This is a genomic window from Streptomyces sp. NPDC102467, assembly GCF_044765445.1.
In the GTDB taxonomy this organism is placed as follows: Bacteria; Actinomycetota; Actinomycetes; order Streptomycetales; family Streptomycetaceae; genus Streptomyces.
Genome location: NZ_JBIWKA010000008.1, coordinates 341,392 through 437,312, shown reverse-complemented (window position 1 = coordinate 437,312; position 95,921 = coordinate 341,392). Strand labels below are relative to the sequence as shown.

Below are 95,921 nucleotides of genomic sequence, written 5' to 3'. Positions count from 1 at the left end.
ACCTCGATCACCCTGGACTGGCCCTGGAGCCCGCTCGTCGACCAGCGCGGCGCCACCCACCCGGCCACCTTCGTCAACCCCATCGGCTGACCAACCACCCCTGCCGGTCATCCGGCTCCGGACTCGGCCCCGCCCCATGAAGGCCTCGGCGCGAACGCCAGCAGCGCCATGTCGTCGTCACGGTCGCCGCCCGTCCAGGCCGCCACCGCTGTCACCACCGCGTCGAGCAGGGCGGCCGGGTCGGCCGGAGTGGGGCCCGTCAGGTGGTGGGACGGGTCGAAGAAGATGCCGGCCTGGTTGCGGGCCTCCGTCACGCCGTCGGTCACCAGCAGGACCAGGGCGCCCGGGGAGAGTGCGAACTCTTCGAGTCCGGGCAGGGGCCCGGAAGCTCCGGGTAAGTTCAGGCCCAGGGGTAACCCCGGTCGCGTGGACGGCAGTTCGCGTACCGCGCCGTCCGTCGTGAACAGGTACGGGGACGGGTGGCCGCGGCTCAGCAGGCGCAGCGTCCCCGGTGCCGCGCGGGGGAGTTCGGCGAGTACCGCCGTCGCGAAGCCCTCCCAGCGTTCCTCGCCGCCGCGGCGCTCCGCCTCGCGCACCGCCGCCTCGTCCATCCGCAGCGCCACCTCGTCGAGGCCCGGCACCCGCACGGCCGCCTCCCGGAACGCGCCCAGCAGGATCGCCACCAGGCCCACCGCCCCGAGGCCCTTCCCCCGTACGTCCCCGGCGACGAACCGCACGCCCCACGGAGTGGCGAGCGCCGCGTAGAAGTCGCCGCCGATCCGGCTCTCGCTCTGCGCCGTGCGGTAGTCGACGGCGACCCGGGTTCCGGCGAGGACGCGGGGCGGGGTCGGCAGCACCGCCCGCTGCGCGGCCTCGGCCACCTCGCGGGCCGCGGCGAGCCGGCTGCCGTAACGGTCGCGCAGGCGGTTGGCGATGATGGCGACCCCGCCGGCGACCAGCACGTTCAGCGCGTCCACGTACTCGTGGATCTCGTGCTCGGTGCCCAGTGCCACGGTGATCGCCAGTTCCAGGGCGAGGGCGGCCGCCGACACCGAGAGCGTCGCCCGCAGCGACAGGAACGCGCCCGCCGACACGCAGGCCAGCGCGAAGAGCGGCGTCGCCCGCACCGCCGAGGGCGTCACCAACTCCAGGACCAGGGCGACGACCAGCACCGCCCACGGCAGCCACCGCAGCAGCCGCGGGGCGCCGACGCGCGGTCCGCCGTCCCCTTCGCTCCCGCCCTCGTTCTCGCTGCCGGTCGTGGTCGTGGTCGCGCTCGTCGTCACGCCAGGGCGTCCTTTCCACGGGGGAGCCGCATTTCAGCGGCCCATCGCAGCACGGCCGCGCCCGCACGGCGACTCATCGGAGGGCCTTTGCAGGTAGTTCACCCCTACGGAGGGTCCATAACGAAAGCGTCACAGCGCAGCGTGTCGCCGGGACACGGCGCGGGACACCGGGGGCGACTGCTCGCATGAGTGAACTGAGCGACTTGATTCCCGTCGAGGCCATCCGCCTCGACGTGGCGGCCCCCGACTGGCAGGGCGCGGTGCGGGCCGCCGGTGACCTGCTGGTGGCGACCGGGGTGAGTACGGACACGTACACGCAGGAGATGACCCGCAACGTCGAGGAGAACGGGCCCTACATCGTCATCGCGCCGGGCTTCGCCTTCGCACACGCACGCCCCTCCCCCGCGGTGCGTCGCACGGGCATGTCGTGGGTGCGGCTGGCGAGCCCGGTGAGTTTCGGGCACGAGACGAACGACCCGGTCCATCTGGTCGTCGCCCTCGCGGCGACCGACTCCGGCGCTCATACGCAGGCCATGGGCGCCCTGGCCCGGCTGCTCGCCGACAGCGACATGGCCGGGCGCCTCGACCGGGCGCCGACCCCCGAAGCGCTGCGGGCCCTCCTCGTCCGGGCCGAGGGAGGAGACATTGCCGAGGGCGGAGACCTTCAGGAGCAGGAGAAGGAAGCCGCAGCCGCCGCCCCGAAGAGCAAGAGCGGCTCCGCGCACGGCATGCACAAGATTCTGACCGTGTGCGGCAACGGCGTCGGCACGAGCCTCTTCCTCAAGTCCACGCTCGACAAGGTGCTCGACCGGTGGAAGTGGGGCCGGTACATCACCACCGAGGCGACCGACACCATCTCCGCGAAGGGCAAGGCGTCGGAGGCCGTTGCCATCCTGACGTCGCGGGAGATCGCCCGCACCCTCGGTGACGTCGGGGTACCGGTGCGGGTGATCGAGGACTTCACCAGCACCAAGGAGGTCGACGCCGCGCTGCGCGACCTTTACGACGTCTGAGCCTGGAGCGGCTTGACGACCTCTGAGCCTGGAGCGGCTTGACGACCTCTGAGCCCGGAGCGGCTTTACGACGCCTGAGCCCGGAGCGGGTTTACGACGCCTGAGCCCCGCGCGGCTATACGACGCCTGAGCCCGGAGCGGCTTTACGACGCCTGAGCCCGGAGCGGGTTTACGACGCCTGAGCCCCGCGCGGCCGCACGAAGCAACCCCCACCACCTCACGGAGTCCCCATGAACGTCCTCGTCGACATCGCGAAATTCGTCGTCAACGAGATCCTGAGCGTCCCCGCCTACCTCATCGGCATCATCACCGCCGTCGGCCTCATCGCGCTGAAGAAGAGCGCGGGTCAGGTCATCGGCGGCGCCATCAAGGCGACGCTCGGCTTCCTGCTGATCGGCGCGGGCGCGACGCTGGTCACCAACTCCCTGGCCCCGCTGGGCACGATGATCACCGGCGCGACCGGTTCGCACGGGGTGATCCCCACCAACGAGGCCATCGTCGGCATCGCGCAGGCCGAGTACGGCTCGCGCGTGGCCTGGCTGATGATCCTCGGGTTTCTGATCAGCCTGCTGCTCGCGCGCTTCACGCCACTGTCCTACGTCTTCCTGACCGGGCATCACATGCTGTTCATGGCAACGCTGTTGACGATGGTGCTGGCCACCGCGGGCCAGGACTCCTGGGTCGTGGTCGTCGTCGGCGCGGTGCTGCTCGGCATCATGCTGGTGGCGATGCCCGCCTTCGCGCATCCCTGGACCAAGCGCGTGACCGGCAACAACACGGTCGCCGTCGGGCACTTCGGGACCGCCGGGTACATCGTGTCCGGCGCGACCGGGCAGGTCGTCGGCAAGAAGAGCCGCTCGACCGAGGAGATGAACCTGCCCGAGGGGCTGCGGTTCCTGCGGGACTCGATGGTCGCCACCGCGCTTTCGATGGTCCTCATCTACATGATCATGGCGATCGTGTTCCTCGCGAAGGCGGGGAAGGCGGAGGCGTTCAAGTCGTTCGCGACGGGCGGCGGCTCGGCCTCCACGGGTGTGGGCAACTACCTGATGGCGTCCCTCGGGCAGGGCCTGCAGTTCGGTATCGCGGTCGCCGTGATCCTGTTCGGCGTGCGGACCATCCTGGGTGAGCTGGTTCCCGCCTTCCAGGGCATCGCGCAGAAGGTCGTGCCCGGCGCGATCCCCGCCCTGGACGCGCCGATCGTCTTCCCGTACGCGCAGAACGCCGTGCTCATCGGCTTCATCTGCTCGTTCATCGGCGGCCTGGTGAGCCTGGGCATCATCGCCGGCGTCTTCAACCCGGCGTTCGGCACCGCGCTGGTGCTGCCCGGCCTGGTCCCGCACTTCTTCACCGGCGGCGCGGCGGGTGTCTTCGGCAACGCGACCGGCGGCCGCCGCGGCGCCGCGATCGGCGCTTTCCTCAACGGCGTCCTGATCACGTTCCTGCCCGCGTTCCTGCTCGGCGTGCTGGGCTCGTTCGGCACGGCCAACACCACTTTCGGCGACGCCGACTTCGGCTGGTTCGGGCTGCTCATCGGCAACGCCGCGAAGGCCGGGAAGGCGGGCGGCGTCGTCCTCATGCTCGTCATCGGGCTTGCCGTGCTCGCCGGGGCCGTCGTGTGGCAGAAGCGGGTCGTGGAGACCGGCTGGGACCCGGGGGCCAGGCGCGCGGCGCTGCTGCCGCCGGAGGACCGGCCGGAGCAGCACGCCGCGGCCGCCTCCGGAGAGACGCCGGTCTCCCGCACGTACGCGAAGATCGCGCCGCCCGCGGGGGCGCCGGTGCCGCCGCCTCCTCCGGAGGGTTAGACGCGGCTACGACCCCGGCCGGCGCGGGCCCCGGGTTCCCTTCGTGGGAGCCCGGGGCCCGTCGTCGTCACGTACTCCTGCCGTCACGCATTCCTAAAATGTTCATGTACTTGCCTACCAGATACATACATGAACCTTGACGCGTGCACGACACGCCCCTACGGTCCAGCCAGATAGCGCTTTCTACCCGTAGCCCCATGGTGCCCGGATGCCCTCCGGGTTCATGCACACGAACCAGCCAACATCCATACAGGGAGACCGAACCATGGAACTGAGACCACTCGTCGCTTCCCTCGGCCTGCTGGCCGGCACCCTCGCCACCGTGGCGTCCGGCACCACCGCCCAGGCCTCCGCGCAGGCACTGACGACCGTGTACGTGGCACCGTCGGGGACCGACTCCGCCGCCGGCACCCAGACCGCCCCGACGACGCTGGCCTCGGCGATCAGCCGCGTCGCCGCCGGCGGCACCATCTATCTGCGCGGCGGTACGTATGCGTACGCGCAGACCGTCACCGTGCCCGATGCCGCCGACGGCACCTCCGCCGCGCGCACCAACCTGGTCGCCTACCAGAGCGAGAAGCCCGTCCTCAACTTCTCGGCGCAGAGCGAGAGTTCGACCAACCGCGGGCTTCAGCTCTTCGCCTCGTACTGGCACGTCAAGGGCATCGTCGTGGAGCACGCCGGCGACAACGGCATCTACGTCGGCGGCAGCAACAACATCATCGAGAGCACGGTCACCCGCTACAACCACGACACCGGCCTTCAGCTCGGCCGCATAGCCTCCAGTACGGCCAAGGCCCAGTGGCCGGCGAACAACCTGATCGTGAGCGCCGAGTCGCACGACAACGCCGACTCCGACGGCGAGGACGCCGACGGTTTCGCCGCGAAGCTCACCACCGGGACCGGCAACGTCTTCCGGTACGCCGTCTCGCACAACAACATCGACGACGGCTGGGACCTCTACACCAAGACCGACACCGGGGCCATCGGGCCGGTCACCGTCGAGGACTCGCTGTCGTACAGCAACGGCACCCTCTCCGACGGAACCGTGAACACCAACGGCGACCGCAACGGCTACAAGCTCGGCGGCGACGACATCGCCGTCAACCACGTCGTGCGGCGCTCCATCGCCTTCGGCAACGGCCACCACGGGTTCACGTACAACTCCAACCCGGGCTCGATGGCCATCTCCAACAACCTGAGCATCGACAACGCCGAGCGCAACTACTCGTTCGACAAGGGCACTTCGGTGTTCAAGAGCAACACCTCGTGCCGCTTCGGCGTCGACGGGTCGAACGACAAGACCGTGGGCACCGCCGACAGTTCGAACCAGTTCTGGACGGGCACGAACGGCTCCCGCTGCTCCTCCTACAGCGGCGCCCTCAAGTGGTCGTACGCCTCGGACGGCAAGCTCGTCGTGACGCTCGGCGGGAAGACCGTGAGCCTGTAGGTCACCCGGCGGTGGAGGGAGCCGCCTCCACCGCCTCCACCGTTTCCCCCGCCTCCACCGTTTCCCCCGCCTCCACCGTTTCCCCCGTCTCCACCGCCTCTTGTCGGCGATCAGCCCGTCTGCTTGACTCCGGCGGCGCGAACTCAGTCGTCCCGTCAGTCGTCGACCCAGGCGGAGGTAGCCCGATGGAGATCACTCGTAGACGTCTGCTGAGCGCGCTGGGAGCCGCCGGGATCCTGGCGGCCGTGCCCGTCGAGTGGGCGAGCGCCGCCGAGGCCGCGGACGGGGCGGCCCGGCTGATCGCCAACACGGTCGACATATTCGCGGGTACCGCCGGGTCCAACTCCCGTACGGAGACAGCCGCGAAGCTCGCCGCCGTGGAGAGGACCGCCCGCGCGAACCTGGCGTCGATGGACGCCGCGACCGGGGAGGACGAACTGTTCGCCGGGGTACCGCTCGGCACCAGCGACCCGAACCTCAACACCAGCTACCAGCGGCTGTACGAGATAGCCCTCGCCACCCGTACACCCGGCATATCCCCTGATCTGTACGGGAGTTCGGCGGCCCAGGACCGCGTTCTCGACGGGCTCGCCCGGCTGCACGCGCATTACTACGGCGACCAGTCCACCGGCTACTACGGCAACTGGTTCTACTGGGAGATCGGCCTCTCGCAGCACATCAGCAAGACCCTGGTCCTGCTCGCCGACCGCACGCCCGCCGAGCTGGTCACCGCGTACATCGCCTCCATGGACGCCTACCTGCGCAACGGCAAGGACGGCGACGTCGACCTCGACTCCCGTTTCCACACCGGCGCCAACCTCGCCGACATCACCACCAACCGCATCCTCCAGGGCGCCCTCACCACCGACGAGGCGCGCATCCGCAAGGCGCTGACCGATCAGCTGACCGTCTTCGCGACCATCGACCCGTACACCCTGAACCATGGGGTGACGGACGGGTACTACGCCGACGGGTCCTTCATCCAGCACGCCTCCGTCGCGTACACGGGCTCGTACGGGAAAGGGCTGCTCAGCCGCGTCGTGCAGACCCTGAAGCTGCTCGACGGGACCGGGTTCGCGCACGGCGGGGAGCTGGTGCCGACGGTGCACGGGTGGGTGCGGGACGGGTTCGCGCCGCTGATCTTCGAGGGCTGGATGATGGAGGCGGTGAAGGGGCGGGCGGTCTCGCGCACCGGCACCGGGTACGCGGACGTCGCCACGATCGTCGAGGCCGTCGTCGACCTCGCGTCGCTCGCCGACGGAGACACGGCCACCGCCCTCAAGTCGTACGTGAAGCACCTACGTGCCACGTCGCGGGCCGCGCTCGACCCGGCCGTCTTCGTCTCCCCGCTCAGCATCGTCCGCTACGCCGACCTCCTCGCCGACGCCTCCGTACCGGCCGCCGATCTCAACCCGGCTGCCCGCTCGGTCGCCTTCAACGCCATGGACCGCACCGTGCACCGCCGCCCCGGCTACGCGTTCGCGCTGGCCCGCAGCTCGCGGCGGATCAGCAAGTACGAGTACATGAGCGGCGAGAACCTGATGCCCTGGTTCCAGGGCGACGGTGCGCACTACCTGTACCTCTCCGGGCAGGACCAGACGCAGGCGTACGGCGTCGACTACTTCACGGCCGTCTCCCCTTACGGACTCGCGGGCGTGACCGCGCCGGTCGAACACCGGGGTACGGTCCCGGAGTTGTACGCCGGCAAGCTCTTCTACGACAACCCGGGCCACCCGCTGAACTTCACGGCGTCGTCCGAGTCCCAGAACACGTACGTCTACTTCCCGACCGCCACCCAGGACCACTCGGGCGGCGCCGTCCTCGGCGCGTACGGGGCGGTGGGCTGGGTGCTCTCCGACGACGTGCCGTGGCGGGACAAGCGGGCGGGGGTCCTGCCGGACGATTTCGTGGTGTACCGGAGCGCGCGGGCGACGAAGTCGTGGTTCCTGCTCGACGACGAGATCGTGGTGCTGGCCGCAGGGGTCGGGGACGCGCCGGGCGCGGGCCGGGCGGTGACGACGACGCTGGACGCGCGGATCGCTGCCGCGACGGACCAGGTGACCGTCTCCGAGGGGCGCGGCTGGGTGCGGTACGCCAACGCCACGCAGGGCACAGCGGTCGGCTACGCGCTCCTCGCCGGGCCCGCCCCGAAGCCGCGACTCGACACGGTGACCCGCAGCCGCCGCGTCGTGCGCACCGCGAACCCGGACACGGCCGTCACCCGCCAGGTCTTCTCGCTGAGCGTGGAGCAGCCCGCCCGGTCCCCACTCACTTCATTTGCCTACGCGTTGCTGCCGAATGCCTCCGAGTCGGCGGTCCGGCGCCATCGCGGCGCGGAGATCCTCACCAATACGCCACGCCTGCAAGCCGTACGGCATCACGGACTCGGCCTGACCGCCGCCAACACCTTCGCCCCGGGCAGCCACCACATCCACCACATCCCCGGCCTCACGATCGAGGGCCCGGCCTCGGTCCTGGTCCGCGGCGACAAGAAGAACGTCACGGTCGCCGTCGCCGATCCGACCACTGCCCGGGACACGGTGACGGTGGTGCTGCGCGGGCGGGCGCTGCGGAAGGTGTCCGGCGACGACGCGGTCCGGGTGACCCGGGTACCGGGAGGCACCCGGCTCGATGTCCGCACGCGCCACGCGTACGGGCGGAGCTTCACGGTGACCCTGCGATAGGGCGCGGGCTCAGAACTCCGCCGTGTCCAGGGCGAAGCCGAGGGGTTCGGGGAGGGGGACGGTGAGGCCGAGCTTGTAGGAGGCCTTGGTCGCACAGGCATAGCTGCCATGACAGACCTCCTCCTTCGCTCAGCGCGACGGTCCCAGAGTAGGCGGAGCCAGGCAGGGGAACCTCTGCTCGCTCGAACGAGCGTGCAGGCGCGTTTCCCCTGCTCAAAGGCCTATTCGTCCGACTCCAGGTCGCCTTCCGTCTCCAGGTAGACCTGGCGCAGGGCCTCCAGGACCTGGGGGTCCGGCTTCTCCCACATGCCGCGGGATTCGGCTTCCAGGAGGCGTTCGGCGATTCCGTGGAGGGCCCAGGGGTTGGCTTCGGAGAGGAACTGGCGGTTGGTCTCGTCCAGGACGTACGTCTCCGTGAGCTTGTCGTACATCCAGTCGGCGATGACGCCGGTCGTGGCGTCGTAGCCGAAGAGGTAGTCGACCGTCGCGGCGAGTTCGAAGGCGCCCTTGTAGCCGTGGCGGCGCATCGCCTCGATCCACTTGGGGTTGACGACGCGGGCGCGGAAGACGCGGGAGGTCTCCTCGACCAGGGTGCGGGTGCGGACCGTCTCGGGGCGCGTCGAGTCGCCGATGTACGCCTCGGGCGCCGTGCCGCGCAGCGCGCGGACGGTGGCCACCATGCCGCCGTGGTACTGGAAGTAGTCGTCCGAGTCGGCGATGTCGTGCTCGCGGGTGTCGGTGTTCTTGGCCGCGACCGCGATGCGCTTGTACGCCGTCTCCATCTCCGTGCGGGCCGACTTCCCGTCCAGGTCGCGACCGTACGCGTAGCCGCCCCAGACCGTGTAGACCTCGGCGAGGTCCGCGTCGGTGCGCCAGTCCTTGGAGTCGATCAGCTGGAGGATGCCCGCGCCGTACGTGCCGGGGCGCGAGCCGAAGATGCGGGTGGTGGCGCGGCGTTCGTCGCCGTGCTCCGCGAGGTCGGCCTGCGTGTGGGCGCGGACGTGGTTGTGCTCGGCCGGTTCGTCGAGGGAGGCGGCGAGGCGGACCGCGTCGTCGAGGAGGCCGATGGTGTGCGGGAACGCGTCACGGAAGAAGCCCGAGATGCGCAGGGTGACGTCGATGCGGGGGCGGTTCAGTTCCTCGTACGGGATTGCCTCCAGGCCCGTCACTCGGCGTGAGGCGTCGTCCCAGACCGGGCGGACACCGAGGAGGGCGAGGGCCTCCGCGATGTCATCTCCCGCTGTGCGCATGGCACTTGTGCCCCAGAGGGAGAGGCCGACGGAGGTGGGGTAGTCGCCGTTGTTGTCGGTGCGGTAGCGCTCGATGAGGGAGTCGGCCAGGGCCTGGCCCGTCTCCCAGGCGAGGCGGGAGGGGACGGCCTTGGGGTCGACGGAGTAGAAGTTGCGGCCCGTCGGGAGGACGTTGACCAGGCCGCGGAGCGGGGAACCGGACGGGCCCGCCGGGACGAAGCGGCCCTCCAACGCGCGTACGGAGTTGTCGAGTTCGGCGGTGGTCGCGTCGAGGCGCGGGACCACCTCGCGGGCCGCGAAGTCGAGGATCTGGTGAACGGGGTTGTCCTCGGGGCCCGTTTCCTCCGCACCCGGGTCCTGCCGCCTTGTGCACCCTGCCGCCCCAGGCGGCAGATTGCCCAAGGTGGTACCCACCTGGGCCGGATCCCAGTTCGCCGCCTCCATGGCTTCCACCAGGGCGCGGGCCGTTTCCTCCGCCTGGTCCGCCGCCGTGCGGGTCGCCGCCGACTCGTCCAGGCCCAACGCCTCGCGCAGGCCGGGCAGGGCCTGGTTGCCGCCCCAGATCTGGCGGGCCCGCAGGATGGCGAGGACGAGGTTGACGCGGTCCCCGCCGGCCGGGGCCTGGCCCAGGACGTGCAGGCCGTCGCGGATCTGGGCGTCCTTGATCTCACAGAGCCAGCCGTCGAGATGCATGATGAACTCGTCGAAGCCTTCGTCCTCGGGCCGGTCCTCGACCCCCAGGTCGTGGTCGAGCTTCGCGGCCTGGATGAGGGTCCAGATCTGCGCGCGGATCGCGGGGAGCTTCGCCGGGTCCATGGCGGCGATCTGGGCGTGCTCGTCCAGGAGCTGTTCGAGGCGGGCGATGTCGCCGTAGCTCTCGGCGCGCGCCATCGGCGGCACCAGGTGGTCGATGAGCGTGGCGTGCACGCGGCGCTTGGCCTGCGTGCCCTCGCCCGGGTCGTTGACGAGGAAGGGGTAGACGAGCGGCAGGTCCCCGAGTGCGGCGTCCGGCGCGCAGGCGGCGGAGAGGCCCGCGTTCTTGCCGGGCAGCCATTCCAGGTTGCCGTGCTTGCCGAGGTGGATCATCGCGTCCGCGCCGAAACCGGCGTCGTCCGCCGACGCCGCGATCCAGCGGTACGCCGCCAAGTAGTGGTGCGAGGGCGGCAGATCGGGGTCGTGGTAGATCGCGATCGGGTTCTCGCCGAAGCCGCGCGGCGGCTGGATGAGGATCAGCAGGTTGCCGCGGCGCAGGGCGGCGAGCACGATGTCGCCCTCGGGGTTGCGGGAGCGGTCGAGGAACATCTCGCCGGGCGGCGGGCCCCAGTGCCGCTCGACACTCGTCCGCAGTTCCTCGGGCAGCGTCACGTACCAACGCTTGTAGTCGGCGGCCGGGATGCGCACGGGGTTGCGCGCGAGCTGCTCCTCGGTCAGCCACTCCTGGTCGTGGCCGCCCGCGTCGATGAGCGCGCGGATCAGCTCGTCGCCGTCACCGGAGGCGAGACCAGGGATGTCGGCCGGGTCCCCGAAGTCGTACCCCTCGGCGATGAGCCGCTTGAGCAGGACGATCGCGGAGGCGGGGGTGTCCAGGCCGACCGCGTTGCCGATACGGGAGTGCTTGGTGGGGTACGCGGACAGCACGAGCGCCAGCTTCTTGTCCGCGGCGGGGATGTGCCTCAGGCGGGCGTGGCGCACGGCGATCCCGGCGACGCGGGCGGCGCGCTCGGCATCGGCGACGTACGCGGGGAGCCCGTCCTCGTCGATCTCCTTGAAGGAGAACGGGACGGTGATGAGACGCCCGTCGAACTCCGGCACGGCGATCTGGCTCGCGGCGTCGAGCGGCGAGACGCCCTCGTCGTTCTCCGCCCAGTCCGCGCGGGACGAGGTCAGGCACAGGGCCTGGAGGATCGGGACGTCGAGGTGGGTGAGGGCGCCCGCGTCCCACGACTCGTCGTCGCCGCCGGCGCTCGCCTCGGCTGGACGTGTGCCGCCGGCCGCGAGGACCGTCGTCACGATCGCGCCGACGGGGCGCAGGGCTTCGATCAACTCCGGTTCGGGGGCACGGAGCGAGGCCACGTAGAGGGGGAGAGGGCGGGCTCCTGCGCGCTCGATCTCGTCGCACAGGGTGTGTACGAAGGCCGTGTTGCCGCTCATGTGGTGGGCGCGGTAGTAGAGCACGGCGACCGTCGGGCCGTCGGCCCGCGAAGGAGTGCGGTCCAGCGGGCCCCAGGTCGGCGCGGGGGCCGGGGCCTCGAAGCCGTGGCCGGTCAGCAGCACCGTGTCGGAGAGGAAGTTCGCGAGCTGGGCGAGGTTGGCCGGGCCGCCGTGCGCCAGGTACTTGTGGGCCTCGGCCGCGATACCGACCGGGACGGTGGAGGCCGCCATCAGCTGGGCGTCCGGCGCCTGTTCACCGCTGAGCACCACCAGCGGGACCCCGGCGGCGGTCAGCCGGTCGATGCCGTCCTGCCAGGCGCGGACCCCGCCGAGGAGCCGTACGACGACGAGGGCGACGCCGTCGAGGAGCGCGGGAAGCTCGGTCTCGACGTCGAGGCGGGAGGGGTTCGCGAAACGGTACGTGACCGGGGCGTCGGCGGCACTCGCGGCGGATGCGGCACTCGTGGCAGAAGCGGCGCTCGTGGCGGAAGCGGCGTTGGCGGCGTTCGCCGCGCGGGCGCTGAGCAGGTCGGTGTCGGACGTCGACAGGAGCAGGAGCTGCGAGGGCTGGGGCTGCGGCTGCGCGGGGTGCGAGGGCTGCTGGGGCATGCGTCGTCTGGCCTTCCTCGGGGTGTCCGCGCCCCGGGTGGGTTCTGACGGCGGGAGTTCCTGGCTCACCCTCTTCTCTATGAGAGGGCTCACAGTGGCGGGACCGCGCCGGAATCGCACCGGCTTCCTCCCCTGTCGCCGTCGCTGGCGAAGGTGGCGGGCCGGACGGGACCGCCGCGGTTCATCGTACGGGGCGGGGGCGTGACCTGGGGCGGGATGCCCGTCACAGCCGATGGGTATGCTCCGTCGCATGCCCGCCTCCCCCCTACCCAACGATCCCGGTACGCCCGGAACGTCCCCGGGTGACGCCTGCCCCGGTGCGCTGCGGCTGCACGCGGCGGACGACGGGTTCCTGGCGCGGGTCCGGATCCCCGGCGGGGTCCTCGACGTGGCGCAGGCGCGGGCCCTGGCCGGTGCGGCCGGGCGGCTCGGGGACGGGACGCTGCATCTCACCTCGCGGGGCAACGTGCAGTTGCGCGGGTTGCGGGAGGGGTGCGGCGGGGAGTTGGCGGAGGTGCTCGGCCGGGTCGGGCTGCTGCCGTCCGCCGCGCATGAACGGGTCCGGAACGTGGTGGCTTCGCCGATGTCGGGGCTCGACGGTCTCGGGGTCGTCGATGTGCGCGGGTGGTTGACCGGGTTGGATGCGGCGCTCTGTGCGAGTTCTGTCACTCCGGAGTTGTCCGGGCGGTTTCTTTTCGCGCTCGATGACGGGCGGGGGGATGTGGCGGGGCTGGCGCCTGACATTCTGCTGCGGGGGCTCGCCGGGGGCGGGGCGGCGCTTTCTGTCGGGGCCGCGGAATTCGTTGTCCGGTACGAGGACGCGGCGCGGGCCGCGGTCGTCGCGGCCGAGGTTTTCGTCGCCGCCGCGCGTGATGTCTCGGGCCGACGGGTGTGGCGGGTCCGCGAACTGGGCTTGCCTGTGGCCGAGTTGGCCTCGCTGGTTGCCGATGCGCTCTCTGCGACCGGGATCGAGTGCAGCCCCGTCGGGGGCGCGCCTGCGATGGGCAGCGAGCCCAGCCCCTTCAGGGGCGCGGGGAACTGCGCGACCAGCGACGACGCTCCCGCACGTGTCCATCGATCCGCCATCGGCGACGGCGCACAAGCCACGGGGCTCCGCCCCGGACCCCGCTCCTCAAACGCCGGAGAGGCTGATTTTTCCGGGCCGTCCGCTGAAATGCCGGGGGCATGCATAACCGCCCGCCTCGGGGCGATCACCGGTGCTCAATGGGCCGCCCTGACCGACCTGATCGCCCACCTCCCGGCCAGGGAACTGCGGCTCACGCCCTGGCGGTCCATCGTGATACCCGGCGCCACACCGGCCCAGGCCGAAGAGCTGACACGCACCGGGCTCGTGACCGACCCTGATTCACCCTGGACCCGCACAGGGGCTTGCATCGGGCGCCCCGGCTGCGCCAAGGCGCACGCCGACGTGCGCGCCGACGCGGGCGCCCGGCATCCGCTCCTGCCCACCTACTGGTCCGGCTGCGAGCGCCGCTGCGGGCACCCCGTCGGGCCGTACGTGGATGTCGTGGCACGCCCCGACGGCACGTATGTCGTCACCAACCCCCCTACCTCGCAACCCACTTGAGAGAGCCGAACCCGTGTATGACTACGAGAAGGACGGCGCGGCCATCTACCGCGAGTCCTTTGCCACCATCCGCACCGAGGCGGCAGCCGGACTCGCGGCGCTGCCCGCCGACGTCGCCCAGGCGGCGGTCCGCATGATCCACGCCTGCGGCCAGGTGGATCTCGTACAGGACATCGGCCACTCGGCCGGGGTCGTGGCGAAGGCCCGCGCCGCTCTGCGCGGGGGTGCGCCGATCCTCTGTGACGCGCGGATGGTCGCCAGCGGCGTCACCCGTAAGCGGCTGCCCGCCGACAACGAGGTGATCTGTACCCTCAATGAGCCCGAAGTGCCCGCGCTGGCAGCCGAGTTGGGGACCACGCGCAGCGCCGCCGCGCTGGAGTTGTGGCGGGAGCGGCTCGACGGCGCCGTCGTCGCCATCGGCAACGCCCCGACCGCTCTCTTCCACCTCCTGGAGATGATCCGGAAGGGCGCGCCCCGGCCGGCGGCGATCCTGGGCATTCCGGTCGGGTTCGTCGGGGCCGCCGAGTCCAAGGACGCCCTGGCCGCGAACGAGCTCGGCCTGGAGTACCTGATCGTCCGCGGGCGCCGTGGCGGCAGCGCCATCACCGCCGCCGCGATCAACGCCATAGCGACCGAGGTGGAGATCCAGGCATGAGCAACACCCCTGGCAATACAGGCAAGTTGTACGGGGTCGGGCTCGGGCCCGGCGACCCGGAGCTGATGACCGTCGCCGCCGTCCGCGCCATCGCCGGGGCGGACGTCATCGCGTACCACTGTGCCCGTCATGGCCGTTCCATCGCCCGCTCGATCGCCGCGGAGCACCTTCACGAGGGGCAGATCGAGGAGCGGCTGATGTATCCGCTCACGGTCGAGACGACGGACCACCCCGGCGGCTACCGCGGGGCGCTCGACGACTTCTACGCCGAGGCCGCCGCCACGCTCGCCGCGCACCTCGACGCGGGCCGTACGGTCGCCGTGCTCGCGGAGGGCGACCCGCTCTTCTACGGCTCCTACCAGCACATGCACAAGCGGCTTGCGGACCGGTACGACACCACGGTCATTCCCGGTGTCACCTCCATCAGCGCGGCGGCCGCCCGGCTCGGCGAGCCGCTGTGCGAGGACAAGGAGACGCTGACGATCATCCCGGGCACGCTGCCCGAGGACGAGCTGACCGCGCGGATCGCCGCCGCGGACTCGGCGGTCGTGATGAAGCTGGGCCGTACGTTCACCACGGTCCGTACGGCGTTGGAGAGTGCGGGCCGTCTCGACGACGCCCGCTATGTCGAACGTGCCTTCATGGCCGGCGAGCGCACCGGCCGGCTCGCCGACATCGACCCCGACTCGGTGCCGTACTTCTCCGTCGCGGTCCTGCCGTCCCGTATCGACGCCGAACCCACAGAGCCCGCAGAGCCCGCTGGACCCGCAGGGGCGTCCGGCCGCGGCGAGGTCGTGGTCGTCGGCACCGGGCCCGCGGGGGCGCAGTGGCTGACTCCGGAGTCGCGCGGCGCCCTCGCGAACGCGGACGATCTCGTCGGCTACACCACGTACATCGACCGGGTGCCGGTCAGGCCCGGACAGCTGCGGCACGGCTCGGACAACAAGGTGGAGTCCGAGCGCGCCGAGTTCGCGCTCGACCTGGCGCGGCGCGGGCGCCGGGTGGCCGTGGTGTCGGGCGGCGACCCAGGCGTCTTCGCGATGGCCACGGCCGTGCTGGAAGTCGCCTCGCAGGGTGCCTACGCGGACGTGCCCGTACGCGTGGTGCCCGGGGTGACCGCCGCCAACGCGGCCGCGGCGAAGGCGGGGGCCCCGCTCGGCCACGACTACGCCACGATCTCCCTGTCCGACCGGCTCAAGCCGTGGGAGGTCATCGCGGAGCGGCTGCGTACGGCGGCGGCGGCCGATCTGGTCCTGGCGCTGTACAACCCCGGTTCGCGCAGCCGCACCTGGCAGGTCGGCAAGGCACGCGAACTCCTCCTGGAACTCCGTCTCCCCGACACTCCTGTCGTCCTCGCCCGCGATGTCGGCGGCCCCGAGGAGAGCGTCCGCACGATTCGTCTCGCCGACCTCGACCCGGCCGTCGTCGACATGCGCACGCTGCTGATCGTGGGCTCTTCGCAGACACAGGCGGTGGTCAGGGCGGACGGTTCGACGGTGACGTGGACGCCGCGACGGTACCCGGAGGGGTGACCCGGCGCACCCCGTTCAGGGTGTGCCGATGTCCACCGCCGGCCTGTCCTCGGTGGGGGCGGCCGTCACCACCCACTCCGCCGCCTCCTCCACCGTCGCCACCACAGGTACCCCCTCCGGTACCGGAGGCCGTCGGACCACGATCACCGGGATTCCCGCCTCTCGGGCCGCCGTCAGTTTGGGGGCCGTGGCCGTGCCGCCGCTGTCCTTCGTCACCAGGACGTCGATGTGGTGGCGGGCCAGGATCTCCCGTTCGCCGTCGAGCGTGAACGGGCCCCGGTCGAGGAGCAGCTCCATGTGCGGCGGGCACGGCGGTTCGGGTGCGTCGACGGAGCGTACGAGGAAGAACGCGTCGTCGATGTGGGCGAACGTGCCGAGCCCGAGCCTGCCGGTGGTCAGGAACACCCTTCGGCCCGTGCCCCGTACGGCCTCGGCCGCCTCCGCGAGCGAACCGGCCTCCCGCCAGTCGTCGCCCTCGCCCGGGACCCAGCCGGGCCGGCGCAGCGCCAGCAGGGGAACATGGGCGGTGGCGGCCGCCCCGGCCGCGTTGAAACTGATCGTCTCGGCGAAGGGATGCGTGGCGTCGATGACCGCGCTCACGGCGTGCTCACTGATCCAGCGCGCCATGCCGTCGGCCCCGCCGAACCCGCCGATCCGCACCTCGCCCGGCGGCAGTCGCGGCGCGGCGACCCGGCCCGCCAGGGAGCTGGTCACCCGCAGCCGCGGGTGGCTGTGCAGGAGCTCGGCCAGCTGCCTGGCCTCGGTCGTTCCGCCGAGGACGAGTACATGCATCGGGGAACTCCATGAGTGAATCGGCGAGTGAAGCGGCGAGTGCGGCGGCTGAGCCGAAGGGCGGGCGCGGGGCCCAACTCAAGCACACGGGTCTGCGGTCCGGCTGGACGACCGGGGCCTGCGCGACGGCGGCGACCACCGCCGCGTACACGGCGCTCCTGAGCGGCGATTTCCCCGACCCGGTGACGATCACCCTGCCCAAGGGGCAGACGCCGTCCTTCGCGTTGGCGGTCGAGTCGCAGGGCCGTGATCACGAGGGGCGTACGGCGACGGCGGGGGTCGTGAAGGACGCGGGCGACGACCCGGACGTCACGCACGGCGCGCTGGTCCGCTCGACCGTGCGGGTGCTGCCCGCGGGGTCCGGTGTCGTCTTCCGGGCCGGGCCCGGCGTCGGCACGGTCACCCGCCCCGGGCTGCCGCTCGACGTCGGGGAGCCCGCGATCAACCCGGTGCCGCGGCAGATGATGCGCGAGCATGTGGCGCGGGTCGCGGCGGCGTGCGGCGGCAGCGGCGACGTGGAGATCACGATCTCCGTCGACCACGGCGAGGAGATCGCCCGCTCCACCTGGAACCCGCGCCTCGGCATCCTCGGCGGGCTCTCCGTCCTCGGCACCACCGGCATCGTCGTGCCCTACTCGTGCTCGGCCTGGATCGACTCGATCCGGCGCGGCGTGGACGTGGCCCGCGCGGCGGGCCGTACGCATGTCGCCGGGTGCACGGGCTCCACCTCGGAGAGGACGGTCGTACGCGAACACGGGCTGCCTGAGGACGCGTTGCTGGACATGGGCGACTTCGCGGGCGCGGTTCTGAAGTACATCCGGCGTCATCCCGTGGACCGGCTCACCCTGTGCGGTGGCTTCGCCAAGCTCTCCAAACTGGCGGCGGGCCATCTCGATCTCCACTCGGGCCGCTCCCAGGTGGACAAGGGCTTCCTCGCGGAGCTGGCCGTGCGGGGCGGCGCGGGCCCGGACCTCGCGGCCTCGGTCGCCGACGCCAACACGGGCCTTGCCGCGCTGCAGTTGTGCGCCGCTGCGGGGGTCCCGCTGGGGGACCTGGTCGCCGCGGAGGCGCGGGAGCAGGCGTTGCTCGTCCTCCGGGGTGCGCCGGTCGCGGTCGACGTCATCTGCGTCGACCGGGCCGGGAACGTGGTGGGCCGGGGCTGACACCCGCCGCGGGGCGCCGGCCTCGTGGTCGACCACCGGTCTCGTCGTGGCTGGTCGCGCAGTTCCCCGCGCCCCTGAGATGCGCACTTCGTGCGCCATCTCAGCGGCAAAATCCAGCCCCTCGGGCGATCGAGGAGCGGGCCCATTCGGCCCATTCAAGCCCCTCCGGCGATTGAGGAGCGGGGTCCGGGGCGGAGCCCCGTGGGGTCAGTCAGCAGGTGTGCCGGGCCCGCCAAAATCCAGCCCCTCCGGCGATTGAGGAGCGGGGTCCGGGGCGGAGCCCCGTGGGGTCAGCAGGTGTGCCGGTCGCGTTCCACCGAGTACAGATGGCTGTCGCGGAACTGGGACGCCCCCAGCGTGCGCCCCACCAAGATCACCGCCGTACGCAGAACCCCGGCCGCCTGCACTTGCCCCGCGATGTCACCGAGGGTCCCGCGCAACACCAGTTCGTCGGAACGACTCGCATACGCCACGACCGCCGCAGGACAATCAGCCCCGTAATGCGGAAGCAGCTCGGACACGATCCGCTCGGCATAGCGGGCGCCCAGGTGCAGAACGAGCAGCGCCCCGCTAGCCCCGAGCGTGGCCAGGTCCTCCCCCTCCGGCATCGGCGTGGCCTGCTGCGCGATGCGGGTCAGGATGACGGTCTGGCCCACGGTGGGCACCGTCAGCTCCCGCTTCAGCGCGGCCGCCGCCGCCGCGAACGCCGGAACCCCGGGCACCATCTCGTACGGGATGCCGTGCGCGTCGAGCCTCCGCATCTGTTCCGCGACCGCGCTGAACACGGACGGGTCACCGGAGTGCAGCCGGGCCACGTCGAGCCCCGCCTCGTGCGCCGCGACGAACTCCCCCTCGATGGCATCCAGGTCAAGAGCGGCCGTGTCGACGAGCCGCGCGTCGGGCGGGCACTCGGCGAGGAGTTCGCGGGGTACGAGCGAGCCCGCGTACAGGCACACCTGGCAGGAGGCGAGGCGGCGCGCGCCGCGCAGGGTGATCAGGTCGGCGGCGCCGGGGCCCGCCCCGATGAAGTACACGGTCATGGCTGTCCCGCCTTTAGAGGTCGTCCGAAAGGTTCGTCTTCGTCACCGACCACTGCGTGACCGGCATCGCCTGCCGCCACCCGGTGAAGGAGCCGACCGGCACGGCGTGCGCGACGGCCAGCTTCACCAGTTCGCCGCCGTGCCGCCGGTACCAGGTGGCGAGGAGCGCCTCCGATTCCAGCGTCACGGTGTTCGCGACCAGTCGGCCACCCACCGGCAGCGCGCTCCAGCAGGCGTCGAGAAGCCCCGGGGCCGTCAGCCCACCGCCGATGAACACCGCGTCGGGCACCGGCAGTTGGGCCAGCGCGTCCGGCGCCGCGCCCCTCACCACGGTCAGCTGTGGCACTCCGAGCCGGGCAGCGTTCCGCCCGATCCGCTCGGCCCGCTCCGGGTCGCGTTCGACGGCGTACGCCCGGCACGAGGGGTGCGTCCGCAGCCACTCCACGCCGATCGAACCGGAACCGCCGCCCACATCCCAGAGGAGTTCGCCGGGCGCGGGCGCGAGCGCGCCGAGCGTCGCGGCCCGGATGTGGCGTTTGGTGAGCTGCCCGTCGTTCTCGTACGCGGCGTCCGGCAGACCGGGCACGGCGCCGAGCCGGGGCGCGTCCGGGGCGCGGCGGCACTCGACGGCGATGACGTTCAGCGGATCGCCGGGCGCCCGGGACCAGTCCTGTGCCACGCCCTCGTACGTCACCTCGCCCTCGCCGCCCAGCTGTTCCAGGACGGTCAGCCGGCTGGGCCCGAAGCCGCGCTCGGTGAGCAGCGCCGCCACTTCGGCAGGGGTGTCCGCACCCGCCGAGAGGACGAGGACCCGGCGGCCGTCGTGCAGCGCGGCGGCGAGCCGGTCCGCCGGGCGGCCCACCAGGGTGACGACCTCGGTCTCTTCGACGGGCCAGCCGAGCCGCGCGCACGCGTACGAGGTCGAGGACGGGTGCGGCAGGACCTGTACGGCCGCCGCGCCCGCGATCTCGGTGAGGGTGCGGCCGATCCCGTAGAACATCGGGTCGCCGCTGGCCAGGACCGCGAGGCGGCGCCCGGCGTACCGGGCGAGCAGCCCGGGGACGGCGGGGCGGAGCGGCGACGGCCACGGCACCCGTTCCCCCGCGCACTCCGTGTCCGGCAGCAGTGCGAGCTGGCGCGGCCCGCCGATGACGGCCTCCGCGGCGCGCAGGGCCGTGCGGGCGGTCCCGGTCAGGCCCGGCCAGCCGTCGGCCCCGATCCCGACGACGGTCACCGCGGGCGGCACGGAAGGCACGGGAGTCGCGGAAGCCGGGGGAGTCACTGCCTGGTACCTCGTGCGTGGTGCGTCATGCTCGGAAGGGTTACGTGAAGTCAAGGGAGCCGCACTCTATCGGGCGACATCGGCTCCCCCGCCGACGCCCCTGGAGCGCCGATGTCCCGCACCGTCCTCACCGGCCGTCTCGCGCCGATCATGCCGAGCCGCGAGCTGTCGCGGACCATCGCCTTCTACGCGGATCTCGGTTTCGCGGCGGACGCCCACTACCCCGACGACGGCTATCTGATCCTCGTCCGCGACGAGGCCGAACTGCACTTCTTCCACGCCCCCGAAACCGACCCGCTGAGTACCGCGCACGCCGTGTACCTGCGGCTCGGCGGGGGCGCGCACCTCGTGGACGCGCTGTACGAGGAGTGGCGGGGCACGGGTCTGAGCGCGGACCCGTACGCGACGCCGCGCCTCGTCGAGCCCGACGACACGGTGTACGGGATGCGGGAGTTCGCGCTCGTCGACCCGGACGGGAATCTGCTCAGGATCGGCTCCGTACTGGAGGCGACCGAGGGCTGACCGAGGGCTGACCGACTGCTCACCGAGGCCGGGTGCCGACTCGCCGCCGGGCCGCGCGGTCCCCGAAGCTGCCTTCCGCACGGTGTTACCTCAGAGGCGGGTGACAGCAAGCGGGAGAGGTACGGGACGACATGACGGGATACGGGGCGGCGCGGGCCTGGGTCGTGTCCGCCGTGGTGCTCGGGGCGTCGGCCCTGCCGGGGACCACGCAGGCGCGGGCCGCCGACGAGGACACGGTGCACGCGGCCGTCGTCTGGCCGGTCATGGCGACCCCGCACATGACGGCGGCGGCCCTCGGCTCCGGGTCGAGCGCGCAGGCCGTCTTCGACGACGACACGCTCGCCGGGCTCCTCGCGGCGGGCGGGCGGCTGCGCGAGGTCGTCGACGCGGGCAAGGACCGCGAGGTCAGCTGGGTCCTCGACCCGGATCTGGTGATCGCCGCGCAGGCGATGGCGGACGGCTACCGGGTAGCGGACAGCGCCGACTCCAGCAATCCGCAGGACAGCGCGCCCGGCTCCGGGCAGAGCGCCGCGCGGTCCTGGCTGACCGCGCTCAAGAACGCGGTCAAGGGGCGGGATGTGTGGCTGCTGCCGTACGCGGACGCGGACCTGGCCTCGCTCGCCCACCATCCGGGCACCGACACCGACGACCTGACGGAGGTCGTCGCGGGCCTCATGAACAGCACGGACGACACGGATGACGCCAAGGACCGGGTCGACCGGATCCTCGGCGTCGGGACCCGGACCGGGCTCGGCTGGCCCGCGGACGGTGCGCTGGACACGGAAATCACCCAACTGGGGGCGAAGTTGGGGGTGACCCGGGTGCTCGCGTCCGGCGAGGGGCTCACCCCGGCGGGCGCGGACCCGGTGACGCTCGGCGGTGCGGGCGCGGGGAGCGAAGACAAGATCACGGCGCTCCCCTACGACGCGAGCCTCACGACGGTGCTGGCCCACATCAAGGACCCGGCCCCGGCCGCCTCTCCGTCCCCGTCCCCGTCACGGCCCCCGTCCGCGACCGCGACCGCCTCGCCCAGCCCGAGCCCCAGCGGCTCCAGGGGCTCCAGCAGCTCCAGTAGCTCCAGCCCTTCGGCCTCCGAGTCGGGGAGCGGCGACACCCCCGACGCCGCGACGGTCACCCGGCTCACCGGGTTCCTCAAGGGGAGCGTCCGCCCCGCCCTCGTACCGCCACGCGACCTGTCCGGTACGGCGGCGAACGCGCTCGGTGCCGCGCTCGACTCCGGCACCGATGAGGGCTGGCTGGATCTGGAGGGCATCCGCACCGCCGACAACGATCCGGTGCGGGGCCTGGCGGCGGCCGGCACGGTGTACCCGTCCAAGCTGCGCGCCGGTGAACTCGCCGCGGCCCAACTCACAGCCGTAGCAGGCGACTTGGACGGTCTTTCGACGCTCGCGAAGGTGCTCGCCGACCCGAAGGCCACCACGGCGTCCGTGCACGCGGCCATGGCGCGGGCCCTGTCCACGGCCTGGCGGTTGACGGACGATTCCGCGCAGCGGACGTTCCAGGCGCGCACGTCCGATTTCCTGTCCACGTCCGCGACGTCGCTGCGCCTCGTCCCGAAAACGACCGTCACCCTCACCGCCGGTGACTCGGCGATCCCCGTGACGGTCGACAACGGCCTGCAGCAGCCGGTGTCGGGGCTCGAACTGCGGGTCTCCTCCGCCGACTCGGAGCGGCTGAAGGTCAACGACGCGAAACTCCCGGTGGAGGCGGCAGGATCCGCGAGCCACACCACCCACATCGGTGTCACGGCGAAGGCCAACGGCAAGGCGCGGATCACCGCGCAGCTCTACACCAGGAGCGACGGGAAACCGTGGGGCGAGCCCATGTCGTTCGACGTCGATGTGACGTCGGTGTCGGTGGGGTCGATCGCCGTGGTGGGGGCGGGGGTTGTCCTCATCGTGCTGGCGGCGGCGTTCCGGATGCGCCGGGTACGCAAGCGCCGGGGGCAGCAGCCCCCGGCGGCGGAGTAGGCCGGCGGAGTACGTCAGCGGATCGTGGTTTTCAGGCGGCCACAGCGGCGCTGCGGCGCAGCGTGCGCAGGACCAGCCACTGGTCGCCCCAGGCCATCGCCGTGCCGAGGACGGCCATCAGGATGCCGATGAACAGCCCGCCGGCGGCCGACCCCAGGGCGAAGCCGACGGCGCCGAGCCCGGCCCGCACCGCGAAACGGACACCGACCAGGCCGAGCGCGAGGAAGCGGGTGCGCTTGTTCTTCCACAGGGCCCGCATCAGGCGCATCCGGGTACGCAGCACGGTCAGCGTCAGTGTGATGTTGACGACCAGGACGATCGGGATCACCCAGTAGACGGCCGGATAGGCGCGGGCGATGTCGAAGATCCCGGCGAGGCAGCCCATGATCGGGAAGTACCAGGTGGGCAGCCCCTGAAAGTCGGTACCCCGCGCGACCTGCCGCGCCTGCTCCGCCGTCACCTTGTTCGCGCCGCCCATTGCCCTGCCCCCGTCTGCGTCCGTCTGTGTCTGTCTGCGTCCGTGATCGTCGTTTCCGACATCACTGAGCTTCGCGGAACGGGGGTGGTGCCCGGCAGAGCGAGGCGTCCCGACCCTGCCGGTACAAATGTCACTCGGCCGGGTCGGCGTCCGGCAGGAGGACGGTCTTACCCAGAGGGTGGTCGTGTTCCAGGTGGGTGAAGGCCGCGCGGACCTCGGTCAGCGGGTAGGTCCGGCTGATCGGCACCTCGATCCGGCCGGCCGCCGTCAGTTCGGCCAGTTCGGCGAGGACCGCCCGGTCGGTGCCCTCGGCGCTGCCCTGCGACCGGGTGCCGAGCGCGGCCGCGGCGCCGTGGTCGAGGGTGTTGACCCGGTGGGGCGGCACTCCCAGGGAGAGGGCGATCTTCGGGTAGTCGCCGCCGTGGAAGTCGAGGAAGGCGTGCGCCGTGCTGCCGCCGTCGTCCTCGGTCGCGCGGCGGAGGCGTTCCTCCATCCCGCTCCCGTAGACGACGAGGGCGGCGCCCTGGGACTCCAGCCAGTCCTGGTGCCGCGCGGAGGCGACCGCGACCACGTTCGCCCTGCGCAGCCGCAGGAGTTGGACGGCGAGACTGCCGACCCCGCCGGTGGCGCCGCTGACCACGACCGTCTCCCCGGCCCGGGGGTCGACCGCGGTGACCGCCGCCCATGCGGTGCTGCCCGCGACGTAGAGGGCACCGGCGGCGGCCCAGGGGAGCCCGTCGGGCTTGCGGACGAGCTGGTCCTCGGGGACGGCGACGTACTCGGCGTGGCTCGACCGCTCCCAGGACCAGCCGAGGACCGGGTCCCCCGGCGCCCAGCCGGTCACCTCGGCCCCGGTCTCGGTGACCGTGCCCGCGAGGTCGCTGCCCTGCCCGGACGGGAAGCTCGCCGGGAACATGTCGTGCAGGGCCCCGGTGCGGATCTTGGCCTCGCCCGGGTTGATCCCGGCGGCCCGGACCCGGACCAGGACGTCGTGCGGGCCGAGCGGACGCGGTGCGACGTCCTCGACGCCGAGCACGTCGATGCCTCCGTAGCGATGGAAACGTACGGCTTTCATGGTCAACCCTCCTGCTGTGCAAGCCTGTTGATGAATGCCTGTTGATGAATGGCTGTTGATGAATGCCTGTTGATGAACGGCTGCTGATGAACGGGAAGGTCAGGCGATGCCGCCGTTGCTGAACAGGACCTGGCCGTTGATCCAGCGGCCGCCGGGACCGGCGAGGAAGGCGACGGCCTCGGCGATGTCCTCGGGGGTGCCGAGCCGTTCCAGGGGCGCGGCGGAGGCGATCCGCGCGATGAGTTCCTCGCTCTTGCCCTCGACGAAGAGCGGCGTCGCGGTCGGGCCGGGGGCCACCGCGTTGACGGTGATGTCGCGGCCGCGCAGTTCGCGGGCGAGGATCAAGGTCATGGCCTCGACCGCGCCCTTGGTCGCCGCGTAGCCGCCGTAAGTGGGCTGCTGGAGCCGGGTCACCGAGGTGGAGAAGTTGATCAGCGCGCCGCCGGGACGCAGCCGCCGGGCGGCGAGCTGGGAGACGACGAAGGTCCCGCGGACGTTGACCCTGTGCATCCGGTCGAAGGTGTCGAGGTCCATCTCGACGAGCGGGGCGAGCAGCATGATCCCGGCGGTGTTGACGACCGCGTCGATGCCGCCGAAGCGGCGTTCCACGGTGTCGAAGAGTTCGGCCATCTCCGTCGGTTCGGCTACGTCCCCGGACAGGGCCACCGCCGTGCCGCCGGCCGCGGTGACCGACTCGACGACCGCCTCCGCCTTCGCCGCGCCGCCCGCGTAGTGGACGACGACGGTCATGCCGTCGGCGGCAAGGCGGTGCGCGACCGCGCCCCCGATGCCGCCGGAGCCGCCGGTCACCAGGGCCACCCTCGGCCGGTCGGATGTGTTCTGCGCTGCCGTGGTGTCCATGACTGCTCCTGGGGAGAGTTGAAGGTTTCGTCCCGGGTTTCGACTTGGTTTTCGACTTGGGTTTTCGACCTGGATCTCAACCCTCCGCCGCGTGTAGTTATTTGTCCAATGCATGCAAAATATGGAGCTTATGCGTATGGCGCATATTGAACGGGTGGACCTCAATCTGCTGGCTCCGCCGGCCGCGCTCCTAGAGGAGCGGCACGTCTCGCGGGCCGCCGAAGTCGCCGCGATGAGCCGGGCGCTGCAACGGCTGCGGGACACGCTCGGCGACGAACTCCTGGTGCGCACGCCCGGCGGCTACCGGCTCACCCCGCGGGCCGAGCGGGTCCAGCGCCAGCTGCGGGCGGTCGTGCCGCGCCTGGAGAGCCTGTTCGCGCCGGAGGAGTTCGACCCCGCGGGGGGCCGCCGAGGCGTTCCGGCTGACCGTGCCCTACCACTCCCTGGCCGCGCGCTCGGTCGCCGGCACCGAACTGATCCCTCACGCAGCCCGCGCGGCTGCTCGCGGAGCAGCGCCCGGATCCCGGCGTCCGGGTCGTGCCCGCTCCCGAGGAGACCCGCCCGCTGCACTACCAGATGGCCTGGCACCCCCGGCTCGACGGCGACCTCGGACAGCGCCGGCTGCGGGACGCCATCCGGGCCGTCACCGCCGAACTCCCGGACGCGGTCGCCTAGTTCAGCCTCTGACGGCCGGGCCGGTCGCGGCCCAGCCCGGGACCCAGGAGTCACCGTGCCCCGGCCCGTCGTACGCGCGCGACAGGTGCTCCCGCAGGGTCGCGAGCGCCGGGTGCGCGTTGTCGTGCCGCCACAGCAGGGAGTGCGGGTAGACCGGGGTCGGGCGGTGCACCGGGATCATGCGCAGGTCCAGGCCCGCGGGGTACGCGAGCGGGGTGCGCGGGCCCATGAACGTGGCGACCGACGCCGACTCCGCCACCGTCTGCAACAGGTGGTCCGCGCCGAAGTTGGGCCCGGCCACGTCGATGTCGAGCCCGAAGGTGTCCGCCAACTCCCCGTAGTACGCGCCCCATTCGGTGCCCTCGGCCAGGCCCGGCATCCAGATCCGGTGCCCGGCGAGGTCGGCAGGGGAGACGGAGTCCGCCCCGGCGAGCGGATGCCCGGTGCCGGTGACGAGCAGGATCGGCTCGTCGGCGACACGCTCGCTGCGCACCTCCGGCGGCAGCTGGTCCTCGGGGATGCGGCGGGCCCAGAACGCGGCGTCGACACTCCCGTCGCGGACGGCGGCGAGCACGGCCTTGCCCGCGGCGCCGAGGGCCACCACGTCGAGCGCGATGTCCGGGTGGTCCCGGTGGAAGTCCTGGAGGAGCCCGGCGGTCATGACGCGGGTGCCCATCACGTCCACGCGGAGCGGGCGCCGCCCCGGGCGCACGGACGCGGCGGCCTTCTCCACGGTGCGCAGGACGGCCTTGGCGTGCGGCAGGAACGCCTGCCCGTCCAGGGTGAGCCGGGCCCCGCGCGGCACCCGCGTGAACAGCCGCACGCCGAGCTCGCGCTCCAGGGCGGCGACGCGCTTGGAGACGGCCTGCTGGCTGACGCCCAGCTCTTCCGCGGCAACCTGGAATTGACCTTCACCGGCAACGGCGACAAAGGTGCGTACAGCTTCGAGATCCACCTCGCCATACAACCACGGGTTGTACGGCATCGAGGTGCCGGTTGTTTGATCGGGTGTCGCCGCACCGCTTGGATCGCAGGTCATGAAGCAGATGAGGCTCGGCCGGGATTTCGGATGGTTGTGGGCCGCGTTCGCGGTGAGCACGGCGGGGACGTGGCTGGCGCTCGACGCGTTCTCCCTGATCGCGGTGCTCGTCCTGCACAGCAGCACGGCGCAGGTGTCGTTCCTCGCGGCCGCCGGGCTCGCCGCCGGGGCGCTGCTCGCGGTGCCGCTCGGCCCGTGGGTGGAGTTCCGCCGCAAGCGGCCCGCGATGATCGGGGCGGACCTGGTGCGGTGCGCGGCGCTGCTCACGCTCCCCATGGCGTACGTCATCGACGCGCTGACCTTCACCCAACTGGTGCTCGTGTCCGTGGTCGTCGCGACCGCCGACATCGTCTTCAAGTCGGCGAGCGGCGCCCATCTGAAAGCGCTGGTCCCGGCGGACGGGCTGCTCGTCGCGAGCGCCCGGTTCGAGACGACGATGTGGACGGCCACCTCCATCGGCCCCACGCTCGGCGGCGCCGCGATCGGGGCCTTCGGGCCGTTGACGACGATCGTCGGGGACGCGCTGAGTTACGTCCTGTCGGCGATCGGCGTCCGCGCGATCCGCTCGCCCGAGCCGGTGCCCTCCGGGGGCGGCCGTCGCAAGTTCAGCTGGGCGGATGTGGGTGAGGGCTGGCGGTACGTGTGGCGCCACCCCGATCTGCGCGGGCTCTTCCTCAACACGGCCCTCGTCAACGGCCTGATCATGGTCGGCGCCCCGCTGATGGCCGTGCTCATGCTCCGCGAACTCGGCTTCCCCGTATGGCAGTACAGCCTCGCGTTCGGCGTGCCCTGCCTCGGCGGCCTCATCGGCTCGCGTCTGTCGCCCCGCCTGGTGCGGCACTACGGGGCCCTGCGGGTGCTTCGGGTCAGCGGGGTGGCCCGTGCTTGTTGGCCGGTGGGCCTGGCGTTCACCGGTCCCGGGGTGGGCGGGCTGCTCGTCGTGATGTTCGTCGAACTCGGCCTCATCACCTGCTGCGGCATCTTCAACCCGGTCATGGCCCGCGAACGCCTCCAGCGGACCGAGTCGGACCGGGTCGCCCGGGTCCTGTCCGCCTGGAACATCACCAGCACGGCGGTGACCGCTGTGCTGACCTTGGCGTGGGGCGGGCTCGCGGCGGCGGTCGGTACGCGCGAGGCGCTGGCCGCCGCTGGTGTCCTGTTGCTGGGTACGCCGGTGCTGCTGCGCTCTGCGTCTACAAGGTCCCCAGTGCCGCGGCTGCCCTGAACGCGTTGAACGCGGCCGGGGTGGTGGTGAAGGCGCCGACGGCGGGGTTCTTTGAGTCGCGGAGGGCGACGTACCCGCCGGGAGTGGCGGTGAGTTCCAGGCAGTCGCCGCCTGCGTTGCCGCTGTACGACGACTTGCGCCAGGTCGCGCCGTTGAGGGGGGCGCACTCGATGCAGTCGCCGCCACTGCTCCCGCTGTAGCTGGACTTACGCCACGCCGCTGTCATCGTCGGCTTCCAGGTGTTCCCCATAGCGTTCCTCCATTACGCGGCTGATCATTGCCGCCGAGTCTTCCACGGAGAGGGCAGCCGCCTGCAGCCGAGCGTAGAGGAACGAACCCTCTTTGAAAGCCTTGGGGTTGGCGGTCGCGTGGCCCTGTACGAAGCCCTCCGTATATAGAACGTCCGGATCTTCATCGAAACGCAACAGGTTGAACGACCCTGTAAGAGCAGTGTGTTGACCGACTGAGAACGGCAGCACCTGCACGCTCACATGCCGTTGGTCGCGGAAGCTCAACAGATGGGCCAGTTGGTTCCACATGACGTCCCGGCCCCCGAGCGGGCGGCACAGCACCGCCTCGTCGAGTACGACCCACACTTGCGGCGGCTCGCCCCGGTCCAGAATTCGCTGACGCTCCATGCGCGCGGCGACCAACTCATCGAGGTTCGGCGGGTTGGGTGCCTCCATCACGGCCTTCGCATACGCCTCCGTCTGCAGCAGCCCGTACACAACCTGCGCCTGATACGTCGAGATGTACGCGGCCTTCGCCTCCAGCCCCGCGTACTGCTGGAACCACGACGGCAGCTGACTCCGCAACACCAACCCGGCGAGCCGCCCGAACGCACCCCCCGCCCCCAGGACGGAGTCAACCCGCTCGGCGAAATCGCGGGTCGGCACCTTGTGCGCCGTCTCGATCTGGCCCACCAAGGACCCCGTACAGAAAAGCTTCGCGCCGAGCTGGGGCTGGCTCAGGCCCGCCGCCTCGCGCCAGTGGCGCAACTCGGAGCCGAAATGATCGAGCGGCGACGCGCTCGGGTCGAGTTCCCGGATGTTGGCCATGGCGCTACCCCCAACGGCAGTGACTGTCCGCTTCCGCACGTAGCCGAGAGTAGCCATCAGCCGACACTCTCGTACCGCGAACGACTCAACTCGTCGCCCTTGAGCAGGAGTTGTCATGAACTGTCACGCCATGAACTTCAACGTCGGCGATCACTCGGCCCACCACATCCGCCGGATCGTCCGGATCTACCTACGACAATGGGACATGGCGGAGCTCTCCGACGCGGCCGAGCTCGCGCTCACGGAACTGCTCACGAACGTGATCCGGCACGTTCCGGAGCAGCGCTGCTCGCTGCTGATCCTGCGGCAGCACCGAGGGGTACGTGTCGAGGTCGGGGACCCGGATCCGCGTACCCCCGTCGTAGGGGACCCGAATCAGCTGGACGAGGGCGGCCGGGGCCTGTTGCTCGTCGAGGCGGTGACGGATCGGTGGGGCGTGCATCCGAGGCCACCGGGCAAGACGGTGTGGTTCGAGTGCGACGCGAAGGCCGCCACCTGAACGGCTGCCAGCGGATGCCGGGGCCCACGCCCTTGGGCAGAGTTGCGGCATGGCCGCCTCTCCCGTTTTCGGCGCCGTCCCCCCGCTGTCCGGCGCCGAGCCCCTGCCCGAACTCGACATCCCGCCGCCCGGCCGTCAGCACCGGCTCACGGTGCTGCTGCGTCTGCTGTTGCTGCTGCCGCACGCGATCGTGCTGGCCCTGCTCTCCGTCGTCACGGTCTTCGCGGTGGTGGCCGCGTGGTGCGCGACGCTGCTGATCGGGCGGGTCCCCGAGCCGCTGGAGCGCTGGCTTTCGGGCTACCTCGGCTACGAGACCCGCCTTTCGGCCGCCGCGATGCTGCTGACGGGGCGCTACCCGCCCTTCGAATGGGGCTCACCGTTCGCCTATCCCCTACAACTACGGCTGCACTCCCACGCTCTCAACCGGGTCGCCGTGCTGTTCCGGCTGCCCCTCGTGCTGCCCGCGGCGGTGGTCGGCGGGCTCGTCACTGCCGGCTGGTGGGCCGTGTCGTTCCTGTCGTGGCTGGTGGTGCTCGTCCTCGGGCGGATGCCGCGACCGCTGTTCGAGGCGACGGCGGCCGTGCTGCGGTTCCGGATGCGGGTGTCGGCGTACGTGTTGCTGCTGACGCCCTCCTACCCGAAGCGGCTGTTCGGGGACCAGACGTCGACGGACTCGGCGCTGGGTACGGTCCGCAGCCCCTCGGCGACCCGGCCACTGTTCGTGGGCGGCACCGGGAAGGTGCTGGTGGGCGCGTTCTTGCTGTTGGGGTTGGTGGGGTGGGCCGGTAACGCGGTGCGGTACGAGTACGAGCCGGTGCCCGCCGAGGCCGGGGTGGGCGCCCGGACTCCTTAGCCGGTTCGGTTCCGTCGGCGTGTACACCGCCGCCCCGGGCGCCGCGCTGCCACAGTGACCACGAACCTCCGCCCCAATCGCACCAGTTAGTGAGCATTCGTGGCCCACGTACATGTGATCCTCAACCAGAAGGGCGGCGTGGGTAAGTCCACGCTCGCCGTGAATCTGGCCGCCGTCACCGCCGACGTCCTCGGCGCGGGCGACCAGGACGCCGGTGAACGCCCGCCCGTCGTCGCCGTCTCCATCGACCCGCAGGGCTCGGCCGTATGGTGGTCGGAACGCGTCGGCGAGGGCCTGCCCTTCGACTTCGTACAGGCCCACAACGACCTCGCGGGCCTCGCCGCCCTGTCCCGCATCCCGTCCGCGCAGCACGTCTTCGTCGACACCCCGGGCTGGCTCGACCTCGCCGAGAACGACGGCACGGACCCCCTCGGCAAGGGCGCCGCCGCCGACGCCCTGCGCGCGGTCCTGTCCAACGCCACCGACGTCATCGTCCCCATCGAGCCCGAGCCGCTCGGCTTCCAGCCGACACAGCGGACGGTGGAACGGGTCGTGAAGCCGCGCGGCCTCCCCTTCCGCGTCGTCATCAACAACTGGGACCCGCGCGACGGCAAGGCCGACCTGGACCAGACCCGCGCCTTCGTCCGGGCCCAGGGCTGGCCGCTGGCCCGCACCGTCGTACGCCACTACAAGCTGCACACCCGGGCGAGCGCCGACGGCCTGGTCGTCACCCAGTACGGCGCCAACCGCGTCGCCCTCCAGGCCCGCGAGGACTTCTTCCGGCTCGCTCTGGAAGTGGGGCTCGCCGCGATCCCGAAGCCCACGCGCGCCAAGAGCACCGGCACGAAGCCCCGTACGAAGAAGAAGGTGAAAGCCTGATGGGGCGGCGCACCGATCTGTCCTCCCTGCTGGGCGCGGCGGACGCGGAGAAGGCGCCCGCCGCGGCGCCGAAGCGGCCCGACACCAAACCGCTCACCGTCCCCGTCGCCGACCTCGCCGAGAACCCGGACAACCCGCGCCACGAACTGCGCGACCTGGACGGTCTCGCCGAGACGGTCCGCGAGCGCGGCGTGCTCCAGGCGCTCGGCGTCGTCCCCGCCGCCGTGTTCGTCGCCGCGCACCCGCACCACAAGAAGGCCGTCGGCAAGGCCCCGTACGTCGTGCTGCACGGACACCGGCGCCTCGCCGCGGCGAAGATGGCCGGGCTCGACGAGGTGCCCGTCCTCGTCCGCTCCGACGCCACCCGCTCCGACGAGGACGCGCTCATCGAGAACGTCCAGCGCGACGACCTCACCGAGCTGGAACAGGCCCAGGCCATCCAGGGCCTGATCACCTCCTACGGCTACTCGCAGCGCCAGGTCGCCGGCCGCATCGGCAAGACCCAGGGCTTCATCTCGCAACGCCTGTCCCTCATGAAGCTGCGTCCGGACCTCCAGGAGGCCCTCGCCGACGGCCGCGTCTCCGTCGAGGACGCCCGGCGCATCGCCCGCCTCCCCCACGAGGACCAGCAGCTGCCCGGCCAGTACGGAGAACTGCCCGCCGCGTCCGTGCCCCCGGCACGCAAGGGCGGACGCGGCCGTGATTACGGCGTAATCAGGATCGACAGCCGGGGGACACCGGAGGACGTGGTGGACGCGCTGCGCCGGCACCTGGCCCCGGCCGCGCTCGACCGGGTCGTGGAACTCCTGAGCAACTGAGCCGGGTCCGGTCGCTTACCGTTGCCCCGTGCTTCCCGTGCCGTCCCCGTCCGTGACCCAGCCGCCGCCCGCCGAGGCCGTCACCCCGCTCATCCGCGGCCTCGACGTGCTGCGGCGCCTCACGGACGCGGACGGCACCCTCGCCCTCGCCGAACTCGCCCGCACCAGCGGTCTCGCCCGCTCCACGGTCGACCGGATCTGCGCGACCCTGGCCCACCTCGGCTACGTACGCCTCGACGGGCGGGACGCTTCCCTCGCGCCGCCCCTGATGGCCGTCGCCAACGCCTACCTTGACGCGCTGCGCCTGCCCGCACTGCTCGGGCCGCTCGCCGACCGGCTCGCCGACGAGCTCGACGAGTCCGTCTCCCTCGCCGTCCCCGACGGGCCCGACATCCGCTTCGTCCACCAGGTTCTGCGGCGGCGAGCCCTGTCCATCAGCTTCCGGGTGGGGGACCGTCTTCCGGGGGGTGGGTCGGCGCCGGGGCTTGTCTTCCGTGACGGTTTGCCTCTGGCGGTTGACGATCAGTTGGTTGAGCCTGGGCTTATTGCTGTGGCTGTGCCTGTTCGGGGGCCGGGCGGGGATGTGGTCTGTGCGGTGAGTGTGGTCAGCCATACGTCTCGGCATGGGGTTGATTCGTTGCGGGGGGCTGTTCAATCGGCTCTGGGTGCTTGTGTGGCCTCCATGGAACGTGTGCTGGGCGATCAGCCTCAGGCCACGGGGCTCCGCCCCGGACCCCGCTCCTCAATCGCCGGAGGGGCTGATTTTGCCGGAGCGGCTGAATCTGCCAAGGCTGGAAATGGCTCGGCCCCGGTCGTTTCGCTCGGCAGGGGGCTGAGCGTGCTCAGCGTCTTTGACGGTGTCCGCCCCGCCATGGCTCTCAGCGAGATCGCCTCCCGGGCCGGGCTTGCTCGGGCCACTGCTCGGCGGGCCCTCATCACGTATCAGTACCTCGGCTACGTGGAGCGGGACGAACGCGCGTACCGGCTCACGCCCCGCGTCCTGGGCCTGGGCTGCGCCCCGTTGTCCCGTACGACGTTGCCGCGCATCGCCGCTCCTCACCTCGCCGCTCTCTCGGAGCGGCTCGGGGAGTCCGTGGGGCTGTCCGTGGCCGACGGGGACCGGGTCCGGTGCACCGCGCGGGTCGCTCCGCGCCGGGTCATGAGCGTCGACATCGGCGTCGGCTCCCGGCTGCCCGCCGCCGTCACGGCCGCCGGGCGCGTGCTGCTCGGCGAGGAGTCCGCCGGGGTCGCCGCCGTGGACGGGCCCGAGGACGGGCTGCGGTCCGTGGCCGTACCGGTGAGGGACCGGGACGGGCGGGTCGTCTCGGCACTCGACGTCACGGCCCACCTGGGGCGCGGGGACACCGACGCCTGGACCGACGCGCTGCGGGCGGCCGCCGCCGCGATCGTGGCCGACCTGCACGTGACCTCACGGTTCGTGCCGGTGCCGGTTCTCTGATCCCGCCCTTCTGCTCATGTGCCGGGTCGCGCACCTCACGCGGCATACGGACCTTCGGCCCTACTCCGGGCGCTGAATGCCCCTGCACTCTTTATGTGACATGCCTTTTCGCAGCTCGAGCAGTTACTACCAGCCTCCCGCGAACCGTGACGCCCGGCCCGGAACCGTGCGCCCCGCGGGCGGCTGGCGTGCCCTCGTGCTGGTGGTCGCGGTGCTGGTCACCGCGGTCGTCACCCTCGACCTGGCCACCCCCACCGACTTCCGGGCGCGCGCCCTGCTCGGCCTGGTGCCCATCGCCGTGGCGATGCTCGCACCGGTCCTCGCGACCGCCGTCGTCACCGGGCTGCTCCTGATCACGTACATGGTGCTGCAGTCGCTCTCCCCGATCCCGTCCGACGGCGTGGCCGTGCTCGGCCCGCTGATGATCGGTACCGGTGGCCTGCTCGGCGTGCTCATCGCGCGCCGCAAGGAGGAGCAGCAGGCCCGGCTGCAGGCCGTCACGGACGTCGCCGAGGCCACGCAGCGCGCGGTGATGCGCGCCCTGCCCGACAGGATCGGCCCGCTGCACATCGCCGACTTCTACCAGCCCGCCGCCCGCGCGGCCCGGATCGGCGGCGACTGGTACGACTTCCAGCCCTCCCCGCACGGCATCCGCGCCGTCCTCGGCGACGTCAGCGGCAAGGGGCTGCCCGCGGTGTCCGCGTCCGCCTCGCTGCTCGGCGCGTTCCGCGAGGCCGGCTACCACGCGGCCCGCGTCGAGGAGATCGCCGAGCGCCTGGAGACCGCCATGCAGCGCTACAACGCGTGGACGCGGACCATGCGGGACAGCGAACACCCGGACGCCTTCTCGACGGCGCTGCTGCTGCACTTCCCGCCGGACGACGAAGCCGTCGACATCGTCAACTTCGGGCACGAGCCGCCGCTGGTCGTCTCCCCCGACGGCCGCGTCCACACCCCGGCGGTGCCGCCCGGCCTGCCGCTCGGCATGGGCTCACTGGGCGCTCGGCCTCCGGTGCCGGTGCGGCTGCCGTTCCGGCCCGGCGACACCCTCGTGCTGTTCACCGACGGCGTCACCGAGTGCCGGGACCACGGCGGTGACTTCTACCCCGTACGGGAGCGGCTGCCGGGCCTGGCCGCGGACGCGGCGGTCACTCAGGGGCCGCCCGGCGAGCTGCTGCGGCTCATCGCCGAGGACCTGCACCGGCACCGGCACGGCGCGCCGCACGACGACGCGGCGATCACCGTGATCCGGCGGACGGCGACGGAAGTGGCACCGTTCGCCACGGCGGCCGACGCCGCGCTGTACGGGCCGCGGTACGCGCACGCTCTGTGATCCTTCGTGCCGCCGCGTTGCGCAACGAACGCCGCGCGCCGTCAATGGAAGGACGGGACAGGGGGACACCTGAAAGGAGCCCGTCATGGCTCACGCGGCACCAGCACCGGCCCGTTCCACCAGCGCCGGACGCCCCGCCACCCCGTCGGTGACCACCATCGCGAAGGCCCTGCCGGTGGTGACCGGCGCGCTCTACGGGTTCTGGGCGGCGAACATCCAGCGCTTCGGCCACGGAGTCACCGGTGGCAACATCGCCCTCGGTTTCATCAGCGGAATCATCGTCGCGGCGCTCTGCTTCGGCATCCATCAGTGGTGCAGTCGCCAGGGCAGCCGCCACATCGGCGCCCGCGCCATGGTCTGGGGTGCCTTCGCCGGCATCGCCGTCGGATTCCTGCACAGCCTCGCCAACGGCGCGATCCTGTGGTCCGTCGTGCTGGGCGCGGTGGTGGGCGGCGCCACGTTCGTGGCGGTGTACTACCGCTACTACTCGTCGAGCGAGTACGCGCCCGAGCACGTCACTTCGTGAAGCCGAACTCCACGCGGTAGTCCGAGCGGTACCAGAATCCGCTCGGATTACCGCCGTCCCGCTTCTTCTGGTGCTGTTGCTTGTCGGGCGAGCCGTGCGTGGAGCAGTTGGGCACGCCCCGGCCGTTGGTGTCCACGTACGAGGCGCTGGCCCAGCCGTGGGCTCCGGTGAACCAGAACCAGGTCGAGGTGCCGTTCACCGTCGACCCGTGGGCCGCGCACTCAAGACGGTCCTGACTGCCCGGCGCGAGCCGGTAGACGACCGAGGACGACATGCTGGGACTGGAGCGCAAGTTGAGATCGGAACGGGAGACGACCGTCCCCCAGACGACGTCACCGCCGTGATGGGCGCCTGCGTTGGCACTGGCCGGAGCGGCCGCGCTCACCGCGAGGACTCCGCCCGTCAGAAGGGCGGCGGCGGTGAGGGCCGGAGTGGTGCGGCGCATGATCAGCCTCCTAGCTCCCCTGTCCAGGAAACACCCGTTCGGCCCAGTGCTCCACCGGAGCCCCGGTCAGCCAAATGCAGGCCTTCCGTTCGCGTCCCGGGCGGCCGGGGTCTTGCCTTGAGGCGTGATCCGCACCGTCCTCGCCCCCGTCCTGCTCGTCCTCGCCTGTCTCCTCGTGCCCCTGGGCACCCTCTCCACCTGGGCGAAGTACGAGATCGGCGACAGCGACCGCTATGTGTCCGCGATGGCGCCGCTCGCCACCGACCCGGACGTGCAGAACTCGGTCGGGTCCGCGGTGACCACCGGGATCATGCAGAACATCAGCGTGGGCCCCCTGCAGTCGACCGTCGAGCGGTACCTGCACGACGCGGCCGTCTCGTTCACGGGCACCCCCGCGTTCCAGAACGCCTGGAACACCGCGAACCGGGCCGCCCACGACGCCGTACAGAAAGCCCTCGACGAGGGCAGCACCGACGCCGTCACCCTCGACCTCGCCCCTGTCACCGAGCAGGTGAAGCGGCAACTCCAGGACGACGGCGTGCCGTTCGCGGACCAGATCCCGGTCACCCACACCCGGATCACCCTGCTCTCCTCCGGTGACCTCGCCAAGCTGCGCAAGGGATTCCACCTGCTCCAGGTCGCGGGCCCCTGGCTGCCCCTGGCCGCCCTCGTCCTCGCCGTCGCGGGGCTGCTGCTCGCCGTGCGCCGCCGCCGCGCCCTCACCGCGACGGCGCTCGGTATGGCCCTCGGCGCGGGCGCGCTGCTCATCGCCCTGACGATCGCCCGCTCCCTCACCCTCGGCGACCTCGACAACGATGCGGACAAGGCGACGGCGGGCGCGGTGTACGACGCGCTGACGTCGTCGATGCGGACCGCGTCGTGGGTGATCGTGGGCGTGGGCGCGGCGGTGGCGCTGGTGGCGTGGCTGACGGGCCGGTTCGGCCCCGGCCGCCTCGGGCGCCGCCGCTCCCCGCATCCGGGTGACCGGCCCGCCGACGTGTCACCCGTTCAGCCGCGCGCCGAGTGCCGCGGGGCCGCGCCGGGGCGAACATTCCCCTGACACGAGGAGGCGCCCCATGAGCGAGACGACACCCCCGAACACACCCCCGACCCACACGCCCCCGACCACCGAACCCGGCTCGGCCGCCTGGTCGTCGGAGCACCGGGGCCGCGCCCACGGGCCGGCTTCCGACCCGACCCGCGACGGCGGCAGCGGGTGGGCCACCGGTGGCTCCACCTTCGCCGGTGTCCTGATGCTCGTCAGCGGCATCTTCGGGATCCTCAACGGCATCGCGGGCATCGCCAAGGACGACGTGTACGGCCGGATCGGCGACTACGTCTACTCCTTCAACCTCACCACGTGGGGCTGGATCCACCTGGTCATCGGCATCCTCGTGGCACTCACCGGCGTGGGCATCCTCAAGGGCGCCGACTGGGCGCGCGGCGTGGGCATCGGCCTCGCCGCGCTGTACATCATCGAGTACTTCATGTTCCTGCCGTACGCGCCCGTGTGGTCGTTGATCTCCATCGGCGTCGGCGTCTTCGTCATCTGGGCGCTCGCCACCGAGCCGGGCCGCTCAGCCGGTCCCGGACCGGCGAAGCACGCCTGACAACCGTTCGGCCCACGGTTCCGTCCTTCCCTGAGGATCCACAAGAACTTCTCAGGGAAGGCCGGCCCTTGACCCAGCGTCGTGTGCACAGGGCCGGGGCATGGGCGGCCGCACTGCTCCTGGCCGGGGTGAGCGTGGTGGTGGGCTGCCGCGCGGCGGACAGCGACGGCATCACGCCCGTACCGCAACTGCTCGCCTTCCTGCCGTGGCTGACCGTCCCCACCGCCGCCGCGCTGCTGCTCGCGCTGCTCTCCCGCTGGCGCACCGGACTGCTGTGGGGCGTCGTCGCGCTCGGGGCCCTCGCCTGGTACATGGAGCCGTACGGGAAGGACGCCGACGCCCGGGGCGCGCCCGTCTCCGGGATCCGCGTGCTGGCCTCGAACGTGCAGTTCGGGCACGGCACCGACGCACTGATCGACGCGATCGCCGAGCACGAGCCGGACCTCGTCTTCGTCGAGGAATGCGACTACGCCTGCCAGGACGCGCTGGCCGCCGACACCCTGAAGACCGCGTACCCGTACCGGCAGGCGGTGCGCGCGGACGGCTCGGAAGGCTCCCTGATCCTGAGCACGTTCCCGCTGAAGGCGGCGCCGGCCGTACCCGGGACGATGGGTATGCCGGGTGCGACCGCGAACGTACGGGGGCACGCGGTACGGCTCCAACTCGCGCACCCCATGCCGCCGTTGCCGCGGCAGACAGGTCTTTGGCGGCGCGAACTGGGCCGGCTGCGGGACTTCGCGGCCGCCGACCCCGCAGCCGCGACCATCCTCGCCGGGGACTTCAACGCGACGCAGGACCACGCCGCGTTCCGCCACATCCTCGACGCGGGCCGGCTCCGCGACGCGGCCGCACTGACCGGCCACGCCCGCACCCCCAGCTGGCCGTCGTCGGCACCTCCGCCGCTGGGCACGCAGATCGACCATGTGCTGGTGAGCGCCCAGTTCTCGGCGGAGAAGACCCGCTTCCTGACGCTGCGGGACACGGATCACAGGGCGCTGCTGGTGGACTTGACGCTGCACCAATTCAGCCCCGATTCAAGCCCCTCCGGCGCTTGAGGAGCGGGGCCCGGGGCGGAGCCCCGTGACGGTGCGCACAACTCGCATAATGACCCCATGCCGCCCCGCCTGACACCCCCCGACTGGCTGGTCAGAACCCTGAGACCGCAACGCGCGGCCATCCCCTGGGCAGCCACGACCCGGGCCGCGATCGCCATGGCCACCCCCGTCGCGGTGGGCCTGGCCACGAACCACCCCACCTACGGCGCCCTCGCCTCCATGGGCGCCCTCAGCGGAGTGATCGGCGACACAGCGGACGCGTACCGCATGCGCATCTTCAACATCGCCGTCCCCCAGCTCTTCGGCGCGCTGGGCGTGACCATCGGCTCCCTGGTCTTCGGCCACGGCTGGCTCGCGGTCGCGGCGGTCACCGCCGTCGCCCTGGTCTCCGGGATGATCTCGACGATCGGCGCGGTCGCCTCCGTCGCCGGGCTGCTGCTCCTGCTCAACTGCGTGGTGGGCGCGGGTCTGCCGATGCCCGGCGACTGGTGGCTCGCGCCGCTCCTGATGACGAGCGGCGGCGCGCTGGTCCTCCTCCTCGCGCTGCTCGCCTGGCCGCTGCGGGGCGGGGTGCCCGAGCGGGCCGCGGTCGCGTCGACGTACCGGAGCGTCGCCCACCTCATCGAAGCCGCGGGCCAGGACCCGCTCACGTACGCCGAGACCCGTATCGCCGTCACCCAGTCCCTGAACCAGGCCTACGACCTCGTCCTCGCCCGGCGGGCCCGTACGCATGGACGTAACCCTGAACTGGTGCGCCTGGTGAGCCAGTTGAATGCCGTGACGCCCGTCGTGGAGGCCGGGCCCGCCGCCCACCAGTGCGGGGTGCCGCTGCCGCCGCAGGTGCCCGCCGCCGTACGCGCACTCGCCGACGCCATCGCGGCGGGTCGGCCCACGGACGGCGTACCGCTGGTGCTGCCCGAGCCCGACGGGCCCGCCGCGCGCGCCCTCGATCACGCGGTGCGGCACGCCGCCGAGGTCGCGGCGCGGACCGGGGACAGCGAGTTCACCAACGTCGACGACCGGCTCGGGCATCCCGCCGCGCTGCGGGTGCGCGCCCGCCGGGGCGCCCGCAACGTGATCCTGTCCGGCGCCTCCTGGCGCTACGGCCTGCGGCTCGCCCTGTGCATCGGCATCGCGCAGGCCCTCGTGTCGCTCGTGTCGGTGCCGCGCTCCTACTGGGTGGCGCTGACCATCACGTTCGTCATGAAGCCCGACTTCGGCTCGGTGTTCTCACGGGCGGTGCTGCGCGCGCTCGGCACGGCGGTGGGACTCGTCGTGGCGGCGGCCGTGCTCGCCGAGGTGCCGCTCGGCTGGTGGGACGTGCCGGTGATGCTGCTGCTCGCGCCGCTCATCCCCGCGCTCACGCCGCGCGGCTACGCCTTCCAGACCGCGGCCATCACCCCGGTGATCCTGCTGCTCTCCGACATCCTCAACCACCAGGGCACGGCGCTGCTCGGGCCCCGGCTCCTGGACAGCCTGATGGGCTGCGCCATCGCGCTCGTAGCGGGGTATCTGCTGTGGCCGGAGAGCTGGCACACGCGGATCGGCGACCGGCTCGCCGACGCGGTGGCCGACACGGCGTCGTACGTGGAGTGCGCGTTCGGGGCGACGGCGGACCCCGCGGCCCGGGCCCGGATGAGGCGGCGCCTGTACCGGGACCTGTCCGTGATCCGCACCGAGTTCCAGCGCGCCCTCACGGAGCCGCCGCCCACGGGGAGGCGGGCGGCGGCATGGTGGCCCCTCGTCGTCGCGGTCGAACGCATCGTGGACGCGACGACCGCGGCGCGGGTGCGGGTCCGTCATGGTTCCCCTCCGCCTTCTTCGCCGGAGGTGACCCAAGTGGCCTCGCAGTTGCAGGAGTTGGCGCAGGGTTTGCGGGATTCCGTGGTGCTGGAGGAGGTGCGGGCCGATTTTGGTTCGGCCCGCACCGACCGGGACGGCGTCCTGGAACACGTCCGTCAGGAAGTGGCCGCCGCCCGGGCCATCGGGGTGCGTGGGGGACCCACAGGTGATGCGCCGACCGCGGCGTGAGTGGGGTTGGTCGCGCCGTTCCCCGCGCCCCTGAGATGCGCACTGCGTGCGCCATCTCAGGCACTGGAGCCGCGGCGGAGCCGCATGCTCCAGGGGCGCGGGGAACGGCGCGAGAAGTCCCCACCCCTAGCGGAGAGCGGCCTCCGCCTTCTGCAGCGCCTTGGCGAAGCCGTTGGCCCACAGCGAGTTGACCCGGGACTTCTCGTTCGCGTTCGGGTAGCGGTTGGTGCAGGACGTGCCGGGGCCGCCGCCCGACATCAGCTCGCTGCAGGGACCCGAATAGTGGTCCGGGAGGCCCAGCACGTGCCCGGTCTCGTGCGCGGTCACCCGCACCGAGTCGTACTGCTGGTTCTGCGCGTAGTCGAGGAAGATGTAGCCGCTGCCGTGCCCGTTCGTCGACGCGTACGAACCACGCGAGTCGTTGCCCTCGTAGTACGCGAAGTCGCCGCCGCCGGAGGTCGACTGGAGCTTCACGTTCGACACCGAGGAGTTCCAGATGGACGTGCTGTTCGCTATCTGCGTCCGGAACGAGGGCGCGCTCGACGCGTTGTACGTGACGGTGACCTGCGCGGCGCCGGGGTTCGCGGCCCGCTTCTCGGCGACGGACTTCAGGACCGCGTCGAAGAACGCTCTGTTGGCGGCGGCGTCCTCGGCGGACCCGGCATAGCGCGCCTGCGCCGGCGCCGGGGCTTGCGGCTGGGTCTGCGCGGTGGCGGGACCGGCCGCGAGCGCCGTGACGGTGAGCCCCGCGCCGAACGCGCACGCGAGGAGACGGATGACTGTGGGGGTTTGTGTCATGGTCATGCAAGTGAGTGTGGGGGCGTGAGAGGCGCCTGGGAATGATGGCACTTGGCGATAACACCGGACTATCACCGGGCCCCCGGAGATCGCGCAGGTACGGAGAGACCACTGAGGCTCATGAGGCGTACTGGTGTGTCCCCCGCGACCGCCTTACTCTCGACGCCTATGGAGCTGGACGTGCGGCACCTGCGCGCCCTGTGCGCCATCGACGACACCGGCAGCCTGCACAAGGCCGCCCGCCAACTCGGCATGACCCAGCCCGCGTTGAGTACGCAACTGCGCCGCATCGAGGACTTCCTCGGCGGCCGCCTCTTCACCCGCGAACGCACCGGCTGCCGCCCCACCCCGCTCGGCCGCGTCCTGCTCACCCGCGCCCGCCCGCTCGTCGACGGCCTGCACGGCCTGGTCGAGGAGACCCGCGCGGCCGCCGCCGCCACGGCCGAGGGCCCCGGCCGCCTGCGCATCGGGTCCACCGCGAGCCGCGCCCTGCCGGGCTGGCTGCGCCGCCTGCGGACCAACGCCGCGTTCCTGGGCACCGAACCGACCCTGCGCGTCGACGTCTCCGCCCACGCGCTGCTGCGCCTGGCCGCCGAGGGCGGGATCGACGTGGCGTTCGTGCACGAGGTCGAGGGCAGCCCGCTGCGGGTGCCGCCGGGCCTGATATGCCGGGTCCTGGTCGAACGCGAGCCGCAGTTCGTGTCCCTGGCCACGGACCATCCCGCCGCCCGGCGCAGCGTCGTGCGGCTCAGCGACCTGGCGGGCGACCGGTGGATGGTCGACCCGACCGTGGACGGCGAGTGGGACGGCCTGCTGCGCGCGCTGCGCTCGGCCGGCCTGGAACCCCGCGTCCTGCACGGCGACTACCTCACCGCCGCGTCCCTCGTCGCGACCGGCGAGGTCGTCGCCCTGTGCCAGCCCACCTCCCGCGCCCGTACGGACATGGCGATCCGGCCGCTGCACGGCGACCCCGTGGGCGTACGACTGCTGCTCGCGGCCCGCTCCGAGGCCCTGCTCGACGCCGTGCTGCCGGATCTGCGCGCCGCGTACGAGGAGGCGGTGCACCAGGCCCCCGTGTACCGGGAACGGCTCGGGACCAAGGTCCAGAACCCGGCCTGACGTTTTCGCCGTTCCGGGTCTATACGCCGATGTCGCGGCCGTCCTCGCGCCACACGGAGACCACGGCGGGCCGCACGATCCGGCCCGGACCGTCCGGCCAGGCGCTCGCGGGCTTCTCCACCGAGGCTCCGTCGACCTCGCCCGGGTGCTGCACGGCGACGATCACGCGCCGGTCCTGTACGAGCGGACCGCAGGTCTCGGCGCCGTTCGGCATGGTCAGGAACTGCTTCAGCTCACCGCGTCGCTCGCCCCGGGTGGCGACCCCGAACAGGCCGTCGTGCGAACCGAGTTGGTTGCCGTCGGTCGAGATCCACAGGTTGCCGTGCGGGTCGAAGGCGACGTTGTCCGGGCAGGAGATGGGGCTGACCTTCTCCTTCGGGAACCCGGCGAAGTAGGTGGCGGGGTCGTCCGGGTCACCGGCGACGAGGAACAGCGACCATCCGAAGGACGTCGCCTCGGCCCGGCCGCGGCGCTCGGTCAGCTCCAGGATCTGCCCGTGCTTGTTGAGGTCGCGCGGGTTGGCCTCGTCGGCACCGGCCTTGCCCGCCTTGCCGCGGTCGGTGTTGTTGGTGAGCGCGACGTACACCTTGCCGGTGCGCGGCGACGGCTCGATGTCCTCGGGCCGGTCCATCTTGGTGGCGCCCACCGCGTCGCCCGCGAACCGCGTGAAGAGGTACACCTCCTCGGCGCTCATGCCCTCGACGTGCGAGACGGCGCGGCCGCCCGCGTGGGCGGTGGCCAGCGGGATCCACGTACCGCCGCCGTCGAACTCACCGTCGGACGGCAGCTTCCCGGTGCCGTCGATCTCGGCGGCGGGCGAGTTCCCGTGCAGCTTGGCGACGTACAGCGTGCCCTCGTCGAGAAGGGTGAGGTTGTGCTCGTGCGCCGCGCGCGAGTGGCCCTTGGCGACGCGCTTGCTGCTCACGAACTTGTAGAAGTAGTCGAAGCGCTCGTCGTCCCCCATGTAGACGACGGGCCGCCCGTCGTCGGTCAGCCGCGGCTGGGCCGCCTCGTGCTTGAAGCGGCCCAGGGCGGTGCGCTTGCGGGGTGTGGAGTCCGGGTCGTACGGGTCGAGCTCGACGACCCAGCCGAACCGGTTGATCTCGTTCGGCTCCCTGGTCAGGTCGAAGCGCTCGTCGAACCGCTCCCACTTGCGCTCGGAGGCGCTCCCGCTGACCCCGTACCGCTTGAGGCGGGCGGCGACGACCGGATCGGTCACGTCGGCGGCGTGGGCGAAGTACTGGTTGAAGTTCTCCTCGCCGTGCAGCGTGGTGCCCCAAGGGGTGGTGCCGCCCGAGCAGTTGTTGAGGGTGCCGAGGACGGTGGTGCCGCGCGGGTCCGCCTTCGTACGGACGAGGGCGCTGCCCGCGACGGGTCCCGTGAGACGGAACGGGCTGGTGGCGGTGAGCCGCCGGTTGAGGTGATGACGCGGGACGGCGTTGAGCGCCCCGCTCCTCCTGGCCTCCTCCACCACGACGACGGAGAGGCCGTGCGCGGCCCAGGCGACCTCGACCTGCGCGCGCGTGGGGTTCTCCGGGTCGTACCCCCGGAACATCAGAATCTCGTCCGTGTACTCGTGGTTGGCGACGAGCACCTGTCGGCCGTGCTCCCCGCGCAGGGGGAGCAGGCTCAGGAAGTCGTTGTTGTACCCGAACTGCCCGGCCTGGGCCCTGCCGCTCTGCTTCTCCGGATCGAAGGCGGGGGCGCCGCGCAGGATGGGTTCACCCCAGCGGATGACGACGTTCTGGGCGTGGCCGCGCGGGATCGTGACGGTGTCGGCGGTGTTCGGCGCGACGGGCGCGAACCGCAGCCCGCGCGCCCCGCTTTCACCCTTCTTGTGCGTGTCCTCATACGTGGCCGGGGTGGCGGCCTGTGCGCTCGGTGCGCCCGTGCCGATGACGGCGGAACCGGCGGCGGCCGCGACGGTCACCACGGCGGCGGTGCGCATCATCGAACGGCGGTCGAGCGCACCGGCGATGACGTCGCCGACGTACTCGTTGTCGCTGGTGTTCGGCACCTCGTGGAAACAGGCGTCACCGCACCGGAACCGGCATGTCAGTGCCGAACGTCCCCCGGCGTGAGCCCCGTTGACCGTGACCAGCGGCAGCATTTTGCGCACGCTTTTCCTCCCCTTTGCGATTCGTACGGGCGTGACGCTAGGGGCGTACGGGTGCGTGTGGGGGGACGTCGAATGAACGCGGAGTGAACCTGTCCGGGGTGGGCGGCAGTTGCGCGCTGGGCCGATCGGACCGACCCTTCCCAAGATCACGCTCAGTGGCGGCTAACCTTACGTGTCCGCCCTGGCCAGGGGTTCCAGGGACTTTGGGGACCAACTCATGCGGAAGGTTGCGCACATGGGCATTCTGGATCTGCTGCGGAACGCGTTCGGGCGGTCCCGGAAGCGGGACACGGAAGCCGCTGCCGCGGGGGAGCCGGAGGTCACGCTGCCGGCGCCGTCGCCGGAGCCGACCATTTCCGCGTCCGCCTCCGCGTCCGCCTCCGCGTCCACGGAGAAGCCGAAGGTTCCCGGGCCGTCGAAGGGCGAGGCGGACGACTTGGTGGCGGCGGCGTTCGACAACGTCGCCGTGCCGAAGCCGTCCCGCCCGGTGGGAAGAGAACGAGTGGGCTCCGCCCCGGCCGCGGAATCCCCGGAAGCGCCGGAAGCGCCGGAAGAGGTTGCACTCCCGGCGCAGGCCGCGGAGGCCGAGGTCACGGCTGAGCCGTCCGCGAAGGCTGAGGCGGAGGCCCTGGCTGAAGCGGAGGCTGCGGCTGAGGCGGAAGCCCCGGCTGAAGCGGAGGCTGCGGCGAAGAGCACGGCCCCGGCCGAGGGCAAGGCCCCGGTTGAGCCTGCGACGGAGACCAAAGCTCCGGCCGAGACGGACACGGCCGCCGCCGCGAAGAGCACGGCTCCGGCTGAAGGTAAGGCCCCGGTTGAGCCTGCTACGGAGACCAAAACTCCGGCCGAGACGGACACGGCCGCCGCCGCGAAGAGCGCGGCCCCGGCTGAAGGCAAGGCCCCGGTTGAGCCTGCTACGGAGACCAAAACTCCGGCCGAGACGGACACGGCCGCCGCCGCGAAGAGCACGGCTCCGGCTGAAGGCAAGGCCCCGGTTGAGCCTGCTACGGAGACCGAGGCCCCGGCCGAGACGCCGACCGCTCCTGAAGCCAAGACGGGGGTCACGGCCGAAGCGGAAGCCCCGGCCGAAGCGAAGACTGCGGCGAAGAGCACGGCCGCGGCTGAGGGCAAGGCCCCGGTCAAGGGCAAGGCGGCGGCCCCGGCCGAGATCGACTCTCCCGCCGCGGCCGAGGCGCCGGCCAAGACCAAGGCCGCGAGCAAAAGCGCGGCCCCGGCGAAGACGAAGGCCGCGGGCAAGACCACGAGCGCGGCGAAGACCAAGGCGGCGCCCGTGGCCGAGGCCCCCGCGACGACCGAGGACCCGGCGAAGGCCGAGATCGTAGAAGAGGCCAACGCTCCGGCCGAGCCGTCGGCGAAGACCGATGCCCCGGCCGAGCCCGACGCTCCCGCCCCGACCGAGGCGCCGGCCACAACGGCCGCCAAGACCCCGGCCAAGACCAAGGCCGCAAGCAAGACCACGACCCCGGCGAAGACGAAGGCCGCAGGCAAGACCACGAGCGCGGCGAAGACCAAGGCGGCGGCTGCGGCCCCCGCTAAGACTGAGACCGAGGCTCCGGCGACGCCCACGGCAGAGACCGCAGGCAAGGCCACCGTCGCGGCGGGGACCGAGGCCCCGGCCGAGCACGACACCGTCGCGAAGGCCGAGGCCCCGGCCGAGACGGGGAGCCCGGCGAAGGTCAAGGCTCCGGGCAAGACCACCGTCGCCGCGAAGGCCAAGGTCGTAGCAGAGGCGCAGGCCCCGGCCGCCGAGGACGCGGCCGTCGCGAAGGCCGAGGCCCCGGCGAAGGGCAAGACCCCGGGCGAGACAGAGACTGCCGCCGCCGCAAAGGCATCCGCCCACCTCGCCGACGCGGTCAAGACGCGGGCCCCCGGGCTCGTCGCCGCCTACAAGGCCGCCGGGGACGTCCTCGCGGCACGGGGGCTGACCGGGGCGCGGGCCACGGTGTACCTCGTGCTCGACCGGTCCGGGTCCATGCGGCCGTACTACAAGGACGGTTCCGCGAACGCCCTCGCCGAGCAGACGCTCGCCCTCGCCGCCCACCTGGACGACCGCGAGACCCCGACCGTCCACACGGTGTTCTTCTCGACGGACATCGACGCCACCGGCGACCTCGCCCTGGACGACACGTACGACGGCAAGATCGACGAGTGGCACGGCGCGGCCGGCCGGATGGGCCGCACCAGCTACCACCGCGCCGTCGAGGAGATCGTCGCGCACCACGAGAAGAGCGCGGACCCGACGGCCCCGGCCCTGGTCGTCTTCCAGACGGACGGCCCGCCGGACACCCAGCGCCCGGCGACGGAGGCCCTGGCGAAGGCGGCGAGCCGCCCGCTGTTCTTCCAGTTCGTCGCGTTCGGCGAGCACGACGCCAAGGGCTTCGACTACCTGCGCAAGCTGACGGCGGACAACGCCGGCTTCTTCCACGCGGGCCCGACCCCGCGCGAGCTCACCGACGCGGAGCTGTACGAGGGAGTGCTGGCGGCCTGGCGCCCGTAACCCGGCTACGCCACACACACAACGCACCGCACCGGCCGTCCGCGCAGTAAAACACCGCGCGGGCGGCCGTCCCATGTCGGATACGATTTCTGGATTCCGCAGCCGAAACCGCAGTCGAAACCCGTCACTGCGCGCAACGACATCGTCACGACTTGGGAGCAGCCCCCGATGGCTCGACACCTCATCACCAGCGCCCTTCCGTACATCAACGGGATCAAGCACCTGGGCAACATGGTGGGGTCCATGCTCCCGGCCGACGTGTACGCCCGCTACCTGCGCCAGCGCGGCCACGATGTCCTGTACATCTGCGCGACGGACGAGCACGGCACCCCCGCCGAGCTGGCCGCGAAGGAGCGGGGCGTCCCGGTCGCCGAGTTCTGCGCGCAGGCGCACGACGCGCAGAAGGCGGTCTACGACGGGTTCGCGCTCGCCTTCGACCACTTCGGCCGCTCCTCCTCGCCGCAGAACGCGGAGCTGACCCAGCACTTCGCCCGCAGGCTGAACGAGAACGGGTTCATCGAGGAGCGCGCCATCCGGCAGGTCTACTCGCCGGCCGACGGCCGTTTCCTGCCCGACCGCTACGTCGAGGGCACCTGCCCGCACTGCGGCTACGACAAGGCCCGCGGCGACCAGTGCGAGAACTGCACCCGTGTGCTCGACCCCACCGACCTGATCGAACCGCGCTCCGCGATCTCCGGCTCCACCGAGCTGGAGATCCGCGAGACGAAGCACCTCTTCCTGCTCCAGTCGAAGCTGCAGGGCGAGGTCGAGGCGTGGATCGACGAGGTCTCCGACGAGTGGCCGCAGCTGTCCTCCTCCATCGCCCGCAAGTGGCTGACCGAGGGCCTGAACGACCGCGCGATCACCCGTGACCTGGACTGGGGCGTCCCGGTCCCGGCCGACACCTGGCCGGAGCTCGCGGCCGACGGCAAGGTCTTCTACGTATGGTTCGACGCCCCGATCGAGTACATCGGGTCGACGAAGGAGTGGGCCGACGAGGACCCGGCGAACCGCGACTGGAAGTCGTGGTGGTTCGAGCCCGACGGTGCCGCCGACGTCCGGTACACGGAGTTCATGGCGAAGGACAACGTGCCGTTCCACAGCGTGATGTTCCCGGCCACCGAGATGGGTGTCCGCGAGCCGTGGAAGAAGGTCGACTACCTCAAGGGCTTCAACTGGCTGACGTACTACGGCGGCAAGTTCTCCACCTCGCAGAAGCGCGGCGTCTTCACCGACCAGGCCCTGGAGATCCTGCCCGCGGACTACTGGCGCTACTTCCTCATCGCCAACGCCCCGGAGTCGGACGACTCGTCGTTCACCTGGGAGCACTTCACGGCGACGGTGAACAAGGACCTGGCCGACACCCTCGGCAACTTCGTCAACCGCGTCCTGTCCTTCTCCCGTAAGCGCTTCGGCGACGACGTCCCGGCGGGCGGGACGCCCGGCGAGGCCGAGTCGAAGCTCGGCGAGCAGATCGCCGAGCTCCTCGCCGACTACGAGACCCAGATGGAGGCTCTCCAGTTCCGCAAGGCCGCGGCCGCGCTGCGCGCCCTGTGGTCCGCGGGCAACTCCTACCTGGAGGAGAAGGCCCCCTGGCTGGAGATCAAGACGGACCCGGAGGGCGCCGCCCTGACCCTCCGTACGGCGATGAACCTGATCCACCTGTACTCGGTGGTCTCCGAGCCGTTCATCCCGTCGTCCGCGGCCGCGATGCGCGCGGCCTTCGCCCTGGCCGACGACACCCGTAACTGGGTCTCCGCCGACGAGGCGAGGGCGCTCACCACGGTCCCGGCCGGCACCGCCTTCACCGTCCCGCCGGTCCTCTTCGCGAAGATCACCGACGAGGACCTGGAGTCGTACAAGGAGCGCTTCGGCGGCCAGCCCGAAGCCTGACCCCGCAGGGATTCAGGCGTCGCGCACCCGCAGCGCCACCCACCCGGCGGCCAGCGCCGCGGCGGCGTATCCGGCGAGCACCGTGATACCCGCCGCGGGGCCGAGGGGCGCGGTCCCCGGCCCGGAGACGGTCTGCACGGCGAGCCCCGCCGTCATCGGGGACACCTTCTGCACGAGGTGCAGCGCGTGGTCCGGCATCTTGATGATCAGGACGGCCAGGTAGGGCCCGTAGAGCAGGGTGAGTACCGTGCCGACGGCCGCCGCAGCGTGCCGCACGAACAGCGCGACGCCCGCGCTCAGCAGGGCGACCAGCAGGAGGTACACCGCCGTACCGAACGTCGCCCGCCACAACACACCTGAGTCGAGGGGGAGTTGGGGATACGCGGACAGCGCCCCGCGCCCCGCGAACAGCGAGCCCACGACCGCCGGGAGCGCGGCCGCCACCACCGCCGCCGCCACCACCAGGACCTTCGCCGTGAAGACGGTGCCCCTGCACGGGTTCGCGGCGAGCGTCGTACGCATCATGCGCGGGTACTCCGACGACACCACGGCGACCGCGACCAGCACCGCGCCCGCCTGCGCGAGATAGACGCCGGACAGGGACAGCGCCGTCGGGTCGAGGGTGCCGGACTCCTCGGGGTGGGCGCCCGCGGCGATGAGCGCCGTGAACGCGACCATCGCGGCGGTCAGACCTGGGATCGTCCACAACTGGCCCGGCACGGTGCGCAGTTTGGTCCACTCGCCGTGGACCGCACGCCTCACGCGTCCCGCCGGGTCAGCCGCCGGTGCGCGACGCCGAGCACCACGACGACGTACAGACAGAGCACGGCGAAGCCCGCCCACGGGGTGGTGGCGTCGTCGATGAGCTGCTTGGTCTGCTGAATCGCCATTCCGGCCACGGGAGTCGCGCTGCCCACCACGTCGGCGAGCGTGATGGACGTCGTCGAGGCGACGATCGGCAGCACGATCACCGTGACGAACATGAGGACCACGGCAGGGACGGTGCGGCGCAGCAGCGCGCCGACGCCCAGGCTCAGTACGGCGATCAGGGCGAGGAACGCGGCGCTGCCGACGACGGCACGGATACTGCCGGGCTCTGTGAGCGACGGATTGTCGAAGAGGGGCGGCTCGAAGCCGTTCTCGCGCTGGTAGGGCCGGGCGATCAGGAAGGCCCCGACGCTGCCCACCAGGCCGACGGCGAACACCGTCGCACCGAGCACCACCGCTTTCGCCGCCAGGACCCGGCCGCGGCGCGGGCTCACGGTGAACGTGGTGCGCACGGTGCCCGCCTTGTACTCGGAGGTGACGCACAGGACGCCGAGCGCGATCACCGCGAGCGCGGCGAGCTGCGTCCCGTCGTCCAGGGACTGCTGGACGAGGTCGAGGCCGGGCCCTTCGCCGACCCCGCCCATGCCGAGCCCGCCGAGATCCCCGCTGCCGGTGAGGGCGATTCCGGCGGTGGTGCGGTGAAGGGTGCCGGAGGGTGCGACGGCGTCCGCGGGCGGGGCGTCCGCCTCGGGTGGCTGAATGACGTCCGTCTGCTGCCAACTCCCGTGCGTGGAAGGGAAGCCGAGGTGGTCGAAGACGGCCCTGCCGACCGTCGGCACGGGGTGCGCGGTGACCTGCGTGGGCCCGGTGCGCTTCTCGACGGCGCGCTGCGGCGACGTGACGAAGACCCCGGCCTCGGCCGCGGCGGGCAGCCCGGACACGGTCAGCGTGCCGACGCGCTGCCAGGAACGCCCGTCGGCCGAGGTGTATCCGGTGACCCGCTTCCCGTCCCGGCGCAGCCGGAGCCATACGGGAGCCTCGGTGCCGCCCCCGGCCGTCAGCTCACTCTTCCCGTCGGCCATCATGCGCACGCCGTGCCCGGGAGTGACCATCAGAGCGGCGTACGAGGATCCGCTCGCCGTTCCGTCCTTGAGCAGCAGCCCCGCCTTGGCCCACGCGTGACTGTCCCGCTGGGCCGCCACCCGGGCGGTGAACGTGCCGTCGCCACCGGTGGTGCGGTGCGCGAAGCTCACGCCGTCGTACGCTTCCGGGCCCCCGTAGTCGAACGAGCTGCCGCTCGCCGACGCCACCGTCATCAGCAGGAGCAGGGCGAGCAGCGCGAACAGGGCCAGCGGGGTGCTCCGCACGGACCGCAGCTTGGTCCACTCCGCGCGCAGGGCGCGGACCGTGCCGCTCATGACGCCTCCCGCGCGGTGAACTCGCCCGCGCTCGCCGTCAGTTCCATATAGGCCTCCTCCAGCGTCGCGCGATGCCGGGCGAGTTCGGAGAACGGTATGTCCTGCGCGCCCAGCAGCGCGGCGACCCGTTCGGCGGGCAGACCGGCGACCGTGAGCAGATCGGCCCCGGTCACGGCGACGGTGGCGCCCGCGCCTGTGAGCACGGTCATCGCCTCCGCGCGGCGGGCGGTCCGCAGGGCCACCCGGGAGCCGGACACTTCTTCCAGGAGCTCACCGACATCGGTGTCCGCGAGCAGCCGGCCCCGCCCGATCACCACCAGATGGTCCGCGGTGTCCTGCAGCTCGCTCATCAGATGGGAGGAGATGAGGACCGTACGCCCTTGTGCGGCAAGGGACTTGAGGAAACCGCGGATCCACTGGATGCCCTCGGGGTCGAGCCCGTTGACCGGCTCGTCGAGGATCAGCACGGACGGGTCGCCGAGCAGTGCGGCGGCGATCCCGAGGCGTTGCCGCATGCCGAGCGAGAAGCCGCCCGTGCGTTTCTTCGCCGCGGAGACCAGGCCGACCTGGTCCAGGACGATGTCGACGCGGCGGCTCGGCACGCCGCTGTAGTGGGCGAGCCACAGCAGATGGTCGCGGGCCCGGCGCCCCGGGTGCAGCGCCTCGCAGTCGAGCAGCGCGCCGACCGTCCCCAGCGGGTCGGCGAGTCCGGTGTAGGGCCGCCCCCCGATCAGCGCCTCTCCGCTGTCCGGACGGTCGAGCCCCAGCATCATCCGCAACGTGGTCGACTTTCCGGCCCCGTTGGGCCCCACGAACCCGGTCACCCGCCCCGGCCGCACACAGAAACTGAGCGCGTCCACGGCGAGGGCGCCCCCGTACCGCTTGCACAACCCTCGGGCCTCGATCGTCATCTCGGTCATGCGACCTGACAGTAGGCACGCGCCGCTCCGCAGACGTCCCGCCCGGGCGGGGTCTACGGGGTCCGACGGTCCCCCGCGCGGGGGAGCGAGTCCGGCGCCCGGCGCCGGGGGCAGTGTCGTCGCCGGGTGCGGCCCGGTGGGGGCTGAGCGCGCAGTTCCCCGCGCCCCTAGGAGGTTCTTCGTCCGCGGCCCGGTGCGGGCTGGTCGCGCAGTTCCCCGCGCCCCTAGGAGGTTCTTCGTCCGCGGCCCGGTGGGGGCTGGTCGCGCAGTTCCCCGCGCCCCTGGAGCATGCGGCTTCGCCGCGGCTCCATGGGGCGCATGCGCGTGCGCCCCTGAGATGGCGCACGCAGTGCGCATCTCAGGGGCGCGGGGAACTGCGCGAGAAGCCCCACCGACCCGCAGGCAAGTAACCCTCCAGGGGCGCGGGGAACTGCGCGCTCAGCCCCCACCGGCCCGCACCCGGTGACGACACCACCCCCGCGGCGCGCAGGCCGAGGGCGCAGGCCCCACCGGCCCGCGGCCGCGAACGAACCCCCCTCACCAACGGCGGGACGCCATCCGCTCACCCCGGAGGGTGACGCCCCGGCGCCCGCGCGCCGCAGATAATGACGCCCATGACCTGGACGCGGGCGAGAGGGACAGCGCGGCGCCTACTGCCCCACCCCGACCTCCCCCTCATCGCCACCTGCCCCCTCGCAACCGCCGCCCTACTGGAGGTACTGGCCCCGGCCCAGCCGGTACCCGCCGACCTGATGGGCCCACTCGCCCTCGCCCTGGCCGCCACCCTCCCGCTCGCCTTCCTCCGGGCCCAGCCCATGCTGTCGGCAGTCACCGTCACCGCCGCGGTGCTGCTGGCCCCGCCCACGTACGGCCGGATCTTCCTCGCAGGCCTGCCGGCGCTCGCCGCCGTCCTGTACGTGGCGGGGCGGCGCCGACAGGGCCGCACCGCCGTCCTGTTCGCGGTCCCCTTCGTCGGCTACGCGCTGGCCGACGGCCGGTACGGCGTGCCCCTCCTCACCGGCGCGGCGGCAGCACTGACCGCGGGCCACGCCCACCGGACCCGCGCCGAGAACGCCCGCCGCTCCGCCGCCGACCGGTCGTACACCGGCACGGCCCTCGCGCATGCGGCACTCGGCGAACGGGCGCGCATCGCACGGGAGTTGCACGACATCGTGGCGCACCACGTGTCGACGATCTCGGTGCAGGCGGAGACGGCCCGCTTCACGACGCCCGGTCTGACGGCCGAGGGGGCCGCCACGTTCCTGGCGATCGGCGACACGGCCCGGCTCGCCCTCACCGAGATGCGCCGCCTGCTCGGCGTGCTGCGCGAGGACGTCCCGGAACCCGCCCCCGCGGTGCGCACCCCGCAGCCCGGTCTCGACCAGCTCGTCGCGCTGGTCGACGAGGCCCGCGAGACATCCGGCGGCGCGGTCCGGCTCATCGTCCGCGGCCGCGTCACCGCGCTCGCCCCGGGCCTGGAACTGACCGCGTACCGCATCGTCCAGGAAGCCCTGACCAACGCCAGGCGGCACGCGAAGGGCGTCGCGGTGGATGTCGAACTGCACTACACGGAGGACGAGTTGGCCTTGCGCATACGTGACTGCGGCCCCGGCGCCACCGGCGGCGCACCGGCGGACGGCAGCGCGGGACACGGTCTGCTCGGCATGCGCGAACGCACCGCGACGGCGGGCGGCACCCTGCGGGCGGGCCCGGGCCCGGCCGGCGGTTTCCTCGTGGAGGCGGTCCTGCCGATACGCGGCGGGAGCCGACCCGCATGACCGCCGCCCTCCGCATCGTCGTCGCCGACGACCAGGACGTCGTACGGGCCGGATTCGGCGCGCTCCTCGACAGCCGGCCGGACTTCACCGTGGTCGGCAGCGCGGCGGGCGGCGCCGAGGCCGTCCGTGTCTGCCGCGAGGCCCGCCCCGACCTGGTCCTGATGGACGTACGCATGCCCGGCATGGACGGCATCGAGGCCACCCGCCGGATCGTCCGCGACCTGCCGGACACCCGCATCGTGATGCTGACGACCTTCGACCTCGACGAGTACGTGTACGACGCGCTCGCCGCCGGGGCCAGCGGCTTCCTGCTCAAGGACATGCTCGCCGAGCGGCTCTTCGAGGCGGTCCGGATCGTGGCCGCGGGAGAGGCGCTGCTGGCGCCGACGGTGACCCGCCGCCTGATCGCGGAGTTCACCCGCCTGCGCCCGCGCGCCATCCCTCAACAGGCCCTCGGCACCGACACGTTGACCCCGCGCGAGCGCGAGGTGCTGCGACTGATCGCCGAGGGCCTGTCGAACCAGGAGATCGCCGGGCGCCTGGTGGTCGGCGGCGAGACCGTGAAGACCCACGTCAGCCGGATCCTCGCCAAGCTGGGCGTGCGCGACCGGGCGCAGGCGGTGGTGGCCGCCTACGAATCGGGCCTCGTGGTGCCGCGCTCCGGCTGAACTCTCGGGAAGCTCTCAGGAAGCGGAGGCCGATGGCGAGGGCGTCACCCAGTCCTGCCCCTCGTTGGTCTCGTCCGGGTCCACACCGACGGTGATGGACGCGACGACGCCGCGCGCGATGGCGTCCTTCTTGTAGCGCAGCCGCAGCAGTCCGCCGCTGACCCCGTTCTGGTCGTAGATGGTGTCCTCGGTGAGCGTGGTGCGTTCCGTGGTGTTGGTGGAGTACGGCGCGACCTCGGCGGAGGCGAGCACGGCGGCCTCGTCGAAGAAGAACTGGCCGGTGTGGCAGGTGTGACCGCCCTCGTACCCGGCGTCCGTCATCTTCCCGCCGACGTGCACCTTGGCGTGGATGTGCACGGCCCGGCCGCGGTACCAGCCCGGGAAGACGGTCCTGAAGTCGACGTGGCCGTGCGCGTCGGTGAGCCAGGTGCCGCGCAGGTAGCGGTTGTCGTCGGTGGGGTCCTGCTTGCCGGGGCCGCCGCCCCCGCCCGGCGGAGGCCCGGTGGGCGGGTCGGTGGGCGGCTCCCCGCCACCCGGTCCGCCCTGGGAGGCGTCCTCGTACCCGGAGTAGATGCCGAGAGCGTCGCAGTGCCAGATGTCGACGGCGGCGTGCTTCAGCGGGCGGCAGGTGTCGCTGTCGATCACCTTGACGCGCAGGGCCAGCGGGATGCCCTCCCGGTCCTCGGTGACGTCCCGGCGGATCTTGTCGGCGTCGATGTAGTACGGGCCCTCGGTGGTCTCCGCGGTGAGCCGATAGCACTCCTCGCGCGCGACGCCGCCGGCGGTGTCGGGGCCGGGCTGTCCGGCGAAGGCGACCCCGCCCCCGACGGCCACAGCCGCGACCGCCGCGCCGCCGGCAAGGACGACCTTACGGCGCGTCAACTCGCCTGTGGCCAAAGCCTTTTGAGGTTGCTCGTTGTCCGTCATGGACGAGGAACCTATGGGCGGATGCTGTCAGGGAAATGGGAGAGAGCTGTGCGTTCCGTAAAGACCGCCGGGCCGGGTCCGAACCTTCACCGGACCCGGCCCGAACGACTCGCGCGGACTGCTTATCCCACCCAGTCCTTGAGCGGCGACGTGTCCAGCTCGATACCGACCGGGTCCGGCAGCGAGACCGTCTTGCCGAACGGCACCGTCACCACCTGCTCGTAACGGACTCCGTCGGGCTGGGAGTGCACCTTCACCTCGCAGGAGTCGCGGTCGATCAGCAGGTAGACCGGGATGTCGGTCTGGGCGTACGCCCGGGGCTTCTCCACACGGTCGCGCTGATTGGTGTCGGCATCGTTCGAAGTGACCTCGACGACCATGACGACCCCGTCGGCGCTGGCCCACTCGCCCTGACCGACGAAGTGATCGCTGGACGCCAGTGCGCCGTCAGGCCGGGCATTGCCACGTCGGTATGTCTGCACCCTCAAGCCCTGCTCCGGATGGAGCCACCAGTCGGCGTTGGTCTGCATACACAGACGGGTGAGCCATTGAATGATGCGCCCGTGATTGCCATCCGGCACGGCCTTGACCCCCAGCTTTCCGTCGATGAACTCCAGGCGCAGTGACTCGTTCGCCCGTATGGCATCGCGTGCCAGCTGCTCGAACTCGTCCTGTTCAAGGACCACGGCGGACCGCTCCTCTACGAGACTCATGACGGCGTCTCCCCACTGCGTCATCGCGGATCAGGTGCTGTTCACACAGTACGGGCCGCGTCTGACAATGACCGTTCGATCACGGAAAGTGACCTCGTACCGGCAGCCGGTACGGCGAAGGGCCCGGCGCCGCCGCAGCGGTTCCGGGCCCTTCGCCATGCTTCGTACAGCCGGAGTTACTTCTTCTCGACCGGCTTGCGCAGCTGGATGTTGAGCTCGCGCAGGCGCGACTCGTCCAGCTCGGTGGGCGCGCCCATCATCAGGTCCTGCGCGTTGCCGTTCAGCGGGAAGCCGATGGTCTCCCGGATGTTCGGCTCGTCGGCGAGGAGCATGACGATGCGGTCGACGCCCGGGGCGATCCCGCCGTGCGGCGGGGCGCCGAAGCGCAGCGCGCGGAGCATGCCCGCGAACTCGGCCTCGACGGTGTCCCGGTCGTAGCCGGCGATCTCGAAGGCCTTGAGCATGATCTCGGGCTCGTGGTTACGGATCGCGCCGGAGGACAGCTCCGTGCCGTTGCAGACGATGTCGTACTGCCAGGCAAGAATGTCCAGCGGGTCCTTCTCGTCCAGGTCCTGCATACCGCCCTGCGGCATGGAGAACGGGTTGTGGGAGAAGTCGATCTTCCCGGTCTCCTCGTCCTTCTCGTACATCGGGAAGTCGACGATCCAGCAGAACCGGAAGACGCCCTCCTCGAAGTGCCCGGCGCGCTTGGCGGCCTCGACGCGGACCGCGCCCATGATCTTGGAGACCTCGTCGAACTCGCCTGCGCCGAAGAACACGGCGTGACCGGCGGCGAGACCCAGACGGTCGGTGAGGACCTTGACGTTGTCCTCGGTGAGGAACTTGGCGATCGGCCCGGCGAAGGTGCCGTCCTCGCCGACGCGGATCCAGGCCAGGCCCTTCGCGCCCTGCTCGACCGCGTAGTCACCCAGGCCGTCGAAGAACTTGCGGGACTGCGAGGCCGTGTCCGGCACCGGCAGCGCGCGCACGTGCTTGCCCGCGAACGCCTTGAACTCCGAACCCTCGAACACGTCGGTGATGTCGACGAGCTCCAGCTTGGCGCGCAGGTCCGGCTTGTCGTTGCCGTACTTCAGCATCGACTCGCGGAACGGGATGCGCGGGAAGGGCGACGTCACCTCGCGGCCGCCGCCGAACTCCGTGAAGATCTCCGTCATGAGCTTCTCGATGGGCCGGAAGACGTCTTCCTGCTCGACGAAGCTCATCTCGATGTCGAGCTGGTAGAACTCGCCCGGCGAGCGGTCCGCACGCGCGTCCTCGTCGCGGAAGCACGGCGCGATCTGGAAGTAGCGGTCGAAGCCGGAGATCATCAGCAGCTGCTTGAACTGCTGCGGGGCCTGCGGCAGGGCGTAGAACTTGCCCGGGTTGAGGCGGGACGGGACGACGAAGTCACGGGCGCCCTCGGGGGAGGTCGCGGTGAGGATCGGCGTCGCCATCTCGTTGAACCCGAGGGTGACCATCTTCGAGCGGATCGAGGCGATCACGGCGCTGCGCAGCATGATGTTGCGGTGCATGCGCTCGCGGCGCAGGTCCAGGAAGCGGTACTCGAGGCGGCGCTCCTCGCCGACCCCGTCGTCCTGGTTGATCTGGAACGGCAGCTGCTGGGCGGCGCCGAGCACCTCGATGTCGGAGGCCTCGATCTCGATCTCGCCGGTGGGCAGCTCCGGGTTGACGTTGTCCGCGCCGCGGGAGACGACCTTGCCGTCCACGCGGACGACCGTCTCCTTCGTCAGCTTGTCGAGGACCTCGGCGGCCTTGGTGCCGGGGCGGGCGACGAGCTGCGTGATGCCGTAGTGATCGCGCAGATCGATGAAGAGGATGCCGCCCAGGTCTCGGCGATTGTGCAGCCAGCCGCTCAGCCGGACGTCGGCGTCGACGTCAGAGGCGCGGAGCTCGCCGCAGGTGTGGGACCTGTACCGATGCATCGTCGTTCATCCAGCCTTTGCGGTTCGGGGTTCCCGGGGAGACGACCCGGATCTCCCCAAGGGTACCGGCCGACCCAAGATCGCTTTGCGAATAGTCTCGGTGGCCGTTTGCGACCGCCTCTTCTTAGAGTGGGGCCATGCGCACTGGTGAGCCCCTCCCTCCGGTGGAGGACGTCCTCGCCGCTCTCGCGACCGGGCTGTGGCGGTGGGACAACCGGGCGGGCCTCGTCACCTTCGACGTGGAGGCCGCCCGGCTGATCGGGATGCCCTCGCCCGACGGTCAGCCGGTCACCCTGACGGAGTCCGGGGTCAGGGCCCGCTTCCACCCGGTCGACTGGAACGAGATCGACGGCGTCGTACAGCTCGCCGTCGCCGAGGGCACCCTCGCCGAGGCCCGGCTGCGCATCATGGACGAGCGGGGCCGCGTCATCCGTACCGTGCGCAGCCGCTCCAAGCCCGTCCTGCACGGGGACAGTCCGGACTCCTACGAGCTGATCGGCACGCTCCAGGAGGTCACCGAGCCGGGTCCCGGCGCCGCCTACCGCACCCCGCTGACCGGCGACTGGCGGCGCTCTCGCGAGGCGTTCCTGCTGGACGCGGGGCGGGCGCTCGCCGAGGCCGGGTCGACGGAGGAGGTGCTGCGGGTCGCCGCGGGCCTGTCGATGCCCGGGTTCTCACCGGACGGGCTCGTGGTGTTCGGCGTCTCGGGCGACCGGCTCAACATCATCGGCCACCACGGCCAGCACACGGACGCCGTGAGCCCCTTCACCGACATGGACCTGGCCACGGACTATCCGGCGGCCGAGGTCGTACGCACCGGGCGCGCGGTCTATCTGTCGTCGCCGGACGAGTACCAGCACCGCTATCCGGCGGCCTGGCCGCTGGCCGCGCGGTTCCAGCGGCAGTCGTGGGCGTTCCTGCCGCTGATCGTCGCGGGCCGCACGATCGGCGCGTGGATGGCGGGCTTCGCCTACCCAGTGTCGTTCACGCCCGACGAGCGCTCGGTCCTGACGACGGTAGCGCGGATGCTGGCGCAGGCCCTGTCCCGGGCCGTGGTCACCGAGTCGGAGCGGGAGCTGACGGACGGCCTGCAGCAGTCGATGCTGCCGAACCTCGGCCCCGAGATCCCCGGCATGAGCGTCGCGGCGCGCTACGTCCCGACCGGCGGCGGCCTCCAGGTCGGCGGCGACTGGTACGACCTGATCCCCCTGCCCACCGGACGGATCGCCCTGGTCATCGGCGACGTCCAGGGGCACGACGTGCGCGCGGCCGGCCTGATGGGGCAGCTCCGCATCGCCCTGCGCGCCTACGCCTCCGAGGGGCACCGCCCGGACGGGGTCCTCTCCCGTGCCTCGCGCTTCCTGCACGGCATCGGCGACACCGCCCACGGCGGGAACCCGGAGGACCCGCGCTTCGCGACCTGCCTGTACGTCGAGGCCGACCCGGCGACCGGGGTCCTGGAGTTCGCCCGCGCCGGCCACCCCGACCCCGCGATACGGATGGCCGACGGCACGGTTCTGATGCGGCCCACGGCGGGCGGGCTGCCGCTCGGCATCGACCCGGACGCCGACTACCCCATGACCCGGCTCGTCCTGGAGCCGGGCGAGACGCTGCTGCTCTGCACCGACGGCCTGATCGAGACCGGCGGGCACGACCTCGACACCGGCTGGGCCCGGCTGCGCAAGACGCTGGAGTCGGGGCCCGCCGAGACGCTGGAGGAGTTGGCCGACGCCCTCGTCCAGGCGGTGCACGGCCCCTCCTCGCACCACACCACGGGCCCGCTCGCCGACCGCCGCGAGGACGACATAGCGCTGCTGCTCCTGCGGCGTACGCCGTTGTCGGCCGGGCCCTCCTCCGGCCGTCGCACGGCGATGACGATCGCCCAGGCCGAGCCGGAGCGGATCGCGGCGGCCCGTCAGCAGTTGCGGGAGCTGCTGCACGACTGGGCCGACGACGATCAGGTCGACTCGGCGGTGCTGCTCGTCTCCGAGATGGCGACGAACGTCCTGGTGCACACCGACGGCGACGCGCTCATGGTCGCCGAGGTCGCCAGGAGTGCCGAGGGCCCGCGCCGCCTGCGCGTGGAGGTCGCGGACGCATCGGACGACCTGCCGCACAAGCGCCGGCCCGGTGAACTCGCCTCGTCGGGGCGGGGCCTCGTCCTCATGGAACTGCTCGCCCAGCGGTGGGGCGTGGACCCGCAGGGCAACGGCAAGTGCATCTGGTTCGAGCTCTACGAGCCATCCGGTCTCAGCGAGCCGTCCGCGGCCGGGGAGGACCCGGCAGCCGATGTTTCACGTGAAACAGAGCCCCCGGCGCCTCCGGTCCCTCCGGCCCCGTAGCGGCCGCGCAGTTCGCTCACGATGCCGAACGCGGCCGCGGTCAGCGGCACCGCGAGCAGCATGCCGAGGATGCCGGCGACGGAGGCGCCGCCCGTGATGGCGAGCAGCACCACCGCCGGGTGCATCTGCACCGTGCGCGACTGGATCATCGGCTGGAGTACGTGCCCTTCGAGCACCTGCACCGCGAGCACCACGCCCAGCGCCCACAGGGCGATGACGAACCCGCGGTCGGCGAGGGCCACGAGCACGGCGACCGCGCCGGAGATGAAGGCCCCGAGGTAGGGGATGTAGGCGCCCACGAAGACCAGGGCCGCGAGGCCGACCGCGCCGGGCACGCCCAGGATGAGCAGGCCGACGCCGATGCAGGTCGCGTCGATGAGGGCGATGAGCGTGGTGCCGTGCATGAAGCCGGCGATCGAGTTGAAGGAGCGGCGCGCGATGGCTTCCAGGGTCTCGCCGCTCTTGGGGGCGGCCTGCCGCAGGGCCGTCCGGAAGCGTCCGGCGTCCCGCAGGAAGAAGAAGCAGAGCAGCAGCGCGAGCACCGCCATGGCGACGATCTCGCCGACGACGCTGAGCCCGCTGAGCACCCCGGATGCCGCGCTGCCGCCGTACTTCTTGAGCAGGTCCTGGGCGTTGTCGGCGAGGTGGTCGAGGTCGAGCGCGCCGGTGCCGAACCGGCCGGAGAGGTCGGTGGCCGCCTGCTTCACGGAGGCCACGATCTGGTCCCCGGTGTCGATGAGCGCCGCGACCACGATGTAGCAGGCGCCGCCGACGACGACCAGGATCACCGCGCAGGTGAGGCCCGCCGCCACCGACTGCTGCACCTTGGCGCGGCGCAGGGCGAGGTGGACGGGGCGCAGCAGGGCCGTGCCGAGCAGGGCGAGCAGCACCGGCACGACGGCCGTCTTGAGTTCGACGCACAGCCGGATGCCGACCCAGGCGACACCGGCGCCGAGCAGCACCACCAGGCACCAGGCGGCGACGCGGCGGGCGGGTTCGGGAAGGAGCTGCTGAGAGGGCTGCACCCGGCCACACGATCATGATCAGGCCCTGCCCACCCGCCGGACGGGTCCGGCCGGGTGACGGGGCGTCATATGCGGGTGCCCACAGGCACGTACAGGCGCATACAGGTGACGGCCCGCCGGGTGCAGAGTCGGCGGGCCGTCACGATCGGGGGCGCACACGCATCACGTGTGCGGCAGGCGCTCCTTGGTGGGGACGACGCCCAGGCGGCCGGCCTGGAAGTCGTCGAAGGCCTGCTGGAGTTCCGCCTTGGTGTTCATCACGAACGGGCCGTAGTGCGCCATGGGTTCACGGATCGGCTGGCCGCCGAGGATGACGACCTCCAGGTCCGGTTCGTTCCCGTCCTGGGCCTCGTCGGCCCGCACGGTCAGGGACGAGCCGGCGCCGAAGACGGCGGTCTGGCCCTTGTGGACCGGGCGGCGGTCGGGGCCGACGGTGCCGCGTCCGGCGAGCACGTACACGAGCCCGTTGTAGTCCTCGCGCCAGGGCAGTGTCGCCTCGGCGCCGGGGCGGACGGTGGCGTGCACCATCGTGATCGGCGTGTGCGTGATGCCGGGGCCCTCGTGACCGTCGAACTCACCGGCGATGACGCGCAGCAGCGCGCCGCCGTCGGCCGTGGTGAGCAGCTTGACCTGGCCACCGCGGATGTCCTGGTAGCGGGGGTTCTGCATCTTGTCCTTGGCGGGCAGGTTCACCCACAGCTGCAGGCCGTGGAAGAGGCCGCCGGACATGACGAGGGACTCCGGCGGCGCCTCGATGTGCAGCAGGCCGGAGCCCGCCGTCATCCACTGGGTGTCGCCGTTGGTGATGGTGCCGCCACCACCGTTCGAGTCCTGGTGGATGAAGGTGCCGTCGATGATGTAGGTCACGGTCTCGAAGCCGCGGTGGGGGTGCCAGGGCGTGCCCTTGGGCTCTCCCGGCGCGTACTCCACCTCGCCCATCTGGTCCATCATGATGAACGGATCGAGGTGCTTGTAGTTGATCCCGGCGAACGCGCGGCGCACCGGGAAGCCTTCGCCCTCGAAGCCACCGGGCGCGGTCGTCACGGTGAGCACGGGTCGTGCCACAGCCTCCGACGGCGCGGCCACACGGGGCAGGGTCAACGGGTTCTCAACGGTCACAGCGGGCATTTTGGGGACCTCCTTGGCGTCCTCGTGCCTCGACTTTAGTTGAACGTAGAACTTTCTGCCACTCATAACACCGGACGCCCGGAGGGAATTCCCTCCGGGCGTCCGGTGTGCCTGTGGATCGCGGCTTTTCAGCCGTACATGCGGCGCATCGCGAAGTCGACCATCTGCTCGACCGCCTTCGCGTCGAAGACCATGCGGTGCTCGCCCTCCATGTCGAGGACGAAGCCGTACCCGGTGGGCAGCAGGTCGATCACCTCGGCGCCGGTGATCACGAAGTACTTGGACTCCTTGCCGGCGTACCGGCGCAGCTCCTTGAGCGTGGTGAACATGGGGATCACCGGCTGCTGGGTGTTGTGCAGCGCGAGGAAACCCGGGGTGTCACCGCGCGGGCAGTAGACCTTCGACGACGCGAAGATCTGCTGGAAGTCCTCGGCGGACATCGAGCCGGTGGTGAACGCGCGGACCGCGTCGGCGAGCGAGGGCGGCGACGGCTCCGGGTACAGCGGCGGCGCCTGCTGTCCGTACCCGCCCTGCTGCGGCGGCGCGTACTGCTGCCCGGCAGCGGCTCCCCCGGCGTGCTGCTCGTATCCGTACATGGGGCAAGAGTACCGAGGGCCGGGAGGCGCCGGGCCGGGAAGTGACCGACGGGGTTCTTGCGCGGATCGGGGCGCGGGAGGAGTCTCGGGGCGCGGGACCGTACCCGGGTTTACCGGGGTGCCTTCGTCACACTTGGCCCGCTAGGGGTTGCATTTTGTTACCGACGGGTAGCATCCTATTGGTTACTAGTTGGTACGCGTACGAGGACGATCCCGGAGCCCGACAACACAGGGCCCCCGCAGCGGGTCTACCTCCCAAGCCTTTACGGAGCCGTCGCCATGGGGCACTACAAGTCGAATCTCCGCGACATCGAGTTCAACCTCTTCGAGGTACTCGACCGCGACAAGCTGTACGGCACCGGCCCGTTCGGGGAGATGGACGTCGACACCGCCAAGAGCATCCTCGAAGAGGTCGCCCGCCTCTCCGAGAACGATCTGGCCGAGTCCTTCGCCGACGCCGACCGCAACCCGCCGGTCTTCGACCCGGAGACCAACACGGCGCCCGTCCCGGCCAGCTTCAAAAAGTCCTACCAGGCCTTCATGGACGCCGAGTACTGGCGCCTCGGCCTCCCGGAGGAGATCGGCGGCACCACCGCGCCGCGCTCCCTGATCTGGGCCCACGCCGAGCTGATCCTGGGCGCCAACCCGGCGATCTGGATGTACTCCTCGGGCCCGGCATTCGCCGGCATCCTCTTCGAGGAGGGCAACGAGCAGCAGAAGAAGGCCGCTGCCGTCGCCGTCGAGAAGCAGTGGGGCTCGACGATGGTCCTGACCGAGCCGGACGCCGGTTCGGACGTCGGCGCCGGCCGCACCAAGGCCGTCCAGCAGGACGACGGCTCGTGGCACATCGAGGGCGTGAAGCGGTTCATCACGTCCGGTGAGCACGACATGTCCGAGAACATCCTCCACTACGTCCTCGCCCGCCCCGAGGGCCACGGCCCCGGCACCAAGGGCCTCTCCCTCTTCCTCGTCCCGAAGTTCGAGTTCGACTGGGAGACCGGCGAGCTGGGCGAGCGCAACGGCGTGTACGCGACCAACGTCGAGCACAAGATGGGCCTCAAGGCGTCCAACACGTGCGAGATGACGTTCGGCGACAAGCACCCCGCCAAGGGCTGGCTGATCGGCGACAAGCACGAGGGCATCCGCCAGATGTTCCGCATCATCGAGTTCGCCCGCATGATGGTCGGCACGAAGGCGATCTCGACCCTGTCGACGGGTTACCTGAACGCCCTGGAGTACGCCAAGGAGCGCGTCCAGGGCCCCGACCTGGCCAAGTTCATGGACAAGACGGCGCCCAAGGTCACCGTCACGCACCACCCGGACGTACGCCGCTCGCTGCTCACGCAGAAGGCGTACGCGGAGGGCATGCGCACCCTGGTGCTCTACACCGCCTCCGTGCAGGACGCGATCCAGGTCAAGGAGGCCGCCGGTGAGGACGCCTCGACCGAGCACGCGCTGAACGACCTGCTGCTGCCCATCGTGAAGGGCTACGGCTCGGAGAAGGGCTACGAGCAGCTCGCGCAGTCGCTCCAGACGTTCGGCGGCTCCGGGTTCCTCCAGGAGTACCCGATCGAGCAGTACATCCGTGACTCCAAGATCGACACGCTCTACGAGGGCACCACGGCGATCCAGGGCCAGGACTTCTTCTTCCGGAAGATCGTCCGCAACCAGGGCGCCGCGCTGAACGGTCTCGCCGAGGAGATAAAGAAGTTCCTCGCGGTCGAGACCGGCGGCGAGGAGCTCGGCGCCGCGCGTGAATCACTGGCGAAGGCGGCCGTCGAGCTGGAGGCCATCGTCGGCGTCATGCTCACCGACCTCGCCGCCACCGAGCAGGACGTCAAGGCCATCTACAAGGTCGGCCTCAACACCACGCGTCTGCTCATGGCCTCCGGCGACGTCGTCGTCGGCTACCTGCTCCTCAAGGGCGCGGCCGTCGCCGCGGAGAAGCTCGCCGCGGGTGCCTCCGGCAAGGACGTGGCGTTCTACCAGGGCAAGGTCGCGGCGGCCAAGTTCTTCGCCGCGAACGTGCTGCCCGGGGTCATCGGGGCGCGGAAGCTTGCGCAGGCCACGAGTGAGTCCGGCCTCGACGTGATGGAGCTGGACGAAGCGGCGTTCTAGCTCCGCTGAGCCGGATCATGGCTCGGGCCCGTCGTCTCCCCCGGGGGGTGGCGGGCCTTTGCGCGTGCGCGTCTGCCCCTGTCCCTTGCCGGGCGACCGCGGGCCTCGTCGTGGCTGGTCGCGCAGTTCCCCGCGCCCCTGAGATGCGCACTGCGTGCGCCATCTCAGGCGCCCATGGGGCTGCGGCGGAGCCGCACGCTCCAGGGGCGCGGGGAACTGCGCGACCAGCCCCCACCGGGCCCGCGGTCGCCCGACAACAGCTGTCGGCAGACGCCCAGGCGGGGCCTCCGCAGGCAGGCCCCCAGGGGCGCGGGGAACTGCGCGATCCGCCCCCACCGGCCCGCGGGCGAGAGACGTGCGCGCCCGGGCGATGAGCGGCGCCGGGCCACCAAAGGCCGGCCCGAAGCACCCGCACTATTCTGGCCGCATGCGCACACCCTCCGGCCCCTTCGATCGTGGGCACACCGACGGCCTGATGTCCTACCTCGCGGCGAGCCCCACCCCGTACCACGCCGTGGCGAACGTGGCCGCGCGCCTGGAGGAGGCGGGGTTCAAGCAGGTCTCGGAGACCGACGCCTGGGACGGCACCAGCGGAGGAAAGTTCGTGACGCGCGGCGGCGCCGTCGTCGCCTGGTACGTGCCGAGCGGAGCGCAACCGCACACCCCGTTCCGTATCGTCGGCGCGCACACCGACTCCCCGAACCTGCGCGTGAAGCCCCAGCCCGACCTGCACAGCAACGGCTGGCGGCAGGTCGCCGTGGAGGTCTACGGCGGCCCGCTCCTCAACTCCTGGCTCGACCGGGACCTGGGCCTCGCCGGGAGGATCTCGCTGCGCGACGGCACCGACCGGCTCGTCGACGTCGACCGGGCCCTGCTGCGCGTACCGCAGCTCGCCATCCACCTGGACCGCTCCGTCTCCGCGGACGGCCTCAAACTGGACAAGCAGCGGCACATGCAGCCGATCTGGGGCCTCGGCGACACGGTGCACGAGGGCGATCTGCTGGGCTTCGTCGAGGACGAGTACGGCCTGGAGCGGCGCTCGATCACCGGCTGGGACCTGATGACGTACCCCATCGAGCCGCCCGCCTACCTGGGCCGCGACCAGGAGCTCGTGGCCGGGCCGCGGATGGACAACCTGCTGTCCGTGCACGCCTGTACGGCCGCGCTCGCCGAGGTGAGCGGAGGCGACGAGGCAGGAGCACTGCCGTACATCCCGGTGCTCGCCGCCTTCGACCACGAGGAGAACGGGTCGCAGTCGGACACCGGCGCGGACGGGCCGCTGCTCGGCAGTGTCCTGGAGCGTTCGGTGTTCGCGCGCGGCGGCTCCTACGAGGACCGGGCGCGGGCCTTCGCCGGGACCGTGTGCCTGTCGTCGGACACCGGGCACGCCGTGCACCCGAACTACGCCGAGCGCCACGACCCCACGCACCACCCGCGGGCGAACGGCGGCCCGATCCTCAAGGTCAACGTCAACAACCGCTACGCGACGGACGGCGGCGGCCGGGCCGTCTTCGCCGCGGCGTGCGAGAAGGCGGGCGTGCCGTTCCAGACGTTCGTCTCCAACAACGCGATGCCGTGCGGCACGACCATCGGCCCGATCACCGCCGCCCGGCACGGCATCAAGACCGTCGACATCGGCGCGGCGATCCTGTCGATGCACAGTGCCCGTGAACTGTGCGGCGCGGACGATCCGTTCCTGTTGGCGAACGCGTTGACGGCCTTCCTGGAGGGTTGAGCCGGGGCCGCCTCCCGGCCGGTCCGTGTGACGCCGAAAGCTCCGGGTACCCGGAGCTCTCAAGTACCCGTGCGTCACACAACTGTTGGGGAGGAAGACCTCATGAGCTTGGGAGGTTGCATCATCCTGGTCGCCGTCGGGGCGATCCTCAGCTTCGCGACCGACTGGCACATGAAGGGGGTCAACCTCGACCTCGTCGGCTGGATCCTGATGATCGTCGGTCTGATCGGCGTCTTCGTGTTCCGCAGCGTCGGACGGCGCAGGAGCATGGTCGTGCCGCCCGCCCAGACGACCGTGGTCGAGGACGACCGGAACCGGCGCATATAAGCGCCGAAGGGCCGTAAATGAGCACCGGACCGGCGCTTACCAGCCAGGCCGGCCCGTACGGTGCCCCGCGCCCGTACTTCTCGGTGTTCCCTCCACGTACTCTTGATCGCATCAGCTTTCGGGGTATGTGGGGGGCACTTTCGTGGAGTTCCGGCTGCTCGGCACGGTTGCCGTGGACACGGGGAGCGGGGAGCTTCCGCTCGGCCCCGCCAAACGGCGCGGCCTGCTCGCGGCGCTGCTGCTGCGCCCCAACACGGCGATCCCGCTCGACCAGCTGATCGACTCACTGTGGCCGGAGGGCCCGCCCGCGCGGGCCAGGACCGTCGCGCAGGGCCATGTGTCACGGCTGCGGGCGCTGCTCGCGCAGGGCGGCGCCGAGATGTGGGGCGTCGAGCTCGTCACCCACGGCGACGCGTACGTCCTGGAGATGCCCGAGTCGCTCCTCGACGCGTACCGCTTCGAGGAGCTCGTGCGGCACGCCGCCGTCCAGCGCGCCCCCGACGACGCCGCGGCCCTGCTGCGCGAGGCCCTCGCACTGTGGCAGGGGCCCGCGCTCGTCGGCGTCGCCACCGACGGCCCGCTGCGGGTCGCCGCCGACGGCCTGGAGGAGTCACGGCTCTCGGCCGTCGAACAACTGGCGAACACCTACGGCGAGTTCGGCGAGCATGCCCGCGCCGCCTCCCTGCTGCACGCGGAGGTCGTCGCCCACCCCATGCGGGAGACGCTGGCCGCGGCGCTGATGCGGGCCCTGTACCGCTCCGGCCGCCAGTCCGACGCCATCGACCAGTACCACCGCACCCGCAAGCTGCTCGCCGACGAACTCGGTGTCGATCCCGGGTCCGCGCTGCGCGACGCGTACGCGGAGATCCTGGCGGGCGACGAGGCCCAGCCGCCCGCCGCCGCACCCGCCCCGGCACCCGCCCCCGTACCGGAACCGGAACCGGCGGCCACGCCCGAACCGGCGCCCGCTGCCGACCCAACCGACACAGCCGACGCCGTGACCGGACCCGACCTGCTGCCGCGGCCGCCACGCGGCTTCGTCGGACGCGCCGGCGAGCTGGCCGCGATCGGCGCCGCCGCACACCGCGAACACGCCGTCGTCGTCATCACAGGCCCCGCAGGAGCCGGCAAGACCGCGGCCACCCTCCAGTGGGCCCACGCCGCACGCGAGCACTACGACGCCGTCCTCTTCGCCGATCTGCACGGCTTCAGCGACGAGAGCGCCGACGACCCGGGCGGTACGGGCCTGACAGCCGGTACGGGCGCCGCGGGCCCGGAGATCGCCGACGTGCTCCGCGAATTCCTGATCGCACTCGGCGTCCCGGGACGCGAGCTCCCCGAGACACCGGGCGCGCTGGCCGCCGCGTACCGGGCCCGCACCGAACGGCGGCGCCCCCTCGTCGTCCTCGACAACGCCCGCACCGCCGCCCAGGTCCGCCCGCTGCTCCCGGCGGGCCCCGGCAGCGCCGCCCTGGTCACCTCACGCCTGCGGCTCGACGGCCTCGCCGTCACCGAACTCGCCCGTACCGTCGGCATCGGCGTCCTCGACGGCGCCGCCTCCGCCGAGCTGCTCGCCGCCGCCACCGGGGCCGAGGACCGGCTCGCCGCCGAACCGGCCGCCGCGGCCCGGCTCGCCGAACTCTGCGCGGGCCTGCCCCTCGCCCTGCGCGTCGTGGCGGCCCGCATCAACGCCAGGCCGGACCGGCCGCTGGCCCCGCTCGCCGACGAACTGGCCGACGAACAACGCCGGTTGGCGCTCCTCGACATCGACGACACCGGGGTCGCCGCCGCGCTCCGCCTCACCCTCCTCGCCCTGCCCGCCGGCGCCCGGCTGCTCTTCCGCCGGCTCGGCGACCTCCCGGGCCCCGACCTCGACCGCCACGCGGCCGCCGCGCTGACCGCGACGTCCCCCGCCGACGCCGCCACGGCCCTCGACCGGCTCGCCGCGGCGCACCTGGTGACGGAGCGGGCGCCCGGCCGGTACGGAATGCACGACCTGGTCCGCCTGTACGCGCGCGGCCTCGCCCGAGCCGACGACGACACGGCGGACCCGGCCGACCCGGGGACGGACCCCGCCGACACCGCCCGCGAACCCCTCGTGCGCCTCCTCGACCACTACGTCCGCACCGCGCTGCGCGCCGCGGCCGTCGCCGAACCCGACGGCCTGCCCTGCTGCGCGCCGCCCCCGGACGCGCGACCCGACCTGGGCGGGCCGCGACTGCCCGACCGGGCGAGCGCACTCGACTGGTTCGCCGCGCAGCGCGAGAACCTCGCGGCCGCCGCGGCGGCCGCCCACGCGGCAGGGCTCGACGACCGGGCCTGGCGGCTCGTCGCGGTGCAGCGGCCGTCCATCGTCGGATACGTACGCGACGACTGGATGCCGCTGCTCGAACAGGGCCTCGCCGCGGCCGTACGGCTCGGCGACCCGGACGCCGAGGCGCGACTGCGCACCCTGTGCGGCTGGGTCCTCACCGAGGAGGGGCGCCTCGCGCAGGCCCTGGAACACCTCGAACTCGCCCCGGCGCTCGCCGCCCGCGCGGGCGACCCGGCCGCCGAGGCCACCGCCCTGGTCAACCTCGCCGTCGCCCTGGACCGCGACGGCGCCACCGGCCCCGAGCCTCTCACCCATATGACGCGGGCCGCCGAACTGGCCCGTACCGCAGGCGACGTACAGACCGAACTGCTCGCCCTGGAACACCGGGCCCGCCACCTGCTCGCCCTTGACGACCATCAGGCCGTACTCGCCTGTACGGAGCGCGGTCTCGCCCTGCACGGCACCGGTCCTGAAGGCGTGGCACCCCTGCGGCAGACCCTGCTGCGCATCGCGCGCGGCACCGCGCTGATCGCCCTGGACCGCACCGAGGAGGCCCGCGCCTGTCTGCACCAGGCCCACGAGGACGCGTCGCGGCACGGCTTCGAGGACGGCATACGGATGGCGAAGGCGCAGCTCACACGGGTGGAGCGATGACCCGCGCCGGTGCGCGGGCCGACAGCGCCGCCACGACGGGCTCCGCGTAGAACGACTCCACTCGGGTCTGCTGTTCAGGCCTGCCGGTCATCCATCCCGGCGAGCACCAGCGGCAGCCGCACCGCCCCGCCCTCGGCGACGCGGACCGGTACACCCCAGTCCTGCTGGTGCACATGGCACGCCGGGTACTCGTTGGCAGGGTCGTCGTCGCAGGACGCGGCCATCGCCGACACATGCAGGACACCCTCGGTGACCTGGGGGTTCAGGACCAGCTCGCGGGCCAGGTCGGTGCCCGCCCCGTCACCGGACGCGAGCAGCTCGGGCGGCGTCGCGGAGACAAGGAGTCGGGTCGAGGGACCGTACCGGGTGTCGAGCTTCTGCCCCGCGGGCGCCTGGAAGATGACGTCCAACTCCAGCTTGCCGCCCGCCACTTCGGTCGCGGCGCGCTGCGTCCGGTGCGCGACGGACTCGACGCGCACGGCCTCCTCGGGCAGCCGCAGCCGGGTCAGCCGGTGCCGCGCCGACTCCACGACGACGATCTCCCCGGTCTCCGCGATCAGCACGGCATCGCTGGGCTCGCGCAAGTCCGTTGCCAGCGTGGTCACTTGACCCGTGGCCGGGTCGAAGCGGCGCAGGGCGTGGTTGTACGTGTCGGAGACCGCGACCGAACCGTCCGGCAGCGCGGTCACCCCCAACGGGTGCTGGAACAGCGCCTGTTCGGCAGCGCCGTCCCGATGCCCGAAGTCGAAGAGCCCGGTCCCGACAGCCGTGTGCACACTCCCGTCGGTGTCGACGTACCGCAGCGCACTGGTCTCCGAGTCGGCGACCCACAGTCGCTCCTCGGTGGCGGCGAGCCCCGAGGGCTGCGCGAACCAGGCCTCGGCGCCGGGCCCGTCGACCAGCCCCTCGTTCGTCGTACCGGCCGCGACCTCGACCGTCTTCGTCTCGGGGTCGTACGTCCACAGCTGGTGCACGCCGGCCATGGCGATCCACACCTTGCCGCCGAAGACGGCCACGTCCCACGGAGACGACAGGTCGACCTCCAGCGCCGGACCGCTGTTCGGCGTCCCCTGCCACCACTGCCTGCCGGTGCCGGCGACCGTGCTGACGGCCCCGCTCTCCAGGTCCACGGCGCGCAGCGCGTGATTCACGGTGTCGGCGACGATCACGGTGTTCTCGTCGAGCAGCGCGAGCCCCTGCGGCTCGTTGAACGCGTCGGGTCCAAGACCCCGCTCCCCGCTCCCGATCCGCCGCACGACGCTCTCCCCGTCGGCCGCCAGCTCCACGAGCTGATGCCGGGTGGTGTCGCTGACCAGGAAGTTCCCGGACGGCAGCAGCAGCACCTTGCCGGGAAAACGCAGATCGGTGGCGACCGGCTCGGGCGCGACGTACGGCCCCTCGCCGCGATGCAGCGTGCCCTTCGCCCCGTGCTCGGCCTCCAGCTCCTCGACCAGCGCGGCGATGGCGTGCGCGTGCCCCTCACCGGCGTGCTGGGCGACGACGTACCCCTCGGGGTCGATCACGACGAGCGTCGGCCAGGCCCGCACCGCGTACTGCTTCCAGGTAGCGAGCTCGGGATCGTCGAGCACCGGGTGCGCCACCCCGTACCGCTCGACGGCGTCGACGACCGCCCCGTGCTCGGCCTCGTGCACGAACTTCGGCGAGTGCACCCCGATGATCACGACGGTGTCCCGGTGACTCTCCTCCAGCTCCCGCAGCTCGTCGAGAACGTGCAGGCAGTTCACACAGCAAAAGGTCCAGAAATCGAGAACAACGATGCGTCCACGCAGGTCGGCGAGGCTGTACTCCTTGCCGCCCGTATTCAGCCAGCCACCTTTCCCGACCAGTTCGGGGGCGCGGACACGGGCACGGCGGGCTGCTGCGGGCGCGGAGTCGTTCATGTTTCAAGAGTGCCACGCGTGTCCGGTGGCCGAGTCCACCCCGGGGCGGCGCACGGGGCGTGGACGCGCGAACGCCGCCGAGCGCGGCGCGGTGCGCACTCGGCGGCGTCGGGCAGGCCCTCGGTCCGTTCTAGCGGAGCGGGTTGCCGAGGAGGGCCTTGGGGGCCGGGGCGGCCAGGTCTGTCGGGTTGAAGGCGATCGAGCCGGTCGCGGTCACGCCGGTCGCGGTGCCCGGGAAGGACCAGACGGCACCTTCCTGCGCGTTCTCGCCGGTCGCGGAGACGGCGAGGTCGCGGGTTCCGTCACCGTTGACGTCGAGCAGCTGGCAGCCGGAGCCGAACTGGTCGTCCGACTCGTTGGCGCCGGGCACGTTCGCCGAGCCCTGGTTGAGGACCTGGGAGCCGGTGCCGGTCACGCCGTCGGCGGTGCCGTGCAGCAGCGCGATCGAGCCCGCGTCCGTCTTGTCGCCGAGGTCCTCGCCGGAGATGCCGAGGGCGACCTCCGCCTTGCCGTCGCCCGTGACGTCGGCGACGGAGACGCAGGAACCGAGGCGGTCGCCGTCCTCCTGAGCGCCGTAGAAGCCGGGCAGGCTCTGGTCGAAGGTCTGCGTCTTGGCGCCCACGAGGCCGTCCGCCGTGCCGTACGTGATGCTGACCTTCTGGTTCGTCTCGCCGATGTCGGACTCCGCGGGGTCGGAGCCGATGACGAGGTCGTCCTTGCCGTCGCCGTTCACGTCACCGAGGGCCAGCTCGCCCTGGGTGTCGTCGGCCACGCCGCGCGTGAAGCCGGTCGCGCTGCCGTACAGGACGGTGTTGTTCCACATGCCGTCGCCGTTGTAGGCGCGCAGGGCCATGTCGTCGCGGCCGTCGCCGTTGACGTCGCCGACCGCCTTGAAGGTCACCGGGCCGGTCGTGGAGGACGGGCCGTCGACACAGCCGTACTCGTCGTCGACGCAGGTCGCGTCGTCCGCGCCGTAGCCGTACCACTCGGACTTGTCCATGAAGTTCAGCTTCGCGGCCGGGGCGCCGGCGCGGGAGATCGGGCCCTTCCACAGGGCGGCCTTCTCGGCCTCGGGGTCGTCGCCGTAGCCGCTCAGGTCGGCGAGGAGGGCCAGGTCGGCCTTGCCGTCGCCGTCGAAGTCGCCGATCTGCGGGGACTTGCCGTACGTGGCGATGCTGGTGCCGCCGGTCAGGCCGGAGGCCGAGCCCCACAGGACGACCGCGCCGGTCGTCGCCTTGTCGCTGCCTATGACGAGGTCGCTGAAGCCGTCCCCGTCGAGGTCGCCCTTGGAGACGTAGGTGCCGAACTTCTCCTTGGCGACGGCCGAGCCGGGCACGCCGGTGGTGGAGCGGCTGATCAGCTTCTTGTTGGACGCGCTCAGGCCGTTCGCCGAGCCGTAGGTCACGGCGACATAGCCGGCCTGCGCCTTGCCGGAGATGGTGCCGCCGGGCGCGCCCGCGACGAGGTCGGCGTAGCCGTCGCCGTTGAAGTCGTCGGCCGGGGCGGCCTTGCCCACGGGGGCGGCCGAGGCGCCCGGTGCGAGGGAGAGGGCGGCGGCACCGCCCGCGATCAGGGTTGCGGCGATCAGCGGGGCGGTGAGCCGGCTACTGCGGACAGAGGGGCGTCGTGCGCTCGACATGAGCTGTTCCTTCGGTCGTAAGGTCACGTCCACCACACAAGACCCACAAACACCGTTGGCGGTTGCACATATCGGCGAACTGATCTATTTGCGCAGGGCGTTGAGCACGCTCCGGGCCTGGTGGGCGGCGCCGAGACGGTTCGGGTGCAGGGGCACGGCAAGCCCCTGCGGGTCGGTGGACAGCGGTACGAAGCCCTCGACCCATTTGGTTCCCGGCTTCTGGCACACGTCGTGCCCGACGCTGCCGCGGTAACTGTCGACGTACCCGGCGCCCGCCTTCTTCGCCGCCGACCGGAGCATCGCGTCCAGTTCCTTGAGCTTCGCGCCGATCCACATCAGGTCACCGTCGTGGGCCTGCACGTAGGGGTAGCAGCCGTGGTCGGCGGAGACCCCGGCGAGATAGTCGACGACGAGCACGGTCGCGCCCGGGGCGGCGGCCGCCCGCACGTCCTGGACCGCCCGGACGATCTTCGGTTCGGCCTGCGCGATCCGCTGCGACATCAGATCGGTCCCGTCCCGCTTCACCCAGCCCGCCCTGCACTCCCCGCCGAGCGGCGCGGGCAGTCCTGGCAGCACCTTCATGGACGGCAACAGGTTGAAGCAGCCGACGGCCGCGCGCGCGAGCCCGACGTCGTTGCCGCCGAACCCGAACGTGACCAGGTCGGTCCTCTTCGAGACCCGGCTGATCTGCGGCTTGTTGACCCCGTCGAGCCGGCCCGACAGGTAGGACACGTCCTGCGCGGCCCGTACGTGTCCGGAGGTCGCGGCGCCGCACGTGGCGTCCTTGAACGACGGCACCTTCAGGGCCGCGGCGACCTGGCGCGGATAGTTCCACGCCGACTGCGCGCAGCCGCTCGGCGCCTGGTCGGTCTGGATGTCGACCGGCGTGACATCGGCGCTCCAGGAGTCGCCAAGCGCGGCGTACTCCCGATAGCGCGGGCCCGCATGATCCGTGGCGGACGAGGACGCGGGCGGCGCGAGCAGCAGGGGCAGGGCCGCGAGCGCGGCGGCGAGGAGTCGGCGGGAACGGTGTCGCACGGGACGGAGCCTCCGGGCACAGTGGGTGACGGTCTCTCCGCATCCACTCACCCTGCGGCGCGCAGGCGCACCGACTTCCCGCCGTTTTCACCCGCCCGGGCGTCAGGAGCGTCCGGGCGGCGGCTTCCGGGCACTCATCGACGTATGCGCTACGAAGTACGAGAACGGCTCTTCGCCATCGGCGAGGACTACTGGATCGAGGACGAGAACGGCCACAAGGCGTTCCTCGTCGACGGCAAGGCGATGCATCTGCGGGACACCTTCGAGCTGAAGGGGCCCGACGGACGTGTCCTCATCGACATCCACGAGAAGATGTTCGCCCTGCGCGACACGATGGTCGTCGAGCGCGGCGACGAACAGCTCGCCAAGATCAAGCGCAAACGGCTGTCGCTGCTGCGCAACCACTACCGGGTGGAGCTGATCGACGGCACCGAACTCGACGTCAGCGGCCGGATCCTGGACCGCGAGTTCGCCGTCGAGTACGAGGGTGAACTCCTCGCGGAGATCTCCCGCCGCTGGCTGCGGGTGCGCGACACCTACGGCGTGAACGTGGTCCGCGAGGACGCCGATCCGGCCCTGATCATCGCTGTCGCGGTCTGCGTCATCCATCTCGCGGAGAAGGAACGGGGGGTCGTCGACTGAAGCACGCTGTCCGGGTCCCGCCCCGCCCCTCGGATCACCGTCGCGGCGGGTCGAGTCCCAGCAACCGGTCCTTCAGCGCCGGGAACTGCTCCCGGGTGGTCCCGACCCGCGCCGGGTCGAACTCCACCCGCAGCACCTCTTCCCCGGCGCCCGCCTCGGCGAGGACCTCGCCCCACGGGTCGACGACGATGCTGTGCCCCGCCTGGGGGACCCCGGCGTGCGTCCCCGCGCTCCCGCAGGCCAGCACGTACGCCTGGTTCTCCACGGCGCGCGCCTGCGCGAGCAGCGTCCAGTGGGAGCGGCGCCGCTCCGGCCAGCCGGCGGCGACGACGAGGGTCTCGGCGCCCCGGTCGACGAGGCCGCGGTACAGCTCGGGGAAGCGCAGGTCGTAGCAGGTGCTGACGCCGAGGACGGTCTCCGGCAGCTTTACGGTCACCAGTTCGTCGCCCGCGCTCATCAGCACGGCCTCGCCCTTGTCGAAACCGAAGCGGTGGATCTTGCGGTAGGCAGCGGCGAGTTCGCCGTCGGGGGAGAAGACGAGCGAGGTGTTGTAGAGGGGGCCCTCGGGGTCCCTCTCCGGAATCGAGCCGGCGTGCAGCCACACGCCCGCGTCGTTCGCCGCCTTGGCCATCGCCTGGAAGGTCGGGCCCTCGAGCGGCTCGGCCTCGTCCGCGAAGAGCTCGTACGCGAAGGCGCCGGTCGTCCACAGCTCGGGCAGCACGACGAGATCCGCGGAACCGGCTTGATCACGCACCAGCGAACTCACGCGCTCCCGACGCGCGTTGACCGATTCGGCGGCTTTGGCGTCTTTGGCGTCTTTGGCATCTTTGTTGTCGTTTACCGCGATCTGGATGAGGGAGGCGCGCACACTACCACCGTCCTGGCATTCGAGCCGTCGGCTAACGTCAACAACAGCCCTACGATCGTCACACGAAAGCACTGCAGGGGTGCCTCGGGGCAGCGTAACTTAACGTTCCAAGACACCCAGTGCCCGCGCCCGCCGCCTATTTCACCGCCCGTGTCCCACACCGCTCGAGGGGTCCCCTTCCGTGAGTCTCCACCCCAGCCTTCAGTCCTACGCCGACGCCTGGACCCACTCCGTGGAAGCGATATCCGAGCTGGTGACACCGCTCACGGAGGGTGAGTGGAGCCGCGCGACACCCTGCCCCGGCTGGTCGGTGCGCGACGTCGTGTCCCATGTCATCGGCGTCGACTGCGAAATGCTCGGCGACCCCCGGCCGATCCACACGCTGCCGCGCGACCTCTATCACGTACAGACCGAGGCGCAGCGCTACCAGGAGGTGCAGGTCGACGTCCGCCGCCACCACACGGCGCCGGAGATGGTCTCCGAGCTGGAGTACACGGTCATCCGCCGCTCGCGTCAGCTGCGCAACGAGAGCCGGGAGCCCGGAGCCACGGTGCGCGGCCCGCGCGCCGTCGAGGAGACCCTCGAATTCGCCATGCGCAGGCGGGCGTTCGACATCTGGGCGCACGAGCAGGACCTGCGCTGGGCCCTCGGCCGCCCCGGCAACCTCGACTCGCCGGGCGCGTACGTCACGCGCGACCTGCTCCTGGAGGCCCTGCCCAAGATCGTCGCGAAGGACGCGGGCGCCCCCGCGAGCTCGGCGATCGTCTTCGACGTGCACGGCCCCGTCGAATTCCTGCGCACGGTCCGCGTCGACGCCGACGGCAAGGGCACGATCGACGGCGCCCCCTCGCTGGGCCCGGCGGCGACGCTGGCCATGGACTGGGAGACGTACGTACGCCTGTCCTGCGGCCGCGTCACCCCGGAGGCGATGGCGGACCGCATCAAGGCGGAGGGCGACACGGACCTGGCGGCGGCGATCATCGCGGGGCTGCGCATTACGCCGTAATGCCCCCGGGCAACCTCGTCACCGCCCCGGCCGATCTGCCCGCGCCCGCGCCCCGCCCCGGCGGGCCCGAGCCCGACCCCCGCCGCGCCCCGCTCAAGCGGGAACGTGCACCGAAGCCACCCGGGAAGCCACAACCCGCTCCCGCTCGGCCCGAGCGGCGCGCCTGCGCAGGCGCAGAATCTGGCTGACCCCGACCGCCTGCAAGACGTACACCGCCGAGAACGCGACCCGGTAATTGTCGCCGGTGGCGTCGAGCAGCACCCCCACCGCCAGCAGCGTCGTCATCGAGGCGATGAACCCGCCCATGTTGACGATCCCGGACCCGGTCCCCTGCCGCTCCGGCGGATTCGCGGGCCGCGCGAAGTCGAACCCGATCATCGACGCGGGCCCGCACGCCCCGAGCACCACGCACATCACCACGAGCAGCCACATCGGCGACTGTCCCGGCCAGGCGATCGGCGCCGCCCACAGCAGGGCCGTCGCCCCGACCGTGCCGAGCGCCAGCGGCAGCCGCGCCGTGTGGTGCCGCGCCACGATCTGCCCGTAGACGAGCCCGACCACCATGTTGGCAAGCACCACGAGCGTCAGCATCTCGCCCGCGGTACCGCGCGAGAGTCCCTGCGCCTCGACGAGGAACGGCAGCCCCCACAGCAGCAGGAACACCATCGCCGGGAACTGTGTCGTGAAGTGCACCCACAGCCCGAGCCGCGTCCCCGGCTCCCGCCAGGCCGCCGCGATCTGCCCGCGCACATAGGCGGCGCCCTTGTGCGTGGTCGGCATCGGCGCCGGTTCGAACCCCTCGGGGTGGTCCTTGAGGAACAGCAGCATCAGCACCAGGACGAGGACACCCGCGAGCGCGCTGCCCGCGAACGCGGCCTCCCAGCCGACCCCGTGCAGCAGGCGCGCGATGACCAGCGTGGAGACGAGGTTGCCCGCCATGCCGGCGAGTCCGGCGAGCTGCGCGACCATCGGCCCGCGCCGCGCGGGGAACCAGCGCGTGCCGAGCCGCAGCACGCTGATGAAGGTCATGGCGTCACCGCAGCCGAGCAGCGCGCGCGAGGCGAGCGCCATCCCGTACGACGACGAGAACGCGAAGCCCAGCTGTCCGATGGTGAACAGGACCACGCCGAACGTCAGCACCTTCTTCGTGCCGAGTCGGTCGACCATCAGGCCGACGGGTATCTGCATGCCCGCGTACACGAGCAGCTGGAGGATCGAGAAGGTGGAGAGTGCGGACGCGTTGATGTGGAACCGCTCGACGGCGTCGAGCCCCGCCACACCCAGCGACGTACGGAAGATCACGGCGACGAAGTAGACGGCGACGCCGATGCACCACACGGCGATCGCGCGGCGGCCGCCGGGCGGGTCTCCGGGCAGGGACATGGCCGCGGCCCCTGATGAACCCGGGGCGCCCGAGGAGGCGGAACTCATCGCACGTCACCCCGCGCCAGACTCTGGAACCAGCCCACGTGCCGCCGCACCACGGCCACCGCCGCCTCCACGTCCCCGGCGCGCAGCGCGTCGAGGAGTTCGCCGTGCTCGGCGAGGGTCTTGGCGATCCGGTCGGGGTGGGAGTGCATCACGGCGACGCCCATCCTCAGTTGCCGGTCGCGCAGCTGGTCGTAGAGCCGGGAGAGGATCGCGTTGCCGCCGCTGCGGACGATCTCCGCGTGGAAGCAGCGGTCGGTGGCGGCGGCGTCCACGAACTCGCCGGCGGCGGCCTGGGTGCGCTGGGTCTCCAGGAACTCCTCCAGGCGCTCGATGAGCCACGGCTGCGCCGGGACGGCCTTGCGCACCGCGTGCTCCTCGACGAGCAGCCGGGTCTCCACGACGTCCGCGATCTCCTGCGCCGAGACGGGCAGCACGAGGGCGCCCTTCTTCGGGTAGAGCCGCAGCAGCCCCTCGACCTCCAGCTTGAGCAGCGCCTCGCGCACCGGTGTGCGGGACACTCCGACGGCCTCGGCGAGCTCGCCCTCGGTGAGCAGCGTCCCGCCCTCGTAACGGCGTTCGAGCACGCCGCGCTTCACATGGTCGTAGACGCGGACGGCCGCGGGCGGAGGCTTTTCGGTGGCACGTGCTTCGGCACGCTTTTCGGTGACGGTCGAGGGCATGCGCACATCATAGATACAACACGTACGCAAGCCGGGCCACGTCCACCATTCAAGACGCTTACCGTCACGCCGGCGTCACCCGCTGTCACTCGTCCGAGTTTTTCGCAGCAGCCGTGCAACCCCCCACCCGCTTCAGGTGTCTCATCAGTGTGCCCGTCCCGCCCAAGGGGCGGCGCATTAGGGGCACTTGGAGCGTTCAACTTGAAGAATCGCATAACGGGCATCGCTGTTCTCGTCGCGGGAACCGTGCTCACCAGCGGAGCTCTGGCCACCTCCGCGCAGGCCGCCTCGGCACCGGCCGTACCCAAGATCGCCGCCGCCGGCGGGTTCGTGATGAACAACGGGACGGGCAAGTCCCTGTTCACCAAGGCCGCGGACACCCGCCGGTCCACCGGCTCCACCACCAAGATCATGACGGCCAAGGTGGTGCTGGCGACCAAGAATCTCAACCTGAATTCCAAGGTCACTGTCCAGAAGGCGTACAGCGACTACATAGTGAAGAACAACGCCTCGTCGGCCCGGCTGATCGTCGGCGACAAGGTCACCGTGCGTCAGCTCCTCTACGGGCTGATGCTGCCGTCGGGCTGCGACGCGGCGTACGCGCTGGCGGACAAGTTCGGCTCGGGCTCCACGCGGGCCGCCCGCGTGAAGTCCTTCCTCGGCAAGATGAACAAGTCCGCCACCGACCTGGGTCTGAAGAACACCCACTTCGACTCGTTCGACGGCATCGGCAACGGCAAGAACTACTCGACGCCGCGTGACCTCACGAAGATCGCCTCGTCGGCGATGAAGAACGCCACGTTCCGCTCGGTCGTCAAGACCAAGTCGACGAAGCAGAAGGTCACGACGAAGTCCGGTGGCTACCGCACCATGTCGTGGTCGAACACCAACACGCTGCTCGGTTCGTACTCCGGCGCCATCGGTGTGAAGACCGGCTCGGGCCCGGAGGCCGGCTACTGCCTGGTCTTCGCGGCGACGAGGAGCGGCAAGACGGTGATCGGCACGGTCCTGAAGTCGACGTCGGTCAACGCCCGCACGTCGGACGCCAAGAAGCTCATGGACTACGGCTTCAAGAAGTAGCCGCGGTCCAGTACACGGAGTCGGGAGCGGGCGGCGCCTTGGGAACCCACCAGGCGCGGTCCGCTTCCGCGCTCCAGTCCGGGACGTCCTCGTAGTAGATCGTGAGCGCCCAGAACCGCTCGTCCTCGTGGAGGACGATGTCGTCCTCGCCGGACAGGTCCTGGCCGTGCCACTGCCGGTTGATCCGCGCGACGGCCTCGGCCCGCGAGAGCCCCAGCTCCGCGACCATGCGATCCACGATGAACTCCAGGAGCTCATTCGTCGCGTCGCAGGTGGGCATGGTGTACGTACTCAGGATCGGCTCTCCCGCTCCGGTTCTCACAGCAAGGGTGAAAGGCCGCCGCACTTTCGTGTGCGGCGGCCCTTGCCCACTGGGTCCTTCTGGCGGGTCCCCGGGGGATTGAGCGGCTCAGCTCCAGGTGATCAGACGCTTGGGCCGCTCCAGCACGGCCGCCACATCCGCGAGCACCTTCGACCCGAGCTCCCCGTCCACCAGGCGGTGGTCGAAGGAGAGCGCCAGCGTCGTCACCTGACGCGGCTTCACCTTGCCCTTGTGGACCCAGGGCTGGAGCTTGATGGCGCCGACGGCGAGGATCGCCGATTCGCCCGGGTTCAGGATCGGCGTGCCGGTGTCGATGCCGAAGACACCGACGTTCGTGATGGTGACTGTGCCACCCTGCATCGCGCCCGGAGACGTCCTGCCCTCCCGCGCGGTGGACACCAACTCGCCGAGCGATGTCGCCAGTTCGGGCAGCGTCTTCGCCTGGGCGTCCTTGATGTTCGGCACGATCAGACCGCGCGGCGTCGCCGCCGCGATGCCCAGATTCACGTAGTGCTTCTGGACGATCTCGGCTTTTCCGTCGTGGCCCTCGTCCCAGGCCGCGTTGACCTCGGGGTTGCGCTTGATCGCGACGAGCAGCGCCTTGGAGATGAGCAGCAGCGGATTGACCCGCAGCCCCTGCATGTCCTTGTCGGCCTTCAGCTCCTCGACGAGCTTCATCGTGCGCGTCACGTCGACCGTCACGAACTCCGTGACGTGCGGCGCGGTGAACGCCGAACCGATCATCGCCTGGGCCGTCGCCTTACGGACGCCCTTGACCGGGATCCGGGTCTCGCGGACGCCGTCGTACGACGCCGCGGGCGCCGCCGGCACGGGAGCCGACACCGGGGCCGGCGCCGGGCTCTGCGCCGGGACCTCGGGCGCGGGCGCCACCGCGGCGTGCACGTCCTCGCGCGAGATGATCCCGTCGGGGTGCGACGGAATCACCGTGGTGAGGTCGACCCCGAGGTCCCTGGCGAGCTTGCGCACGGGCGGCTTGGCGAGCGGCCGCTGCGCGACGGCCGGGGCCGCCGTCCCGTTGGCCGGTACCTCGGCGCCCTTGCGGGCCCGCCGCTTGGTCGACGTCTCGGCGACGCCGTAGCCGACGAGCACGGGCTGACGCCCCTGCGGCTCGGCCTCCTCCGCAGGCGCGGCGTCGGCCACCGCCTCCGGTTCCGGCGCCGGAGCGTCCCCCGCCACGTCCACCGCGATGATCACCTGGCCGACATCGACGGTCGTGCCCTCGGGGAACCGCAGCTCCTTGACCACACCGTCGAACGGGATCGGCAGCTCGACGGCCGCCTTCGCCGTCTCCACCTCACACACGACCTGCCCGTCCTCGACGGTGTCGCCGGGCTGCACGTACCACTTGAGGATCTCGGCCTCGGTCAGGCCTTCGCCCACGTCGGGCATCTTGAATTCGCGCGCCATGACTCTCAACCCCTCTCAGTACGCCAGCGAACGGTCGACGGCGTCGAGCACCCGGTCGAGACCCGGCAGGTACTCGTCCTCCAGCCGCGCCGGCGGATACGGCGCGTGGTACCCGCCGACCCGCAGCACGGGCGCCTCCAGGTGGTAGAAGCACCGCTCGGTGATCCGCGCGGCGATCTCGGCACCGGACCCGAGGAAGACGGACGCCTCGTGCGCGACGACCAGGTGCCGCGTCTTCTCCACCGACTTCTGTACGGCGTCGAAGTCCATCGGCGAGATCGAGCGCAGGTCGAGGACCTCCAGCGACTTGCCCTCCTCCGCGGCGGCGGCCGCGGCCTCCAGGCAGACCTTCACCATCGGCCCGTAGGCGACGAGCGTCAGATCCGTGCCCTCCCGCGCCACGACGGCCTTGTGCAGGTCACCGGGGACGGCCTCCGTGTCGACCTCGCCCTTGTCCCAGTAGCGCCGCTTCGGCTCGAAGAAGATCACCGGGTCGTCGCTCTGGATGGCCTGCTGGAGCATCCAGTACGCGTCCGAGGAGTTCGAGGGGGAGACCACCTTCAGCCCGGGCACGTGCGCGAACAGCGCCTCGGGGGACTCGCTGTGGTGCTCGACCGCGCCGATGCCGCCGCCGTACGGGATCCGGATGACGACCGGCGTCTTGATCTTGCCGAGCGCGCGGGCGTGCATCTTCGCGAGCTGCGTGACGATCTGGTCGTACGCGGGAAAGACGAAGCCGTCGAACTGGATCTCCACGACCGGACGGTAGCCGCGCAGGGCCAGGCCGATCGCGGTGCCGACGATGCCGGACTCGGCGAGCGGGGTGTCGATGACCCGCTCCTCGCCGAAGTCCTTCAGCAGACCGTCGGTCACCCGGAAGACACCGCCGAGCACGCCGACGTCCTCGCCCATGACGAGGACCTTCGGGTCGTTCTCCAACGCTGTCCGCAGCGACTCGTTGATCGCCTTGGCGATCGGAAGTTTCTGTACCGCCATGACTCAGGCCTCCCCAGCCGCTTCGTCGGCGAACGACGCCTGGTAGGCGACGAACTGCGCGCGCTCCTCGTCGACGAGTGCGTGCCCGTCCGCATACACGTTCTCGAAGATCGCCAGGTGGCCCGGGTTCGGCATGGCCCGTACGACTTCGCGCACTCGCTTGCCCAACGCCTCGCTCTCGGCGTCGAGTTCCGCGAAAAATCCCTCATCCGTGTCGGTTTGGGACTCGAGGTACGTGCGCAGGCGAAGGATCGGGTCCTTCGCCTCCCACGCGACGCGCTCCTCGTCGGCCCGGTACTTCGACGGGTCGTCGGAGGTGGTGTGCGCGCCCATCCGGTACGTGAACGCCTCGACCAGGGTCGGGCCCTCGCCGTTGCGCGCCCGCTCCAGGGCCCACCGGGTCACCGCGAGGCAGGCGAGCACGTCGTTGCCGTCCACCCGGACGCCGGGGAAACCGAAGCCCTGCGCGCGCTGGTACAGCGGCACACGCATCTGACGCTCGGTCGGCTCGGAGATCGCCCACTGGTTGTTCTGGCAGAAGAACACCACCGGCGCGTTGTACACGGCACCGAAGTTGAAGGACTCCAGGACGTCACCCTGGCTGGACGCGCCGTCACCGAAGTACGCGATGACCGCCGAGTCCGCGCCGTCCTTCGCGACGCCCATCGCATAGCCCGTCGCGTGCAGCGCCTGCGAGCCGATGACGATCGTGTACAGGTGGAAGTTGTTGCTGTTCGGGTCCCAGCCGCCGTGGTTCACGCCGCGGAACATGCCGAGCAGATTCGTCGGGTCGACCCCGCGGCACCAGGCGACGCCGTGCTCGCGGTAGGTCGGGAAGACGTAGTCGTCCTCGCGGGTGGCCCGTCCCGAGCCGATCTGGGCGGCCTCCTGACCGAGCAGCGACGCCCACAGGCCCAGCTCGCCCTGGCGCTGCAGAGCGGTGGCCTCGGCGTCGAAGCGGCGGGTGAGGACCATGTCGCGGTACAGGTCGCGCAGCTCGCCGTCGGTGATGCCGTCGACGTAGGCGTCGTACACCGCGTTCTCCGGCGTCCTGACGCGCTCGCCCTCGGGGCTCAGCAGCTGGACCAGCTCCGGCTGCGCAGGCGCGACGGCCCTGCCGGGGGATGTCTTCACAGACTTCTTCGCAGGCTTCTTCGCGGCAGCGCGCTTGCGCGGCTGCTGTGCCTTCTGCGCTGCGGCAGTGCTGTCCGCACTGTCTACGGTCACGTGTGCTCCTCCGTCGGTCCGGCCCCCGGGATTGCCGGATGGCCAGTCGGCTCGGCTCGCCTGATCCGTCCACGCACGGGGTGGGTGCGGTGGAGCCGGGTTCAGGCGTGACTAGAAAGAACGATTAAGAACCTGTGCTCCGGCGGCACCCTTCACCCAGCACGTTACCCAGTGGGTCACACATCTGCGAAACCCCATCTGACCTGCGTTTTTGCTTGGATTTCCAACTAACTCGTTGATTGGATTTCCTAGTACACGCAAAGTTTATGAAGCGCCGCAGGTCACAGCTGTGCGACTGATCCCTGGTCACAGCCTGGCAGGGGGCTGGAACACCGGCACGTTATCCCGGTCACCTAGGGCACGGGAAGAGCCGATGTGTGAGACTGAATCCGTGCGCGAAGACGGAAAAATTACGGTATTTCTCCTCGACGACCACGAAGTGGTGCGCCGTGGGGTCCACGAGCTGCTCTCGATGGAGGCCGACATCGAAGTGGTCGGTGAGGCCGGAACGGCCGCCGACGCCCTGGTGCGCATCCCCGCGACCAGGCCCGACGTCGCCGTGCTCGACGTGCGCCTGCCGGACGGCAGCGGCGTCGAGGTGTGCCGGGAGATCCGCTCCCAGGACGATTCGATCCAGTGCCTGATGCTGACCTCGTTCGCGGACGACGAGGCCCTCTTCGACGCGATCATGGCCGGCGCGTCCGGCTACGTACTGAAGGCGATCAGGGGCAACGAGCTGCTCACGGCCGTACGGGACGTGGCCGCGGGCCGCTCGCTGCTCGACCCGGTGGCCACCGCCCGGGTCCTGGAGCGGCTGCGCGACGGCGGCCGCAGCAAGGACGACGACCGGCTCTCGGGCCTCACCGACCAGGAGCGCAAGATCCTCGACCTGATCGGCGAGGGCCTGACCAACCGCGTGATCGGCGAGCGCCTCCACCTCGCCGAGAAGACGATCAAGAACTACGTCTCCAGCCTCCTGTCCAAGCTCGGCATGGAGCGCCGCTCGCAGGCCGCGGCCTACGTGGCACGTATGCAGGCCGAGAAGCAGAAGCAGCACTGACCGCAGCACCGACCGCGTATTCACCCGGGTGCCCGCTGACAAGGGACCAACGTCCCGCGCGCTGGGGGCAGGATCCTCTTTTCCGGCACCCCGTCGGCATCGCACAGTGATGACATGCCCTCCGAGACGCAGCAGTCGCAGGATCCCGAGCGCGGCTTCGAGCTGCTCGCCCGCGTGAACTACGGCCGGGTGGCGACCAGCATGCGCGCCCTGCCCTTCCTCGCCTCCGCCCGCCACATCGTGGTCGACGGGCGGCTCGTGCTGCGCCTGCACCGCGGCTACGGCTACCACCTGGCCTGCGTCGGCAGCGTCGTCGCGTACGGGGCGGACAACCTGGGCAACCCGGCCCCCGGGGACGCCGAGCGCGACGACCAGTGGTCGGTGCAGTGCGTCGGCACCTGCGAGCAGGTCGAGCCGACCACCGCCGAACTCGAGCTCTTCGGGCCGGCCCCGCACTTCGCGGACGACGAACTCTTCGACCCGGTCTATCTGCGCGTCGACCCGCAGTTCGTCACGGTGCACGAACTGCGGGGCGGCTCGGCACAGCGCGCCCCCCGGGTGCGGGTGCGGCGCCGCTAGCGCTCTTCTGGCCTGTCGTCCGGATCGGGCCCGGTCAGTTGTCCCCGCCGGTGCCGGCCACGACACCGGAGCCGCCGTTGTCACCGCCACCGTTGTCGCTGCCGCCGTCGGCCGGCGTGGTGGGCGTCGGGGGTGTGGTCTGCGGGTCGGACTCCGTGGGCGTGCCCGGGTCCGTCGGATCGTCGGTCGGATCGTCGGTCGGCTGGTCCGTCGTCGACTGCGTGGGCGTCTGGTTGCCCCGGGTCTCCGTGTACGACGGCGTGTAGTCGCCCTGACCGCCCGAGCCGTCGCCCGGCTGCTGCGTCTCGCTCTCGGTCGCGCTCTCCTCGGACGACTTGCTCGGCTCGTCCTTCGTCTCGGACTGGGTCGCGGACGGGGAGTGCTTGGTGCCGCCCCCGCCACCGTTGCCGTTGCCCATGTTGAGCGCCAGGGCGACGCCCGCCGCGATCGCGATCACCGCGAGCACCGCGAAGATCCACAGCTTGCCGCGGCCGCGACCGCCGCCGTTCCCGTGCCCGTCGAAGCCACCGTCGTCGCCGCCCGGCGGACGCAGCATCGGCTGCGCGGCCGTGCCGTAGTCCCCGGGGTGCGGCAGCGCGGTGGTGCCGGCCATGCCCATCGCCGGGGTGCTGCCGCCCTCGTGCATGGCGGCGGTGACCGGCCCGGTGTTCCAGGTGCCGGTGTGGCCGCCCTGCTCGTACAGCATCGTCAGGCCGTACTGGACGAGCCCGCGCATCTCCTCGGCCGTCTGGAACCGGTCGTCCGGGTCCTTGGCGAGGGAGCGCATGACGAGACCGTCCAGCTCCGGCGGCGTCGCGTCCGAGACCTCGGAAGGCGGCACCGGAGTGTCCTGGACGTGCTGGTAGACGACCGACAGCGGCGTCTCCCCGGTGAACGGGGGCCGCAGCGCGAGGAGTTCATAGAGCAGACAGCCGGTCGCGTACAGGTCGGAGCGGTGGTCGACGGCCTTGCCGAGGGCCTGCTCCGGCGACAGGTACTGGGGCGTGCCCATGACCATGCCGGTCTGCGTCATCGTGGACTGCGCACCGTGCAGGGCGCGCGCGATGCCGAAGTCCATCACCTTCACCGCGCCGGTGTTGGTGATGATCACGTTCGCGGGCTTGATGTCGCGGTGCACGATGCCGTGCTGATGCGAGTAGGCGAGCGCCTCAAGGACACCGGAGACGATGATCAGGGCCTGCTCGGGGCCCGGCGCCTCCGCGTTCAGCAGGAGGTCGCGGATGGTGCGGCCCTCGACGAGCTCCATGACGATGTACGGAACGGTGGCGCCGTTCACGTAGTCCTCACCGGAGTCGTAGACCGCGACGACAGCGTGGTGGTTCAGGCCCGCGACGGACTGCGCCTCACGCGTGAAGCGGGCCTTGGAGACCGGGTCCTCCGCGAGGTCGGAGCGGAGCAGCTTGACGGCGACGGTGCGCCCGAGGCGTACGTCCTCGGCCGCGAACACCTCGGCCATGCCGCCCCGGCCGAGTCTGTGCGTCATCCGGTATCGACCGTCGCCGACGAGCCCGCCGTTGCCCCACAACTCCGGCGCGTCTGACATACCGCCGCCAGTCGCCTCGGGGTCGGACGGGCCCTGAGCGCGCTGCTGCTGTGACATCAGTCCTCGCCGTCGTTTCTGTCCGTGCTGTCGGATCGCCGCGCCGCTGTCGGATCGCTGCGTCGGAGTACGCGCGGTTGTGAAAGTACGGTCTCCGTCGGGCCACGCTACAGGCTTCGACCGCGGCCCCGTTCCGAGATGGACCGGACATCAAACCCGTTGCCGTGCGGACCTTGCAAATCGTCCGCGCAATTTCCGTACCCGGCCCATGACCATTTCCGGTAACGCTTGCGCGACTCTTCTTGCCCGTACGGTCACGGAACGGGCATCGAGCTTGACGTGCCCGCGCCCTCGGGCAGACTTGGCCGGGAATGCTTGAGTTCGATCACCGGCCGCGCCGACGCGGGGCGCTATGGGGGACGTAGAAGATGAGCCAAGACGGCGGCGTCGGGGGCCGGTACGCGGGTCGGTCCGTGGCCGGCGGGCGGTACCAACTGCGTGACCTGCTCGGCCAGGGCGGCATGGCGTCCGTGCACCTCGCGCACGACACCCGGCTCGACCGCGCCGTCGCCATCAAGACTTTGCACACGGAACTCGGGCGGGAAGACGCGTTCCGTCAGCGCTTCCAGCGCGAGGCCATGTCCGTGGCCAAGCTCACGCACACGAACATCGTCTCGGTCTACGACTCCGGCGAGGACGACCTCGACGGGATCATCACCCCGTACATCGTCATGGAGTACGTCGAGGGGCTCCCGCTGGGCTCCGTACTCGACCAGGATGTGCGCCAGCACGGCGCCATGCCCGCCGACAAGGCCCTGAAGATCACCGCCGATGTGCTCGCGGCGCTGGAGATCAGCCACGAGATGGGCCTGGTGCACCGCGACATCAAGCCCGGCAACGTGATGATGACCAAGCGGGGCGTCGTCAAGGTCATGGACTTCGGCATCGCCCGCGCCATGCAGTCCGGCGTCACGTCGATGACACAGACCGGCATGGTCGTCGGCACCCCGCAGTACCTGTCGCCCGAACAGGCCCTGGGGCGCGGCGTGGACGCCCGCTCCGACCTCTACTCGGTCGGCATCATGCTCTTCCAACTGACCACCGGGCGGCTGCCGTTCGAGGCGGACTCACCGCTGGCCATCGCGTACGCGCACGTCCAGGAGGAGCCGGTGGCTCCGTCCTCGATCAACCGCGCGCTGCCGCCCGCCATCGACGCGCTCGTCGCCCGCGCGCTGAAGAAGAACCCGAACGAGCGTTTCCCGAGCGCGGAGTCGATGCGCGACGAGTGCCTGCGGGTGGCGCAGTCGCTCGCCCCTGCCGCCCCCAGCATCGTGGCGGGCGCCCAGACGTCGAGCGGCGCGGGCGTGGGCTCCACCGTCTTCCCGCCGATCGACCAGAGCGGGGCGCCGGTACACACCGGCCCGGTCCAGACGCCGTACCAGCCGACGCCCCAGCCGTACCCCTACGGGACGCCGCCGCAGCAGCCGCAGGCCGGGTACGGCTACCCGCAGCAGGGCATGCAGGGCGGCTACCAGACGCCGCCGCCCGTCTCCCCTTACGCGACCCAGGGCCACACCCCGCCGCCGTACAACCAGGCGCCCCAGCCGGCGACGAACATGCAGGGCCCGGGGGGCGGGGGCCGCAACAAGGCGGTGATCATCGGCTCGATCGTCGTCGCGCTCGTCGCCGTCGGCGGCCTGATCACGGCCCTGACGCTGAACGGCAAGGGCGACGAGAAGGGCGGCTCCGACAAGCCGTCCACGTCCGCGGTCGCCGGGCACAAGGGGCCCGACCTGACGAAGACCATCGAGACGGACGAGTGCGTCGAGCCGGAGCTCGGCAGCAACGACGAGAACAAGATCAAGGTCCCGGACTTCTACCTCAAGAACATCGACTCCGTGAAGGCTTGTTTCCGGGCCGCGGGATGGATCGCCGACGACAACCCCGTCGACGAGAACACGTACGGCGAAGGCTCGGTCATGAACCAGAGCCCCGTCGCGGGCACCGAGATCGATCCGGACGGCGTGAAGATCCAGCTCCAGGTCTCGACGGGCAACCCGCCCGGCTGACCCCACCGTGTTGCCTTGCGCCGCGCCCGCGTCCTGCCTCGCACCCCGCATGCGAGCGAATTCACTGTGCTCATGACAACGGGGAGCGGCGCCTCCGAGACGTGGAACACCTCCGCACAGGACAGCCGCGACAGCACAGAGCGAGGGCCCGGCATCCATTGCCGGGCCCTCGCTCGATCCGTCTCCCGCCGAACCGGCTACAGGTACGGGCCCCCCGAGCGGCCCACGGTCCTCGGATCCTCGTCCTCGTCGTCGCCGCCGACACCGGGCGGCAGCGCACGGCGCATCTGCTCCAGCTGGGCGCGGGCCGCCATCTGCTGGGCGAACAGCGTCGTCTGGATCCCGTGGAAGAGGCCCTCCAGCCAGCCGACCAACTGGGCCTGCGCGATGCGCAGTTCGGCATCGCTCGGGGTCGTGTCCTCGGTGAACGGCAGGGAGATCCGCTCCAGCTCCTCGACGAGCTCGGGCGCGAGACCGTCCTCGAGCTCCTTGACCGAGCTGGCGTGGATCTCCTTGAGCCGCTGCCGGCTCGCCTCGTCCAGGGGAGCCGCGCGCACTTCTTCCAGCAGCTGCTTGATCATGCTGCCGATGCGCATCACCTTGGCGGGCTGTTCCACCATCTCCGTCACCGGGACCTCGCGGGATTCGTCGTCTCCGCCGCCGCCCAGAGCCATTCCGTCCTGGCCCACGACCAGGATTTGGGGGTTCTCCGGCGACCGTTCGTTCCTCGGCATCTCCATGCCGCCATTCTCTCGTACGGGCCTGTCACACCTCGGTGGTGCCCCCGTTGCGGGTTGATCCACCGTGCTGGAGCGGGTCGAAATCCGGCGTGCCCGTTTTATTGGCCTATGTAAGGCTTATCGCAGCCATTGGGTGGAAGCGGACGGGAGCAAGGGGGGACGGGCATGCGGCGGCTTCGGTGGGCGGCCGGGCTTGTGGTGAGCGGGCTCGCACTCGTCCTGCCCGGCCCGGCCCCTGCGGCGTACGCCGCGCTTCCCACGATTCCTGTGGCGTACGGGTCGGCGCGGGTGGCGTACGGGTTGGCGCGGGTGGCTTACGGGGCGGCGCCCGTGGCGTACGGGGCGGCGCCCGTGGCTTACGGGTCGGCGCCCGTGGCTTACGGGGTGGCGCCTGTGGCTTACGGGGTGGCGCCCGTGGCGTACGGGGCGGCGCCCGTGGCTTACGGGTCGGCGCCCGTGGCGTACGGGTCGGCGCCCGTGGCGTACGGGGCGGCCCCCGTGGCTTACGGGTCGGCGCCCGTGGCGTACGGGTTGGCGCCTGTGGCGTACGGGTTGGCGCCTGTGGCGTACGGGGCGGTGGCGTACCGGTCGGTCCCCGTGGTGTACCGGTCGGTCCCCGTGGCGTCGTACGTCGTTGAGCCCTCGCCGCACGGTTCGCTCGCCGGGAGCCGGGCGGGCGTGGGCCGGACCCCGCCGGGGCGACCGCTGTCCATCCCGACCTACGACGATGCCGCGCTGCCCCCGCCTCCCACGCGGCCCGAGCCGTCCGATCCCGCGTCGCCGGCCTCGTCGGCCTCGCCGACCCCCCGCCCCGAGCGGCCCGCCACCGCGCAGCGGCCCGAGGCCGCGCGCGGGACGGAACCCCTGGTGAATGTCGTGCCGCTGGGAGCGGGGCTGCTGCTGACCGGCCTCGGCATCGGCTTCCTGGCGCTGCGGCTGCGCCGATAGGGCGCCGCCCGTCGGGTTCTCCTGTCGGGCTCTACTGCCGGGTGAGAAGGACCTTGCCGATGTGGCCGCTCTCCTCCAGGACCCGGTGACCCTGCGCCGCGTCACTCATCGGCAGCTCCTGATCCACGATCGGCCGCACGTGCCCACCCTCGATCAGCGGCCAGACGTGCTCCCGCACCGCCGCGACGACGGCCGCCTTCTCCGCGAGCGGGCGGGCCCGCAGCGTGGTGGCGGTGATGGCGCCGCGCTTGCCGAGCAACGTCCCGATGTTCAGCTCACCCTTGACGCCGCCCTGCATCCCGATGATGGCGAGACGGCCGTTGGTGGCGAGGGCGTCGACGTTACGGTTCAGGTACTTGGCGCCCATGTTGTCGAGGATGACGTCGGCGCCGGACCCGGCCGTGGCCGCCCTGATCTCTTCCACGAAGTCCTGCTCGCGGTAGTTGATCAGGATGTCCGCGCCCAGCTCGGCGCAGAAGTCGAGCTTCTCCTTGGTGCCGGCGGTGACGGCGACCCTGGCGCCGACGGACTTCGCCAGCTGGATCGCCATGGTGCCGATCCCGCTGGAGCCGCCGTGCACCAGGAACGTCTCGCCCGGACGCAGGTGGGCGATCATGAAGACGTTCGACCAGACGGTGCAGGTCACCTCGGGCAGCGCGGCGGCCTTGGCCAGATCGATGCCCTTCGGCACCGGCAGCAGCTGCCCGGCAGGCACCGCGACCTTCTCGGCGTACCCGCCGCCCACGAGGAGCGCGCACACCTCGTCACCGACGGACCAGCCCGCCACACCGGGGCCGACCTCGGCGATCCGGCCCGCGCACTCAAGACCGGGGTAGGGAGAGCTGCCGGGCGGCGGGGTGTAGAAACCCTGGCGCTGCAGCAGATCGGCACGGTTGACGGCGCTGGAGACCACCTCGACCAGGACCTCGCCCTCGCCGGGCACGGGGTCGGGGACCTCCGTCCAGACGAGCGCCTCGGGTCCACCGGGTTCCGGGATCGTGATCGCATACATGGCCGCGAGGCTACTCCCGTACGTACGAGGAACCCCGGTTCAGTCCGGCGGCAGCGACTTCGAGTCCAGGACTCTGTCGTGCGGCAGTGGCCTCAAGTCCGGAACTCTGTCGCGCGGCAGTGGCTTCGAGTCCGGGGACGGGAACAAGGCTCAGTCGCGCGGCAGCGGCTTCGAGTCCCGGGCGACGTGCGTTGTCGGCGTGACCCGCACGATGGTGATGAGCCGGTCCGTCAGCTGGAGTCCCCCGATGGCCTTGTCGTCGTAGCCGAGCACACGATGTCCGCGTACGACGCTCACGACCAGGTCCTCCGTCTCCTTCGGCTTCAGACCGACCTCGGCCTTTATCACCGGGCGCTCGACCAGATCGAGGCCGCTGCCCTTCTGGATGAGGTCCTCCAGAACCATGCCCGCGTGCGGGCTGAGCACCGACAGACCGAGCAGTCGGCCCGCCGCACTGGCGCTGGTGATCACGGCGTCGGCGCCGGACTGGCGCAGCAGCTGCGCGTTCTCCTCCTCGCGCACGGCGGCGACGATCTTCGCGCTGCGGTTCAGCTGCCGCGCGGTGAGCGTCACCAGGACCGCCGTGTCGTCGCGCTGGGTGGCGATGATGATCTTCCGGGCCCGCTGCACCTCGGCCCGCCACAGGACATCGCTGCGCGTCGCATCGCCCATGACGCCCGCGTATCCGAGGCTGTTCGCCGCCTCGATGACCTTGCTGCTGGGGTCGACCACGACGACCTGCTCGGGCTTCAGACCGGTCGCGCAGACGGTCTCCACCGCGCTGCGGCCCTTGGTGCCGAAGCCGATGACGACAGTGTGGTCACGCAAGTTGGACCTCCAGCGGTTCAGGCGCCATTCCTCCCGGGTCCGTTCGGTGAGGACTTCGAGCGTGGTGCCGACCAGGATGATCAGGAAGAGCACACGCAGCGGCGTGATGAGGAAGATGTTGATGAGCCGCGCCCCGTCACTGACCGGCGTGATGTCGCCGTAGCCCGTGGTGGAGAGGGTGACGGTCGCGTAGTAGAAGGCGTCGAGGAGGTCGACGCTGCCGTCGGAGTTGTCGTTGTAGCCGGCGCGGTCGAACCAGACGAGGAGCGCCGTGAGGACGAGCACGGCCAGAGCCATCAGCACGCGGCGGGCGACTTGGAGCAGCGGACGCTGGACGATCCGCCGGGGCAGCTTCACCCGGTAGGTCGTCGTCTTCTCGTCCGCTTGGCGCGCCATGGCGTCATGGCCGGCCAGTTTCACGTGAAACACCCTCCGTCGCCCGGGGAGTTGCCCGGTGCGTTCCCCATACCGGTCTGTGTGTCGCGCTGCGGGTCGTTCTGTGTGCCGCCCTGCGGGTGGTTCTGCATGTCGTCCTGCGCCGCGTGCCCCATGGTGTCCTGTCGTACCTGACCCATCGGCGGCCGGGGTACCTGTTCCGTACGGCTCTGCGACGCGCTTCCCGTCGCCTTCAGGGGGGAGTTGAGCGCGCCGAGGGAGCCGCCGGTCGCCGGACCCCACGACCAGGGCAGGTCGAGGATCTCGACCTCCTGCCCCTCCTGGGCCCCGCCGGGCGGTACGACCGCGAGCCCGTCGGCAGCGGCGATGCCGCGCAGCATGGCCGGGCCGTTGTAGTGCAGCGGCACCGCCCAGTCGTGCCCGCTGTCGCTGTCCTGACGCAGCACGACGGGGACGAGCCGGGTGTCGTACGGATGGCCCTGCACGGCGCTGTGCAGGGGAGCGCCGTACGGCTCCTCGTCCCTGGCCCGGCCCGCGAGCGCCCGCAGCAGCGGCTCGGCGAGCGTGAGCAGCCCGGAGACCGCGGCCAGCGGATTACCGGGCAGGCCCACGAGGTGCCGCCCGTCCTTGATGCGGGCGAGCAGCATCGGATGGCCGGGGCGCACCGCGACTCCGTCCACGAGCAGCTCGGCGTCGAGGGCACGCAGCGTGGGGTGGACGTGGTCGACGGGGCCCGACGCGGTGCCGCCCGTGGTCACGACGAGGTCCGCCTTGGACCCCCGGACGGCTTTGAGCAGCGCCTTCGCGTCGTCGCCGATCCTGCGTACGGCGGTCACCTCGACGCCGAGCGCGCGCAGCCAGTGCGGGAGCATCGGGCCGAGCGCGTCGCGGATGAGGCCGTCGCGGGGGAGGCCCGAGGTCAGCAACTCATCGCCCAGGACGAGGACTTCGGCCCGGGGACGGGGAACGGCGACGAGTTCGTCGTAGCCGGCCGCGGCCGCGAGACCGAGGACCGCCGGGGTGATCAGGCCGCCCGCGGGCAGCAGCAGGTCGCCGCTGCGGCACTCCTGACCGCGCTGCCGGATGTCCTGGCCGTGCGCGACCGCGCGCAGCGGATGCAACTGGCCTTTGTCGTCGGTGTGCCCGTGCTCGCTGCGGATCACGGCGGTGGTGTCGGAAGGGATGCGCGCACCGGTCGCGACCGTCGCGGCCTCGCCGTCGGCCAGCGGCGCGGGCTGCGCGTGCCCGGCGAGGATGCCCTTCTCCCGTACGGCCCAGGGGCCCGGCCCCGCCACGACCCAGCCGTCCATCGCGGACGTGTCGAAGGACGGCAGGTCGGTGAGGGCGGTCAGCGGGGCGGCAAGCACGAGACCGAGCGCCCGGTCGAGGGGAACCCTGGCGGTGCCCCGGGGGAGCGCGCGGGACTCCGGCCGGCCGCCGGTCAACAGGCTTTCGGGGAAGGGAAGTTCCGTGTCCATGACGGGCTCGGGGGCATCGGCTGCCTCGGCGCGGTGGCGCGCGGCGCGGCGGCCCGCCTCGTGGGCGACGCGACGGGCCACGGGCCAGGCCGTCGCCCGGTGCCGCTCGGTGTCCGGGGCGGGGGCCCGGGATGCCGGGGTCTGCCGCGGGGTGGGCGCGGGGGCGCCGCTGCCTGCCCTGGGGCCGCCACGATTGTCGTTGGCCAGGGCGAGCGCCTCGTCGACGTCACCGTCCAGGGGGTCGGCCTGCGCCGCACGCCCATCGGGGCCGCTCATTGCGCATCTCGTCCCGCACCGGGGGCGTAGCCGCCCGGCTTGGCGTCACCCGGTTCGGTGTCACTCGGCTTGGCGTCGCCACTGGGCTTGGCGTGGCCCGGTTTGTCGTCACTTGGCTTGGCGTCGCCACTGAGCTGGGCGTCGCCACTTGGCTGGGCGTCACTCG

At 71.5% G+C, this 95,921-nt stretch carries 78 protein-coding genes, 2 pseudogenes and 1 riboswitch; of the genes and pseudogenes, 42 read left to right on the top strand and 38 right to left on the bottom strand.

Going from position 1 to position 95,921, the window contains the following annotated elements:
* Window positions 1-90: pseudogene (locus ACIREE_RS19635) on the top strand (flagellar motor protein MotB); the annotation flags it as partial.
* Window positions 91-107: 17 nt separating this feature from the next.
* Here ACIREE_RS19635 and ACIREE_RS19630 read toward each other — a convergent pair.
* A complete protein-coding gene (locus ACIREE_RS19630) occupies window positions 108-1,286 on the bottom strand; it encodes a PP2C family protein-serine/threonine phosphatase (RefSeq protein ID WP_404153276.1) in 1,179 nt (392 codons plus the stop codon).
* A gap of 185 nt (window positions 1,287-1,471) precedes the next feature.
* Between ACIREE_RS19630 and ACIREE_RS19625 the strand changes: the two genes are divergently transcribed.
* The 4 genes from ACIREE_RS19625 (at window position 1,472) to ACIREE_RS19610 (ending at window position 8,238) form a co-directional block, all read left to right on the top strand.
* Entirely contained in the window at window positions 1,472-2,299 is an 828-nt protein-coding gene (locus ACIREE_RS19625) for a PTS sugar transporter subunit IIA (protein WP_404153273.1), read from the top strand.
* A 230-nt stretch (window positions 2,300-2,529) separates the two neighbouring features.
* On the top strand, window positions 2,530-4,104 hold the full coding sequence (locus tag ACIREE_RS19620; protein ID WP_404153270.1) for a PTS ascorbate transporter subunit IIC: 1,575 nt from the start codon (window positions 2,530-2,532) through the stop codon (window positions 4,102-4,104).
* Between the two features lie 265 nt (window positions 4,105-4,369).
* Window positions 4,370-5,554, top strand: coding sequence for a right-handed parallel beta-helix repeat-containing protein (locus ACIREE_RS19615; RefSeq protein WP_404153267.1), 1,185 nt, complete (start codon window positions 4,370-4,372; stop codon window positions 5,552-5,554).
* Between the two features lie 185 nt (window positions 5,555-5,739).
* On the top strand, window positions 5,740-8,238 hold the full coding sequence (locus ACIREE_RS19610; protein ID WP_404153264.1) for a polysaccharide lyase family 8 super-sandwich domain-containing protein: 2,499 nt from the start codon (window positions 5,740-5,742) through the stop codon (window positions 8,236-8,238).
* A 221-nt stretch (window positions 8,239-8,459) separates the two neighbouring features.
* Here ACIREE_RS19610 and cobN read toward each other — a convergent pair whose 3' ends face one another.
* Entirely contained in the window at window positions 8,460-12,248 is a 3,789-nt protein-coding gene (gene cobN / locus ACIREE_RS19605) for a cobaltochelatase subunit CobN (protein ID WP_404153261.1), read from the bottom strand.
* Window positions 12,249-12,279: 31 nt separating this feature from the next.
* Window positions 12,280-12,439, bottom strand: a riboswitch (cobalamin riboswitch).
* A gap of 59 nt (window positions 12,440-12,498) precedes the next feature.
* On the opposite strand from cobN, the gene ACIREE_RS19600 reads away from it, so the two are divergent.
* Genes ACIREE_RS19600 through ACIREE_RS19590 form a run of 3 tightly spaced genes read left to right on the top strand, consistent with a single transcriptional unit; the run spans window position 12,499 to window position 16,023 of the window.
* Window positions 12,499-13,836 carry a cobalamin biosynthesis protein CobG gene (locus ACIREE_RS19600; RefSeq protein ID WP_404153259.1) on the top strand — a complete coding sequence of 446 codons (1,338 nt, stop codon included), beginning with the start codon at window positions 12,499-12,501 and terminating at the stop codon, window positions 13,834-13,836.
* A 13-nt stretch (window positions 13,837-13,849) separates the two neighbouring features.
* Window positions 13,850-14,491, top strand: a complete 642-nt coding sequence (locus ACIREE_RS19595; protein ID WP_404153256.1) for a precorrin-8X methylmutase — start codon at window positions 13,850-13,852, stop codon at window positions 14,489-14,491.
* A complete protein-coding gene (locus ACIREE_RS19590) occupies window positions 14,488-16,023 on the top strand; it encodes a precorrin-2 C(20)-methyltransferase (protein WP_404153253.1) in 1,536 nt (511 codons plus the stop codon). Before ACIREE_RS19595 ends, ACIREE_RS19590 begins: the two co-directional genes overlap by 4 nt.
* Before the next feature lie 15 nt (window positions 16,024-16,038).
* On the opposite strand, the gene ACIREE_RS19585 is transcribed toward ACIREE_RS19590, so the two are convergent.
* Window positions 16,039-16,815 carry a cobalt-precorrin-6A reductase gene (locus ACIREE_RS19585; RefSeq protein ID WP_404153250.1) on the bottom strand — a complete coding sequence of 259 codons (777 nt, stop codon included), beginning with the start codon at window positions 16,813-16,815 and terminating at the stop codon, window positions 16,039-16,041.
* Between the two features lie 11 nt (window positions 16,816-16,826).
* Here ACIREE_RS19585 and ACIREE_RS19580 point away from each other — a divergent pair, with 11 nt between their 5' ends.
* Window positions 16,827-17,978, top strand: coding sequence for a cobalt-precorrin-5B (C(1))-methyltransferase (locus tag ACIREE_RS19580; protein ID WP_404153248.1), 1,152 nt, complete (start codon window positions 16,827-16,829; stop codon window positions 17,976-17,978).
* A gap of 290 nt (window positions 17,979-18,268) precedes the next feature.
* Here the strand turns inward: ACIREE_RS19580 and cobM are convergent, their stop codons facing one another.
* Both cobM and cbiE read right to left on the bottom strand, forming a co-directional pair.
* Window positions 18,269-19,018, bottom strand: a complete 750-nt coding sequence (cobM, locus tag ACIREE_RS19575) for a precorrin-4 C(11)-methyltransferase (RefSeq protein ID WP_404153245.1) — start codon at window positions 19,016-19,018, stop codon at window positions 18,269-18,271.
* 13 nt (window positions 19,019-19,031) lie between these two features.
* The gene (gene cbiE / locus ACIREE_RS19570; protein WP_404153243.1) at window positions 19,032-20,273 is read right to left on the bottom strand and encodes a precorrin-6y C5,15-methyltransferase (decarboxylating) subunit CbiE; all 1,242 of its coding nucleotides are present in this window, start codon (window positions 20,271-20,273) and stop codon (window positions 19,032-19,034) included.
* 138 nt (window positions 20,274-20,411) lie between these two features.
* Between cbiE and ACIREE_RS19565 the strand changes: the two genes are divergently transcribed.
* Complete coding sequence (locus tag ACIREE_RS19565; RefSeq protein WP_404153240.1) at window positions 20,412-20,822, top strand: bleomycin resistance protein; 411 nt, start codon at window positions 20,412-20,414, stop codon at window positions 20,820-20,822.
* 131 nt (window positions 20,823-20,953) lie between these two features.
* On the top strand, window positions 20,954-22,813 hold the full coding sequence (locus ACIREE_RS19560) for a hypothetical protein (RefSeq protein WP_404153237.1): 1,860 nt from the start codon (window positions 20,954-20,956) through the stop codon (window positions 22,811-22,813).
* Between the two features lie 31 nt (window positions 22,814-22,844).
* Here the strand turns inward: ACIREE_RS19560 and ACIREE_RS19555 are convergent, their stop codons facing one another.
* The 3 genes from ACIREE_RS19555 to ACIREE_RS19545 all read right to left on the bottom strand — a co-directional run bounded on the left by ACIREE_RS19555 (window position 22,845) and on the right by ACIREE_RS19545 (window position 25,227).
* Window positions 22,845-23,291 (bottom strand): hypothetical protein, encoded by a 447-nt coding sequence (locus ACIREE_RS19555; protein ID WP_404153234.1) that lies wholly within the window; start codon window positions 23,289-23,291, stop codon window positions 22,845-22,847.
* A 130-nt stretch (window positions 23,292-23,421) separates the two neighbouring features.
* Window positions 23,422-24,366: an NADP-dependent oxidoreductase gene (locus tag ACIREE_RS19550; RefSeq protein ID WP_404153231.1), complete on the bottom strand. Its 945-nt coding sequence runs from the start codon at window positions 24,364-24,366 to the stop codon at window positions 23,422-23,424.
* Between the two features lie 99 nt (window positions 24,367-24,465).
* Window positions 24,466-25,227, bottom strand: a complete 762-nt coding sequence (locus ACIREE_RS19545) for an SDR family oxidoreductase (protein ID WP_404153228.1) — start codon at window positions 25,225-25,227, stop codon at window positions 24,466-24,468.
* Window positions 25,228-25,339: 112 nt separating this feature from the next.
* Here ACIREE_RS19545 and ACIREE_RS19540 point away from each other — a divergent pair.
* Both ACIREE_RS19540 and ACIREE_RS19535 read left to right on the top strand, forming a co-directional pair.
* A pseudogene (locus ACIREE_RS19540) lies at window positions 25,340-25,492 on the top strand (hypothetical protein); the annotation flags it as partial.
* A gap of 272 nt (window positions 25,493-25,764) precedes the next feature.
* On the top strand, window positions 25,765-25,902 hold the full coding sequence (locus ACIREE_RS19535; protein WP_404153225.1) for a hypothetical protein: 138 nt from the start codon (window positions 25,765-25,767) through the stop codon (window positions 25,900-25,902).
* Between the two features lies 1 nt (window position 25,903).
* Here the strand turns inward: ACIREE_RS19535 and ACIREE_RS19530 are convergent, their stop codons facing one another.
* Entirely contained in the window at window positions 25,904-26,857 is a 954-nt protein-coding gene (locus tag ACIREE_RS19530; protein WP_404153223.1) for a LysR family transcriptional regulator, read from the bottom strand.
* Between the two features lie 82 nt (window positions 26,858-26,939).
* Here ACIREE_RS19530 and ACIREE_RS19525 point away from each other — a divergent pair, with 82 nt between their 5' ends.
* On the top strand, window positions 26,940-28,166 hold the full coding sequence (locus tag ACIREE_RS19525; protein WP_404153220.1) for an MFS transporter: 1,227 nt from the start codon (window positions 26,940-26,942) through the stop codon (window positions 28,164-28,166).
* On the opposite strand, the gene ACIREE_RS19520 is transcribed toward ACIREE_RS19525, so the two are convergent.
* Window positions 28,135-28,416, bottom strand: coding sequence for a DUF397 domain-containing protein (locus ACIREE_RS19520; RefSeq protein WP_404153217.1), 282 nt, complete (start codon window positions 28,414-28,416; stop codon window positions 28,135-28,137). The genes ACIREE_RS19525 and ACIREE_RS19520 overlap by 32 nt on opposite strands.
* The gene (locus tag ACIREE_RS19515; RefSeq protein ID WP_404153214.1) at window positions 28,373-29,224 is read right to left on the bottom strand and encodes a Scr1 family TA system antitoxin-like transcriptional regulator; all 852 of its coding nucleotides are present in this window, start codon (window positions 29,222-29,224) and stop codon (window positions 28,373-28,375) included. The genes ACIREE_RS19520 and ACIREE_RS19515 overlap by 44 nt, the downstream gene beginning before the upstream one ends.
* A gap of 115 nt (window positions 29,225-29,339) precedes the next feature.
* On the opposite strand from ACIREE_RS19515, the gene ACIREE_RS19510 reads away from it, so the two are divergent.
* From ACIREE_RS19510 to ACIREE_RS19480, 7 genes are all read left to right on the top strand, one after another.
* Window positions 29,340-29,723, top strand: coding sequence for an ATP-binding protein (locus ACIREE_RS19510; RefSeq protein ID WP_404153210.1), 384 nt, complete (start codon window positions 29,340-29,342; stop codon window positions 29,721-29,723).
* Between the two features lie 49 nt (window positions 29,724-29,772).
* The gene (locus ACIREE_RS19505; RefSeq protein WP_404153207.1) at window positions 29,773-30,576 is read left to right on the top strand and encodes a DUF4389 domain-containing protein; all 804 of its coding nucleotides are present in this window, start codon (window positions 29,773-29,775) and stop codon (window positions 30,574-30,576) included.
* Window positions 30,577-30,675: 99 nt separating this feature from the next.
* Window positions 30,676-31,455, top strand: coding sequence for a ParA family protein (locus ACIREE_RS19500; RefSeq protein WP_404153204.1), 780 nt, complete (start codon window positions 30,676-30,678; stop codon window positions 31,453-31,455).
* Window positions 31,455-32,273, top strand: coding sequence for a ParB/RepB/Spo0J family partition protein (locus ACIREE_RS19495; protein ID WP_404153201.1), 819 nt, complete (start codon window positions 31,455-31,457; stop codon window positions 32,271-32,273). The genes ACIREE_RS19500 and ACIREE_RS19495 overlap by 1 nt, the downstream gene beginning before the upstream one ends.
* 28 nt (window positions 32,274-32,301) lie before the next feature.
* Complete coding sequence (locus tag ACIREE_RS19490) at window positions 32,302-33,732, top strand: helix-turn-helix domain-containing protein (RefSeq protein WP_404153198.1); 1,431 nt, start codon at window positions 32,302-32,304, stop codon at window positions 33,730-33,732.
* Between the two features lie 100 nt (window positions 33,733-33,832).
* Window positions 33,833-35,065, top strand: coding sequence for a PP2C family protein-serine/threonine phosphatase (locus ACIREE_RS19485; protein ID WP_404153196.1), 1,233 nt, complete (start codon window positions 33,833-33,835; stop codon window positions 35,063-35,065).
* 85 nt (window positions 35,066-35,150) lie between these two features.
* A complete protein-coding gene (locus ACIREE_RS19480) occupies window positions 35,151-35,591 on the top strand; it encodes a hypothetical protein (protein WP_404153193.1) in 441 nt (146 codons plus the stop codon).
* On the opposite strand, the gene ACIREE_RS19475 is transcribed toward ACIREE_RS19480, so the two are convergent.
* The gene (locus tag ACIREE_RS19475) at window positions 35,581-36,036 is read right to left on the bottom strand and encodes an SH3 domain-containing protein (RefSeq protein WP_404153190.1); all 456 of its coding nucleotides are present in this window, start codon (window positions 36,034-36,036) and stop codon (window positions 35,581-35,583) included. The two genes, ACIREE_RS19480 and ACIREE_RS19475, sit on opposite strands and share 11 nt — an antisense overlap.
* A gap of 124 nt (window positions 36,037-36,160) precedes the next feature.
* Between ACIREE_RS19475 and ACIREE_RS19470 the strand changes: the two genes are divergently transcribed.
* The 4 genes from ACIREE_RS19470 (at window position 36,161) to ACIREE_RS19455 (ending at window position 40,732) form a co-directional block, all read left to right on the top strand.
* On the top strand, window positions 36,161-37,096 hold the full coding sequence (locus tag ACIREE_RS19470; protein ID WP_404153188.1) for a hypothetical protein: 936 nt from the start codon (window positions 36,161-36,163) through the stop codon (window positions 37,094-37,096).
* 16 nt (window positions 37,097-37,112) lie between these two features.
* A complete protein-coding gene (locus ACIREE_RS19465; protein ID WP_404153185.1) occupies window positions 37,113-37,646 on the top strand; it encodes a hypothetical protein in 534 nt (177 codons plus the stop codon).
* 68 nt (window positions 37,647-37,714) lie between these two features.
* Window positions 37,715-38,701 carry an endonuclease/exonuclease/phosphatase family protein gene (locus tag ACIREE_RS19460; RefSeq protein ID WP_404153182.1) on the top strand — a complete coding sequence of 329 codons (987 nt, stop codon included), beginning with the start codon at window positions 37,715-37,717 and terminating at the stop codon, window positions 38,699-38,701.
* Window positions 38,702-38,758: 57 nt separating this feature from the next.
* Window positions 38,759-40,732, top strand: coding sequence for an FUSC family protein (locus tag ACIREE_RS19455; protein WP_404153179.1), 1,974 nt, complete (start codon window positions 38,759-38,761; stop codon window positions 40,730-40,732).
* Window positions 40,733-40,858: 126 nt separating this feature from the next.
* Here ACIREE_RS19455 and snpA read toward each other — a convergent pair whose 3' ends face one another.
* Entirely contained in the window at window positions 40,859-41,530 is a 672-nt protein-coding gene (gene snpA / locus ACIREE_RS19450) for a snapalysin (RefSeq protein WP_404153351.1), read from the bottom strand.
* A 168-nt stretch (window positions 41,531-41,698) separates the two neighbouring features.
* On the opposite strand from snpA, the gene ACIREE_RS19445 reads away from it, so the two are divergent.
* A complete protein-coding gene (locus ACIREE_RS19445) occupies window positions 41,699-42,649 on the top strand; it encodes a LysR family transcriptional regulator (RefSeq protein WP_404153177.1) in 951 nt (316 codons plus the stop codon).
* A 19-nt stretch (window positions 42,650-42,668) separates the two neighbouring features.
* On the opposite strand, the gene ACIREE_RS19440 is transcribed toward ACIREE_RS19445, so the two are convergent.
* Complete coding sequence (locus tag ACIREE_RS19440; RefSeq protein ID WP_404153349.1) at window positions 42,669-44,759, bottom strand: PhoX family protein; 2,091 nt, start codon at window positions 44,757-44,759, stop codon at window positions 42,669-42,671.
* Between the two features lie 244 nt (window positions 44,760-45,003).
* Between ACIREE_RS19440 and ACIREE_RS19435 the strand changes: the two genes are divergently transcribed.
* Window positions 45,004-47,283, top strand: coding sequence for a VWA domain-containing protein (locus tag ACIREE_RS19435; protein ID WP_404153175.1), 2,280 nt, complete (start codon window positions 45,004-45,006; stop codon window positions 47,281-47,283).
* 168 nt (window positions 47,284-47,451) lie between these two features.
* A complete protein-coding gene (metG, locus tag ACIREE_RS19430; protein ID WP_404153172.1) occupies window positions 47,452-49,176 on the top strand; it encodes a methionine--tRNA ligase in 1,725 nt (574 codons plus the stop codon).
* 12 nt (window positions 49,177-49,188) lie between these two features.
* Here metG and ACIREE_RS19425 read toward each other — a convergent pair whose 3' ends face one another.
* Genes ACIREE_RS19425 through ACIREE_RS19415 form a run of 3 tightly spaced genes read right to left on the bottom strand, consistent with a single transcriptional unit; the run spans window position 49,189 to window position 52,282 of the window.
* The gene (locus ACIREE_RS19425; protein ID WP_404153169.1) at window positions 49,189-49,938 is read right to left on the bottom strand and encodes a hypothetical protein; all 750 of its coding nucleotides are present in this window, start codon (window positions 49,936-49,938) and stop codon (window positions 49,189-49,191) included.
* Window positions 49,935-51,362: a hypothetical protein gene (locus tag ACIREE_RS19420; protein ID WP_404153166.1), complete on the bottom strand. Its 1,428-nt coding sequence runs from the start codon at window positions 51,360-51,362 to the stop codon at window positions 49,935-49,937. Before ACIREE_RS19420 ends, ACIREE_RS19425 begins: the two co-directional genes overlap by 4 nt.
* On the bottom strand, window positions 51,359-52,282 hold the full coding sequence (locus ACIREE_RS19415; RefSeq protein ID WP_404153163.1) for an ATP-binding cassette domain-containing protein: 924 nt from the start codon (window positions 52,280-52,282) through the stop codon (window positions 51,359-51,361). The genes ACIREE_RS19420 and ACIREE_RS19415 overlap by 4 nt, the downstream gene beginning before the upstream one ends.
* A gap of 614 nt (window positions 52,283-52,896) precedes the next feature.
* Here ACIREE_RS19415 and ACIREE_RS19410 point away from each other — a divergent pair.
* Both ACIREE_RS19410 and ACIREE_RS19405 read left to right on the top strand, forming a co-directional pair.
* Window positions 52,897-54,060, top strand: coding sequence for a sensor histidine kinase (locus ACIREE_RS19410; protein WP_404153160.1), 1,164 nt, complete (start codon window positions 52,897-52,899; stop codon window positions 54,058-54,060).
* Window positions 54,057-54,728, top strand: a complete 672-nt coding sequence (locus tag ACIREE_RS19405; protein ID WP_404153157.1) for a response regulator — start codon at window positions 54,057-54,059, stop codon at window positions 54,726-54,728. Before ACIREE_RS19410 ends, ACIREE_RS19405 begins: the two co-directional genes overlap by 4 nt.
* 15 nt (window positions 54,729-54,743) lie before the next feature.
* Here the strand turns inward: ACIREE_RS19405 and ACIREE_RS19400 are convergent, their stop codons facing one another.
* From ACIREE_RS19400 to aspS, 3 genes are all read right to left on the bottom strand, one after another.
* Complete coding sequence (locus tag ACIREE_RS19400) at window positions 54,744-55,655, bottom strand: intradiol ring-cleavage dioxygenase (protein WP_404153154.1); 912 nt, start codon at window positions 55,653-55,655, stop codon at window positions 54,744-54,746.
* Window positions 55,656-55,777: 122 nt separating this feature from the next.
* A complete protein-coding gene (locus ACIREE_RS19395) occupies window positions 55,778-56,368 on the bottom strand; it encodes a Uma2 family endonuclease (protein WP_404153151.1) in 591 nt (196 codons plus the stop codon).
* A gap of 176 nt (window positions 56,369-56,544) precedes the next feature.
* Window positions 56,545-58,311 carry an aspartate--tRNA ligase gene (aspS, locus tag ACIREE_RS19390; RefSeq protein WP_404153148.1) on the bottom strand — a complete coding sequence of 589 codons (1,767 nt, stop codon included), beginning with the start codon at window positions 58,309-58,311 and terminating at the stop codon, window positions 56,545-56,547.
* A 137-nt stretch (window positions 58,312-58,448) separates the two neighbouring features.
* On the opposite strand from aspS, the gene ACIREE_RS19385 reads away from it, so the two are divergent.
* Window positions 58,449-60,653: a SpoIIE family protein phosphatase gene (locus ACIREE_RS19385; RefSeq protein ID WP_404153145.1), complete on the top strand. Its 2,205-nt coding sequence runs from the start codon at window positions 58,449-58,451 to the stop codon at window positions 60,651-60,653.
* Here ACIREE_RS19385 and ACIREE_RS19380 read toward each other — a convergent pair.
* The 3 genes from ACIREE_RS19380 to ACIREE_RS19370 all read right to left on the bottom strand — a co-directional run bounded on the left by ACIREE_RS19380 (window position 60,545) and on the right by ACIREE_RS19370 (window position 63,402).
* On the bottom strand, window positions 60,545-61,678 hold the full coding sequence (locus tag ACIREE_RS19380) for an AI-2E family transporter (RefSeq protein ID WP_404153142.1): 1,134 nt from the start codon (window positions 61,676-61,678) through the stop codon (window positions 60,545-60,547). The genes ACIREE_RS19385 and ACIREE_RS19380 overlap by 109 nt on opposite strands.
* 162 nt (window positions 61,679-61,840) lie before the next feature.
* Window positions 61,841-62,806 (bottom strand): pirin family protein, encoded by a 966-nt coding sequence (locus tag ACIREE_RS19375; RefSeq protein ID WP_404153139.1) that lies wholly within the window; start codon window positions 62,804-62,806, stop codon window positions 61,841-61,843.
* 128 nt (window positions 62,807-62,934) lie between these two features.
* On the bottom strand, window positions 62,935-63,402 hold the full coding sequence (locus tag ACIREE_RS19370; RefSeq protein ID WP_399059865.1) for an SseB family protein: 468 nt from the start codon (window positions 63,400-63,402) through the stop codon (window positions 62,935-62,937).
* 279 nt (window positions 63,403-63,681) lie between these two features.
* Between ACIREE_RS19370 and ACIREE_RS19365 the strand changes: the two genes are divergently transcribed.
* From ACIREE_RS19365 to ACIREE_RS19350, 4 genes are all read left to right on the top strand, one after another.
* Window positions 63,682-65,520 carry an acyl-CoA dehydrogenase gene (locus ACIREE_RS19365; RefSeq protein ID WP_404153136.1) on the top strand — a complete coding sequence of 613 codons (1,839 nt, stop codon included), beginning with the start codon at window positions 63,682-63,684 and terminating at the stop codon, window positions 65,518-65,520.
* Window positions 65,521-65,947: 427 nt separating this feature from the next.
* A complete protein-coding gene (locus ACIREE_RS19360; RefSeq protein ID WP_404153133.1) occupies window positions 65,948-67,255 on the top strand; it encodes a M18 family aminopeptidase in 1,308 nt (435 codons plus the stop codon).
* Between the two features lie 102 nt (window positions 67,256-67,357).
* Window positions 67,358-67,582 (top strand): DUF6458 family protein, encoded by a 225-nt coding sequence (locus ACIREE_RS19355; RefSeq protein ID WP_404153130.1) that lies wholly within the window; start codon window positions 67,358-67,360, stop codon window positions 67,580-67,582.
* A gap of 127 nt (window positions 67,583-67,709) precedes the next feature.
* Window positions 67,710-70,550, top strand: coding sequence for a BTAD domain-containing putative transcriptional regulator (locus ACIREE_RS19350; RefSeq protein ID WP_404153127.1), 2,841 nt, complete (start codon window positions 67,710-67,712; stop codon window positions 70,548-70,550).
* Window positions 70,551-70,624: 74 nt separating this feature from the next.
* Here the strand turns inward: ACIREE_RS19350 and ACIREE_RS19345 are convergent, their stop codons facing one another.
* From ACIREE_RS19345 to ACIREE_RS19335, 3 genes are all read right to left on the bottom strand, one after another.
* On the bottom strand, window positions 70,625-72,451 hold the full coding sequence (locus tag ACIREE_RS19345) for an NHL domain-containing thioredoxin family protein (RefSeq protein WP_404153124.1): 1,827 nt from the start codon (window positions 72,449-72,451) through the stop codon (window positions 70,625-70,627).
* A 130-nt stretch (window positions 72,452-72,581) separates the two neighbouring features.
* Complete coding sequence (locus tag ACIREE_RS19340) at window positions 72,582-74,090, bottom strand: FG-GAP-like repeat-containing protein (RefSeq protein ID WP_404153122.1); 1,509 nt, start codon at window positions 74,088-74,090, stop codon at window positions 72,582-72,584.
* 84 nt (window positions 74,091-74,174) lie between these two features.
* Window positions 74,175-75,128 (bottom strand): SGNH/GDSL hydrolase family protein, encoded by a 954-nt coding sequence (locus tag ACIREE_RS19335; protein ID WP_404153119.1) that lies wholly within the window; start codon window positions 75,126-75,128, stop codon window positions 74,175-74,177.
* 144 nt (window positions 75,129-75,272) lie between these two features.
* On the opposite strand from ACIREE_RS19335, the gene ACIREE_RS19330 reads away from it, so the two are divergent.
* Window positions 75,273-75,770 (top strand): LURP-one-related/scramblase family protein, encoded by a 498-nt coding sequence (locus ACIREE_RS19330; protein ID WP_404153116.1) that lies wholly within the window; start codon window positions 75,273-75,275, stop codon window positions 75,768-75,770.
* Between the two features lie 34 nt (window positions 75,771-75,804).
* On the opposite strand, the gene ACIREE_RS19325 is transcribed toward ACIREE_RS19330, so the two are convergent.
* Window positions 75,805-76,638 carry a carbon-nitrogen family hydrolase gene (locus ACIREE_RS19325; protein ID WP_404153113.1) on the bottom strand — a complete coding sequence of 278 codons (834 nt, stop codon included), beginning with the start codon at window positions 76,636-76,638 and terminating at the stop codon, window positions 75,805-75,807.
* A gap of 181 nt (window positions 76,639-76,819) precedes the next feature.
* Here ACIREE_RS19325 and ACIREE_RS19320 point away from each other — a divergent pair, with 181 nt between their 5' ends.
* The gene (locus ACIREE_RS19320; protein WP_404153111.1) at window positions 76,820-77,644 is read left to right on the top strand and encodes a maleylpyruvate isomerase family mycothiol-dependent enzyme; all 825 of its coding nucleotides are present in this window, start codon (window positions 76,820-76,822) and stop codon (window positions 77,642-77,644) included.
* Between the two features lie 93 nt (window positions 77,645-77,737).
* On the opposite strand, the gene ACIREE_RS19315 is transcribed toward ACIREE_RS19320, so the two are convergent.
* Both ACIREE_RS19315 and ACIREE_RS19310 read right to left on the bottom strand, forming a co-directional pair.
* Window positions 77,738-79,027: a nitrate/nitrite transporter gene (locus ACIREE_RS19315; RefSeq protein WP_404153108.1), complete on the bottom strand. Its 1,290-nt coding sequence runs from the start codon at window positions 79,025-79,027 to the stop codon at window positions 77,738-77,740.
* A 44-nt stretch (window positions 79,028-79,071) separates the two neighbouring features.
* Entirely contained in the window at window positions 79,072-79,755 is a 684-nt protein-coding gene (locus ACIREE_RS19310) for a GntR family transcriptional regulator (protein WP_404153105.1), read from the bottom strand.
* Between the two features lie 201 nt (window positions 79,756-79,956).
* On the opposite strand from ACIREE_RS19310, the gene ACIREE_RS19305 reads away from it, so the two are divergent.
* On the top strand, window positions 79,957-80,835 hold the full coding sequence (locus ACIREE_RS19305; protein ID WP_404153102.1) for a D-alanyl-D-alanine carboxypeptidase family protein: 879 nt from the start codon (window positions 79,957-79,959) through the stop codon (window positions 80,833-80,835).
* Here the strand turns inward: ACIREE_RS19305 and ACIREE_RS19300 are convergent.
* The 4 genes from ACIREE_RS19300 to pdhA all read right to left on the bottom strand — a co-directional run bounded on the left by ACIREE_RS19300 (window position 80,825) and on the right by pdhA (window position 84,808).
* Window positions 80,825-81,157: a hypothetical protein gene (locus ACIREE_RS19300; RefSeq protein ID WP_404153099.1), complete on the bottom strand. Its 333-nt coding sequence runs from the start codon at window positions 81,155-81,157 to the stop codon at window positions 80,825-80,827. The two genes, ACIREE_RS19305 and ACIREE_RS19300, sit on opposite strands and share 11 nt — an antisense overlap.
* Window positions 81,158-81,244: 87 nt before the next feature.
* Window positions 81,245-82,585, bottom strand: a complete 1,341-nt coding sequence (locus ACIREE_RS19295; protein WP_404153096.1) for a dihydrolipoamide acetyltransferase family protein — start codon at window positions 82,583-82,585, stop codon at window positions 81,245-81,247.
* Window positions 82,586-82,600: 15 nt separating this feature from the next.
* Window positions 82,601-83,581 carry an alpha-ketoacid dehydrogenase subunit beta gene (locus ACIREE_RS19290; protein WP_404153094.1) on the bottom strand — a complete coding sequence of 327 codons (981 nt, stop codon included), beginning with the start codon at window positions 83,579-83,581 and terminating at the stop codon, window positions 82,601-82,603.
* Between the two features lie 3 nt (window positions 83,582-83,584).
* Window positions 83,585-84,808 carry a pyruvate dehydrogenase (acetyl-transferring) E1 component subunit alpha gene (pdhA, locus tag ACIREE_RS19285; RefSeq protein ID WP_404153091.1) on the bottom strand — a complete coding sequence of 408 codons (1,224 nt, stop codon included), beginning with the start codon at window positions 84,806-84,808 and terminating at the stop codon, window positions 83,585-83,587.
* A 391-nt stretch (window positions 84,809-85,199) separates the two neighbouring features.
* Here pdhA and ACIREE_RS19280 point away from each other — a divergent pair, with 391 nt between their 5' ends.
* Together ACIREE_RS19280 and ACIREE_RS19275 are read left to right on the top strand one after the other, a co-directional pair.
* The gene (locus ACIREE_RS19280; protein ID WP_404153088.1) at window positions 85,200-85,868 is read left to right on the top strand and encodes a response regulator; all 669 of its coding nucleotides are present in this window, start codon (window positions 85,200-85,202) and stop codon (window positions 85,866-85,868) included.
* Window positions 85,869-85,982: 114 nt separating this feature from the next.
* Window positions 85,983-86,447, top strand: a complete 465-nt coding sequence (locus ACIREE_RS19275; protein WP_404153085.1) for a pyridoxamine 5'-phosphate oxidase family protein — start codon at window positions 85,983-85,985, stop codon at window positions 86,445-86,447.
* A gap of 34 nt (window positions 86,448-86,481) precedes the next feature.
* On the opposite strand, the gene ACIREE_RS19270 is transcribed toward ACIREE_RS19275, so the two are convergent.
* Window positions 86,482-88,068, bottom strand: coding sequence for a protein kinase (locus ACIREE_RS19270; protein WP_404153082.1), 1,587 nt, complete (start codon window positions 88,066-88,068; stop codon window positions 86,482-86,484).
* A gap of 368 nt (window positions 88,069-88,436) precedes the next feature.
* On the opposite strand from ACIREE_RS19270, the gene ACIREE_RS19265 reads away from it, so the two are divergent.
* A complete protein-coding gene (locus ACIREE_RS19265; RefSeq protein WP_404153079.1) occupies window positions 88,437-90,077 on the top strand; it encodes a protein kinase in 1,641 nt (546 codons plus the stop codon).
* Window positions 90,078-90,274: 197 nt separating this feature from the next.
* Here the strand turns inward: ACIREE_RS19265 and ACIREE_RS19260 are convergent, their stop codons facing one another.
* On the bottom strand, window positions 90,275-90,817 hold the full coding sequence (locus ACIREE_RS19260) for a bacterial proteasome activator family protein (RefSeq protein WP_404153076.1): 543 nt from the start codon (window positions 90,815-90,817) through the stop codon (window positions 90,275-90,277).
* A 165-nt stretch (window positions 90,818-90,982) separates the two neighbouring features.
* Here ACIREE_RS19260 and ACIREE_RS19255 point away from each other — a divergent pair, with 165 nt between their 5' ends.
* Window positions 90,983-91,765 carry a hypothetical protein gene (locus ACIREE_RS19255; RefSeq protein ID WP_404153073.1) on the top strand — a complete coding sequence of 261 codons (783 nt, stop codon included), beginning with the start codon at window positions 90,983-90,985 and terminating at the stop codon, window positions 91,763-91,765.
* 31 nt (window positions 91,766-91,796) lie between these two features.
* Here the strand turns inward: ACIREE_RS19255 and ACIREE_RS19250 are convergent, their stop codons facing one another.
* The 3 genes from ACIREE_RS19250 to ACIREE_RS19240 form a co-directional block, all read right to left on the bottom strand.
* The gene (locus tag ACIREE_RS19250; protein ID WP_404153070.1) at window positions 91,797-92,777 is read right to left on the bottom strand and encodes an NAD(P)H-quinone oxidoreductase; all 981 of its coding nucleotides are present in this window, start codon (window positions 92,775-92,777) and stop codon (window positions 91,797-91,799) included.
* 150 nt (window positions 92,778-92,927) lie between these two features.
* On the bottom strand, window positions 92,928-94,025 hold the full coding sequence (locus ACIREE_RS19245; RefSeq protein WP_404153067.1) for a potassium channel family protein: 1,098 nt from the start codon (window positions 94,023-94,025) through the stop codon (window positions 92,928-92,930).
* A complete protein-coding gene (locus tag ACIREE_RS19240) occupies window positions 94,022-95,755 on the bottom strand; it encodes a molybdopterin molybdotransferase MoeA (RefSeq protein WP_404153064.1) in 1,734 nt (577 codons plus the stop codon). The genes ACIREE_RS19245 and ACIREE_RS19240 overlap by 4 nt, the downstream gene beginning before the upstream one ends.
* Between the last annotated feature and the right edge of the window lie 166 nt (window positions 95,756-95,921).

Coding starts and splice junctions, on each gene's coding strand:
- ACIREE_RS19625 (WP_404153273.1), top strand. CDS start 1,472: ATGAGTGAACTGAGCGACTTGATTCCCGTCGAGGCCATCCGCCTCGAC.
- ACIREE_RS19620 (WP_404153270.1), top strand. CDS start 2,530: ATGAACGTCCTCGTCGACATCGCGAAATTCGTCGTCAACGAGATCCTG.
- ACIREE_RS19615 (WP_404153267.1), top strand. CDS start 4,370: ATGGAACTGAGACCACTCGTCGCTTCCCTCGGCCTGCTGGCCGGCACC.
- ACIREE_RS19610 (WP_404153264.1), top strand. CDS start 5,740: ATGGAGATCACTCGTAGACGTCTGCTGAGCGCGCTGGGAGCCGCCGGG.
- cobN (WP_404153261.1), bottom strand. CDS start 12,248: ATGCCCCAGCAGCCCTCGCACCCCGCGCAGCCGCAGCCCCAGCCCTCG.
- ACIREE_RS19600 (WP_404153259.1), top strand. CDS start 12,499: ATGCCCGCCTCCCCCCTACCCAACGATCCCGGTACGCCCGGAACGTCC.
- ACIREE_RS19590 (WP_404153253.1), top strand. CDS start 14,488: ATGAGCAACACCCCTGGCAATACAGGCAAGTTGTACGGGGTCGGGCTC.
- ACIREE_RS19585 (WP_404153250.1), bottom strand. CDS start 16,815: ATGCATGTACTCGTCCTCGGCGGAACGACCGAGGCCAGGCAGCTGGCC.
- ACIREE_RS19580 (WP_404153248.1), top strand. CDS start 16,827: ATGAGTGAATCGGCGAGTGAAGCGGCGAGTGCGGCGGCTGAGCCGAAG.
- cobM (WP_404153245.1), bottom strand. CDS start 19,018: ATGACCGTGTACTTCATCGGGGCGGGCCCCGGCGCCGCCGACCTGATC.
- ACIREE_RS19565 (WP_404153240.1), top strand. CDS start 20,412: ATGTCCCGCACCGTCCTCACCGGCCGTCTCGCGCCGATCATGCCGAGC.
- ACIREE_RS19560 (WP_404153237.1), top strand. CDS start 20,954: ATGACGGGATACGGGGCGGCGCGGGCCTGGGTCGTGTCCGCCGTGGTG.
- ACIREE_RS19555 (WP_404153234.1), bottom strand. CDS start 23,291: ATGGGCGGCGCGAACAAGGTGACGGCGGAGCAGGCGCGGCAGGTCGCG.
- ACIREE_RS19550 (WP_404153231.1), bottom strand. CDS start 24,366: ATGAAAGCCGTACGTTTCCATCGCTACGGAGGCATCGACGTGCTCGGC.
- ACIREE_RS19545 (WP_404153228.1), bottom strand. CDS start 25,227: ATGGACACCACGGCAGCGCAGAACACATCCGACCGGCCGAGGGTGGCC.
- ACIREE_RS19525 (WP_404153220.1), top strand. CDS start 26,940: ATGAAGCAGATGAGGCTCGGCCGGGATTTCGGATGGTTGTGGGCCGCG.
- ACIREE_RS19520 (WP_404153217.1), bottom strand. CDS start 28,416: ATGGGGAACACCTGGAAGCCGACGATGACAGCGGCGTGGCGTAAGTCC.
- ACIREE_RS19515 (WP_404153214.1), bottom strand. CDS start 29,224: ATGGCCAACATCCGGGAACTCGACCCGAGCGCGTCGCCGCTCGATCAT.
- ACIREE_RS19510 (WP_404153210.1), top strand. CDS start 29,340: ATGAACTGTCACGCCATGAACTTCAACGTCGGCGATCACTCGGCCCAC.
- ACIREE_RS19505 (WP_404153207.1), top strand. CDS start 29,773: ATGGCCGCCTCTCCCGTTTTCGGCGCCGTCCCCCCGCTGTCCGGCGCC.
- ACIREE_RS19495 (WP_404153201.1), top strand. CDS start 31,455: ATGGGGCGGCGCACCGATCTGTCCTCCCTGCTGGGCGCGGCGGACGCG.
- ACIREE_RS19485 (WP_404153196.1), top strand. CDS start 33,833: ATGCCTTTTCGCAGCTCGAGCAGTTACTACCAGCCTCCCGCGAACCGT.
- ACIREE_RS19480 (WP_404153193.1), top strand. CDS start 35,151: ATGGCTCACGCGGCACCAGCACCGGCCCGTTCCACCAGCGCCGGACGC.
- ACIREE_RS19475 (WP_404153190.1), bottom strand. CDS start 36,036: ATGCGCCGCACCACTCCGGCCCTCACCGCCGCCGCCCTTCTGACGGGC.
- ACIREE_RS19465 (WP_404153185.1), top strand. CDS start 37,113: ATGAGCGAGACGACACCCCCGAACACACCCCCGACCCACACGCCCCCG.
- ACIREE_RS19455 (WP_404153179.1), top strand. CDS start 38,759: ATGCCGCCCCGCCTGACACCCCCCGACTGGCTGGTCAGAACCCTGAGA.
- snpA (WP_404153351.1), bottom strand. CDS start 41,530: ATGACACAAACCCCCACAGTCATCCGTCTCCTCGCGTGCGCGTTCGGC.
- ACIREE_RS19445 (WP_404153177.1), top strand. CDS start 41,699: ATGGAGCTGGACGTGCGGCACCTGCGCGCCCTGTGCGCCATCGACGAC.
- ACIREE_RS19440 (WP_404153349.1), bottom strand. CDS start 44,759: ATGCTGCCGCTGGTCACGGTCAACGGGGCTCACGCCGGGGGACGTTCG.
- ACIREE_RS19435 (WP_404153175.1), top strand. CDS start 45,004: ATGGGCATTCTGGATCTGCTGCGGAACGCGTTCGGGCGGTCCCGGAAG.
- metG (WP_404153172.1), top strand. CDS start 47,452: ATGGCTCGACACCTCATCACCAGCGCCCTTCCGTACATCAACGGGATC.
- ACIREE_RS19420 (WP_404153166.1), bottom strand. CDS start 51,362: ATGAGCGGCACGGTCCGCGCCCTGCGCGCGGAGTGGACCAAGCTGCGG.
- ACIREE_RS19415 (WP_404153163.1), bottom strand. CDS start 52,282: ATGACCGAGATGACGATCGAGGCCCGAGGGTTGTGCAAGCGGTACGGG.
- ACIREE_RS19410 (WP_404153160.1), top strand. CDS start 52,897: ATGACCTGGACGCGGGCGAGAGGGACAGCGCGGCGCCTACTGCCCCAC.
- ACIREE_RS19405 (WP_404153157.1), top strand. CDS start 54,057: ATGACCGCCGCCCTCCGCATCGTCGTCGCCGACGACCAGGACGTCGTA.
- ACIREE_RS19400 (WP_404153154.1), bottom strand. CDS start 55,655: ATGACGGACAACGAGCAACCTCAAAAGGCTTTGGCCACAGGCGAGTTG.
- ACIREE_RS19395 (WP_404153151.1), bottom strand. CDS start 56,368: ATGAGTCTCGTAGAGGAGCGGTCCGCCGTGGTCCTTGAACAGGACGAG.
- aspS (WP_404153148.1), bottom strand. CDS start 58,311: ATGCATCGGTACAGGTCCCACACCTGCGGCGAGCTCCGCGCCTCTGAC.
- ACIREE_RS19385 (WP_404153145.1), top strand. CDS start 58,449: ATGCGCACTGGTGAGCCCCTCCCTCCGGTGGAGGACGTCCTCGCCGCT.
- ACIREE_RS19375 (WP_404153139.1), bottom strand. CDS start 62,806: ATGCCCGCTGTGACCGTTGAGAACCCGTTGACCCTGCCCCGTGTGGCC.
- ACIREE_RS19370 (WP_399059865.1), bottom strand. CDS start 63,402: ATGTACGGATACGAGCAGCACGCCGGGGGAGCCGCTGCCGGGCAGCAG.
- ACIREE_RS19365 (WP_404153136.1), top strand. CDS start 63,682: ATGGGGCACTACAAGTCGAATCTCCGCGACATCGAGTTCAACCTCTTC.
- ACIREE_RS19360 (WP_404153133.1), top strand. CDS start 65,948: ATGCGCACACCCTCCGGCCCCTTCGATCGTGGGCACACCGACGGCCTG.
- ACIREE_RS19355 (WP_404153130.1), top strand. CDS start 67,358: ATGAGCTTGGGAGGTTGCATCATCCTGGTCGCCGTCGGGGCGATCCTC.
- ACIREE_RS19345 (WP_404153124.1), bottom strand. CDS start 72,451: ATGAACGACTCCGCGCCCGCAGCAGCCCGCCGTGCCCGTGTCCGCGCC.
- ACIREE_RS19340 (WP_404153122.1), bottom strand. CDS start 74,090: ATGTCGAGCGCACGACGCCCCTCTGTCCGCAGTAGCCGGCTCACCGCC.
- ACIREE_RS19330 (WP_404153116.1), top strand. CDS start 75,273: ATGCGCTACGAAGTACGAGAACGGCTCTTCGCCATCGGCGAGGACTAC.
- ACIREE_RS19315 (WP_404153108.1), bottom strand. CDS start 79,027: ATGTCCCTGCCCGGAGACCCGCCCGGCGGCCGCCGCGCGATCGCCGTG.
- ACIREE_RS19310 (WP_404153105.1), bottom strand. CDS start 79,755: ATGCCCTCGACCGTCACCGAAAAGCGTGCCGAAGCACGTGCCACCGAA.
- ACIREE_RS19295 (WP_404153096.1), bottom strand. CDS start 82,585: ATGGCGCGCGAATTCAAGATGCCCGACGTGGGCGAAGGCCTGACCGAG.
- ACIREE_RS19290 (WP_404153094.1), bottom strand. CDS start 83,581: ATGGCGGTACAGAAACTTCCGATCGCCAAGGCGATCAACGAGTCGCTG.
- ACIREE_RS19275 (WP_404153085.1), top strand. CDS start 85,983: ATGCCCTCCGAGACGCAGCAGTCGCAGGATCCCGAGCGCGGCTTCGAG.
- ACIREE_RS19270 (WP_404153082.1), bottom strand. CDS start 88,068: ATGTCACAGCAGCAGCGCGCTCAGGGCCCGTCCGACCCCGAGGCGACT.
- ACIREE_RS19265 (WP_404153079.1), top strand. CDS start 88,437: ATGAGCCAAGACGGCGGCGTCGGGGGCCGGTACGCGGGTCGGTCCGTG.
- ACIREE_RS19260 (WP_404153076.1), bottom strand. CDS start 90,817: ATGGAGATGCCGAGGAACGAACGGTCGCCGGAGAACCCCCAAATCCTG.
- ACIREE_RS19255 (WP_404153073.1), top strand. CDS start 90,983: ATGCGGCGGCTTCGGTGGGCGGCCGGGCTTGTGGTGAGCGGGCTCGCA.
- ACIREE_RS19250 (WP_404153070.1), bottom strand. CDS start 92,777: ATGTATGCGATCACGATCCCGGAACCCGGTGGACCCGAGGCGCTCGTC.
- ACIREE_RS19240 (WP_404153064.1), bottom strand. CDS start 95,755: ATGAGCGGCCCCGATGGGCGTGCGGCGCAGGCCGACCCCCTGGACGGT.